General features: G+C 73.4%; 107 protein-coding genes and 2 pseudogenes (2 of these 109 running past the window's edge). 62 read left to right on the top strand and 47 right to left on the bottom strand.

Annotation, left to right across the window (positions count from 1 at the left end):
• The 10 genes from ACIA6T_RS23870 to ACIA6T_RS23825 form a co-directional block, all read left to right on the top strand.
• Positions 1-114, top strand: partial view of a HAMP domain-containing protein gene (locus ACIA6T_RS23870; RefSeq protein WP_399448484.1) — the final stretch only. 3,609 nt of this gene lie to the left of the window's left edge; 114 of the gene's 3,723 nt are visible here — the last part of the coding sequence; its start codon lies beyond the left edge, outside the window; its stop codon occupies positions 112-114.
• Between the two features lie 88 nt (positions 115-202).
• Positions 203-2,569 carry a SpoIIE family protein phosphatase gene (locus tag ACIA6T_RS23865; RefSeq protein ID WP_399448506.1) on the top strand — a complete coding sequence of 789 codons (2,367 nt, stop codon included), beginning with the start codon at positions 203-205 and terminating at the stop codon, positions 2,567-2,569.
• A 103-nt stretch (positions 2,570-2,672) separates the two neighbouring features.
• Positions 2,673-3,065 carry an STAS domain-containing protein gene (locus tag ACIA6T_RS23860; protein ID WP_399448483.1) on the top strand — a complete coding sequence of 131 codons (393 nt, stop codon included), beginning with the start codon at positions 2,673-2,675 and terminating at the stop codon, positions 3,063-3,065.
• Between the two features lie 127 nt (positions 3,066-3,192).
• A complete protein-coding gene (locus tag ACIA6T_RS23855; RefSeq protein WP_399448482.1) occupies positions 3,193-4,092 on the top strand; it encodes an STAS domain-containing protein in 900 nt (299 codons plus the stop codon).
• Positions 4,089-4,508 (top strand): STAS domain-containing protein, encoded by a 420-nt coding sequence (locus ACIA6T_RS23850; protein WP_399448481.1) that lies wholly within the window; start codon positions 4,089-4,091, stop codon positions 4,506-4,508. The genes ACIA6T_RS23855 and ACIA6T_RS23850 overlap by 4 nt, the downstream gene beginning before the upstream one ends.
• Complete coding sequence (locus ACIA6T_RS23845; RefSeq protein ID WP_399448480.1) at positions 4,508-4,948, top strand: anti-sigma regulatory factor; 441 nt, start codon at positions 4,508-4,510, stop codon at positions 4,946-4,948. The genes ACIA6T_RS23850 and ACIA6T_RS23845 overlap by 1 nt, the downstream gene beginning before the upstream one ends.
• Positions 4,948-6,000: a SpoIIE family protein phosphatase gene (locus ACIA6T_RS23840; protein ID WP_399448479.1), complete on the top strand. Its 1,053-nt coding sequence runs from the start codon at positions 4,948-4,950 to the stop codon at positions 5,998-6,000. Before ACIA6T_RS23845 ends, ACIA6T_RS23840 begins: the two co-directional genes overlap by 1 nt.
• Positions 5,997-7,712, top strand: coding sequence for a PP2C family protein-serine/threonine phosphatase (locus ACIA6T_RS23835; RefSeq protein WP_399448478.1), 1,716 nt, complete (start codon positions 5,997-5,999; stop codon positions 7,710-7,712). Before ACIA6T_RS23840 ends, ACIA6T_RS23835 begins: the two co-directional genes overlap by 4 nt.
• A 119-nt stretch (positions 7,713-7,831) precedes the next feature.
• Entirely contained in the window at positions 7,832-9,205 is a 1,374-nt protein-coding gene (locus tag ACIA6T_RS23830) for an NAD(P)/FAD-dependent oxidoreductase (protein ID WP_385194900.1), read from the top strand.
• A gap of 79 nt (positions 9,206-9,284) precedes the next feature.
• A complete protein-coding gene (locus tag ACIA6T_RS23825; protein WP_399448477.1) occupies positions 9,285-11,525 on the top strand; it encodes an FUSC family protein in 2,241 nt (746 codons plus the stop codon).
• Positions 11,526-11,730: 205 nt separating this feature from the next.
• Here ACIA6T_RS23825 and ACIA6T_RS23820 read toward each other — a convergent pair whose 3' ends face one another.
• The 4 genes from ACIA6T_RS23820 to ACIA6T_RS23805 form a co-directional block, all read right to left on the bottom strand.
• Positions 11,731-12,159: a hypothetical protein gene (locus ACIA6T_RS23820; protein ID WP_399448476.1), complete on the bottom strand. Its 429-nt coding sequence runs from the start codon at positions 12,157-12,159 to the stop codon at positions 11,731-11,733.
• Positions 12,160-12,187: 28 nt separating this feature from the next.
• A complete protein-coding gene (locus ACIA6T_RS23815; protein ID WP_399448475.1) occupies positions 12,188-12,418 on the bottom strand; it encodes a DUF5133 domain-containing protein in 231 nt (76 codons plus the stop codon).
• A 32-nt stretch (positions 12,419-12,450) separates the two neighbouring features.
• Positions 12,451-13,314 (bottom strand): SigB/SigF/SigG family RNA polymerase sigma factor, encoded by an 864-nt coding sequence (locus tag ACIA6T_RS23810; protein WP_399448474.1) that lies wholly within the window; start codon positions 13,312-13,314, stop codon positions 12,451-12,453.
• A 193-nt stretch (positions 13,315-13,507) separates the two neighbouring features.
• The gene (locus ACIA6T_RS23805) at positions 13,508-13,948 is read right to left on the bottom strand and encodes an ATP-binding protein (RefSeq protein ID WP_399448473.1); all 441 of its coding nucleotides are present in this window, start codon (positions 13,946-13,948) and stop codon (positions 13,508-13,510) included.
• Between the two features lie 144 nt (positions 13,949-14,092).
• Here ACIA6T_RS23805 and ACIA6T_RS23800 point away from each other — a divergent pair, with 144 nt between their 5' ends.
• The 3 genes from ACIA6T_RS23800 (at position 14,093) to ACIA6T_RS23790 (ending at position 16,620) form a co-directional block, all read left to right on the top strand.
• Complete coding sequence (locus ACIA6T_RS23800) at positions 14,093-14,323, top strand: hypothetical protein (protein ID WP_399448472.1); 231 nt, start codon at positions 14,093-14,095, stop codon at positions 14,321-14,323.
• Between the two features lie 76 nt (positions 14,324-14,399).
• Positions 14,400-15,887: an aminotransferase class I/II-fold pyridoxal phosphate-dependent enzyme gene (locus ACIA6T_RS23795; RefSeq protein ID WP_399448471.1), complete on the top strand. Its 1,488-nt coding sequence runs from the start codon at positions 14,400-14,402 to the stop codon at positions 15,885-15,887.
• A 274-nt stretch (positions 15,888-16,161) separates the two neighbouring features.
• A complete protein-coding gene (locus tag ACIA6T_RS23790; RefSeq protein WP_399448469.1) occupies positions 16,162-16,620 on the top strand; it encodes a cyclic nucleotide-binding domain-containing protein in 459 nt (152 codons plus the stop codon).
• Positions 16,621-16,886: 266 nt separating this feature from the next.
• On the opposite strand, the gene ACIA6T_RS23785 is transcribed toward ACIA6T_RS23790, so the two are convergent.
• Entirely contained in the window at positions 16,887-17,504 is a 618-nt protein-coding gene (locus ACIA6T_RS23785) for a LysE/ArgO family amino acid transporter (RefSeq protein ID WP_399448468.1), read from the bottom strand.
• Between the two features lie 67 nt (positions 17,505-17,571).
• Between ACIA6T_RS23785 and ACIA6T_RS23780 the strand changes: the two genes are divergently transcribed.
• On the top strand, positions 17,572-18,471 hold the full coding sequence (locus tag ACIA6T_RS23780; RefSeq protein WP_399448467.1) for a LysR family transcriptional regulator ArgP: 900 nt from the start codon (positions 17,572-17,574) through the stop codon (positions 18,469-18,471).
• On the opposite strand, the gene ACIA6T_RS23775 is transcribed toward ACIA6T_RS23780, so the two are convergent.
• Positions 18,468-19,163 (bottom strand): TetR/AcrR family transcriptional regulator, encoded by a 696-nt coding sequence (locus tag ACIA6T_RS23775; RefSeq protein WP_399448466.1) that lies wholly within the window; start codon positions 19,161-19,163, stop codon positions 18,468-18,470. The genes ACIA6T_RS23780 and ACIA6T_RS23775 overlap by 4 nt on opposite strands.
• A 131-nt stretch (positions 19,164-19,294) precedes the next feature.
• On the opposite strand from ACIA6T_RS23775, the gene ACIA6T_RS23770 reads away from it, so the two are divergent.
• The 3 genes from ACIA6T_RS23770 to ACIA6T_RS23760 all read left to right on the top strand — a co-directional run bounded on the left by ACIA6T_RS23770 (position 19,295) and on the right by ACIA6T_RS23760 (position 21,308).
• The gene (locus ACIA6T_RS23770) at positions 19,295-20,515 is read left to right on the top strand and encodes a saccharopine dehydrogenase family protein (protein ID WP_399448465.1); all 1,221 of its coding nucleotides are present in this window, start codon (positions 19,295-19,297) and stop codon (positions 20,513-20,515) included.
• Positions 20,516-20,628: 113 nt separating this feature from the next.
• Positions 20,629-20,880: a WhiB family transcriptional regulator gene (locus tag ACIA6T_RS23765; RefSeq protein ID WP_399448464.1), complete on the top strand. Its 252-nt coding sequence runs from the start codon at positions 20,629-20,631 to the stop codon at positions 20,878-20,880.
• 77 nt (positions 20,881-20,957) lie between these two features.
• Positions 20,958-21,308: a DUF488 domain-containing protein gene (locus ACIA6T_RS23760; protein WP_399448462.1), complete on the top strand. Its 351-nt coding sequence runs from the start codon at positions 20,958-20,960 to the stop codon at positions 21,306-21,308.
• Here the strand turns inward: ACIA6T_RS23760 and ACIA6T_RS23755 are convergent.
• A complete protein-coding gene (locus tag ACIA6T_RS23755; protein WP_399448461.1) occupies positions 21,305-22,978 on the bottom strand; it encodes an FAD-binding dehydrogenase in 1,674 nt (557 codons plus the stop codon). The genes ACIA6T_RS23760 and ACIA6T_RS23755 overlap by 4 nt on opposite strands.
• Positions 22,979-23,024: 46 nt before the next feature.
• On the bottom strand, positions 23,025-23,633 hold the full coding sequence (locus ACIA6T_RS23750) for a TetR/AcrR family transcriptional regulator (protein ID WP_399448460.1): 609 nt from the start codon (positions 23,631-23,633) through the stop codon (positions 23,025-23,027).
• Between the two features lie 186 nt (positions 23,634-23,819).
• On the opposite strand from ACIA6T_RS23750, the gene ACIA6T_RS23745 reads away from it, so the two are divergent.
• Positions 23,820-24,572 carry an MBL fold metallo-hydrolase gene (locus tag ACIA6T_RS23745; protein WP_399448459.1) on the top strand — a complete coding sequence of 251 codons (753 nt, stop codon included), beginning with the start codon at positions 23,820-23,822 and terminating at the stop codon, positions 24,570-24,572.
• A gap of 41 nt (positions 24,573-24,613) precedes the next feature.
• Complete coding sequence (locus ACIA6T_RS23740) at positions 24,614-25,846, top strand: DUF4032 domain-containing protein (RefSeq protein ID WP_399448457.1); 1,233 nt, start codon at positions 24,614-24,616, stop codon at positions 25,844-25,846.
• Positions 25,847-25,863: 17 nt separating this feature from the next.
• On the opposite strand, the gene ACIA6T_RS23735 is transcribed toward ACIA6T_RS23740, so the two are convergent.
• Positions 25,864-26,736: a universal stress protein gene (locus ACIA6T_RS23735; protein WP_399448456.1), complete on the bottom strand. Its 873-nt coding sequence runs from the start codon at positions 26,734-26,736 to the stop codon at positions 25,864-25,866.
• 111 nt (positions 26,737-26,847) lie between these two features.
• Between ACIA6T_RS23735 and ACIA6T_RS23730 the strand changes: the two are divergent.
• The 5 genes and pseudogenes from ACIA6T_RS23730 to ACIA6T_RS23710 all read left to right on the top strand — a co-directional run.
• Positions 26,848-27,215: pseudogene (locus tag ACIA6T_RS23730) on the top strand (fused response regulator/thioredoxin-disulfide reductase); the annotation flags it as partial.
• Between the two features lie 163 nt (positions 27,216-27,378).
• Positions 27,379-28,680, top strand: coding sequence for a CAP domain-containing protein (locus tag ACIA6T_RS23725; RefSeq protein ID WP_399448454.1), 1,302 nt, complete (start codon positions 27,379-27,381; stop codon positions 28,678-28,680).
• Between the two features lie 69 nt (positions 28,681-28,749).
• The gene (locus tag ACIA6T_RS23720) at positions 28,750-29,427 is read left to right on the top strand and encodes an AIM24 family protein (RefSeq protein ID WP_399448453.1); all 678 of its coding nucleotides are present in this window, start codon (positions 28,750-28,752) and stop codon (positions 29,425-29,427) included.
• A gap of 80 nt (positions 29,428-29,507) precedes the next feature.
• On the top strand, positions 29,508-30,467 hold the full coding sequence (locus ACIA6T_RS23715) for a threonine/serine dehydratase (RefSeq protein ID WP_399448452.1): 960 nt from the start codon (positions 29,508-29,510) through the stop codon (positions 30,465-30,467).
• A 78-nt stretch (positions 30,468-30,545) separates the two neighbouring features.
• Positions 30,546-32,108 (top strand): serine/threonine-protein kinase, encoded by a 1,563-nt coding sequence (locus ACIA6T_RS23710; protein WP_399448451.1) that lies wholly within the window; start codon positions 30,546-30,548, stop codon positions 32,106-32,108.
• On the opposite strand, the gene ACIA6T_RS23705 is transcribed toward ACIA6T_RS23710, so the two are convergent.
• The gene (locus tag ACIA6T_RS23705; RefSeq protein ID WP_399448450.1) at positions 32,079-33,551 is read right to left on the bottom strand and encodes a serine hydrolase domain-containing protein; all 1,473 of its coding nucleotides are present in this window, start codon (positions 33,549-33,551) and stop codon (positions 32,079-32,081) included. The genes ACIA6T_RS23710 and ACIA6T_RS23705 overlap by 30 nt on opposite strands.
• Before the next feature lie 74 nt (positions 33,552-33,625).
• On the opposite strand from ACIA6T_RS23705, the gene ACIA6T_RS23700 reads away from it, so the two are divergent.
• Together ACIA6T_RS23700 and ACIA6T_RS23695 are read left to right on the top strand one after the other, a co-directional pair.
• Positions 33,626-34,597, top strand: coding sequence for an LLM class F420-dependent oxidoreductase (locus ACIA6T_RS23700; protein WP_399448449.1), 972 nt, complete (start codon positions 33,626-33,628; stop codon positions 34,595-34,597).
• 108 nt (positions 34,598-34,705) lie between these two features.
• On the top strand, positions 34,706-35,131 hold the full coding sequence (locus tag ACIA6T_RS23695) for an SsgA family sporulation/cell division regulator (protein ID WP_399448448.1): 426 nt from the start codon (positions 34,706-34,708) through the stop codon (positions 35,129-35,131).
• On the opposite strand, the gene ACIA6T_RS23690 is transcribed toward ACIA6T_RS23695, so the two are convergent.
• Positions 35,118-35,636, bottom strand: a complete 519-nt coding sequence (locus ACIA6T_RS23690; RefSeq protein WP_399448447.1) for a DUF6328 family protein — start codon at positions 35,634-35,636, stop codon at positions 35,118-35,120. The genes ACIA6T_RS23695 and ACIA6T_RS23690 overlap by 14 nt on opposite strands.
• A 137-nt stretch (positions 35,637-35,773) precedes the next feature.
• Between ACIA6T_RS23690 and ACIA6T_RS23685 the strand changes: the two genes are divergently transcribed.
• On the top strand, positions 35,774-36,115 hold the full coding sequence (locus ACIA6T_RS23685) for a hypothetical protein (RefSeq protein ID WP_399448446.1): 342 nt from the start codon (positions 35,774-35,776) through the stop codon (positions 36,113-36,115).
• A gap of 12 nt (positions 36,116-36,127) precedes the next feature.
• On the opposite strand, the gene ACIA6T_RS23680 is transcribed toward ACIA6T_RS23685, so the two are convergent.
• From ACIA6T_RS23680 to ACIA6T_RS23670, 3 genes are all read right to left on the bottom strand, one after another.
• On the bottom strand, positions 36,128-37,111 hold the full coding sequence (locus ACIA6T_RS23680; RefSeq protein ID WP_399448445.1) for an aldo/keto reductase: 984 nt from the start codon (positions 37,109-37,111) through the stop codon (positions 36,128-36,130).
• A 64-nt stretch (positions 37,112-37,175) separates the two neighbouring features.
• The gene (locus ACIA6T_RS23675) at positions 37,176-37,886 is read right to left on the bottom strand and encodes a ribonuclease H (protein ID WP_399448444.1); all 711 of its coding nucleotides are present in this window, start codon (positions 37,884-37,886) and stop codon (positions 37,176-37,178) included.
• 141 nt (positions 37,887-38,027) lie between these two features.
• A complete protein-coding gene (locus ACIA6T_RS23670) occupies positions 38,028-38,510 on the bottom strand; it encodes a VOC family protein (RefSeq protein ID WP_399448443.1) in 483 nt (160 codons plus the stop codon).
• A 221-nt stretch (positions 38,511-38,731) separates the two neighbouring features.
• On the opposite strand from ACIA6T_RS23670, the gene ACIA6T_RS23665 reads away from it, so the two are divergent.
• Positions 38,732-39,388 carry an ATP-dependent Clp protease proteolytic subunit gene (locus tag ACIA6T_RS23665; protein WP_399448442.1) on the top strand — a complete coding sequence of 219 codons (657 nt, stop codon included), beginning with the start codon at positions 38,732-38,734 and terminating at the stop codon, positions 39,386-39,388.
• Positions 39,388-39,990 (top strand): ClpP family protease, encoded by a 603-nt coding sequence (locus tag ACIA6T_RS23660; protein WP_399448441.1) that lies wholly within the window; start codon positions 39,388-39,390, stop codon positions 39,988-39,990. Before ACIA6T_RS23665 ends, ACIA6T_RS23660 begins: the two co-directional genes overlap by 1 nt.
• A 79-nt stretch (positions 39,991-40,069) precedes the next feature.
• On the opposite strand, the gene ACIA6T_RS23655 is transcribed toward ACIA6T_RS23660, so the two are convergent.
• Positions 40,070-40,459, bottom strand: coding sequence for a helix-turn-helix domain-containing protein (locus tag ACIA6T_RS23655; protein ID WP_399448505.1), 390 nt, complete (start codon positions 40,457-40,459; stop codon positions 40,070-40,072).
• 259 nt (positions 40,460-40,718) lie between these two features.
• Between ACIA6T_RS23655 and ACIA6T_RS23650 the strand changes: the two genes are divergently transcribed.
• Positions 40,719-41,606 carry an RNA polymerase sigma factor SigF gene (locus ACIA6T_RS23650; protein WP_399448440.1) on the top strand — a complete coding sequence of 296 codons (888 nt, stop codon included), beginning with the start codon at positions 40,719-40,721 and terminating at the stop codon, positions 41,604-41,606.
• Positions 41,607-41,630: 24 nt separating this feature from the next.
• Here the strand turns inward: ACIA6T_RS23650 and ACIA6T_RS23645 are convergent, their stop codons facing one another.
• Positions 41,631-42,086: an ATP-binding protein gene (locus ACIA6T_RS23645; RefSeq protein ID WP_399448439.1), complete on the bottom strand. Its 456-nt coding sequence runs from the start codon at positions 42,084-42,086 to the stop codon at positions 41,631-41,633.
• A gap of 146 nt (positions 42,087-42,232) precedes the next feature.
• Between ACIA6T_RS23645 and ACIA6T_RS23640 the strand changes: the two genes are divergently transcribed.
• Genes ACIA6T_RS23640 through ACIA6T_RS23630 form a run of 3 tightly spaced genes read left to right on the top strand, consistent with a single transcriptional unit; the run spans position 42,233 to position 44,566 of the window.
• Entirely contained in the window at positions 42,233-42,817 is a 585-nt protein-coding gene (locus ACIA6T_RS23640; RefSeq protein WP_399448438.1) for a PRC-barrel domain containing protein, read from the top strand.
• A complete protein-coding gene (locus ACIA6T_RS23635; protein ID WP_399448437.1) occupies positions 42,814-43,245 on the top strand; it encodes a PRC-barrel domain containing protein in 432 nt (143 codons plus the stop codon). Before ACIA6T_RS23640 ends, ACIA6T_RS23635 begins: the two co-directional genes overlap by 4 nt.
• A 46-nt stretch (positions 43,246-43,291) precedes the next feature.
• Positions 43,292-44,566 carry a streptophobe family protein gene (locus ACIA6T_RS23630; protein WP_399448436.1) on the top strand — a complete coding sequence of 425 codons (1,275 nt, stop codon included), beginning with the start codon at positions 43,292-43,294 and terminating at the stop codon, positions 44,564-44,566.
• A gap of 350 nt (positions 44,567-44,916) precedes the next feature.
• Here ACIA6T_RS23630 and ACIA6T_RS23625 read toward each other — a convergent pair whose 3' ends face one another.
• Complete coding sequence (locus tag ACIA6T_RS23625) at positions 44,917-45,327, bottom strand: hypothetical protein (RefSeq protein ID WP_399448435.1); 411 nt, start codon at positions 45,325-45,327, stop codon at positions 44,917-44,919.
• Between the two features lie 339 nt (positions 45,328-45,666).
• Between ACIA6T_RS23625 and ACIA6T_RS23620 the strand changes: the two genes are divergently transcribed.
• Positions 45,667-46,050 carry a nuclear transport factor 2 family protein gene (locus ACIA6T_RS23620; RefSeq protein ID WP_399448434.1) on the top strand — a complete coding sequence of 128 codons (384 nt, stop codon included), beginning with the start codon at positions 45,667-45,669 and terminating at the stop codon, positions 46,048-46,050.
• A gap of 139 nt (positions 46,051-46,189) precedes the next feature.
• Here the strand turns inward: ACIA6T_RS23620 and mgrA are convergent, their stop codons facing one another.
• Positions 46,190-47,182, bottom strand: a complete 993-nt coding sequence (gene mgrA / locus ACIA6T_RS23615; protein WP_399448432.1) for an L-glyceraldehyde 3-phosphate reductase — start codon at positions 47,180-47,182, stop codon at positions 46,190-46,192.
• 127 nt (positions 47,183-47,309) lie between these two features.
• Between mgrA and ACIA6T_RS23610 the strand changes: the two genes are divergently transcribed.
• Positions 47,310-48,203, top strand: coding sequence for a LysR substrate-binding domain-containing protein (locus ACIA6T_RS23610; protein WP_399448431.1), 894 nt, complete (start codon positions 47,310-47,312; stop codon positions 48,201-48,203).
• Between the two features lie 27 nt (positions 48,204-48,230).
• On the top strand, positions 48,231-48,746 hold the full coding sequence (locus tag ACIA6T_RS23605) for a DUF664 domain-containing protein (RefSeq protein WP_399448504.1): 516 nt from the start codon (positions 48,231-48,233) through the stop codon (positions 48,744-48,746).
• Here the strand turns inward: ACIA6T_RS23605 and ACIA6T_RS23600 are convergent.
• The 4 genes from ACIA6T_RS23600 to ACIA6T_RS23585 all read right to left on the bottom strand — a co-directional run bounded on the left by ACIA6T_RS23600 (position 48,728) and on the right by ACIA6T_RS23585 (position 52,717).
• The gene (locus tag ACIA6T_RS23600) at positions 48,728-49,798 is read right to left on the bottom strand and encodes an adenosine deaminase (protein WP_399448430.1); all 1,071 of its coding nucleotides are present in this window, start codon (positions 49,796-49,798) and stop codon (positions 48,728-48,730) included. The genes ACIA6T_RS23605 and ACIA6T_RS23600 overlap by 19 nt on opposite strands.
• A 47-nt stretch (positions 49,799-49,845) precedes the next feature.
• On the bottom strand, positions 49,846-50,241 hold the full coding sequence (locus tag ACIA6T_RS23595; protein ID WP_399448429.1) for a VOC family protein: 396 nt from the start codon (positions 50,239-50,241) through the stop codon (positions 49,846-49,848).
• 105 nt (positions 50,242-50,346) lie between these two features.
• Positions 50,347-51,714, bottom strand: coding sequence for a phospholipase (locus ACIA6T_RS23590; protein WP_399448428.1), 1,368 nt, complete (start codon positions 51,712-51,714; stop codon positions 50,347-50,349).
• 112 nt (positions 51,715-51,826) lie between these two features.
• Positions 51,827-52,717 carry a glycoside hydrolase family 19 protein gene (locus ACIA6T_RS23585; protein ID WP_399448427.1) on the bottom strand — a complete coding sequence of 297 codons (891 nt, stop codon included), beginning with the start codon at positions 52,715-52,717 and terminating at the stop codon, positions 51,827-51,829.
• A 339-nt stretch (positions 52,718-53,056) separates the two neighbouring features.
• Between ACIA6T_RS23585 and ACIA6T_RS23580 the strand changes: the two genes are divergently transcribed.
• Together ACIA6T_RS23580 and ACIA6T_RS23575 are read left to right on the top strand one after the other, a co-directional pair.
• Positions 53,057-53,497: an SPW repeat protein gene (locus tag ACIA6T_RS23580; protein ID WP_399448426.1), complete on the top strand. Its 441-nt coding sequence runs from the start codon at positions 53,057-53,059 to the stop codon at positions 53,495-53,497.
• Positions 53,498-53,626: 129 nt separating this feature from the next.
• Entirely contained in the window at positions 53,627-53,890 is a 264-nt protein-coding gene (locus ACIA6T_RS23575; protein WP_385049903.1) for a GlsB/YeaQ/YmgE family stress response membrane protein, read from the top strand.
• Between the two features lie 179 nt (positions 53,891-54,069).
• Here the strand turns inward: ACIA6T_RS23575 and ACIA6T_RS23570 are convergent, their stop codons facing one another.
• The gene (locus ACIA6T_RS23570) at positions 54,070-54,849 is read right to left on the bottom strand and encodes a GNAT family N-acetyltransferase (protein ID WP_399448425.1); all 780 of its coding nucleotides are present in this window, start codon (positions 54,847-54,849) and stop codon (positions 54,070-54,072) included.
• An 82-nt stretch (positions 54,850-54,931) separates the two neighbouring features.
• On the opposite strand from ACIA6T_RS23570, the gene ACIA6T_RS23565 reads away from it, so the two are divergent.
• Positions 54,932-55,417 (top strand): nucleoside deaminase, encoded by a 486-nt coding sequence (locus ACIA6T_RS23565; RefSeq protein ID WP_399448424.1) that lies wholly within the window; start codon positions 54,932-54,934, stop codon positions 55,415-55,417.
• 31 nt (positions 55,418-55,448) lie between these two features.
• Here the strand turns inward: ACIA6T_RS23565 and ACIA6T_RS23560 are convergent, their stop codons facing one another.
• On the bottom strand, positions 55,449-56,090 hold the full coding sequence (locus ACIA6T_RS23560) for a chaplin (protein WP_399448423.1): 642 nt from the start codon (positions 56,088-56,090) through the stop codon (positions 55,449-55,451).
• Between the two features lie 272 nt (positions 56,091-56,362).
• Between ACIA6T_RS23560 and ACIA6T_RS23555 the strand changes: the two genes are divergently transcribed.
• From ACIA6T_RS23555 to ACIA6T_RS23545, 3 genes are all read left to right on the top strand, one after another.
• A complete protein-coding gene (locus ACIA6T_RS23555; RefSeq protein WP_399448422.1) occupies positions 56,363-57,964 on the top strand; it encodes an alpha/beta hydrolase in 1,602 nt (533 codons plus the stop codon).
• A 230-nt stretch (positions 57,965-58,194) separates the two neighbouring features.
• A complete protein-coding gene (locus tag ACIA6T_RS23550) occupies positions 58,195-59,289 on the top strand; it encodes a chemotaxis protein (protein WP_399448421.1) in 1,095 nt (364 codons plus the stop codon).
• 295 nt (positions 59,290-59,584) lie between these two features.
• Complete coding sequence (locus ACIA6T_RS23545; RefSeq protein ID WP_399448420.1) at positions 59,585-60,985, top strand: PP2C family protein-serine/threonine phosphatase; 1,401 nt, start codon at positions 59,585-59,587, stop codon at positions 60,983-60,985.
• Positions 60,986-61,007: 22 nt separating this feature from the next.
• Here the strand turns inward: ACIA6T_RS23545 and ACIA6T_RS23540 are convergent, their stop codons facing one another.
• Entirely contained in the window at positions 61,008-62,498 is a 1,491-nt protein-coding gene (locus tag ACIA6T_RS23540; RefSeq protein WP_399448419.1) for a hypothetical protein, read from the bottom strand.
• 234 nt (positions 62,499-62,732) lie between these two features.
• Here ACIA6T_RS23540 and ACIA6T_RS23535 point away from each other — a divergent pair, with 234 nt between their 5' ends.
• Both ACIA6T_RS23535 and ACIA6T_RS23530 read left to right on the top strand, forming a co-directional pair.
• A complete protein-coding gene (locus ACIA6T_RS23535) occupies positions 62,733-63,845 on the top strand; it encodes an aminoglycoside phosphotransferase family protein (protein WP_399448418.1) in 1,113 nt (370 codons plus the stop codon).
• 373 nt (positions 63,846-64,218) lie between these two features.
• Entirely contained in the window at positions 64,219-66,129 is a 1,911-nt protein-coding gene (locus tag ACIA6T_RS23530; protein ID WP_399448417.1) for an N-acetylmuramoyl-L-alanine amidase, read from the top strand.
• 55 nt (positions 66,130-66,184) lie between these two features.
• Here ACIA6T_RS23530 and ACIA6T_RS23525 read toward each other — a convergent pair whose 3' ends face one another.
• From ACIA6T_RS23525 to ACIA6T_RS23510, 4 genes are all read right to left on the bottom strand, one after another.
• Positions 66,185-66,682, bottom strand: a complete 498-nt coding sequence (locus ACIA6T_RS23525; protein ID WP_085575422.1) for a hypothetical protein — start codon at positions 66,680-66,682, stop codon at positions 66,185-66,187.
• 57 nt (positions 66,683-66,739) lie between these two features.
• Positions 66,740-67,342 (bottom strand): CGNR zinc finger domain-containing protein, encoded by a 603-nt coding sequence (locus tag ACIA6T_RS23520; RefSeq protein WP_399448416.1) that lies wholly within the window; start codon positions 67,340-67,342, stop codon positions 66,740-66,742.
• 229 nt (positions 67,343-67,571) lie between these two features.
• The gene (locus ACIA6T_RS23515; protein WP_399448415.1) at positions 67,572-68,486 is read right to left on the bottom strand and encodes a universal stress protein; all 915 of its coding nucleotides are present in this window, start codon (positions 68,484-68,486) and stop codon (positions 67,572-67,574) included.
• A gap of 131 nt (positions 68,487-68,617) precedes the next feature.
• Positions 68,618-68,860: a DUF397 domain-containing protein gene (locus tag ACIA6T_RS23510; protein WP_030862688.1), complete on the bottom strand. Its 243-nt coding sequence runs from the start codon at positions 68,858-68,860 to the stop codon at positions 68,618-68,620.
• Positions 68,861-69,268: 408 nt separating this feature from the next.
• Between ACIA6T_RS23510 and paaK the strand changes: the two genes are divergently transcribed.
• Positions 69,269-70,570 carry a phenylacetate--CoA ligase PaaK gene (paaK, locus tag ACIA6T_RS23505; protein WP_399448414.1) on the top strand — a complete coding sequence of 434 codons (1,302 nt, stop codon included), beginning with the start codon at positions 69,269-69,271 and terminating at the stop codon, positions 70,568-70,570.
• 13 nt (positions 70,571-70,583) lie between these two features.
• On the opposite strand, the gene ACIA6T_RS23500 is transcribed toward paaK, so the two are convergent.
• The 4 genes from ACIA6T_RS23500 to ACIA6T_RS23485 all read right to left on the bottom strand — a co-directional run bounded on the left by ACIA6T_RS23500 (position 70,584) and on the right by ACIA6T_RS23485 (position 75,665).
• Positions 70,584-71,162, bottom strand: coding sequence for a TetR/AcrR family transcriptional regulator (locus ACIA6T_RS23500; RefSeq protein ID WP_399448413.1), 579 nt, complete (start codon positions 71,160-71,162; stop codon positions 70,584-70,586).
• 78 nt (positions 71,163-71,240) lie between these two features.
• Positions 71,241-72,809 carry a phytoene desaturase family protein gene (locus ACIA6T_RS23495; RefSeq protein WP_399448412.1) on the bottom strand — a complete coding sequence of 523 codons (1,569 nt, stop codon included), beginning with the start codon at positions 72,807-72,809 and terminating at the stop codon, positions 71,241-71,243.
• A 91-nt stretch (positions 72,810-72,900) separates the two neighbouring features.
• Entirely contained in the window at positions 72,901-75,174 is a 2,274-nt protein-coding gene (locus ACIA6T_RS23490; protein WP_399448411.1) for a tetratricopeptide repeat protein, read from the bottom strand.
• A 119-nt stretch (positions 75,175-75,293) separates the two neighbouring features.
• Complete coding sequence (locus ACIA6T_RS23485; RefSeq protein ID WP_073937345.1) at positions 75,294-75,665, bottom strand: ferredoxin; 372 nt, start codon at positions 75,663-75,665, stop codon at positions 75,294-75,296.
• Between the two features lie 145 nt (positions 75,666-75,810).
• Between ACIA6T_RS23485 and ACIA6T_RS23480 the strand changes: the two genes are divergently transcribed.
• The 7 genes from ACIA6T_RS23480 to ACIA6T_RS23450 all read left to right on the top strand — a co-directional run bounded on the left by ACIA6T_RS23480 (position 75,811) and on the right by ACIA6T_RS23450 (position 81,842).
• Positions 75,811-76,188: a DUF6479 family protein gene (locus ACIA6T_RS23480; protein ID WP_399448503.1), complete on the top strand. Its 378-nt coding sequence runs from the start codon at positions 75,811-75,813 to the stop codon at positions 76,186-76,188.
• Positions 76,189-76,255: 67 nt separating this feature from the next.
• Positions 76,256-76,606, top strand: a complete 351-nt coding sequence (locus tag ACIA6T_RS23475) for a hypothetical protein (RefSeq protein ID WP_399448410.1) — start codon at positions 76,256-76,258, stop codon at positions 76,604-76,606.
• Between the two features lie 368 nt (positions 76,607-76,974).
• Positions 76,975-77,481, top strand: coding sequence for a SigE family RNA polymerase sigma factor (locus ACIA6T_RS23470; RefSeq protein WP_399448409.1), 507 nt, complete (start codon positions 76,975-76,977; stop codon positions 77,479-77,481).
• A gap of 11 nt (positions 77,482-77,492) precedes the next feature.
• A complete protein-coding gene (locus ACIA6T_RS23465; protein ID WP_399448408.1) occupies positions 77,493-78,029 on the top strand; it encodes a cellulase in 537 nt (178 codons plus the stop codon).
• 127 nt (positions 78,030-78,156) lie between these two features.
• Positions 78,157-79,455, top strand: a complete 1,299-nt coding sequence (locus ACIA6T_RS23460; protein ID WP_399448407.1) for a glycosyltransferase — start codon at positions 78,157-78,159, stop codon at positions 79,453-79,455.
• Positions 79,452-80,726: a hypothetical protein gene (locus tag ACIA6T_RS23455; protein ID WP_399448406.1), complete on the top strand. Its 1,275-nt coding sequence runs from the start codon at positions 79,452-79,454 to the stop codon at positions 80,724-80,726. Before ACIA6T_RS23460 ends, ACIA6T_RS23455 begins: the two co-directional genes overlap by 4 nt.
• Before the next feature lie 15 nt (positions 80,727-80,741).
• Entirely contained in the window at positions 80,742-81,842 is a 1,101-nt protein-coding gene (locus ACIA6T_RS23450) for a CapA family protein (protein ID WP_399448405.1), read from the top strand.
• A gap of 46 nt (positions 81,843-81,888) precedes the next feature.
• On the opposite strand, the gene ACIA6T_RS23445 is transcribed toward ACIA6T_RS23450, so the two are convergent.
• Entirely contained in the window at positions 81,889-83,718 is a 1,830-nt protein-coding gene (locus tag ACIA6T_RS23445) for a thiamine pyrophosphate-requiring protein (protein WP_399448404.1), read from the bottom strand.
• A 189-nt stretch (positions 83,719-83,907) separates the two neighbouring features.
• Between ACIA6T_RS23445 and ACIA6T_RS23440 the strand changes: the two genes are divergently transcribed.
• Positions 83,908-84,294 (top strand): hypothetical protein, encoded by a 387-nt coding sequence (locus tag ACIA6T_RS23440; RefSeq protein ID WP_399448403.1) that lies wholly within the window; start codon positions 83,908-83,910, stop codon positions 84,292-84,294.
• A gap of 30 nt (positions 84,295-84,324) precedes the next feature.
• Here ACIA6T_RS23440 and ACIA6T_RS23435 read toward each other — a convergent pair whose 3' ends face one another.
• Together ACIA6T_RS23435 and ACIA6T_RS23430 are read right to left on the bottom strand one after the other, a co-directional pair.
• The gene (locus ACIA6T_RS23435) at positions 84,325-85,344 is read right to left on the bottom strand and encodes a hemolysin family protein (protein ID WP_399448402.1); all 1,020 of its coding nucleotides are present in this window, start codon (positions 85,342-85,344) and stop codon (positions 84,325-84,327) included.
• A complete protein-coding gene (locus ACIA6T_RS23430) occupies positions 85,341-86,678 on the bottom strand; it encodes a hemolysin family protein (protein ID WP_399448401.1) in 1,338 nt (445 codons plus the stop codon). Before ACIA6T_RS23430 ends, ACIA6T_RS23435 begins: the two co-directional genes overlap by 4 nt.
• Before the next feature lie 339 nt (positions 86,679-87,017).
• Here ACIA6T_RS23430 and ACIA6T_RS23425 point away from each other — a divergent pair, with 339 nt between their 5' ends.
• Both ACIA6T_RS23425 and ACIA6T_RS23420 read left to right on the top strand, forming a co-directional pair.
• Positions 87,018-87,968 carry a sporulation protein gene (locus ACIA6T_RS23425; protein WP_399448400.1) on the top strand — a complete coding sequence of 317 codons (951 nt, stop codon included), beginning with the start codon at positions 87,018-87,020 and terminating at the stop codon, positions 87,966-87,968.
• Between the two features lie 75 nt (positions 87,969-88,043).
• A complete protein-coding gene (locus tag ACIA6T_RS23420; RefSeq protein WP_399448399.1) occupies positions 88,044-88,529 on the top strand; it encodes a tellurite resistance TerB family protein in 486 nt (161 codons plus the stop codon).
• A gap of 37 nt (positions 88,530-88,566) precedes the next feature.
• On the opposite strand, the gene ACIA6T_RS23415 is transcribed toward ACIA6T_RS23420, so the two are convergent.
• Together ACIA6T_RS23415 and ACIA6T_RS23410 are read right to left on the bottom strand one after the other, a co-directional pair.
• Entirely contained in the window at positions 88,567-89,499 is a 933-nt protein-coding gene (locus ACIA6T_RS23415) for a M56 family metallopeptidase (RefSeq protein ID WP_399448398.1), read from the bottom strand.
• 6 nt (positions 89,500-89,505) lie between these two features.
• A complete protein-coding gene (locus ACIA6T_RS23410; RefSeq protein WP_385048747.1) occupies positions 89,506-89,895 on the bottom strand; it encodes a BlaI/MecI/CopY family transcriptional regulator in 390 nt (129 codons plus the stop codon).
• Between the two features lie 145 nt (positions 89,896-90,040).
• On the opposite strand from ACIA6T_RS23410, the gene ACIA6T_RS23405 reads away from it, so the two are divergent.
• Positions 90,041-90,310, top strand: coding sequence for a twin-arginine translocase TatA/TatE family subunit (locus ACIA6T_RS23405; protein WP_399448397.1), 270 nt, complete (start codon positions 90,041-90,043; stop codon positions 90,308-90,310).
• A 149-nt stretch (positions 90,311-90,459) separates the two neighbouring features.
• Entirely contained in the window at positions 90,460-90,915 is a 456-nt protein-coding gene (locus ACIA6T_RS23400; protein WP_399448396.1) for a Crp/Fnr family transcriptional regulator, read from the top strand.
• A gap of 21 nt (positions 90,916-90,936) precedes the next feature.
• On the opposite strand, the gene narI is transcribed toward ACIA6T_RS23400, so the two are convergent.
• Genes narI through ACIA6T_RS23380 form a run of 4 tightly spaced genes read right to left on the bottom strand, consistent with a single transcriptional unit; the run spans position 90,937 to position 97,760 of the window.
• Positions 90,937-91,704, bottom strand: coding sequence for a respiratory nitrate reductase subunit gamma (gene narI / locus ACIA6T_RS23395; RefSeq protein WP_399448395.1), 768 nt, complete (start codon positions 91,702-91,704; stop codon positions 90,937-90,939).
• Positions 91,701-92,369: a nitrate reductase molybdenum cofactor assembly chaperone gene (narJ, locus tag ACIA6T_RS23390; protein WP_399448394.1), complete on the bottom strand. Its 669-nt coding sequence runs from the start codon at positions 92,367-92,369 to the stop codon at positions 91,701-91,703. The genes narI and narJ overlap by 4 nt, the downstream gene beginning before the upstream one ends.
• Positions 92,366-94,066, bottom strand: a complete 1,701-nt coding sequence (narH, locus tag ACIA6T_RS23385; RefSeq protein WP_399448393.1) for a nitrate reductase subunit beta — start codon at positions 94,064-94,066, stop codon at positions 92,366-92,368. The genes narJ and narH overlap by 4 nt, the downstream gene beginning before the upstream one ends.
• A gap of 1 nt (position 94,067) precedes the next feature.
• Complete coding sequence (locus ACIA6T_RS23380) at positions 94,068-97,760, bottom strand: nitrate reductase subunit alpha (RefSeq protein ID WP_399448502.1); 3,693 nt, start codon at positions 97,758-97,760, stop codon at positions 94,068-94,070.
• 222 nt (positions 97,761-97,982) lie between these two features.
• Here ACIA6T_RS23380 and ACIA6T_RS23375 point away from each other — a divergent pair, with 222 nt between their 5' ends.
• Positions 97,983-98,405: a pyridoxamine 5'-phosphate oxidase family protein gene (locus tag ACIA6T_RS23375; RefSeq protein ID WP_399448392.1), complete on the top strand. Its 423-nt coding sequence runs from the start codon at positions 97,983-97,985 to the stop codon at positions 98,403-98,405.
• A gap of 27 nt (positions 98,406-98,432) precedes the next feature.
• Here the strand turns inward: ACIA6T_RS23375 and ACIA6T_RS23370 are convergent, their stop codons facing one another.
• From ACIA6T_RS23370 to ACIA6T_RS23355, 4 genes are all read right to left on the bottom strand, one after another.
• The gene (locus tag ACIA6T_RS23370; RefSeq protein WP_399448391.1) at positions 98,433-99,128 is read right to left on the bottom strand and encodes a response regulator; all 696 of its coding nucleotides are present in this window, start codon (positions 99,126-99,128) and stop codon (positions 98,433-98,435) included.
• 330 nt (positions 99,129-99,458) lie between these two features.
• Positions 99,459-99,932, bottom strand: coding sequence for a pyridoxamine 5'-phosphate oxidase family protein (locus ACIA6T_RS23365; RefSeq protein ID WP_399448390.1), 474 nt, complete (start codon positions 99,930-99,932; stop codon positions 99,459-99,461).
• 185 nt (positions 99,933-100,117) lie between these two features.
• A complete protein-coding gene (locus ACIA6T_RS23360; protein WP_399448389.1) occupies positions 100,118-101,002 on the bottom strand; it encodes an SGNH/GDSL hydrolase family protein in 885 nt (294 codons plus the stop codon).
• Positions 101,003-101,316: 314 nt separating this feature from the next.
• Positions 101,317-101,814: a MarR family winged helix-turn-helix transcriptional regulator gene (locus ACIA6T_RS23355; RefSeq protein ID WP_399448387.1), complete on the bottom strand. Its 498-nt coding sequence runs from the start codon at positions 101,812-101,814 to the stop codon at positions 101,317-101,319.
• A 75-nt stretch (positions 101,815-101,889) separates the two neighbouring features.
• Here ACIA6T_RS23355 and ACIA6T_RS23350 point away from each other — a divergent pair, with 75 nt between their 5' ends.
• From ACIA6T_RS23350 to ACIA6T_RS23340, 3 genes are all read left to right on the top strand, one after another.
• Positions 101,890-104,016, top strand: a complete 2,127-nt coding sequence (locus ACIA6T_RS23350) for an MMPL family transporter (protein WP_399448386.1) — start codon at positions 101,890-101,892, stop codon at positions 104,014-104,016.
• A 161-nt stretch (positions 104,017-104,177) separates the two neighbouring features.
• Complete coding sequence (locus ACIA6T_RS23345) at positions 104,178-105,746, top strand: SDR family oxidoreductase (protein ID WP_399448501.1); 1,569 nt, start codon at positions 104,178-104,180, stop codon at positions 105,744-105,746.
• A gap of 148 nt (positions 105,747-105,894) precedes the next feature.
• Positions 105,895-107,268, top strand: a complete 1,374-nt coding sequence (locus ACIA6T_RS23340; protein WP_399448385.1) for a cryptochrome/photolyase family protein — start codon at positions 105,895-105,897, stop codon at positions 107,266-107,268.
• Between the two features lie 417 nt (positions 107,269-107,685).
• On the opposite strand, the gene ACIA6T_RS23335 is transcribed toward ACIA6T_RS23340, so the two are convergent.
• Positions 107,686-108,147: an AAA family ATPase gene (locus ACIA6T_RS23335; RefSeq protein ID WP_399448384.1), complete on the bottom strand. Its 462-nt coding sequence runs from the start codon at positions 108,145-108,147 to the stop codon at positions 107,686-107,688.
• Between the two features lie 259 nt (positions 108,148-108,406).
• Between ACIA6T_RS23335 and ACIA6T_RS23330 the strand changes: the two are divergent.
• Positions 108,407-109,921 (top strand): annotated as a pseudogene (locus ACIA6T_RS23330) (MMPL family transporter); its annotated part runs 162 nt beyond the window's last position; the annotation flags it as partial.

The raw sequence follows: 109,921 nt of genomic DNA, 5'->3' as shown, positions 1-109,921 counted from the left end.
GCGATGCCCGGGGACCGGGAGAAGAGCCTCGCCTCGGGGGCCAGCGACTACGTCACCAAACCGGTCGACACCCAGGACCTGATCGCCTGCGTCCGCCGCTGGCTGCCGGCATGAGCCCCGTCGCAGGGCCCCGCCTCCGAGGAGCGTGCGCACAGTGAGCATCAGTGAGCATCAGGGCGAGCCGCAGGCCGACGGGCCCGGACTGGAACGGCCGTCGGCCGGACCCGCCGGGGTGTCCGCGGACTCGCCGGTGGGCAGGCTGGCGGCCACCGTGGACCGGCTCAGCCGGGAGGTGCGGGCCGCGCAGGCCGAGGCCGAGGGCCGGGCGCTGATCGAACTCGCCAAGGGCATCCTCGTCGAACGGCTGGGGTGCGGTCCCTCGCAGGCCGCCCGCCAGCTCGCCGAGCTGACCGAGCAGGCCGGGACGACCCAGCTGGAGTTCGCGGTCGAGGTCATCAACCAGGCCGCCCGGGACCGGATGTCCGAGGTGACGGACGCCTTCCTGGCCGCCACCCGGGCCGCCGAGGAGGCCGGGCCGGACCCCGCGGCCGTGCGGCTGCGCGCGGCCGAGAGCGGGGTGCTGGCGGCGGGCGACACCCAGGCCGTGGCCGAGTCCCTGCTGGCGCAGGCGCTGCGTCCGCTGGGCGCGGTGGCGGTGGCGATCTGGGCGCTCGGCGCCGACGGATCGCTCACCCTGGCGGGCAGCGCCGGCTTCTCCCCCGCGGAGGCGGCGCGCTGGTACTACGTACCGCCGGACGTGGCGACGGTCGCCCGGTGCGGCCTCGCGGAGCGCGACGGCCTGTGGATCACCTCGCTGGCCGACCGGGGCCTGCCCAGCGTCGGCCGGCACCACCACCCGGACGGCGGCCGGGCGGCCCTGCCCGCCGGTACGGGGGGCCGCGTGTACGGCGTGCTGGAGATCGTCTGGCCGGCTCCGCTGCCCGAGCAGCCGCCGCAGATCGTGCGCCAGGTGGAGGCCCTGGCGGAGCTGTGCGCGCACACCCTGGAGATGTACAAGGCGCCGAGCGGCCCGGCCCAGCAGCCCCGGGTGCTGCCGGACGCCGCGGAGCTGATGGACCTGGCCGACGGGCTGTACGACCCGGCTCTCGTCCTGGTGCCGCACCTGGACACGGACGGGAACCTGCTGGACTTCCGCATCCAGCACGTCAACAGCCGTTTCCTGGACCCGGCGGGCCGGCCGCGCGCCATGGTCAGCGGTGCGCTGCTCCTGGAGGCGTACCCGATGGCCGCCGGGGACAGCGAGCTGTTCCAGCGGATCGAGCGGGTGTACGCCACGGGGGAGCCGTTCCGCACCCGGCGCATGAACCTGACCGCCCTCGTCGACCAGGTGCCGCTGTCCGCGCTCGCGGACATCAGTGTCAGCCGGCACGGCTCCGGCATCCTGTTCATCTGGCGGATCGAGGACGAGACGGCCCGCCTGGCGAGCCTGCTCCAGCACGCCCAGCGGCTCGGCCGGATCGGCGGGTTCGAGGAGAACCTGCTGACCGGGGAGATCACCTGGAACGGGCAGCTCTTCGACCTGTACGGGCGTCCGCAGTCCAGCCTGCCGGTGCCGCTGGCGGAGCTGCCGGCGCACGCCCACCCGGACGACGCCGTCACCATCGGCCGCTTCCTGCGCACCCTGCTGCACCACCGGCGCCCGGCGTCCGCCGCGTTCCGGCTGCAACGCCCCGACGGGGTGACCCGGCACATCCGGGTCGTCGCCGAGCCGGTCCTGGACGCCGACGGCCGGCTGCTCACCACCCGCGGCGCCTACCAGGACATCTCCTCCCAGCACTGGACCGAGGTGGCTCTGGCGGCCACCCGCGACCAGCTCGCGCACACCGAGCAGCACGCCAGCGAACGCGACCGGCTGGCGCTGCAGTTGCAGCGCGCCATCATGCCGCCCACCCAGGCGCCGCTGCAGGTGCCCGACCTCGACGTGGCCGTCCGCTACCGGCCCGCGGAGGCCGAGCAGCTGGTGGGCGGCGACTGGTACGACGCCGTGGTGCTGCCGTCCGGGCTGGTGCTGCTGTGCGTGGGCGACGTCGCCGGCCACGGCATAGAGGCGGCGACCAGCATGGTCGTCCTGCGCAACGCGCTGCGCGGTCTCGCGGTCACCGGGGCGGGCCCCGGACAGCTGCTGTCGTGGCTGAACATCGTGACGCACCACCTGACGGGCGGCGTCACCGCCACCGCCGTGTGCGGTCTGTACGACCCGGACTCGCGCACGCTGCGGTGGGCCCGTGCGGGTCATCTGCCGCCGGTGCTGGTGCGGGACTCCGAGGCCGCTCCGCTGCCGCTGGTGCGCGGGATGCTGCTCGGTGCCGTACCGGAGGCGGTGTACGAGGAGTCGGAGGTGCGGCTGGCCGCCGAGGACAACCTGCTGATGTACACGGACGGTCTGGTCGAGCGCCGGGACCGCAGCGTGGAGGAGTCGCTGACCCATCTGCTCACCACCGCCGCCACGGCCCCGGACACGCTCGACCAGCGGCTGGACCGGCTGCTCACGTACAGCAGGTCGGACACGGACGACGACACCTGCATCGTCGGTATCCGGGTCGGCTGAGGAGTGGGCCTCGGCCGGCCGGGCGGGCCGAGGCATGACCGGGCGATTCGGGGGTACGCGCGGCTGCGCGACGAAGAGCTTGATCACCTTGTTGGAGGTACTCGTGCCCATTGCCCAGGACCCGTTGTCCGTCGAGGTGACCCTGCCGCGTGAGGACGTGGCGCTGCTCACCGTGGAGGGGTACTTGGACGTCGACACGGCGACCGAGTTCCAGCACCACCTGGCGAACCAGCTGCACCACGGCCGCCGGCACTTCCTGCTCGACCTGTCGGCGGTCCCCTTCATGGACTCGTCCGGCATGAACATCATCCTCCGGGTCTATCAGGAGGCCCGTGAGCTGCCGGGGAGCGTGCACATCATCTCCCCCACCTCCGCGGTGCGCCGCATCCTGGACCTGACGGGGGTGAGCATCACCGTGCCCGTCTCGGAGAGCGTCGACGAGGCACTGGAGCGCGTGGACGGGCTGCCGGGGACCCCGGTCGAACCGGAGGCCTGAGCGCGGTCCGCACGCTCCGGCGCCCACGGCGCCCGGGCGTGGTCAGAGTGGCCATCCGGCCGAGGTCACATCGCCGCCCCGGCGTTCGGGCGCGGTGCGACGCAACGACGACGAGGAGAACAGACAGGTGCCGGAGCACGAAGCGGGCGGATCACTCGGAACACCGACGCACGAGGTCAGGGACTTCCTGCGGCGCCGGCGCGAGCAGATCGCCCAGCGGTGGGCGGACGAGCCCCTGTTCCGTACGGTGTTCACGGTCTCGCGCGACGAGGCGGTGGAGGCGGGGAAGGCGGTCGTCGACGCGCTGGCCCAGGTCGCCGACGCGCAGCGGGTCGAGGACCCGGACGCCGCGGGCTTCACGGCGGTGCGCGAGCAGCTGGCCCGGATGGGAGCGGCCCGCTCCCGTGCCGGGCTGTCCAACACCCAGGTGTCGAGCGAGCTGGCGGCGCTGTGGCCACCGGCCGAGAATCTCCTGGTCGCCGAATTGGACCAGGCGTCGCCGGAGGAACTGCGGGCGTGTTCGACCACGCTCAGCATGCTCCTGGGCACGCTGCGTCTGGTGGCCATGCAGACGGCGCTGAGCGAGACGCAGTCCCTCATCGACCGGCAGCGGCTACAGCTGCTGGAGGTGGCGACGCCGGTGATCAAGCTCTGGGACGGCATCGTGGCGGTCCCGCTGATCGGGACGCTGGACAGCGCCCGCAGCCAGGTGGTGATGGAGACCCTGCTGAACGCGGTCGTCGAGCAGCACGCCCGGTTCGCGATCCTCGACATCACCGGTGTGCCGACGGTCGACTCCCTGGTGGCGCAGCACCTGATGAAGACGGTCGCCGCGGCCCGGCTGATGGGCGCGGAGTGCGTGGTGTCCGGCATCCGTCCGGCGATCGCGCAGACCATCGTGCACCTCGGTCTGGACCTCGGCACGGTGAAGACGCGGGCGAGCCTCGCCGACGCGCTCGGGTACTGCCTGCACGAGCTGGGGACGAACATCGTGCACACGGCCCCCGACGGAGCGGGCCGGCGGTGAGCGAGGGGTTCGCCCGCCCGGTCGCGGGACATGTGCCGGTCCTCAGGCTCGGTGACGTTCTGCTGGTCACCCTCCAGGGCGACCTGTACGACAGCACGGCACACCGGCTTCAGCAGGACCTCTCCGAGACGATCGCCCGCAGCGGGGCCACGGGGGTGGTCATCGACATCTCCGGGGTGGAGATCGTCGACTCCTTCCTCGGACGGGTGCTGGCCGAGACCGCGGCGCAGACCGAGCTGCTGGCCGCGCGCACCGTGGTGGCCGGGATGCGGCCCGCGGTCGCCATCACCCTGGTGGAACTGGGTCTGACGCTGCCGGGGCTGCGGACCGCGCTCACCACCGAGGCGGCGATGGAGCTCCTCGCGCAGCCCGTCGTGGCTCCGCGTTCCGGCGGCCTGCGCGAGGAGAGTCCGTGATGCCCACCACCGCGGGCGTCGAGGCCCGCCTGCCCATCCGGTCGGACATGGACCTGGTGTGGGTACGTCAGCATGTGCGGCAGGCCGCCGCCCAGCTCGGCTTCGGTCTGGTGGACCAGACGAAACTGGTGACCGCCGCCAGCGAGCTGGCCCGCAACACCCTGGTGCACGGCGGGGGCGGCCTGATGGAGGCGTCGCACGTCACCACCGGCGGGGCCGACGGGCTGCGGCTGGCCTTCAGCGACTCGGGCCCCGGCATCCCCGACCTCGAGCGGGCGCTCAGCGACGGCTACACCTCCGGCGGCGGGCTGGGGATGGGGCTGGGCGGTGCCCGGCGCCTGGTGCACGACTTCGAGGTCGAGAGCGTCCCGGGGTCGGGGACCACGGTGCGGGTGACCTCGTGGGTGACCCGGCCGCCGCGCCGGCGTGAGGACGCCTGATGCCCCGTGTCCGTTATGTACTGGTGCAGGACTCGACCCGGGTGCGCGACGCCCGGGTCGCGGCGGAGGAGGCCGCGGCGGAGGCCGGTCTCGACGAGCGGCGCACCGCCGACGCGGCGCTGGTGGCGACCGAGCTCGCCACCAATCTCCTCAAGCACGCGCAGGCGGGAGAGATGATCGTCGACATCGTGGATCCGCCGGTACCGGGTGAGGGCCGGCCGGGACGGGCCGTGCAGATCACCGCGCTCGACCACGGGCCGGGCATCGCCGATGTGGACGGTGCGCTGCGGGACGGGTTCTCCACCACCCGCTCGCTCGGCGCGGGCCTCGGCACCTGCCGGCGTCTGGCCGACGACTTCGGTCTGCACAGCGCGCTCGGCCGGGGCACCGTGGCGGTGGCACGCCTCGGCCCCGCCGTCGGCGAGAGCTCCGCCGGGGCTCCCGGTGTGCGCGTCGGCGGCGTGAACGTCCCGTTCGCCGGGGCGGACTTCTCGGGGGACGCCTGGGCCTGGGTCAGGTCCGGCGACCGGCTGACCCTGATGCTGGCCGACGGCCTCGGCCACGGGAGCGAGGCGGCGCGTGCCTCGACGGCCGCCGTCGATGAGCTGCGCCACTGGGCCCGGCTCCCGCCCGCCGAGTGCCTGCCGAAGCTCCACACGGCGCTGGCCGGCACCCGGGGCGCGGCCGTCGCCGTGGCGCAGCTCGACACCTGGGCCGGCCGGCTGCGCTTCGCGGGGATCGGCAATGTGACGGCCCGGCTGCGGGAGGGCGGCCGCTGGCGGACCCTGCTGTCCCGGCCCGGCATCGTCGGGGTGCACCGGCCGGGCACCGTGCGCGAGGACGAGGTCGCCTGGACCCCGGAGAGTCTGCTGATCCTGCACACCGACGGTCTGCCCAGCCGCTGGACGCCGCCCCCGGACACGGGGCTTCCGTCCGCCGACCCGGCCGTGACGGCCGCCGTGGCCGTCCGCGACGCCGGCAGTTCCGCGCGTCCGGTGCGGGACGACACCGCCGTGGCCGTACTGGCCCCCGCACCGCCGGACCGCCCATGACGCACACCTGGCGGATCCGGACCGTCACGGACGCGGCTCGCGCCCGTATCGCCGTGGCCCGGCTGGCGGCGGCGCACGGGGTGCCCCCCGTCGAACGCGCGCGGCTGGCGGCGGCGCTCAGCGGCCAGCTGCGGCAGTGCCTCACCAAGGGCGGCGTCTGGGTGCTCACCCTGGACGTCCCCGGCCCCTCCACCGGGGTGGGAGCGCTGCACGCGGCGGTGACACCGGCACCGGGCGCGGGCGCCGCCGGCCGCGCCCCGTGGACGGTGACCGTCCCGTGCCCCGAGCCGGGCCGGGCGTCCGACGCCGGCCCGGTGACGAGGGACCCGGCCGTCCTGTCCGAGGCGCTGCTGGGCGCCGACGAGGACACGGCCGTGGTGCTGGACAAACTCGCCGAGCAGGAGGAACTGGTCGCCTTCCACCGGGAGGAGCTGCACCAGACCAATCAGGGCGTCCTGGCGCTGCACGCCGAGCTGGACGCGGCGGGACGCGCGCAGCGGGAGGCGTTCGCCGCCGAGCGCCGGGCGCGCGAGGAGGCGGAGAACGCGCGCCGCAGACTGACGTTCCTGGCGGACGCGAGCGCCGTGCTGAACGCCTCGCTCAACCACGACGAGATCGTGCGCCGGCTGCCGGAGCTGCTGGTGCCGCGGTACGCCCACCACGTCGGCATATGGCTGTTCGACCACGAGGACGACCGGTACCGGCCCACGTCCCACCCGCGCGCGGCGGTCCACGCGGCCCGCACCGGGCGTCCCCAGTACGCGGCCGGTCACCCCGGCGGCCTGCCCGGGGTGGACGACCAGCCCCCCTCCGCCCTGGACCCCGACCGGCCGCTGCTGTGCATCCCGCTGCTGACCCGCCGGGCGCCGCTGGGCGTGCTGACGCTGTCGTCGCCCGGGGAGCGCTGGGACCCGGACGACGCCGTGATGCTGCTCGAGCTCGCCCGGCGGGCCGGCACCGCCATCGACAACGCCCGCCGCTTCGAGCACAACCGTGACATCGCCGAGACGCTGCAGCGCGCCCTGCTCACCGACCTGCCGGCGACGCCGGGTCTGAGCCTGGCCGCGCGCTATCTCCCCGCCACGCACGGGCTGAACATCGGCGGCGACTGGTACGACGCCTTCCGGCAGCGCGACGGCGGTCTGATCACCGTCATCGGCGACGTGACCGGACACGGGCTGCACGCGGCGGTGATGATGAGCCAGCTGCGCACCGCGCTGCGCGCCTACGCCGTCGACGGCGACAGCCCCGGCCGGCTGCTGACCCGGCTGCACGGGTATCTGCGCCATCTCCAGCCCGACCTGTTCGCCACGGCGGTCATCGCCCGGTTCCATCCCGACGGGCAGACACTGACGTGGGCCGCCGCCGGTCATCCGCCGCCGGTGCTGCGGCTGCCCGACGGGCGGGTGCGCGTCCTGGACGCCAAGCCCGGCGCGATGCTCGGCATCCCGCTGAAACAGGACATCGGCGACCACACCGAGCGGCTGCCGCCCGGTTCGACGCTCGCGCTCTACACGGACGGGCTGGTGGAGCGGCGCGCCCGGGGCATCGACCCGGGCATCGAACGGCTCGCGACGGCCCTGGGCTCGTTCGGTCCGGCGGAACTGGACGCGGACCTGGAGGACTCGGCGGACCGGCTCCTGCGCCCCCTGCTGAGCGACTCCGAGCGCGACGACGACGTCTGCCTGCTCCTGTGCCACCTGCGCGGCTGAACCGGCCGCCGACTCCCTTCCCGGTGCGTTCCGGCGAAGGTGCGGGCATCGTGGTGCCGAACAGGGGCACGCGTCAGTTGTCGATGTTCGAGGCAGACCGCCTGGAGCCGCAGGAAGGGATGGACACCGTGACACGACCCAGGATCCTGGTGGTGGGTGCGGGCTTCGCCGGCGTGGAGTGCGTGCGCCGGCTGGAGCGCAGGCTCGCCCCGAACGAGGCCGACCTCACTCTGGTGACGCCGTTCTCCTACCAGCTCTATCTGCCGCTGCTCCCCCAGGTGGCGTCGGGCGTGCTGACCCCGCAGTCGGTCGCGCTCTCCCTGCGCCGCAGCGAGAAGTACCGCACCCGGATCATCCCGGGCGGGGCCATCGGCGTGGACCTGAAGTCCAAGGTCTGCGTCATCCGCATCGTCAACGGCGAGATCGTCAACGAGCCGTACGACTACATCGTGCTGGCCCCCGGCAGCGTCACCCGCACCTTCGACATCCCGGGGCTGACGGACCACGCCTTCGGGCTCAAGTCGCTCGCCGAGGCCGCCTACCTCCGCGACCACGTCATCTCCCAGCTCGACCTGGCCGACGCGAGCCACGATCCGGCCGAGCGGGCCTCGCGGCTGCAGTTCGTGGTCGTCGGCGGCGGCTACGCGGGCACCGAGACCGCGGCCTGCCTGCAGCGGCTGACGCACGCCGCCGTCAAGCGCTACCCGCGGCTCGACCCGGGCCTGATCAAGTGGCACCTCATCGACATCGCGCCGAAGCTGATGCCCGAACTGGGCGAGAAGCTCGGGCGCAGCGCGCAGGAGATCCTGACCCGGCGCGGCATCGAGATCTCGCTGGGCGTCTCCATCGCGAAGGCGGGCGCCGAGGAGGTCACCTTCACCGACGGCCGGGCGGTGCCCACCCGCACCCTGATCTGGACCGCCGGTGTCGTCGCCAGCCCGCTCATCGCCACGCTCGACGCGGAGACCGTCCGGGGGCGGCTCGCGGTCAACGCGGACATGTGCCTGCCGGGCCACGACGGGGTGTTCGCGCTCGGCGACTCGGCCGCGGTGCCCGACGTGGCCAAGGGCGACGACGCCGTGTGCCCGCCGACCGCGCAGCACGCCCTGAGGCAGGGCCGGCACGTCGCCGAGAACGTCATCGCGACGCTGCGGGGCCGGCCGACACGGCCGTACGTCCACCAGGACCTCGGACTCGTGGTGGACCTCGGCGGCACCGACGCGGTGTCCAAGCCGCTCGGCATCGAACTGCACGGCCTGCCCGCCCAGGCGGTGGCCCGCGGCTACCACTGGTCGGCGCTGCGCACCGGTGTCGCCAAGACGCGGGTGATGACCAACTGGCTGCTGAACGCGGTCGCCGGCGACGATTTCGTACGCACCGGATTCCAGGCGCACAAGCCGGGGAACCTGCGGGACTTCGAGTACCTGGACGCCTATCTGACGCCGGAGCAGGTGCGGGAGCACGTCGCGGAGGCGGGCCGGGCCGCGCGGTGATCCGGGGGGCGGGAGACGGCGCGCGCCCGGCGGTGCCGGGGTCCGGGCGTGCGTGTACGGCGGGAGAGAGTGCGGTGGAGTGAAGGCTGCGGGACGCTCGGTGCGGACACGGCTGCGGGACCACCTGGCGGCGTCCGACCCCGGTCTGCTGCGGCTGACGGCCGGGCTGCGGACGGTGGGCGCGATCGCGCTGACGCTGGCCGTGCTCGCCTCGGCGGGATTCGACGTCACCCACCTGGTGGCGGGGGCGATGGCGGCGATGGTCGCCACCTTCGCCATCCGGGAGAAGCAGCGCGGCGCCCAGGCGGTCACACTGGCCGTCGGCCTGCCCGTCGCGCTGGTGTCCGTGTCGCTGGGCGCGGTGCTCGGCGAGCGGGTCGTCGTCGGGGACGCCTTCTTCGTCGTCCTCATCTTCGCCGCGGTGTACGGCCGCCGGTTCGGGGACCGCGGGACCGCGCTCGGTCTGATCGGCTTCCAGGTCTACTTCGTGTCCCTGTTCGTCGGTGCCTCCCCCGCGCAGCTGCCGGGGCTGTGGGCGGTCCTGGCCGTCGCGTTCGCGTGCAGCGCCCTGGTGCGGTTCGCGGTCGTCCCCGTGACGCCCGCCGGCCTGCTGCTGCGGCTGCGGACGGCCTTCCGGGCCCGGCTGGGCCGGCTGGTCTCCGCGCAGCTGGCGCTGCTGGACGCCGGGCCCGACGAGGCGGACAAGGCCCTGGAGGACATGCGGGAGGGCACCGCACGGCTGCACGAGACGGCCCTGATGATCCAGAGCCGGCTGGAGGAGGGCACTCCGGACGAGTCGACGGCGCGGCTGGTGCAGCGCCGCATCGCGGACGCGGAGATCGCCGCCGAGCGGCTCGGTCTGCTGCTGCTGTCGGCGCGCAGCGCCCAGCGGGCGGACACCCTCACCCTGCATCTGCCCGGTGCGCCCGCCCCGGAGGTGGGCCGGCTGCCCGGTCCGGACGAGGCCACGGCCGTACTGCGGCGGGACCTGCTCGCGCTGCGGGCCCTGGTGGTGCGCACCGGGGCCGGCGGAACGGGCGTGGCCCAGCTGCGCAACCGGCTGCTCGGCTACCGGGACGAGGAGAACCTGCCGGTCGCCACCCCGGCCGTGCGGGACGTGTTCCGGGCCGTCGGCGAGACCGCGCGCGCCGTCATGGGGCTGCGTATCGCGCTGGAGGGCCCGCAGGACGAGTCGGACGACAGTCCGGCGACGGCCAGGTCCCGGGAGGAGCTGGACGCCGAGGACGCCGCCATCGACGCCGGCGAGGAGGCGGAGACGGAGGCGGCCGAGTCGCCGAAGGGGCTGCGACGGCCCACCACGCGCGCCGCCGTGCAGGTCTCCGTGGGCTCGGCACTGGCCATCGCCGGGGGCGAACTGCTGTCCGCGCACCGCTGGTACTGGGCGGTGCTCACCTGCTGGATCGTCTTCATCAACACGGCCTCGACCGGCGAGATCCTGGTCAAGGGCTACCGGCGGCTGCTGGGCACGGTGTTCGGCGTCGTCGCCGGCATCCTGCTGGCCGCCCTGGTGGGCGGGCACACCTGGACGGCGTTCTTCCTGGTGCTGGTGCTGATCTTCGCCATGTTCTACACGGCGCCGCTGTCCTACACACTGATGTCGTTCTTCGTGACGGCGATGCTCGGGCTGCTCTACACCCTGCTGCACACCTACAGCTGGGAGGTGCTGGTGCTGCGGGTGGAGGAGACGGCGCTGGGGGCGGCCTGCGGGGTGGTCGCGGCGGCGCTGGTGCTGCCGGTGCACACCGACCGGCGCACCAACGAGCTGCTGGTCACCGTGCTGGAGCGGCTCGCCGGGGTGACCGAGGCCGCCGTCGGCCAGCTCAGCGGCGGTCCCGCCGGCGATCTGCTGGACAAGGCGCGGGAGCTGGACCAGGCGCTGGGCGACCTGCGGTCCGCCACCCAGCCGCTGACGCATCCGGTGACCCCGCTGCGGGCCCGGCGCACCAACGCGCGCTACGTGGTGGCGCTCCTCGAGACCTGCGCGTACCACGCGCGTTCGCTGGCGGCCACGGCGGAGCTGCTGCCGACCCATCCGTCGATCGCGGCGGACCCCCGGCTGCGCGGGGCGGCGGGGCGCACGGTGCGCAACATCGTGACGATCGCGGACCGCGTCGCCGACGAGGACGTCACCGTGCCGGTGGAGACCGGCCCGAGCATCGCGTCCCTCCTGGGCGGCGACGGCACCGCCCGCTACGGCCGCATCACCGACCGCGTTCTGCGCCACCTGGAACGCCTGGACGAGGCCGTGGTGGGCCTCGCCCGCCCCCTGGCCGTCCCGGTGAAGACCCCCGACCGCTGAGCCGCGGTCCCCGGGTACGCCCACACCTCCCCCGGCGACCAGGCGGTTGCCCATGCCGGCCCTCACGTTCGCCCCCGTCCGGCACCCGGACGCCGCCGGCACCGTCACAGGCCGGCCGGCGGACCGCCGGGCCGGTCGGGCCCGCCCATGCGTACGGCCCCGGTCGGTACCGGGGCCGTACGCGCGGGCGGGACACGGGCGGGGTTCAGAAGTCGGTCGGGAGGCCGCTGGCCTCGGCGATGCCTCGTAGCTCCTCGTTCTGGCGGTGGCGGTCCCTGATGTAGTCGGCGATCTCGCCCAGACGGGAGGGGTCGGCGGCGGTCGCCGCGTCGGTGACCACCCGGACCGGTCCGGTCTCGTCGACCTCCAGCTCGACCACCTCGTTGTCCAGGCGGCCGGTGACGGCGGTGGCGATGACGAGGGCGGCCTCGTCGCGCACCTCCTGGGGGAGTTCCTCGTCCCCGCCGTCCAGCGCGAGGTCCATGCCGGACAGCCGGTGTTCCTCGATCGCCTGGAGGACCGGCTCCACCACGTGGAGCAGAAGCCGGTAGTCCTCGGTGTCCATCCGGACCCGCAGGAGGTCGAGGTAGACGTCCACGGGCCTGCCTTCCGGGGGAATCTCGGATTCGCTCATCCGCTACGGGTTCCCCGCACACCGCGGGTCATACGGCGGCCGGGGTGCCGGCCCCGGGCGCGTCCTGCCCGGCCGTCGCCAGCCAGCCGCGCGCGGTGGCGAGCGCGTGGCGCACGTCCCGGGTGCCGGTCGACACGCACAGGGTGTACGCCAGGTCGCCGATCCGCGGGTCCGGGCCGGCCGGTCCGCCTCCGGCCGCCGTCAGGGTCTCGTACTCCTCGACGAGCCGGCGCAGCACGGTGGGGTGGGGCTTCAGCATGTGTCTCGCTCTCTGGTGGGGGCGGGCGTCGCTCACGCCGTCGCCGAGTGTCCGCCGGTGCCGCGGCGGCCGGTGCGCTGTCCCATCACGTCGGCGCGCACCCGGGCGCAGCTGCGGCTGATGAGACGGGAGACGTGCATCTGGGAGATGCCCAGCCGGTCGGCGATCCGGCTCTGGGTCATGTCCTCGAAGAACCGCATGTAGAGGATGGCGCGCTCGCGCTCCGGCAGCCTGCGCAGGCCCTCCTTGGCGGACTCGCGGTCGACGACGATGTCGTAGGAGGAGTCCGCGGCGCCGAGGGTGTCGGCGAGGCTGTAGCCGTCGTCGTCGGACGACAGTTCCGCGTCCAGGGAGAGGGTGCTGAAGCTCTCCAGGGCCTCCATGCCGGCGCCGACCTCGTCCTCGGTCAGCCCTGTGTGGGCCGCGATCGCCGCCACGGACGGCTCGGGGCTGCCGGGGTTCTGGGTGAGTTCGCGCCGGGCCACCCGCACCTTGTTGCGCAGTTCCTGCACCCGGCGGGGCACGCGCAGGGCCCACATCCGGTCGCGGAAGTGCCGCTTGACCTCGCCGGTGATGGTGGGGACGGCGTAGCTCTCGAAGGCGCCGCGGCTCGGGTCGAAGCGGTCGATGGCCTTCACCAGGCCCAGGGCGGCCACCTGGCGCAGGTCCTCGACGGCCTCGCCGCGGTCGCGGAAGCGGCCGGCGATGCGGTGGGCCATGGGCAGCCACGCGGTGACGAGCTCGTCCCGGACGGCGTCCCGCTCGGGGCCGTCCTCCAGGGAGGCCAGCCGGGTGAAGAGGGCGGTGGTGTCGGGGGCGTCGTCGTGCCGCCGGCGGGGTGCGGCGGTCGTCGTGTCGGAGGGGCCGGAACGATGGGCGGTCGTGTCAATGAGCATGCGGTTCGCTCCCGAACGGTGGTTTCAGGGATCTACCGCGGGAGGGCCGTCGCCGGGACGCCCGGAGGGTCCACAGCAGGCGTACCGCTCCCGCTGGCGCGCCTCCGGTCCGAAGCACGAACCTCCGATTGCCCCCTTGCCGGTGGAACAAACTCCGCTTCCTCACACGATCTGCCGGGCCCGTTCCGGCCGGTCAGGACAGGGGCACCACGGCGGTGATGCACTTGCCTCCGGCGGGCAGGTCGGACACCCGGATGTCGCGGGACAGCCGGCACACGATGGGCCAGCCGTGGCCGCCCGGACGGCGGCGTCCCTGCCGGTCGGCCGACGGCACGACGACGGGCAGCTCGTCGCTGCGGTCGCTCACCGACAGGCGCACTCCGGGACCGCTCACGTCGACCTGGAAGTCGGTGATCCCGCCGCCGTGCAGCATGGCGTTGGTGGTGAGTTCGGAGGCGACGAGCAGGGCGTCCGCCAGGGCCTCGGCGTCGCAGGGGGTGCGGGTGGCCCGGCAGCGTTCGGAGACCGCCCGGGTGACGGCCTCGCGGACCTCGGCCGGACGGCAGGGGCGAGGGGGGCCGGCCCGGTGCGCGCCGGGCGGCTCGAGGGGTTCGGTCGTGTACTCCTCACACATCGTGCGGCTCCCTGATCGGTGACGAAGGAGGTGGAGAATGCCTCGGACCTCCCTTTTCGGCTCACCTGTCCCGGTAGCGGCAAACCTCCCGGCCGTTCGCTGAATGCCTGTCATCCGATCGGCGCACGGGGGTACGCGGACCGTATGACCGATGTGGTGGACTCGGACGAACTGATGCGGCGCATCCAGCGGGCACGGGCCTGCGCGGCCCAGGAGGAGCGGGCCTGGCGGGCCCGGGGCGACGAGCTGGGGCGGGCGGACGCCGGCGATCCCGGCGCGGCGCGCGACGCCGAGGTGCGCGGGGTGGCCTACGGCGTGGTGCTGCGGGTGCTGGACGAGATCCTGACGCCGGGCAAGCGCGCGGCGCAGGGCTGACGGGCGGGGCCGTGTGGGCTTCCGTACGGATTTCCGTACGGATTGAGGCGGGCCGCTGCCGGGCACCCGGAATCCCATGACGGTCGATCACAGCCGGGCGCCGGTTCTGGAAGCACTGGAGGAGTACCACCGCAAGGGGCGGCTGGGCTTCACCCCGCCCGGGCACAAGCAGGCCCGCGGGGCGGATCCCGCGGTGCGTGAGGTGCTCGGGGACGCGGTGTTCCTGGGCGACGTGCTCGCGTCGGGCGGCCTGGACGACCGGCTCGTCCGGGGCAGGGTGCTGCAGCGGGCCCAGGAGCTCATGGCCGACGCGGTCCACGCCGACCACACCTTCTTCAGCACGTGCGGCAGCTCCCTGTCGGTCAAGGCGGCGATGCTGTCGGTCGCGGGGCCGCACGAGAAGCTGCTGATCGGGCGGGACGCCCACAAGTCGGTGGTGTCCGGGCTGATCCTGTCCGGGATCGAGCCGGTGTGGGTGGAGCCGCGGTGGGACGCCGAACGGCACATCGCGCACCCGCCGTCGGCCGACGACTTCGACCGGGCCTTCGACGCCCACCCGGACGCGCGCGGCGCGCTGGTGACCAGCCCGACGCCGTACGGCGCCAGTGCGGCGCTGCGGGACATCGCCGAGGTGTGCCACCGGCGTTCGCGCCCGCTGATCGTGGACGAGGCCTGGGGCGCGCACCTGCCCTTCCACCCCGATCTGCCGTCCTGGGCGATGGACGCGGGCGCCGACATCTGCGTGACCAGCATCCACAAGATGGGCAGCGGTCTGGAGCAGGGCTCGGTGTTCCATCTGCGGGGTGATCTGGTGCCGCCGGCGCTGCTGGGCATGCGCGCCGATCTGCTGGGGACCACCAGCCCGTCGGTGCTGATCTTCGCCGGTCTCGACGGCTGGCGGCGGCAGATGGCGCTGCGCGGCAAGGAGCTGATGGGGTCGGCGCTGGCGCTCGCCGACGGGGTCCGGGCCGCGATCGAGGAGATCGACGGCATGCACGTCGCCGACCGGGACGACTTCTGCGGCCCGGGGCTGGCGGACGACTTCGATCCGCTGCCCGGTGTGATCGATCTCGACGGTCTCGGCATCACCGGATTCCAGGCGGCGGACTGGCTGCGCGAGCACCGCGCCGTCGACGCGCACCTGGTGGACCACCGCCGTATCGGGATGCAGATCACCCACGGCGACGACCGGGAGACGACCGGGGAACTGCTGTCGGCGCTGCGGGACCTGGGCCGGGCGGCGCGGAGCCTGCCACGGGCGCCGAGGGTGGACGTGCCGTCGCCGGGCGAACTGCGGATGGCGCAGGCGCTGCTGCCGCGGGACGCGTTCTTCGGCCCGGCCGAGGACGTGCCGGTGGACCGGGCCGCCGGACGGATCGCGGCCGAGATGGTCACGCCGTATCCGCCCGGGATCCCGGCCGTCCTGCCGGGCGAACGGCTCACCGAGCCCGTGCTCCGTTATCTGCGGACGGGGCTGGCCGCGGGCATGCACCTGCCGGACCCGTCGAACCCCGGTCTGGACACGGTCCGGGTGGTGGACGAGCGCGCCGCCCGGGACCAGTGAAACAGGTCACGTGACCCGATTACCCGGACACCGCCGAAATGGTTTATCGTTCATTCATACGTGGTGGCGGAGTCGACCCCCCGTCCTCCGCACACCACCGCTTACGGCCCTGGCTGGCTTCCCCCGTCCAGCCAGGGCTTTTTCATGCCCGGGCGGGGGCCGGCGGCAGGAACCGGACGTCCCGTGTCCGCCGAGGTGCCCCGAACGGCCGCAGCGGCTGAAATGAACGTAGGGAAAGCACCGGAACCGAATGCCCGGCGAGGAGCCCCGCGCCATGACCAAAGCGATCAAACTCCTGACCGCCCTTCCCCCGCCGCAGCGCGAGCGCCTGATGGCACTGGCGCGGGAGGTGTCCTTCCCCGAGGACACCCGCATCTTCGAGGCGGGAGGCACCGCCGACCGGTTCTGGGTGATCCGCTCCGGCGCGGTCTCGCTGGACCAACGGGTGAACGACCTGCACCGGGTGACCGTCGCCGGTCTCGGCGCGGGTGATCTGCTGGGCTGGTCCTGGCTGTTCCCGCCCTACCAGTGGGACTTCGGCGCCGTGGCCTTCAGCCAGGTGCGCGCCTACGAGTTCGACGCGGCGGCCGTGCTCCGGCTCTGCGAGGAGGACCCGCCGCTCGGGCTGACCCTGGTGCGCAGCGTCGCCGAGGTACTCGCCCACCGGCTGGAGACGACACGCGGCAAGCTGATGGAGCAGTACACGATGCACCGGCGCGGCGGGACGCTGTAGCGCCCGCGCCCCCGGTGACGACGCGGCGCGAGCACCGGGGCGGCCCCGCGGGGGCGGAAGCGGAGCCCGCGACGGCCGCGCGGGACCGGAGACGGAACCCGCGACGGCCGTACGGGACCGGAGACGGAACCCGCGACGGCCGTACAAGGGTGAAGGCGGAATCCGCGACGGCCGGGCACAGTTCGTCGCCATGGTGGTGAAGACGTCCCGCGTCCGCGGCGGGGGCCACTGCCGTGGCACCGGGAAGCGCGCGGGCCTCCCCGGTGTCAGGCTCCCGCGATGAGCGTCAGGCCGAGGACGATCATGGTGGCGGCGACCAGGCCGTCCAGGACCCGCCAGGCGGTGGGGCGGGCCAGGAAGCGGCTCAGCAGGCGGGCGCCGAAGCCGAGCGCCGCGAACCAGCAGACGCTGGCCAGTACGGCACCGAGGCCGAAGGTCCAGCGCAGCGGGCCGTGGTCGGCGGCGACCGAGCCCAGCAGGAACACCGTGTCGAGGTAGACGTGCGGGTTGAGCCAGGTCATGGCGAGACAGGTGAGCACGGCCCGGCGCCGCGAGCCCGCCGCCTCGCCCGCCGTCTCCAGTCCGGCGGCGGCCGGGCGCAGCACCCGGCGGGCGGCCAGGGCGCCGTAGCAGAGCAGGAACGCGCCGCCGATCCAGCCGACCGCCGTCAGCGCGCCGGGCCACGCCACGACCACCGCGCCGACCCCGCCGACACCGAGGGCGATGAGCGCCGCGTCGGACAGGGCGCAGATGCCGACGACGGCGAGTACGGCGTCGCGGCGGACGCCCTGGCGCAGGACGAAGGCGTTCTGGGCACCGATGGCGACGATGAGGGAGAGGCCGGTGCCGAATCCGGCGGCGGCGGTGGTCAGGGTGCTGGTCATGCCGAGGACGCTACGGGCGGGAAGACCCTGCAGTACAGCTAATGATTCTTACGTAGCATTAGCTCCCATGATGAAGGATCTTCCGCTGGACCAGGTGAGGACCCTGCTCGCCGTGGTGGACGAGGGGACGTTCGACGCGGCGGCCGCCGCGCTGCACGTCACGCCCTCGGCGGTGAGCCAGCGGGTGAAGGCGCTGGAACAGCGCACGGGGCGGGTGCTGCTGCTGCGCACCAAGCCGGTGCGGCCGACCGAGTCGGGCGAGGTGCTGGTCAGGCTCGCCCGCCAGACGGTCCGGCTGGAACGGGACGCGTACGCCGAGCTGGGGCTGAGCGGTGCCGGGGAGCCGACCCGGGTGCCGGTGGCGGTGAACGCGGACTCGCTGGCGACCTGGTTCCTCGGGGCCCTCACCCGCCTGCCGGCCGACTCGCGGCTCCGCTTCGAACTGCGACGGGAGGACGAGGCCCATACGGCGGCGCTGCTGCGGGAGGGGACGGTGATGGCCGCGGTGACCTCGTCGCCGGACGCGGTGCCGGGCTGTTCCGTACGGCATCTGGGGCGGATGCGCTATCTCCCGGTGGCGAACCCGGAGTTCGCCGTACGGCATCTCGCGGGACCACTGCGGGAGGTACTGCCCGTGGCGCCCGTGGTGGTGTTCGACCGGAAGGACGACTTCCAGGACGGCTTCGTGCGCCGGCTCACGCGCGGACGCACCGAGGCGAGCGCGCTGCGCCACCACGTGCCGACCTCGGAGGGCTTCGCCGAGGCGGTCGCCGCGGGCCTGGGCTGGGGCATGGTCCCCGAGGCCCAGGCCGGCCCCCTGCTCGGGTCCGGCCGCCTCGCGGTGTTCGCCCCGGACCGGGAGGTCGACATCTCCCTGTACTGGCAGCAGTGGAAGCTGGACTCCCCCGCGCTGGCGGCGGTGGCGGACGCGGTCACGGAGGCGGCGGCGGAGGCCCTGCGCCGCTAGGCCAGGCTGTTCCCGGCGCTCTCCAGGAGCATGTCCAGTGCCGTCGGGTAGGCGCTGGTGACCATGCGGGTGGCCAGCAGGGGCGCGGCCTCGGCGATGCGGGGGTGGGTGGCGGCGGGGAGGCGGGCGTAGGTGGAGCGCCACATCTCCTCGTCGGCGTGGAGTGCGGCGTCGGGCAGGGCCAGGGACGCGGCGTCGAGGGCGGCGAAGGCCAGCGTGGTGTCGATGAAGGCGTGGTAGACGCGGACCGTCTCCGGCAGCGGGAAGCCCGCGGTGCGCAGCACGTCGAGGACCGCCTCGTCGGCCGCCAGTTCGTTCGCCCGGCCGGAGACCCGGCTCGCCGTGAGGACGGCGGCCTGCGGGTGCGACACATAGGCGGCGTGGATGCGCAGCCCGACGGCCCGCAGGTCGGCCCGCCACTGTCCCGTGGGCCGCCAGCCGTGCAGCGCCTGGCCGATCAGCGCGTCCCCGATGGCGAGGGTCAGCTCGTCCATGCCGCGGAAGTAGCGGTAGAGGGTGCTCGGGTCGCAGTCCAGGGCGAGGCCGAGGCGGCGGGCGGTCAGACCCGTGCTGCCGTGCTCGCGCAGCAGGCGCAGCGCCGTCTCGACGATCAGCGTCTCGGACAGGACCCGGCCGCTCCTGGTCGGCCTGCGGCGCCGCCGGCGCTCCTCGGGAACCACGCGTTTCGGCACCGTCGTCTCCTCGCGCCCTTATGCCAACGCCATTGACCTTATGCCGTCGCGAGGCGTTGTATCTCCGGCCGGGGCCCCGCACACATCCCGGATCCACGAGGATCCACGAGGCAGAGAGGGAGTGCTCCGTCATGCGCGTACTGCTGGTGGGAGCCGGCGGCGTGGGTACCGCCGTCACCCGGATCGCGGCCCGGCGGCCGTTCTTCGACCGGATGGTGGTGGCCGACCACGACCGGGGCCGGGCCGGGGCGGCGGTCGCCGCGCTCGGCGTGGAGGGGGCCCGGTTCCGTGCCGAGCGCGTGGACGCCGGTGACGAGGACGGGGTGGTGGCGCTGCTCGAACGGCACGGCTGTGACGTCCTGCTCAACGCCACCGACCCCCGGTTCGTGATGCCGCTGTTCCGGGCCGCGCGCCGCGCCGGTGCCACCTATGTCGACATGGCGATGTCGCTGTCCCGGCCGCACGCCGAACGGCCGTACGAGGAGTGCGGGGTGAAGCTCGGCGACGAGCAGTTCGCACGGTCCGAGGAGTGGGAGAAGGCCGGTGCGCTCGCCCTGGTCGGGATGGGCGTCGAACCGGGGCTGTCGGACGTCTTCGCCCGGTACGCCGCCGACGAACTCTTCGATGGGATCGAGGAGATCGGCGTCCGCGACGGCGCGAACCTCACGGTGGACGGCTACGGCTTCGCGCCGTCCTTCAGCATCTGGACCACCATCGAGGAGTGCCTCAACCCGCCCGTGGTCTACGAGGAGGGCCGCGGCTGGTTCACCACCGAGCCGTTCAGCGAGCCGGAGGTGTTCGACTTCCCGGAGGGCATCGGCCCGGTGGAGTGCGTGAACGTCGAGCACGAGGAGGTGCTGCTCGTCCCGCGCTGGGTGGACGCCCGCCGGGTGACCTTCAAGTACGGTCTGGGCCGCGAGTTCATCGACACGCTGAGGACGCTGCGCCTGCTGGGCCTGGACCGCACCGAACCGGTGACCGTGCCCGGCCCGGAGGGTCCGGTGCGGGTCTCCCCCAGGGACGTGGTGGCCGCCTGTCTGCCCGACCCGGCGACGCTGGGCGAGCGGATGCACGGCAAGACCTGCGCCGGCACCTGGGTGCGGGGCGTGAAGGACGGGGCGCCGCGCGAGGTGTACCTGTACCACGTGGTCGACAACCAGTGGTCCATGGCCGAGTACGGCTGCCAGGCCGTGGTGTGGCAGACCGCCGTCAACCCCGTCGTCGCCCTCGAACTGCTCGCCGGCGGCGCCTGGTCGGGCACGGGCGTGCTCGGTCCGGAGGCGTTCCCCGCGGGGCCGTTCCTGGAACTGCTGACCGCGTACGGCTCGCCCTGGGGACTGCGCGAACAGTGACCGCGCGCGGCGTCCCGTTGTTTCACCTCCGGTGGACAGGTGACCCGAAAAGGAGTAAGGCGCCCAAAAGGGCGCCTGCCCGTTTTCACACCGATGATCGCAGGTGACTCTCGATGGACAACTGGCGCGAACGTGCGGCCTGCAGGACCGAGGACCCCGACCTCTTCTTCCCGATCGGCACCACCGGCCCCGCCCTGATGCAGACGGAACAGGCCAAGGCCGTGTGCCGACGCTGCCCCGTGCAGGAGCAGTGCCTCCAGTGGGCGCTGGACACGGGGCAGTCCATCGGGGTGTGGGGCGGTACGAGCGAGACGGAACGCCGTGCCCTGAAGCGCCGTATCGCCGCCCGGCGCTCCTCCGGCTAGCCGGGCCCGGCGGTCTCGCCGTGCCCGGCCCGGTGCGTCGCAATACGCTCGCGGGACACCGCCGGAAGGGGCCGACCATGAGCGTGCGCGTGCGCCGTGTCCACGAACCGCCCGAGCCGGACGACGGGGTCCGGGTCCTGGTCGACCGGCTGTGGCCGCGCGGTCTGGCGAAGGACGCGGCGCGGGTGGACGAGTGGCCCAAGGGGCTGACCCCGTCCACCGGGCTGCGCCGCTGGTACCACGCGGACGACCGGCCGTACGAGGAGTTCCGCGAGCGCTACGAGGGGGAACCGGCCGCCCCGGAGGCCGCCGAACTCCTGGATCACGTACGGGAACTGGCCGGGAAGGGCCCCGTGACCCTGCTGACCGCGTCCAGGAGCCCGGAGACCGGTCACGCGGAGGTGCTGGCCCGCCTGCTGGAGGACTAGGCGGTGTGCGCGGCCGCCGCGCGTCCCGCCGCCCGGCCCGAGAAGAGGCAGCCGCCGAGGAAGGTGCCCTCCAGGGCGTTGTAGCCGTGGACACCGCCGCCGCCGAAGCCCGCCACCTCGCCGGCCGCGTACAGGCCCTCGACGGGCCGGCCGTCGGCGCCGAGCGCGCGGGAGTCGAGGTCGGTCTGGATGCCGCCGAGGGTCTTGCGGGTGAGGATGTTCAGCTTGACGCCGATCAGCGGGCCGGCCGCGGGATCGAGGATGCGGTGCGGGGTGGCGACGCGGCCGAGGCGGTCGCCGATGTAGCGGCGGGCGTTGCGGATGCCCTGGACCTGGGCGTCCTTGCTGTAGGCGTTGGCCATCTGCAGGTCGCGGGCCTCGATCTGGCGGCGTACGAGGGCCGCGTCGAGCAGCGGTTCGTCGGTGAGGGCGTTCATCTTCTCGACGAGCTGCTCGACGGTGGGGGCGGTCACGAAGTCGGCGCCCTTGCGCAGGAACGCGTCCACCGGGCCGGGGGCGCCCTTGCCCAGCACGCGGGTGCGCAGGAAGCCGGCCCGGTCCTTGGCGGTGATGTCGGGGTTCTGCTCGGAGCCCGACAGCGCGAACTCCTTCTCGATGATCCTCTGGGTGAGGACGAACCAGGAGTGGTCGTGTCCGGCGATGTCCCCGGTGGTGCGCAGGTGCTTCAGCGTGCCGAGGGTGTCGTAGCCGGGCAGACAGGGGTCGGGCAGCCGGCGGCCGAGGGCGTCGAACCACATCGAGGACGGTCCGGGCAGGATGCGGATGCCGTGTCCGGGCCAGATCGGGTCCCAGTTGCGCAGTCCCTCGGTGTAGTGCCACATGCGGTCCCGGTTGACCAGGCGCACGCCCGCGCGGGCGCTGATGTCGAGCATCCGCCCGTCGACGTAGGCCGGGACCCCGGTGACCATCTCGCGGGGCGGGGTGCCCAGCCGCTCGGGCCAGTACCGGCGGACGATGTCGTGGTCGGCGCCAATGCCGCCGCTGGTGACGATCACGGCCTGGGCGGTGAGCTCGAACTCGCCGATCGCCTCGCGGCTGGAGGCGACACCGCGCGGTGCGTCGTCCTCCGCGAGCACCGTGCCGCGCACCCCCCGCGCGGTGCCGCCCTCGACGACGAGTTCGTCGACCCGGTGACGGTGGTGGAAGGTGAGCAGTCCGTCGCGGGCGGCCTGCCGGGCGTACCGGACGAAGGGCGCGACGACGCCGGTCCCGGTGCCCCAGGCGATGTGGAAGCGGGGCACGGTGTTGCCGTGTCCGTCCGCGCGGAGGTCGCCGCGCTCGGCCCAGCCGACGGTGGGCAGGAAGGTGATGCCGTGGCCGTCCAGCCAGGACCGCTTCTCCCCCGCCGCCCACTCCACGTACGCCCTCGCCCAGCGCACCGCCCAGGAGTCCTCGTCGTCGAGCCGGTCGAAGCCCGCGCTGCCCTGCCAGTCGTTCCAGGCGAGGTCGAAGGAGTCCTTGATGCCCAGGCGCCGCTGCTCCGGGGAGCCGACGAGGAACAGCCCGCCGAAGGACCAGAAGGCCTGCCCGCCGAGGTTGGCGGCGTTCTCCTGGTCGACCAGGGCGACCCTGCGGCCCCTGCCGGTCAGCTCGTGGGCCGCGACGAGGCCCGCGAGTCCCGCTCCGACGACGATGACGTCGGCATCCATGGCGACCGTCCCTTCCTGTTGTGCGGTGACTGTGGTGCGGTGACTGTCATGCGGTGAGCAGCGCGGTCAGCAGTTGTTTCAGCCAGGCCCGGGCGCCCGCGACGTCCCGGTCAAGGAGCAGTCGGGTGGTGACACCGTCGTAGGCGGCGACCACGGCGTGCGCGGCGCCCTCGACGTCACCGAGCACGGCGGGCAGTCCGGTGTGGCCGCGGGCCCGCGCGAGCCGGTCCCCGACGGCCCGCCGCAGCCGCGCCCGGTGCTCCAGCAGGGCGCGCGCCACCTCCGGGTCACGGGCGGCGTGCACCAGGAAGTCGGTCTTGACCAGCAGCCAGTCGCGGTCGAGGAGCAGGACCTCGGTGACGCGGTCCACGGCGGCGGGCACGTCGAGGTCGGGTCCGTCCTGGGCGAGGGCCCCGGCGACCTGTTCGGCGATCAGTTCGGCGCGCTCCGTGTAGAGGGCGAAGAACAGTTCGTCCAGGCCGGCGAAGTTGGAGTAGAAGGCGCCCCTGGTGTAGCCGGCGGCCTCGCAGACCTCCTCGATCGAGACGTGCCCGAAGCCCTTGGCGGCGAAGACGGAGAACGCCGCTTCGAGCAGGTTCGCGCGCGTGCGCAGCCGGCGCCTGGTGACGCGCCCCTCCGTACCGCCCACCGTCATGGTCGCCCCTTCGTTCGATACGGGAACGTATCCGATACACCGGTGTATCGAAAGGCCCGGGAGCGGCGGGATCACACCGGAGTCCCGCCGGGCCGGCGCCGCACGGCCGCGCCCGCCACCCGCGCCCGCGCCGCGATCTGCTTTCCTTCTCCCGTCCGGCAGGAACGACTGGAACTCGGGACGAACATGCGAGCAACCGTGCGGCACGTCGCGGACGGCACCTTCCTGGTGCACGGCACGAACACCAACTGGGTGATCCTGACCGAGGGGGACGCCGTCACGCTGATCGACACCGGCTACCCCGGCGACCGCGAGGGGCTGCTCGCCTCCCTCGCGGAGGTGGGGAGTTCGCCGGAGGCGGTGACGGCCGTACTGATCACGCACGCCCACAGCGACCACCTGGGCTCCGCCGAGTACCTGAGCGCCGCGTACGGCACCCCCGTGTACACCCACAAGGCCGAAGTCCCGCACGCCCGGCGGGACTTCCTGCACCAGGTGACCGTCGGGCAGGTGCTGCGCAACGGATGGCGGCCGGGTGTGCTGCCCTGGGCGGCGCACGCCCTGCGCTCCGGCGGGACGGCGGACGTGGCGGTCACCGCGCCCGAGCCGTTCCCGGGGGCCGGTCCCGGTCCGCTCGATCTGCCCGGCCGGCCCGTGCCCGTGCACACGCCCGGCCACACCGCCGGGCACTGCGCGTTCCACTTCCCGGGCACCGGGGTGGTGGTGTCGGGCGACGCCCTGGTGAGCGGCCATCCCACCTCGCGGACCGAGGGACCGCAGATGCTGACGGACATGTTCCACCACGAGCGCGCCACCGCCGTCGCCTCGCTGGACGTCCTGGCGGAGCTGGACGGCGACCTGCTGCTGCCCGGACACGGCCCGCTGCACGAGGGGCCCGTACGGGACGCCGCCCGGCTGGCCCGGGAGCGCGCGCAATAGGGTGGGACGACGATCGCCCACGAGACGAGGACACCCCCGCCATGGCACTGCAGATCAACGCCACCAACCCGGAGCATCCCGCGCTCCTGTTGGAACTGCCGTGGCACCTGCCGCTGGAGGAGTGGCCGGAGGAGTACCTGGTGCCGCTGCCGCGCGGCATCTCCCGGCACGTGGTGCGCTACTCGCGCGCCGGCGACGAGGTGATCGCGGTGAAGGAGCTCGCCCGGCGGCCCGCGCTGCGCGAGTACGAGCTGCTGCGCGACCTGGACCGGATCGGCATCCCCGCGGTGGACCCGCTGGCCGTGGTCACCGGCCGCACCGACACCGCCGGTGAGCCGCTGGAGAGCGTGCTGATCACCCGTCACCTCGGCGGCTCGATGCCGTACCGGTCGATGTTCGAGACGACGCTGCGCCCGGCGACCATGCACCGGCTGATGGACGCGCTCGCCGTGCTGCTGGTGCGGCTGCACCTGGCCGGGTTCGCGTGGGGCGACTGCTCGCTGTCCAACACGCTGTTCCGGCGCGACGCGGGCGCCTACGCCGCGTATCTCGTGGACGCCGAGACCGGTGACCTGCACCCGGAACTGAGCGTCGGCCAGCGGGAGTACGACCTCGATCTCGCGCGGGTCAACATCAGCGGCGAGCTGCTCGACCTGGAGGCCTCCGGGGCGCTGCACCCCTCCGTCGACCCGATCGAGTTCGGCACCGAGATCTGCGCCCGCTACACGGGGCTGTGGCAGGAGCTGACCCGTACCTCCGTCTACCCGGCGGGCAAGTACCACTACATCGAGCGCCGCATCCGCCGGCTGAACGACCTCGGTTTCGACGTGGCCGAGATGCAGATCGAGCACGCCTCCAACGGCGACACCGTCACCTTCGTGCCCAAGGTCGTCGACGCCGGCCACCACCAGCGGCAACTGCTGCGCCTGACCGGGCTCGACGCCGAGGAGAACCAGGCCAGGCGGCTGCTGAACGACCTGGAGAGCTGGATGGCCACCCAGGACGACTACGCGCCCGGCGATCCCCTCGGCGCCCGCCCCGAGGTCCTCGCCCACCGCTGGGTGCGCGAGGCCTTCCGGCCCACCGTGCGGTCCGTGCCGCCGGAGCTGCGCGGCCCGATGGACGCCGCGGAGATCTACCACGAACTGCTGGAGCACCGCTGGTACCTGTCCGAGCGGGCGCAGCACGACATCGGGCTCGACACGGCCGTCGAGGACTACATCAGGAACATCCTCCCGAAGGCGCGCGAGACGCTCCGGCCGACGGACGACTAGCCGGCCGGAGCGCGGGGTCAGGCCGGCGGAACCACGGCCACCGGGCAGTCCGCGTGGTGCAGGACGCCGTAGGCCACCGAGCCGATCCTGGCGCCTACGGCCGTGCGGTGGGCGCGGCGGCCGACCACCGTCAGCTGGGCGGTGCCCGCCACCGACAGCAGCACCTGTCCGGCGCTGCCCATCTCCACGTGCTCGATCACGTGCACGTCCGGGTAGCGCTCCCGCCACGGCGCGAGGGCCGCCGCCAGCGCCTTCTGCTCGTACGGTTCCAGGCCGCCGGCCTCGTCGAGGAGCTGGAGCGAGGCGGGGCTGTAGGCGAACACCGGGGGCAGGGTCCAGGCCCGTACGGCGCGCACCGTGGCCCCGCGCCGGGCCGCGGTCTCGAAGGCGAGGCCGAGCGCGGCGGCGCTGTCCTCGGGGTCGCCCTGCTGGCCGACGACGATCTCGTGTCCGGCGACCTCGTTCGACGGCTGGTCCCCGGCCCTTACGAACACCACCGGCCGCTCGGCGTCGACGACCACCTGCTGGCCGACCGAGCCGACCAGGAAGCCCATGATCCGCCCGTGTCCGCGCGAGCCGAGCACCAGCAGCTCCGCGTCCGCGGCGGCGCCGGTCAGCGTCCGCACGGCGTCGCCCTCCAAAACATCCGTCGTCACGGCCAGGTCGGGGTGGCGTTCACCGACGGCGCGGACCGCCTCCTCCACCGACGCGCGCACCCACTGCTCCTGCGTCGTCCTGTCCCCCGTGTCCACCGCGTCGTGCGCCTCGAACCGCCAGGCGTGCACCACCCTGAGCGGCAGTCCCCGGCGGACCGCCTCCCGCGCGGCCCAGGCCAGCGCGGCGAGGCTCTCCCCGGTTCCGTCGATCCCTGCCGTGATCGGGCGCGTCATGCGGTTCCTCCAGGTGTCGTGTCCACTTCGCGTGAGCCAGTCTTCCCTACGCTCCGCGGCCCGCGCACACCTGAGCGCGGGAGCGCCGTCGAACATACGAGGGGCAGGGCCGGTGCGGTGGCCGCGGGCGAGGACGGGATGCGGCTGCCGGTGGTGATCACCCCGGACGGGACGCCCCTGGTGGAGCCGGAGTCCGTGGACCTCGCCGCACGGGTGGGCCTGGCGACGGCCCCGGAGGCCGGCTTCTACGACCTGGTGGTGATCGGCGGGCGGCGGGGCTCGGCGCGGCGGTCTACGGGGCCTCCGAAGGGCTGCGGACCGTGCTGGCGGAGCGGTCGGCGACCGGCGGGCAGGCGGGGCAGTCCTCCCGGATCGGGAACCACCTGGGCTTCCCCGACGGCGTGTCGGGGGCGCGGCTCACCGAGCGGGCGCGGCGGCAGGCCACGAAGTTCGGCGCCGAGATCCTCACCGCCCGTGAGCCACCCGGCGGACCAGCCGTCACCGGGCCCGGCGGGACGGGCGCCGTCGGACTGGGCCCGGGCGCTGCGCCGCTGAGGAACCGCGGCCGGGAACCCGCGGCCGCCGCTCGTCGTTGTCCGGACACCCCCACCGGTCCGTGTACGACGACAGCAGGACGGCGTGATGCAGGAGTTGGTCCCCGGCGGCAATCTGGCCCTCCCGGGCGGTGCCGTGACCGTCCGCGTGCCCGGCCCCTTCGACGTGTCCGCGCTGATCACGGACGACGGCGGAAAGGTGCGGGGCGACGGCGACTTCGTGTTCTACAACCAGCCGTCCGCACCGGGCGCCCGGCTCGCCGGGGACACCCTCACCGTCGACCCGTCGGCGCTGCGTCCCGGTGCCGCGCGCGTCATGGTGGCCGCCGGCCCCGCCGAGCCCGGCACCCCGCTGAGCGGCCTGCCCGTCCCCGTGCTCCAGGTCGCCGGCGCCGGCGGACGTCCGCTCGCCAGGTTCTCCCCGCCCCGGGTGCGCCAGGAGGCCGTGCTGCTCCTCGCGGAGATCTACCGGCGCGGCGGGGAGTGGAAACTGCGCGCGCTGGGGCAGGGGTACGCCGATGGACTGGCCGGTCTCGCACGGGACTTCGGGGTCGACGTGGCGGACGACGACGGGGCGGTCGCCACACGCGCGGCACCCGCCGCCCCGGCCCGCCCGGCCGCCGGGGACGGCTTCCTCGAACTGGTGAACTCGGCCCGGACCGCCGCCGGTTCGCCTCCGGTCGCCCATGACGCGCGGCTGGCCGGCGCGGCGCGGGAGCACGCCGGCATGATGGCGCGGGGCGGACGCCTCGGCGTCGAGGGCGTGGACGGCGTCTCCGTCCACCAGCGGGTCGTCGCCGCCGGATACCCGTACCTCACCGTCGGCGAACACCTGGTCTCCGGGCCGCTCACGGTCGACCGGTTCGTCGACCACTGCCTGCGCCACGAGGCGGCCCGCCGCACCGTGTGCGACCCCTCCTTCACCCACGCCGCCATGGGGTCCTGCGAGGGGTCCGGCGGCCTCTACTGGACGGCGCTGTGGGCCAGTCCGCTCACCCCGGACGGGCTGAACCGTACGACCGGCGAGGTCGTCGACCTCACCAACCGGGAGCGCGCCCGTGCCGGACTGCCGCCCCTGTCCCACGACCCCCTGCTGACCGCGGCCGCGCAGGCGCACAGCGCCGACATGGTGGCCCGCGACTTCTACTCCCACACCGCGCCCGACGGCGGCAGGCCCTGGGACCGGGCCGCCGCCGCGGGTTCGGCGCGGCGGACGGTCGGCGAGAACATAGCGTGCGGCCGGCGCTCGGCCGCCGAGGTCGTCCGGGGCTGGATGAACAGCCCCGGTCACCGCGCCAACATCCTCGAGGCCGGTTTCACCCACATCGGCGTCGGATTCGCGGGCGGCGGCCGGGCGGGCACGTACTGGACCCAGCTCTTCGGCGGCTGACGGCGCCGGGCCCGGGGCCGTCCGTACATGATCCTGGCGGAGGGAGGGAGTCCGGGCGAGGATGCCCTCATGAAGGGTGACCTGTTTTCCAGTCAGCACATGGTGCAGCCGGCCACGGCTCCGGGCATGTCCGTCGAGAACGCCAAGTGCGTCCGCTACACGGTCAACGGCGAGATGCTCGCCCGGCAGGGCGCGATGGTCGCCTACCGCGGCGACCTCCGGTTCGAGCGCAGGGGGCAGGGCGTCGGCGGCATGCTCAAACGGGCGGTGACCGGTGAGGGACTGCCGCTGATGACGGTGCGCGGTCAGGGCGAGGCCTGGTTCGCGCACGAGGCGCAGAACTGCTTCATCGTCGACGTCGACCCGGGCGACGAGTTCACCGTCAACGGCCGCAACGTCCTGTGCTTCGACTCCTCGCTGTCGTACCGCATCGCGACCGTGAAGGGCGCCGGCATCGCCGGCGGCGGACTGTTCAACAGCGTGTTCACCGGGCAGGGCCGGCTGGGGCTGGTGTGCGAGGGGAATCCGCTGGTGATCCCGGTGTCGCCGCAGTACCCGGTGTACGTGGACACGGACGCGATCGTCGGCTGGACCGCGGGCCTGGCCACCTCGCTGCACCGTTCCCAGTCGCTGGGCTCGATGCTGCGCGGCGGGTCGGGCGAGGCCGTGCAGCTGATGCTGCAGGGCGAGGGGTACGTCGTCGTCCGGCCCAGTGAGGCGACACCGCAGAAGGCCCAGCAGCACTGAGCGATGTTGACCTTGGCCGCCGGGCGGGTCAGGGTGGTGTACGGCACGGATCACACCCCCGCGCCGGAGAGGTGACAGTCGTGATCGGGATCGCCGACATCGAGACCGCGGCCGAGCGGATCGCCGGGCACGTGGTGCGGACCCCGACCGTGCCGAGCCCCGGCCTGTCCGCCCTGCTCGGGGCCCCGGTCACCACGAAGCTGGAACTGCTGCAGCGCACCGGTTCGTTCAAGGTGCGGGGTGCGGCGGCGAAGCTGCTGTCGCTGAGCGGGGCCGAGCGGGCCGCCGGGGTCGTGGCGGTGAGCGGCGGCAACCACGGGATCGCCCTCGCGGTGATGGCCGCCTCCCTCGATGTGAAGGCCACGGTGGTGATGCCGCGTTCGGCGCCCCTGCGGGCCGTGGAGATCGCGGAGTCCGCGGGCGCGTCGGTGCGGCTGACCGACGACATGGACGGCGCGTTCGCGCTCATGACGCGGCTCCAGCAGGAGGGGCTGACCCCGGTCCACCCCTTCGACGACCCGGTGGTGATCGCCGGCCAGGGCACGGTGGGGCTGGAGTTCGCCGCGGACGCCGGTGACCTCACGGACGTCCTGGTGAGCATCGGGGGCGGCGGGCTGATCGCCGGGGTGGCGGCGGCGCTGCGCGCGCTGCGGCCCGGGGTGCGGGTCTGGGGCGTGGAGACCGAGGGCGCGCAGGCGATGTCCGAGGCGCTGGCGGCGGGCGGCCCGGTGCCGGTGGAGCTGACGTCGATCGTCTCCACGCTCAGCGCCCCGGCCGTCTCCCCGCTGACGTACGAGCATGTGTCGGAGCTGGTCACCGAGGTGCTGGTGGTACCGGACCGGGAGGCGGTGCGGGGCTCGCTGGAGCTCGCGGACCACGCCAAGGTGTGGGCCGAGCCGGCCGCCGGCTGTCTGCTGCCCGCCGCGCGGCGGGTGCTGGAGCGGGTCGGCGAGGGGGCCCGGCTCGGTCTCGTGGTGTGCGGCGGCAACGCCACCACCGGCGACATGATCGCCTGGACGGAACACTTCGAACTTCGCTGAGCCTCCCGTTGAACGGACCCCGCCCGCTCCCCGTACCACTGGGGACAGCGGGAGCCGGCGGTTCGACGGGGGATGGCCATGGGCAGGGCGCGCGTCTCCACGGAACGGCCGGTCGCCGGACGCTACCGGCTGGTCGAGATCACCCATCGCGAGACCAACCGCGTCCGCTGGTACGCCGACGATCTGCGGACCGGCCGCCCCTGCCTGGTCACCCAGGTCGGGCTCCCGCGGGACGCGGCCGGTGCGCGGCGCGCGCCCTCCCGCGTGCCGCGGGCGACGGAGAGCGTGGCGCGCCTGTGCCCCGGCCGGATCGCCGGCGTCGTCGACACCGTCGAGGAGGGCGGTTTCCTGTGGACCGTCACCGCGTGGATCGACGGCACACCGCTCGACGAGGTCCTCGCCGAGGAGGGCACGTTCCCCCCGGTGCGGGCCGCCCGCGTCGCGCTGGAGCTGCTCGACGTACTGGAGGCCGCGCACGCCGGGGGCGTCACGCACGGCGAGCTCAGCCCCGGCCAGGTGTTCCTGTGCGAGGGCGGGCCGGCCGTCGTCACCGGGTACGGCCTGGCCGGCACGGTGCCGGCGTCCCGGCTCACGGCACCGTCGTACGCCTCCCCGGAGCAGGCCCGTGACGAGCGGACCGGGCCCGCCGCGGACCTGTGGGCGCTGGGCGCGATCCTCCACACGATGCTGGAGGGGCGTCCGCCGTTCCGGGACCGCGGGCGGCCCGAGGCCACGCTGAAGGGCGTGGACCGGCTGCCGCCGCGCGCACCGGTGCGGGCGGGCCCGCTCACCCAGGTCGTCCAGGGGCTGCTGCGCGAGGACCCGCGGGAGCGGCTGACCCGCCAGGTGGTCCGCGGGGCGCTCATCCGTGTGCTGCGGGAGGCCCCGGAGGCGGCGCCGGTCCCCCGGCCGCACGGCTCGCACACCGGCACCGTGCGGTACGCGGGCCGGGAACGGGGCAGACGGACGACGCTCCTCGGCACCACGCTCGCCGTCGTCACGGTGGCGGTCGCCGTGCTCGCCGCGGCGCGGGGGCTGCCGGGCGCCGGCGGCGGTTCCGCCGCCGACGCGCCGCCGCCCTCGGCGTCCGCGCCGGCCGGCCCACCGGACGGATCCGGGGACCCGTCCACGCCCACCCCGTCCCCCTCCCCGTCGGACGGCACGGGCGGCCTCCCGCCCGGCTACCGCGCCTACCACGCCCCGGAGGGCTTCTCCGTCGCGCTGCCGAAGGGCTGGGAGCGGCTGGACACCTCCCGCGGCGCCGACCGGGGCTACCGCGTCACCTTCGGCGCCGACGGGGACCCGCGCACGCTCGCCGTCACCTACAGCGAGCGGGTGGGGCCGGACGCGGTGGCCGTGTGGCGGGACGACGTGGAGCCGCGCCTGGAACGGTCCGGCGCCGGCTACGAGCGGATCGGCGGGATCCGGACGACGACGTACCAGGGGCGCGAGGCCGCCGACCTGGAGTGGTACGCCGAGGCCGGCGGCGCCCGGGTGCGCACCCTCGGCCGCGGGTTCCTGCTGGGCGGCGGGCGCGGCTTCTCGCTGCGCTGGACGACCCCGGCCGCCGGCTGGGAGGAACCCGCGAGCCGGGAGGCCCTGCGGACCTTCCTACGGACGTTCCGGCCCGCCGCGGACTGAGCCGCGCGGGGCGCGCAGCTTGCGCAGGGGCCACTCGTGCAGCGGGCGGGTGAGCCAGCGGGCGGTGAAGGTCCGGTCGGTGAGGGAGCAGGTGACCCGGAGGCGGTGCGGCGTCTCCAGGAACACCAGGTCCACGGCGAGGGTGTCGCCGTCGGCCCAGCCTCCGCTCGCGGCGGCCGGGGCGGGCTTCTCGGCGGTCGTCCACCCCTGCCCGGCGGAGAACGGTGCGCCGAACCGTTCTCCGTCCTCGGTGAGGGTCAGCGTCCAGCCGCCGCCGGCGTCCGCCGTGACCTCGGCTGCGGTCAGCTTCGGCTGGTCGGCGCAGCCCCCGCCCTCCGGGGTGAACGCGGCGCCGGACCAGTCCCCGGCCCGCTCCGGCGGTACGGGGCCTCCCCCGGCCGGGGGCAGGGCGAGCCGTTCGAGGCGTTCGCGCAGGGCGGTGTCCCTGGCCTGGCGGCCGGTCAGCGGCTCCGGGTGGAAGGCGGGCAGGAGGTGCCGCCAGACCAGGTCGAGGTACTCCTGCGTCCGCTCGGTCGCCGTCGTCACGGCGACCACCGCGTCGTGCTCGGGCAGGACGAGGCAGAACTGCCCGTAGGCCCCGTCGCCCCGGAATCCGTGCCGGGAGACCCAGAACTGGTACCCGTAGCCGCGGTTCGAGTCCTGCCGGTCCCCCACCAGCGCGGTTCCGGCGGTCGGTGTGTGCGGGTGGGAGGCGCGGGCGGCCCATCCCTCGGGCAGCAGCCGTTCGCCCCGCCACACCCCGTCGTTCAGGTACAGCTGGCCGAGCCGGGCCACGGCGTCGGTGGCGGCGTGCAGTCCGCTGAAGCCGATCTCGCGGCCGGTGCGGTCCCGCTGCCACAGCGTCTCGCCGATGCCCAGCGGGTCGAACAGCCGGGGCCGCAGATAGCCGGTGAGCGGCTGTCCCGTGACCCGCTGCACGATCGCGCCGAGGGTGTACGTGCAGGGCTGGTTGTAGGCGAAGACGGTGCCCGGGTCGCGCTGCGGCGGCTGGAGCAGGAAGCCGCGCACGGGTTCGGCGGGGTCGGCGGCGAACGCCGCGTCGACGGTCTCGCTCTCGTGGCCGCTGGCCATGGACGCCACGTGCCGGACCAGCATCGCCCGGCTGCGCGGGTCGGTGATGCCGGCCTCGAACTCCGGGAAGTACGACAGCACCGGGGCGTCGAAGTCGAGCAGTCCCTCGGCCTCGGCGAGGGCGGCGGCGGTCGCCGTGAAGCTCTTGCTGAGCGAGTACAGCAGATGCGGGCGCCGCGCGGCGTACGGTGCCCACCAGCCGGCGGCCACCAGGTGGCCGTGGCGCAGGATCATCAGGCTGTGCGGCTCGATGTCCGGGGCGGCTTCGAGGGCGTCGAGGAAGGCGTGGACGCCGGACGCGTCGACGCCCTGGGCGGCGGGCTCCGCGGCGGGGAGCGGGTGGGCGGTCATGAGGGGCATCCTGCCCGGGGCGCCGCCGGGTGATCCATCGTTTTCCCCGCCCCCGGCCGGGGGACCCGGGGCACATGGTGCGAATCGGATACACGATGATGACCGAGCAGGCTGGGCCCCGTGAGCTGGTCGACCATGTGGTGCGGGCCGAGGAGGCCGGCTTCGACTTCTCGGTGACCTCGGACCACTACTTCCCCTGGCTGGCGTCGCAGGGTCACGCGCCGTACGCCTGGAGCGTGCTGGGTGCCGCCGCGCAGGCCACCTCGCGCATCCCGCTGATGACGTACGTGACGTGTCCGACGCTGCGCTACCACCCGGCGGTGGTGGCGCAGAAGGCGGCGACGACGCAGCTGCTGTCCGAGGGCCGGTTCCGGCTGGGGCTCGGCTCCGGCGAGAACCTCAACGAGCACGTGGTGGGCGGCGGCTGGCCGTCCGTGGACGTGCGGCACGAGATGCTCGAGGAGGCGGTGGAGATCATCCGCGCGCTGTTCGAGGGCGGCCACGTGAACCACCGGGGCACCCACTTCGACGTCGAGTCGGCCAAGTTGTGGGACCTGCCGGACGAGCCGCCGCCGATCGGTGTCGCGGTGTCCGGGAAGCGGTCCTGCGCCCTCGCGGGCCGGCTCGCCGACCTGGTGATCGCCACCGAGCCGAAGGCGGAACTCCTCGACGACTTCGACCGGCACGGCGGGCAGGGCAAGCCGCGGGTGGGGCAGCTTCCGGTGTGCTACGACCCCGACCGGGACGCGGCCGTCGAACGCGCCCACGACCAGTTCCGCTGGTTCGGCAACGGCTGGAAGGTCAACTCGGAGCTGCCGCACCCGGACTCCTTCGCGTCGGCGACGCAGTTCGTCCGGCCCGACGACGTCGCCGGGTCGATTCCGTGCGGCAGCGACCCGTCGGACTTCGTCGAGGCCGTCCGCCCCTACGCCGAGGCGGGTTTCACCGAGATCGCCCTGGTGCAGATCGGCGGCGAGTCGCAGCCGGCGTACCTGGACTGGTCGGAGAAGACGCTGCTGCCGGCGCTGCGGGACGCCCTCGGCTGACGCCCCCGACGGTCCCGCACGGCCGGTGATTCACCCATAGGGCTGAGCATCTTGCGTGGATGCGGGGTACTAGAGGGCTCTACGTCGGTACTTCCCGGAGGCCCTTTCGTGAACTCGTTCGTGCACAAGACCCTGGTGGTGGAGCTCCAGGCGGGCGACACGGACCGCTTTCCCGTGCTCGCCCACCTGAGCTACGACCCGTCCGACCCGTTCGCCGTCACCATCGTCTTCAGCCACGACGGCCGGGTCCTCGCCCGCTGGCAGCTCGACCGGGAGATGGTCACCGAGGGTCTCACCCGCCCGGTCGGCATCGGGGACGTACGGCTGCGGCCGGAGTCCCGGGGTGTGGGGCGGGAGCTGCGGATGGAGTTCCTCGGCGAGGCCCACGCCGACGGCGGCCGGCACCACGCGGTGGTGTTCGCGTGGGCCGAGACCGTCGGCGGGTTCCTGCACGAGACCCGGCTGCTGGTGCCGCCGGGGTGCGAGGAGGTCCGGGTGGACGACTTCCTCGCGGACGTCCTCACCGGGAACTGAACTCCCCCTGGCGCGCGGTGTGGCGGTACCGGGCCCACATCGGCAGGCCGAACCAGCACAGCAGGTACCAGGCCACCACTCCGGCCACCAGGTAGGGCACGAAGCCGTCGTGGGTGGCCACGCGCAGGATGAGCAGCAGGGAGCAACTGGTGGTGGCCAGCAGCAGCAGGAGGCCGAGCAGGGTGAGCCGGGAGGCCCACCGCACGGCCTGCGCCTTGATGCGCCGTCCGGAGACGAGCCGGTGCAGGGACACCGGGCCGATGAGGGCGCCGGTGGCGCAGGCGCCCAGCACCACCGTGATGAGGTAGATCGTCTGATCGGTGTCGGAGAGTCTGGCGTAGGTCGGGGTGAACACGACGGTCAGCAGGAAACCGAAGAGGATCTGCACCCCCATCTGGGCGACGCGGACCTCCTGGATGAGCTCCGTCCACATCCGGTCCGCTCTCTCGTCCTCCGTCTCGTTCCGTCCCCGGCGCCTGCCCTCGCCCCGCTCCGTGTCCGACACAGTGCCTCCCTTTCCGTTGGTCTCCCTCCTCCGGATGCCCCGAAAGCCGCCGTCCTCCCAGGCCGGTCGCCGGTTTGGGGGTGCGGGGCACGGTTACACGGACGGCGATGACACCGAGGCCAGGAGGTCGTGGACGTATGTCGGACACCCAGCTCACCGTGACGTTCAGCGGCGGGGACGCCGACGACGCCCGGGCGGTCGTCCGGGTCCTGGAGGGCACGTTCGGGGACGCGGAGCAGCGTCCCTCCGCGGCGCACGCGACGGTCCGCGTGGCGACGTTCACCGGGGAGAAGCGGGAGGCGGCGGCCGGGGCCGCGGACGCGGGGCCGCTGTCGGCGCCGGTGACCGTCACCGTGCAGGGCACTCCGGAGGCGGTGCGGCGGGCGAGCGACACCCTCACGCGGTCCTTCACGGCGCGCGACGAGGGCGCCGCCTCCGGCGACCAGGAGCAGGAGCGGCAGCTGCTCCTGGAGCCGTGACGTCCGTCGCCGCTACCAGCGGCCCTCCACCTGGTCCTTGATCCGCCGGTCGTAGAGGTCCCGGATCGCCGTGAGCGTCGCCCCGGGCAGCTCCGGGAGCCGGGCGGCGGCCGCGTTGGCGCGGGCCTGCTCGGGCGTGCGGGCGCCGGGGATGACGGTGGTGACGCCGGGCTGCTCGATGATCCAGCGCAGGGCGAGCTGGGCCGGGGTGTATCCCTCGGGGGCGAGCGCGGCGAACTCGGCGGCGGCCTCGACACCGGTCGCGTAGTCGACGCCGGAGAAGGTCTCGCCCTGGTCGAAGGCCTCGCCGTGCCGGTTGAAGCTGCGGTGGTCGTTCTGGGCGAAGACGGTGTCCCGGGTGTACTTGCCGGACAGCAGTCCGGAGGCGAGCGGGACGCGGGCGATGATGCCGACGCCCGCCTCGCGGGCCGCCGGGAGGACCTCGCGCAACGGCTTCATGCGGAACGGGTTGAGGATGATCTGCACGCTCGCCACGTTCGGCCGGGCGATCGCGGTGAGCGCCTCCGCGCAGGTCTCCACGCTGACGCCGTAGGCGGCGATCCGCTCCTCCTCCACCAGGGTGTCGAGGGCGTCGAAGACCTCGTCGGTGGAGTAGACGGGGGTCGGCGGGCAGTGCAGCTGCACCAGGTCGATCCGGTCGACGCCGAGGTTGCGCCGCGAGCGGTCGTTCCAGGCGCGGAAGTTGTCCAGGACGTAGTTCCCGGGGATCTGGTCGACCCGGCGGCCCATCTTGGTGGCGACCAGTACGTGCAGATCGGGCCGTCCGCCGATGAACGACGCGATGGTCTGCTCGCTGCGTCCGTCGCCGTACACGTCGGCGGTGTCGAAGAAGGTGACGCCCGACTCGGCGGCGGTCTCCAGCACCGCGAGGGCTTCCTTGTCATCGACGTCGCCCCAGTCCGCCCCGAGTTGCCATGTGCCGAGACCGATCACGGAGGCGTGCTGCTGCGACCTGTCGAATGTGCGCTCGTCCATGGGGGTCAGTCTGTCATCCGTGCCGCCCGGCCGGCGGGCGGCTCCCCCGTCGTCGTGCGCCCGCTCAGACGCTCCGGGCCGCCGTCCGGCACTCGGGGTGGCCCCAGCCCTTGTCGTTCCTGGCGATGGGTTCGCCGGCCGCGTAGGACCGTCCGCACGGGCAGCGGCCCGGGAACTTCGCCTTGATCGTGCGGGACGACGAGCCGCCGCGCTGCCGGGGTGTCCTCGCCGGGCCGGAACCGCGCTTGGCCGTGCCGCCCGCCGGGCGGTCCGGGGCGGCCGGCGGCTCGGGCGAGCCCAGCTCGCTGCCGGCGTCCTCCTGGGCGGTGGCCGCCCGGCTGGCCGCGCGGTCGGCGAAGTCGTTGAGCCGGTCGCCGTCGACCTGGTGGGCGGGGACGTAGCGGAACTCGACCGAGCGGTCCTGGAGGAGTTCGTCGATGCGGACGACGAGTTCCTGGTTGGCGACCGGTTTGCCGGCCGCGGTGCGCCAGCCGTTGCGCTTCCAGCCGGGGAGCCAGGTGGTGACGGCCTTCATGGCGTACTGCGAGTCCATCCGGACCTCGAGCGGTACGGCGGGGTCGGTCGCCGCCAGCAGCCGCTCCAGCGCCGTGAGTTCGGCGATGTTGTTGGTGGCCCTGCCGAGCGCTCCCGCCTCCCAGCGGACCGGCCTCTCGGCGTCGTCGGCGACCACCCAGGCCCAGCCGGCGGGTCCCGGGTTTCCCTTCGAAGCCCCGTCGCACGCGGCCACAACTCGTTCACGCATGCGCCCGATCATGCCATGTCCGCCCCGGGCGGGCCGGGCCCGCCCGGGGCGGTGACGCCCCGCGGGCCGCCGGCTGTCGCGTCGGCCCGGCGCGGGGTGCCTCCGGGCGGTACGGCCGTGGCTTCGGCCCCTTCCGGACGGGGCCGGGCCGTCTCACTCGCCCGCGTACGCCTTCTCCAGGGCGGCGATGTCGAGCTTGCCCATCGTCATCATGGACTTCATGGCGCGGTCCGCCTTCCGTCGGTCCGGGTCGCTGATCATCTCGGTCAGCCGCACCGCGTTGACCTGCCAGGAGACACCGAACCGGTCCTTGAGCCAGCCGCAGGGGCCGTGCTCGCCGCCGCCCTCGACGAGCTTCTCCCAGTAGTGGTCGATCTCCGCCTGGTCCGCGCAGTCGAGCTGGAAGGAGATCGCCTCGTTGAACGTGAACTCGGGCCCGCCGTTGAGCGCGACGAACTTCTGGCCGTTGGCCGTGAACTCCACGGTGAGCACGGAGCCCTCGGCGCCGGGCGTGGCGCCGGTGTTGCGGACGACGTCGCCGAGGCTCGAGTCCTTGAAGACCGAGACGTAGAAGTTCGCGGCCTCCTCGGCCCGGCCGTCGTACCAGAGGCATGTGGTGAATCCGTCGGTGGTCATGAGTACCTCCCGGGCGTGGAACACGGTCATGAGTGTTGACCCGGCCCCGCCCCGGAACTCATCGGTGCGGCCCCGGACCGGTCCGGACGGCGGTACGGACGATCGCTCTGCCCACGGCGGATCTGCCACGGGCAGAGGTTTCCCCGCCGACCCGGCGGGCCGGTCGAGAGTGGGGGCACGCGGTCGTCCCGGCCGCGTTCCAGCGACCCCCAGGAGCGCCGATGTCTCCGTTCACCGCCGGCCCGTGGCCGGTCCCGCTGCCCCGGGCCGAGGAGGGCGACACCCCGCCGACCCGGTTCGACGACCATCTCGCCGCCCAGCTCCTCGCGCAGCGCATCGTGCTGCTCGGCACGCAGGTCGACGAGGTGTCCGCCAACCGTGTGTGCGCGCAGTTGCTGATCCTGTCCGCCGAGGACCCGCGCACCGACATCAGCCTGTACATCAACAGCCCCGGCGGCTCGGTCCACGCGGGCCTGGCCATCTACGACACGATGCGGCTGATCCCCAACGACGTCTCGACCCTGGCCATGGGCTTCGCGGCCAGCATGGGCCAGTTCCTGCTCTGTGTCGGCACGCCCGGCAAGCGCTGCGCCCTGCCGAACGCGCGCGTCATGATGCACCAGCCGTCGGGGGGCATCGGGGGCACCACCGCCGACATCGAGATCCAGGCGGAGAGCCTGGAGTTCACCAAGCGGACCATCGAGCGGATCACCGCCGAGCACACCGGCCAGACCCCGGAGACCATCTCCCGGGACGGCGACCGGGACCGCTGGTTCACCGCCGAGCAGGCGAGGGGGTACGGGATGGTCGACCGGGTGGTGGAGTCGCTGGACGACGTCCGTCCGGCCGCCGCCCGGCCCAGGATGGGGCTGCGGTGATGGGGTCGTACACGATTCCGAACGTCGTCGAGCGCACCCCGCAGGGCGAGCGGTCCTACGACGTGTTCAGCCGGCTGCTGGCCGAGCGGATCATCTTCCTGGGGACGGAGATCGACGACGGGGTCGCCAACGTCGTCATCGCGCAGCTCCTCCATCTGGAGTCGTCGGCCCCGGAGAGCGAGATCGCGGTCTACATCAACTCCCCCGGCGGCTCGTTCACCTCGCTGATGGCGATCTACGACACGATGACGTTCGTCCAGGCGCCGATCTCGACGTTCTGTGTCGGGCAGGCGGCCTCCACGGCGGCCGTGCTGCTGGCCGGCGGGGACCCGGGGCGGCGGTTCGTGCTGGAGCACGCGCGGGTGCTGCTCGGGCAGCCCGCCTCCGGCGGGACGCGCGGCACGGCGTCCGACCTGTCGCTGCGGGCCAAGGAGATGGTGCGGATCCGCTCCCAGGTGGAGGAGGTGCTGTCCCGGCACACGCACCACGACGTGGCGACCCTGCGGGCCGACATGGACCGCGACAAGGTGTTCACCGCCGAGGAGGCCGTGGCGTACGGCCTGGCCGACGAGGTGCTGGCCCGGCGCCTGGGGCCTGTCTGACGATTCCCGTCGTCCGCCCGGAGGGCGGGTGGGAATCGTCAGACAGGCCCCTGAGAGGGTGTGAGGCGCCGGGCGCGGGTCAGGCGGCCAGGCAGAGTCCGTTGTGCGCGGAGCCGGACACTCCCCGGGCCGTGGGGACGGCCCGCCGGCCGGTGACGCGGACCAGTTCTCCGTGGGCCCGGGTCAGCAGGTCGCCGAGGCCGAGGCCGAGCGCCCGGGCGGCGGCCGCGAGGACCTCCGAGGAGGCCTCCTTGCGGCCCCGCTCCACCTCCGAGAGATAGGGCATGGAGATCCGGGCCGCGTCGGCGACGTCCTTCAGCGTCCGTTCCTGGGCGAGCCGCTCGCTGCGGAGCACGTCCCCGACGAGGTCGCGCAGCAACGGCTCCCTGGGCGCGGGAGCCACCGGGTCCGGCGGCGGGCCGGGGCGCAGGGGGATGACACGGGCACGGTCCGGCGCTGGGCCGGTCATCTCTTGACTGGTCACCTCCTCAGCCTAGGAACTCCGGCCCCGAGTGGAAGGGACCGGCGTTCCGCCCTGAGTGAAGGCGTTCCGGGGCGCGGCCCGGAACGCCTTGCGGGCCGCGCCCCCGTACCATCGGACGTACGAGTGACGACCGGTGCGCACCGCGGTTCCGATTCTCCCGGAACTCGGTGGGCATGGGTCGGTGCGACCTGGGTACTCGCAGGTCTCAGGCACATGTCAGCCATGACGTCCGTGGGGAGAGGGAATGAGGACCGCCGTGATCCGGTCGCAGGCGCAGGTAGTCGAGCAGCACACCGGGGCCGGTACGGGTGACGGGGACCTGCGGGACATGGTGGATCCGCGTGCCGTCGCCCCGCGTGACGCCAGGGAGCTGTCCCGCCAGTTCTTCCGTCGCCTGGCGGAGCTGGAGGAGGGCACGCACGAGTACCAGTACGCGCGCAACACCCTCATCGAGATGAACATGTCCCTCGTCCGGTTCGCGGCCGGGCGGTTCCGCGGCCGCGGCGACGACATGGACGACATCGTGCAGACCGGCATGATCGGTCTGATCAAGGCCATCGACCGGTTCGAGCTGTCCCGCGAGGTCGAGTTCACCTCCTTCGCGCTGCCGTACATCGTCGGTGAGATCAAGCGGTTCTTCCGGGACACCACGTGGGCCGTGCACGTGCCGCGCCGGCTCCAGGAGCTGCGGGTCGAGCTGGCGAAGGCCCGCGAGGAGCTCGCCAGCCGGCTGGACCGGGAGCCCACGGTCGGCGAGCTGGCCACCCTGATGAACATCACCGAGCAGCAGGTCGTCGAGGGGCAGATCGCCGCGAACGGGTACAACTCGTCGTCACTGGACGCCGCCCTCACCGGTGACGGCCCCGAGCACGGCGAGGCCGTACTGGCCGACTTCATCGGCGTCGAGGAGGAGGGGCTGCGCCTCGTCGAGGACTTCCACTCGCTCGCTCCGCTGATGGCCGAGCTCAGCGAACGCGACCGGGAGATCATCCACATGCGGTTCGTGGAGGAGGCCACCCAGGCGGAGATCGGTGAGCGCCTCGGCTGCTCGCAGATGCATGTGTCCCGCCTGATCAAGCGGATCATCACCCGGCTGCGCGAGGGCATGCTGGGCGAGCTCGGCTGCGCCTGACCGGGCGGGCGACGGCGTCGCCGGTCAGGCGTCGCCGAGGTTCAGCACGGCGCGTACGCGCTTGCCGACCGGCACGCGTTCGACGGTGACGTCCCTCGCCAGCGCGCGGACGATCTCCAGACCGTGCCGGCCGACGCGCTCGGGGTTGCGCGGGAAGACCCGGGGCAGGCTGGCGCTGCTGTCGTACACCGCCACCGTGAGCGCGTTGGCGGTGCCCTCCAGCTCCAGGATGTACGGGCCGTCGCTGTGCCGGTCCGCGTTGGTGACCAGTTCGCTCACCACCAGCAGCACCGCGCCGTCGGCCCGTTCGTCGATCGTGGCGCACCATTCGGTGCGCAGCTGCTGAAGGAAGTGCGCGGCGAACGTCCGCGCCTCGGCGATGCACCCCGGCTCGCCGGTGAAGTGCGCCGACCGCCGCAGCGGTTCCACGGGCACGTCGAAACCAGTCGGTATCACTGCCCTGTCCAGGTAGTAGGTCATGCTGTTCTCTCCGCGAAGCCGGGCCGGCCGGACGAATCTGCACCAGTCCTGGTACCCCGACACTCGCGGCACAGTCCACCTGATCGGTGTTCGCTCCCGCGGGGCGGGGAACCCGGGTTCCGCCGGGGTGCGGCGGAAGGGGCGTCATGAACGGACTGACAGCGGTACGGAGCCTGACGACGCTGCCCGTGGTGACGCTGGGCGGTGATGCCGTGGCGCATGTCAAGGACACGGTCTTCGACCCGGAGGGCGAGCGGATCGCGAGCTTCACCCTCACCGGCCGGACCCTGATGTCGGGCCCGCTGCCGCGGGATCTGCCCTGGCAGGCGGTGCACTGCCTGGGCCGTCACGCGGTGATGGTCCGCGACGAGGGGGCACTGTTCGATCTGCCCCTGTCGGTGGCGCGCCGTGACGCCCTGCGCGGGCGGCTGCTCGGGGCGGACGTGCTGACCGACGACGGCGACCTGGTGGGCACGGTGCTCGACGTGCTGGTGGAGGGCGGCACCAGCGGCCGGCTCGTCGCGTTCCGGCTCGCCGCGCACCGGGAACTGGTGCACGGCTCCCGGCACCGCCGGCACCAGGTGTACGTGCCACGGGGCGAGGCCCTGAGCGTCTCCGGCCGGACGCTGGTGATCCCGGCGCACGCGACGACGTACGTCACCGACGACCTGCCGGCCTTCGCCGCCCGGGCCGTGGCCCACCGCGGCCGCGGGAGGGGCGCGGCCCGATGATGCTGTTCTCACGGGTGCGCGGGCTGCCCGTCCTGACGCCGGGCGACGCGGACCGGGTCGGGGTGGTCCGCGCGCTGACGGTCGACGCGGCGTCCGGGGAGGTCACGCATGTCCGGATACGGCGCGGGCGGCTGCGCAGGGAGGCCGTGGTGGCCTGGAGCGCCCTGGGCGCGGCCGGCCCGGACATGCTGATCGCGCGCCCGGCCGGCGACCCGGCCGAGGTTCCGCCCCACCGTGATCTGGTGGGGAGCAGGGTGCTCACCGAGTGCGGCGAGGAGCGCGGCACCGTGCTCGACGCGGCGTTCGATCCGGCCACCGCCCGCATCGAGGCGGTCCTGACGACCCTCGGTGAGCTGCCGGCCGGCCGCCTGCTGGGCCTCGGCGACCACGCCCTGGTGATCCGGACGGGCCACGGGCATCCCGGTTAGGGTCTCCCGGCGGGCGGGGCGGGCCGGGGCTGCTTAGCGTGCAGAGGTGAGCTCACGCACCCCTTCCGGCCGTCAGGTCGCCCGCCACGGCTGGGCGCAGGCCCTCGCCACGGTCCTCGGCGCGCTGATCGCCATGGGCGCGGTGGCCGCGCCGGGACTGTGGGCGGCCGGTGCCACGGACCTCCCTGGCGGTTCCTTCCCCCAGGTGGTCGCGGCGACCGTGGTCACGGCCGTCGGCGGGACGGTGGAGCTCTCCGGGGACGCCGGCGAGCTGGCCGGCGCGGAGGGCGGTCTGACGGTCGTCCCGCTGTCCGTCACCCTCGTCGGGGCGCTGGTCATCGGCCGGGGCTTCCTGCGCCCGCTGCGGCACCGGGCGGTCGCCGGGGCGCCCGAGCTGGCCTGGTGGGCGGCGCGGATCGCCGCGTTGTGGCTGCTCGCGGTCCTCGGTCTCGCGCTCGCCGCGCGGCACACGTACGAGCTGTCCCTCGGGGACGGTCCACTCGGTGATCTGGGTGAGCTGTTCGGGCTCAGGCCGGTGGTGGGGTTCTCCACCGATGTGCCGCCGACCGTCCTCATCGGCCTGCTCTGGCTGGCGGGCGTGCTGCTGGTGGCGCTGATGGTGTCCCGTGGCGCCCCGTTGCCGGCCGGGCTGCTGCGCTTCCAGAAGTCGGTGCGTCCCGCGGCGCACGCGATGGTGCTGCTGTTGCTGGCCGCGGTCGCCATCGGTCTCGTCATCGCGCTGGTCGTCGCCGCCACCCGGGGGCATCCGGCCGAGACGTTCGCCGTGATCCTGCTGGGGCTGCCCAACGTGGTCTGGCCGGCGCTGACGATCGGGCTCGGTGCCACCTGGGACGGCAGGGTGGAGGGGCCCTTCGGGCTGCCCATGCCGCACGTGCTCGACGAGGTGCTGCGCACACCGGACGTCTCCACCCTGAACCTGGGCACGCTCACCGAGCACGACGGCGGGAAGTGGTGGTGGCTGCTGGTGGTGACAGCGGTGCTGCTGCTGGCCACCGCGTTCCTGATGGCGGCCCGCTCCCCCACCCGGGTGCGGGCCTGGCAGCACGCCGTGCGCATGGCGGTGGCGCTGGCGCTGACCGTGCTGATGATCTGCCTCATGGCCCGGGTCTCCGCACGGTTCGGCCTGTCCGTGCTCGGCATCGGCGATCTGGGCGAGGGCCTCTCCGGCCAGGTACTGCTGAGACCACGACTGTGGAGCGCCTTGGGCCTGGCCCTGCTGTGGGGCCTGGCCACCGGGTTCACGGGCGCGCTGGCGGCCCGGACGCTCCACCGCCACCACGCCCCCGGGACGCACCACTGACACCGGCCCCCGGACACCGACCGTGCGCCCCCACCGCCGACGACCGTCAGGCCCGGAACGGTCCCCTCGTACCCCCCGCCGGACCGCATGCCGGGCAGATGAGCCGCGCGGTGACGCCGGCCACCCGAGCGTCGGCCGTGTCCCCGCCGGCGGCGACCGTCAGGCCCGGAACGGTCCCCTCGCCCCCTCGCCGCACCGCATGCCGGGCAGATGAGCCGCGCGGTGACGCCGGCCACCCGAGCGTCGGCCGTGTCCCCGCCGGCGGCGGCCGTCAGGTCCGGGGCGGAGCTCTCGTGCGTCCGGCCGGGTCGTGCGCCAGGTGGGCGGGACGGCCGGTGGGGAGGGTGCGGTCAGGCGACCGGGACTCCGAGGGCGCGGGCGGCGCGCTGCATGCGCAGGGCGTCCACGGACTCGGCCAGCAGTTCGTACTCGGTGGTGTCGTCGCCGGTGGCGAGGCGTACCATCCGCCCGGCGGCGAGCGTCTCGGCCACCTCCTCCTGCCGGGCGACGTCGCCGCACCAGGTGCGCAGTACGGCGGGGACGTCGGGCACCCCGTCGGCGACGGGGACGAGTGCCCCCGGCGGTAAGTGCTCGGCGTCGGGCCGCGGGTCGAGGCGCTCGGCGATCCAGAGGGCACGGTCGCGCAGCCACCACAGGGCGAGGGCGAGGGTGGGCGCCCGGTAGGTGCCGAGCGGTACGCCGATACGCCGGCCGTCGCAGACCCCGTACGCGGTGACATGGCACAGGAATTCGTCGTGCACGTTCCCTCCCCCGCTGCGTTGCTCGCCCGCCGGGCCGGGCCGGCTGCCCGCCTCGTGGCTCGCATGCTGTGCGTGAGGGCGCCGTCGCGCGGTGTGAAGCGCTCTCGCTAGTCGAGTATGTTCACCACTGAAACACTGTCACCATGTGTTTCCGGCCAGTCTCCTGGCATATTCACCGCCGCCGTTGGCCGAAATGGTGCGGGTGCGGCCGACGGGCCGCATATGACCTCGGAGGTAATCGACCGCGGGCCCAGGGCGCGGGCAAGGTGGGGGCACCGGGTCGCCACGACCGGGATCCACCGTCCGACCGGCAGAGACGACCTCCCTGGGGGATTCGCCATGACCACAGCCGCCCGCCGCTACGACGCCGTCGTCGCCCGCTACTTCGAGGCCTGGAACGCCGACGGCGCCGAGGCGCGCGCCAAGGCGGTGGCCGATGTGTGGACCGCGGACGGCCGTTACACCGACCCGCTGTCCGACGCCGTCGGCCACGAGGCGATCACCGCGGTGATCGCGGCGGTGCACGAGCGGTTCCCCGGCTTCGTCTTCCGGCTCGTGGGGAACACCGACGGCCACCACGACACCGCGCGCTTCTCCTGGGAGCTGGTGAACCGGGCGGACGGCTCGGCCCCCGTCGCCGGCTCGGACGTGATCACGCTCGACGCCGAGGACCGCGTCCGCGCCGTGTACGGCTTCCTGGACCGGGTGCCCGAAGGGGCATGACCCCGCCGACGACGGCCGGCCGGCACCACCCCGCCCGCCCCGAACCGGTGCCCGTGCCTTCCGCGGGCCACCGAAGGCCGAACGGGCGTACGCGTCACGCGCGTACGCCCGGCGGACGGACTGGCACGGTCCGGTAAAACTACTGCTTCACGACCGCGTCGATACGGGCCAGCTCCTCCTCGCCGAAGTCGAGGTTCCGGGTGGCCGCGACGCTGTCCTCGAGCTGCTGCGGGCTGCTCGCGCCGACCAGGGCGGAGGTGAGCCGGCCGCCGCGCAGCACCCAGGACAGTGCCATCTGCGCCAGGGTCTGGCCGCGCGAGGCGGCGATCTCGTCGAGCGCGCGCAGCCGGCCCACCAGTTCCCCGGTGACGGCTTCGGTGTTCAGGAAGGGGCTGTCGCTCGCGGCCCGGGAGTCCTCGGGGATGCCGTCGAGGTAGCGGGCGGTCAGCAGGCCCTGCTCGAGCGGGGAGTAGGCGATGGAGCCGACCTGGAGTTCGTCCAGGGCGTCCATCAGCCCCTCGTCCTCCGGGCGGCGGTCGAGCATCGAGTAACGGGGCTGGTTGATCAGCAGCGGCGTGCCCAGCTCACCGAGGATGCGGGCGGCCTCGCGGGTCTGCTCCGCGGAGTAGTTGGACACACCGACGTACAGCGCCTTGCCCTGCTGGACCGCCGAGTGCAGCGCGCCCATCGTCTCCTCCAGCGGAGTCCGAGGGTCGAAGCGGTGCGAGTAGAAGATGTCGACGTGATCCAGGCCCATCCGGCTCAGACTCTGGTCCAGCGAGGACAGCAGGTACTTGCGCGAGCCCCATTCGCCGTACGGGCCGGGCCACATCAGGTAGCCGGCCTTGGTGGAGATCACCAGTTCGTCGCGGTACCGCCCGAAGTCCGACTTCAGCGCCTCGCCGAGGGCGGACTCGGCCGCACCCGGCGGGGGCCCGTAGTTGTTGGCGAGGTCGAAGTGGGTGACGCCCAGGTCGAAGGCGCGGCGCAGGATGGCGCGCTGGGTCTCGGCCGCACGGTCGGGACCGAAGTTGTGCCACAGGCCGAGCGAGAGCGCGGGGAGCTTCAGGCCGCTGCGTCCGGCGCGCCGGTAGGGCATGTCCGCGTAACGGTCGGGGTGTGCGGTGTACAACACGACTCCAGAGGGGTTGGCACACGTCTCGGCGGTTCCGTCGAACCGCCCGTCCACTCTGTCGTGACCTGCGGGCAGTGGTCCAACAGAAGAATCCGATGGGATTCAGCGGATACGCTTCTCAATCATGGAACTGCGTCACCTCCAGCACTTCGTCGCCGTGGCCGAGGACCAGCACTTCACCCGCGCGGCGGAGCGGCTGATGGTCTCCCAGTCGGGCCTGTCCGCGTCCATCCGCGCCCTGGAGCGCGAGCTGCAGACCCCGCTCTTCGTGCGGACGACCCGCAGGGTGACGCTCACCGAGGCGGGGCGGGCGCTGCTGGCGGAGGCCGAGCGGATCCTGGCACAGGTACGGGCGGCGCACGAGGCGGTGGCCGCGGTGCAGGGCGTGCTGCGCGGCACCCTCGCGCTGGGCGCCGAGCAGTGCATCGCCGGGGTGAACGTGGCGGAGCTGCTCGCCACGTTCCGGCGGCTCCACCCGGACGTGGAGATCCGGCTGCGCCAGTGGGGCTCGGCCGCGCTGGCGGAGGAGGTCGCGGCGGGGCGGCTGGACCTGGCCTTCGCCTACCGGACGGAGGCGGACCCGGAGCAGCTGCGGTCGGTGCCGCTGACCAGTGAGCCGATGACCGTGCTGTGCCACCCGGACCACCGGCTCGCACGGACGGGGGCACCGCTGACCCCGCACGACCTGGCCGACGAGGTCTTCGTCGACTTCCACCCGGACTGGGGTCCGCGCCGCGCCACCGACGCCGCCTTCACCGCCGCGGGCGTACGGCGCACGGTGGCGCTGGAGGTGAACGACGTGCACAGTCTGCTCGACCTGGTCGACGAGAACCTGGGCGTCGCCGTCGTGCCGCGGCACTTCCGGCACAAGCGGGAGGCCCTCACCGCGCTCCCGCTGAAGGACACCGGGGAGGCGGTGTACGAGACGGTCGCCCTGGTGCCGTCACCGCGGGCGACGAGCCCGGCGGCGCGGGCGCTGATGGCCCTGCTGGACAGGTCGGACAACGGGGGCGCGTGAGGCGCGCGGATGCGCGAGGGTGGAGGCATGCACGCCAAGGACATCCTCATCGACGGCTTCGGCCGCATCCGGGAAGAAGTCCACGCCGCCGTCGAGGGCCTCGGCCCCGACGCGCTCAACGCCCGGCCCGGCCCCGACGCGAACTCCGTCGCCTGGCTGGTCTGGCACCTCACCCGGGTCCAGGACGACCACGTCGCCGACGCCTTCGGACTCGACCAGGTGTGGCTCTCCCAGGGCTGGGAGAAACGCCTGGACCTCGGCCTGCCCCGCCATGACACGGGGTACGGCCACACCTCGGCGAAGGTCGCCGAGGTACGGGTCGACGACGGCGGCCTGCTGACCGGCTACCACGACGCGGTGCACGAGCAGACCCTCGGCGCGCTGCGCGCGCTGGCCGCCAAGGACCTGGAACGGGTGATCGACGAGGGCTGGGATCCCCCGGTGACCCTGGGCGTACGGCTGGTCAGCGTCCTGTCCGACGATCTGCAGCACGTCGGACAGGCCGCGTATGTACGGGGGCTGGTTCAGAGCGCCGCGTCGTAGCCGGGCAGGACGACGTCCCGGATGAGCGCGTTCCGCTCGTCGAACGGGAGGAACGCGCTCTTCACGGCGTTCACCGTGACCGTGCGCAGGTCCTCGACCGTCCAGCCGGCCTGCTCGGCCAGCAGGGACATCTCCCGCGTCATGGTGGTGCCCGAGACCAGACGGTTGTCGGTGTTGAGGGTGACGCGGAAGCCGAGGTCCTTCAGCGCGGTGATCGGGTGCTCGGCGATCGAGGTCGCGGCGCCGGTCTGGAGGTTGGAGGTGGGGCACATCTCCAGCGCGATCCGGCGGTCGCGGACCCAGCCGGCGAGACGGCCGAGCTTGCCCTCCACGATGTCCTCGGTGATGCGCACCCCGTGCCCGATGCGCTGGGCGCCGCACACCTGGAGCGCCTGGTGGATGCTGGGCAGGCCGTGGGCCTCACCGGCGTGGATGGTGAAGGGCACGTTCTCGCGGCGCAGGTGCGCGAAGGCGTCGAGGTGGTCGGCGGGCGGGAAGCCGTCCTCGGCGCCGGCGATGTCGAAGCCGACGACCCCGGCGTCCCGGAAGGCGACGGCCAGGTCGGCGGCCTCGCGGACCCGGTCGAACATCCGCATGCCGCAGAGCAGGGTGCCGACCCGGACGGGCGTCCCGGCGGCGGCCGCCTTGGCCATGCCGGCGGCGAGTCCCTCCTGGACGGTCTCCACGACCTCGCCCATCGTCAGTCCGCCCCTGGTGTTCAGTTCGGGGGCGTAGCGCACCTCGCCGTAGACGACACCGTCGGCGGCCAGGTCGAGCACGTACTCCTCGGCGGTGCGCAGCAGGCCCTCGCGGGTCTGCATGACGGCGAGGGTGTGCTCGAAGGTGGCGATGTAGCGGACCAGGTCACCGGAGTTCGCGGCCTCGACGTACCAGGCGGCGAGTTCGCCGGGGTCGGTGGTGGGCAGGGTGTGGCCGACGGCCTCCGCCAGCTCCACGACGGTCGCGGGACGCAGACCGCCGTCGAGGTGGTCGTGCAGCACCGCCTTGGGGAGGCGGCGGAGGGTCTCGGTGTCCATGCGCGTGGATGACATGTGCGGTCGTTCCTCAGTGGGTCGTTCGGCGGAAAAGTCGGAGCGGATCAGGGGGCGGCGGGCTGGAGCAGGTCCCAGCGGTTGCCGTACAGGTCCTGGAACACGGCGACCGGGCCGTACGGCTCGTGGCGCGGCTCCTCCAGGAAGGTCACCCCGGCGGCGGTCATACGGGCGTGGTCGCGGGCGAAGTCGTCGGTGTGCAGGAAGAAGCCCACCCGCCCGCCGGTCTGGTCACCGACCCTGGCCCGCTGGCCCTCCCCCTTGGCACGGGCGAGCAGCAGCCCCGCGCCGCTGTGCCCGGCGTCCGGTTCGACGACGACCCAGCGGCCGCCGTCCGGCCGGGGCGCGTCCTCGGCGAGCCGGAAACCGAGCGCCTCGGTGTAGAAGCGGATCGCCTCGTCGTAGTCGTCGACGACGAGGGTGACCAGGGGGATGCGTCTCATCGTGACCTCTCGAAGGGGGATTGACCGGAGAGGTTATACGTAAAACTGCCGAACACGCCAGTCCCGCTCCGGGACCGGCGGCCCGGAGCGGGACCGGCGGGGCGGCTACGGATACGCGTAGGTGTTGAGGGCGGCGACGGCGGCCGCCGGATCGCCGAGGTCGTAGCGGTCCACGGCGAGGTAGTTGGGCTTCTTGCGGGCGGCCGGCAGGCAGAACCGGCGGGCACGGTCGGCGAGCTTGGAGTTGTCGGTGCCGGCGGTGGAGGTGATCGCGGTGTCCCGGAAGTGGTTCATGACGAACAGGGGGCGGAAGCCGGGTTCGGTGCGGGTCAGCGGGATGTTGGTGCCCGCGTCGTACCAGCGGCTGGAGCAGGACCAGTCGGAGGCGCCGACGCCCGGGCCCATGGACCAGTGGTTCTCGACGGTCCACTCCCGCTGGTACATCACACCGAAGGTGTCCCGGGTCGTTCCGGCGGCCCGGTCCGCGGCGCGGCTGTGGTCGGTGAAGATCAGCAGCCGGTGTCCGGCGGCGGTCAGCTGTCCCATGGCCGGCCAGCCGTCCTCCCGGACACCGGTGCGGTCGGGCCGGTAGAGCACGTCCGACAGCCCCTGGACGCGGGCGAGTTCGGCGCGCAGGACGTCCGGGCCGACATAGTCCTCCAGGAAGACGGTGACGAACTGGTCGGGGTGGGCGCGCAGGAAGTCGACGATCCGCTGGAGGTCCACCCACAGGGCGACGGGCCTGCTGACCAGGGTGCAGCTGTTGTGGCAGAGGATCGCGCCGTCCGGGGTCCGGTGGATGTCCAGCATGAATCCGCGGACGCCGTCGGCGAGTTGGCGTTCGATGCCTCGGTTCTGGTTGGGGAAGAGGTCGATGAAGGGCGGGGCGAAGCCGCCGTCGACGCCGTTGGCGTAGGCGTTGTGGGCGGTGAGGAAGGTGACCTGGTCCAGGGTGCGTTGGTCCCGCGGCGGCAGGGGACGGGTCACCGGGTCGACCGGGGTCAGGTACCAGGTGGCGAGGTCGCCCGTACCGCTGCCGACGGCGAGCGGGGCGGGAAAATCGGCACCGGAGGGTTTCGGGGCGACGGTGAGGCGGCGGTCGGTGCCGGGGACGGTGAGCGTGAACCGGTCCGCGCCCGCGGGGGCGATCTCCCAGCGTGCCTCCGGGCTCGCGCAGGCGACGGTCCGGGCCTGGTCGCCGGTGCGGCCGAGGCAGGTGCCGGGGCTGTCGGTGTTCTCCAGGGTGCCGTCGGCGCTCAGGTTCCACTGCTGACGGTCCTCGTCGCCGCGCGGTCTGTGCTGTTCGACCGCCCCGGCGGTGTCGGCGGCGTTCAGTCCGGTCGTCGCGCTCTGGACGTAGTGGGCGCCGGGCGGCGGAGCCGCCTCCGCGGCGGCGGGCAGGGGTGCCACGACCGTCGCGGCCAGCGCGGCGGCCGTGACGGTCGTGGCGAGCAGGGCGTGGGGGGTGCGCATGGTGGCTGCCCTTCGTCCGGGGACGGCCCGCGCACGTGCGGTGCGCGGGCCGCGATCCGAGGGTCTTAGGTCAGGTGCATGACACCACGCCGAGCGGTCGGACGTCAGGGCGTCAGCAGTACAGATTGCCGCCGGGTGACGTTCCGAGGATCTGGGTGAACTGCTGGTACCTGCTCACCCTGCTCTGCACCTGCGCCGGGTTGCGGCCGTCGCACTCCAGGGAGCCGTTGATGCTGCGGATCGTCTGGCCGAAACCGGCCTGGTTGACCATGGCGTTGTGCGGGGTCATGGTGCCCGGCCCCGACTGGGTGTTCCAGTACCACAGGGCCGTTTTCCAGGCCACGGCCGCGTCGTTCTGCACCAGCCAGGGGTTGCCCAGGAGGTCGATGCCGAGCGCGTCGCCCGCCGCCTTGTAGTTGAAGTTCCAGCTCAGCTGGATCGGTCCGCGCCCGTAGTACGCGGCCTGCCCGGCCGGACAGCCGTACGGCTGCCCCCAGTCGCAGTAGTGCGGGTAGTTGGCGGTGTTCTGCTCCACCACGTGCACCAGGCCGCCGGTCTCGTGGCTGACGTTGGCCAGGAAGGCGGCGGCCTCCTGCTTCTTCACCGTGTCGCTGCCGGTGTTGGCGAAACCGGGGTAGGCGCCCAGCGCGGCCTTGAGCCCGCTGTAGGTGTAGAAGGGGTTCCGGCTCGGGAACATCTGGTTGAACTGCGCCTCGGTCACGACGAAGGTGCCGACGGGCGTTCCGGGGCCGTTGTCGCAGGCGTACGGCTCCCAGTACCAGGTGCTGATGATCGGGTCGTACCCCGGATTGGCGTGCTCGGCGATGTACGCCCGGCCGTCGGTGTAGCGCACGATGTCACCGGCGTTGTACGACCTTCCGGCCACCCAGTTCGGATAGCTGGAGCACGAGGCGGCGGAGGCGGCGGCTGCGGGGAGCAGTACCGGCGCGCTGCCGGCGAGGACGAGGGCGGCGGTCACGGCGGCGATGCGTCTTCTCGACAAGGGAACGACTCCTTCGCGGAACGCGGCCGCTCCCGGGCGAGGACACGCCTGAGCGGAGCCTCGCCCGCACATGCCGGCGGGGCCGGTCACGGCGGTGGGGGCGGCCGTGGTGGGGGGTGTGGGAGCACACTCAACCGCTTTGGTCTGTACCAGTCAAGGGTTTAGACCAGTCATCGTGACGCGGACATGTCGGTCAACCGGCGGCGGCCGACGCCGGCCGGGATCGAGCCCTCGCGACCTCTACACGTAAAGGGGAAATAAGAGCAGAATGAACTTATGCGGCCTTTACCGCATACCGCGCCAGACGCGGTCCGGCCTGCTAGCCAAAGGAGACGACTCATGGCCAACGTCTCGCACCCGCGCGGTGACATCGCGAGCCACCCCGATGCCCCGGAGATGCGGGCACGGTACGACCGCATGCTCGGGGGTCGTGATGTGGCCCTCGTGGACGGGCCGGTGTTCCTGCTCGGTCTCTACTGCGCGGTGTCCCCGTGGATACTCCACTACACGACGAGCCAGCCCGCGCTCGTGACCCACAACCTGATCGTGGGCATCGCGATCGGCCTGCTCGCCCTGGGGTTCACCGCGGCCCCGGCACGCATGTACGGCCTCAGCGGGGCCATGTGCGCCCTGGGCCTGTGGATGATCATCTCCCCGTGGATCGTCGGCACCGACCCCGACGCCGGCGTCATCTGGAACAACGTCGTCATCGGCGCCCTCACCCTGATCCTGGGCACGGCCTGCGCCGCCACGGCCGTCAGGAGCGGCCGCCGGTCGTAGGAGGACCGTGGAAGGAGCCGAGCGCCGGCCCGCGTCGACCGCGGGCCGGCGTTCTCGTGCCCGGGCGGGACTGTCCCGGCGGCCGGGGGGCATACGCGGTACGGCGGAGGTCAGGAAAAGAGGGGCGAGATGGAGATCGACGGCATCATCAGTGCCATCGTCATCGGTATTGTCATCGGTGTCCTGGGCCGGCTCGTGGTCCCGGGCCGCCAGCGCATCGGGGTCCTCTGGACGATTCTCGTCGGCATCGCCGCCGCACTGATCGGCTCGGCGGTCGCCGCGGCCTTCGGGGTGGCCGACACCGAGGGCGTCGACTGGGTGGAGTGGCTGATCCAGATCGGTCTCGCCGCACTGGGAGTGGCCGCGCTGGACCGCGCGAAGGCCGGCCGCTGACGGAATCCGGCGGTCCGCGTCAGCGGCGGGACAGCCGACGGCACGACTGCCCGCGGCTGCGGGGTGCGGCTGTCCCCGCGGCTGCGGGGACAGCCGGCCGGGCCACCACTGCCCGCGACTGCGTGGACCGGGGCCCGATTGCCCGCAGCCGTGCCGGTAAGCGGCGCGGCCTCCCGCGGCTAGCGGCTCGGGTGGACGTACGGTGTGGTCGTCGTCAGAGGGGTGAAGCCGAGGCGTTCCAGGATGGGGCGGCTCTGGCCGGAGGCGTCGACCTGGAGGTAGCGGTAGCCGAGGTCCGCCGCGGCCCGGGCCCGGTGGGCGACCAGCGCCCGGTAGACGCCCCGCCCGCGCCAGTGCCGTACCGTGCCACCACCCCACAGCCCGGCGAACGAAGTACCCGGCACCAGCTCCATACGCGCCGCGCTCACCGGCTCGTCACCCGCCAGCGCCACGACGGCGACGACGCTGTCGGGGGCGGCGGTGAGCCGGTCGAGCAGGTACCGGTGGAACCGGGAGGCGTCGGTGCCGAACGCCTTCGCCTGCGCGTCGGCCATCAGGTCGACACCCGCCCGGTCGGTGACCCGCACGATGCGGACGCCCTCGGGCGGCTCGGTGCCGAGAGCGAGACCGGCGACCTCGCCCACCATGAGCGTCTCGACCGGCTCGGGGGTGAATCCGGCCGCCACCAGCCGCTGTCCGAGGTCCACCGGCAGGTCGTGCCCGTACAGCTTCCACTCGAACTCACGGCCGATCCCGGTGAAGTGCGCGATCTGCTCCGCGATCGCCGCGTCCGCGCCCGCCGCCTCCAGCGCGGACCAGACGACTCCGTTCCAGCCGTGCGCGGGGCCCACATGGCGCACCACGGCGCCGACGCGCTCGACCTCCGAACCGGGGCCGTCGGGCGGCGCCCCCTCACGCATCTCACGGTCGAACAGGGCGAGTACGGCGGCTTCATCCATGCGGCAGACCCCACCATGGGGCGGTGCCCGGGGCAACGGGATTACCGTTGCTGTCGTTCAAGCGTCGTGAGGAGACCGGACCATGACCGTACGGGACGAGGAACTGCCGTACCTGCGGCGCTGCGTGGAACTGGCGGCCGAGGCACTGGAGTCCGGTGACGAGCCGTTCGGTTCGGTGCTGGTGGCCGGGGACGGCACCGTGCTCGCCGAGGACCACAACCGCGTGGCCTCCGGCGACCGCACCAGGCACCCCGAGTTCGAGCTGGCGCGCTGGTCGGCGGCGCACCTGAGCCCCGCCGAACGGGCCGCGGCCACGGTGTACACCTCCGGTGAGCACTGCCCGATGTGCGCCGCCGCCCACGCCTGGGTGGGCCTCGGACGCATCGTGTACGTCGCCTCCTCCGAGCAGCTGGCGTCCTGGCTCGCCGAGCTGGGGGTGCCCGCACCGCCGGTGCGGACGCTGCCCGTCGCCGAGATCGCCCCGGGCGTGACCGTGGCCGGACCCGTCCCCGGACTGGCGGACGAGGTCGAGGAGTTGCACCGGCGGTTCCACCGCGGACACGGCTGACCCGCGGTGGCCGACCGTTTCTCCGGACGGTTCAGCCGTACGTCCGCAGGCGGGCGCGGCGGTACAGGGCGACTCCGCCCAGGAAGAGCGCGGCGCCGGTGCCGAGGACCGGGAGCGTCCGGTCGGCGCCCGTGTCGGCGAGGGCCGCGGTGTGCGGCGGGGCCGCGTGCGGCACCGGGGCGGGGAGGGTGCGCGGCGGCGCGGCAGGTTCGGGTTCGGGTTCGGCCGGGCGGCCGGGCCGCTCGCCGGTGGTGTTCGTGGAGGTGTCGCCGGCCGACGCGTTGCCGGCGCCGGCCACGTTCACGCTGTTCCCGCTGACGTTGACCGGAAGATCCACCGGCAACCGCGCCCCGTTGCCGGACAGCACGCCCGGCGAGTCCCGCGTCCCGGTCACGGCGGAGGACCCCGTCGCCGTCCCGCCCCGCTCGCCCGTGTCCTCGTTGACGCAGGTGTTGCCCTCGGCGGGGTTGAGCAGACCCACCACGTTCACCGTGTTCCCGCACACGTTCACCGGGACGTGCACCGGGAGCTGGAGGGTGTTCCCGGAGCCCACGCCGGGCGAACCGGCCGCGACGCCCTCCGCCCCGGCGTCGGCGTACGCCGGTACCGCCACGGCCATCGCGCCCGACGCCGCGGCGAAGGCGATCACGCCGTTTCGGGTGACCCGTCTCATCGGTTCCCTGCCTTCCAGAGATGGTCGCGGGCGTTCGCCCGCACCGGATGGAACGCGGCTGTGGCATCCGGGTTATGGCTCATCCGTATGCCGCAGCCGGTTCACCCCATCGGGCGTCCCGCCGCTCGAACCCCGGGCAAAGGCCGTCGAACTCGTGGCGGCCGGACACCGGACCGGGGCGCCCGGCGGGCCGCCGCGGGGCCGACGGGCGGGAGCCCCGGGGCCCGCTTATGGTGGGCGGGGCACCGGTCGGGGCGTCCCTGGAGGCATCGATGCTGGCCAAGCTGTCCAAGCGACCCTCGGTCCGGCACCGCGCGGTGCGACCCTCGGTCCGGCGCTGCGCGGCCGCCGGAGCGGTCGGGCTGGCCGTGCTGGGTACGGGGCTGACGGCCACCGGCCGGGCGGATCCCGACCTCGACCGGTTCTACGACCAGAAGATCACATGGGCGGCCTGTGAGAGCGCGGACCTGCCGAAGGACCTGCAGTGCGGGACGGTCACCGTGCCGCTCGACTACACGAAGCCCGACGAGGGCACCCTCGAACTGGCCCTCGCCCGCTACCGCGCCTCCGGCGACCCGCGGGGCTCGGTGCTGCTGAACTTCGGCGGCCCGGGCGGTTCGGGGGTGATGGGACTCGCCCAGGGCCGCAAGGACTTCCTGGGCCTGACCGAGGACTACGACGTGGTCTCCTTCGACCCGCGGGGCGTCGGCCGTTCCGCACCGGTCAGCTGCGGCGCCGACGCCACCGGTCAGGCGCTGGAGGCCACCGACGGCGAGGAGACGGCGGATCCGCGCGACACGCTGCGCAAGCTGCGCGAGGTGGCCGCCGAGTGTGCCGAGCACTCGGGCCCGGTCCTCGATCACATCGGCACCGTGGACGTCGCACACGACCTGGACGTGATGCGTCAGGCACTCGGTGACAGGAAGCTCAACTACCTGGGATTCTCGTACGGGACCCGGCTCGGCGCGGTGTACGCCGCCGAGTTCCCCGACAAGGTCGGCCGCATGGCGCTGGACGGCGTGGACACGCTGACCGAGCCGCTGGCCGAGCAGGGGCTGGCCAGTGCCAGGGGGCAGCAGACCGCGCTGGACAACTTCCTCACGTGGTGCACCGAGGAGCTCGCCTGTCCGTTCGGGCAGGACGCGCGCACGGCCCGCACGCAGGTCGTGGAACTGGTCGACTCGCTCGACGAGAACCCGGTGCCGACCGACTTCGGTGACGAGTTCACCGGTCAGGACCTGGCCGGCGCCATCGGGCAGGGCCTCTACACCAAGGAGATGTGGCCGCTGCTGCAGCGGGCGCTCGCCCAGCTCGTGGAGGACGGGGACACCCGCGGGATGGAGTCCCTCGCGACCGGAGGGATGGCGCCGCCGGTGCCGCGGCGGGCCGACCACCCCCTCGTCGACGAGGAGGACGTGCCCCTGGACAACCTGCCGGCGGCGCTGATGGCGGTGAACTGCGCGGACGACCCCGACCGTCCGGACGCCGAACGGCTGACCCGGGACCTGGCCCGGCTGCGCGGCGCCTACGAGGAGGCCTCACCGGTCTTCGGGCGGTACCGGCTCGCCCAGGTGGTGCTGTGCTACGGCCGGCCCAAGGGGACCGACTACATCCGTGAGCGGGTCAAGGACCTCGACACGCCGAAGATGCTGCTGGTCGGCACCCGGGGCGACCCGGCCACACCGTACCGCTGGACGGTGGAGACGGCCGAGCGGATCGGTCCCTCCGCCGTGGTGCTGGACAACCGGGCCGAGGGGCACACCGGCTACGGGTCGTCCGAGTGCGTCCACCGCAGGATCGACGACTTCCTGCTCTACGGCTCCCTGCCGCGCAGCGGCAGTTCCTGCGGCCCCGAGGACGACGGCCGCCTCTGAGCGGCGTCCCGGCCCCGGAGACGCGCGGGCCGCTTTGCTCCGAATGCCCCATTGGTGAATTCGCCCTATGGTGCTGTCGTGACTCCGCTCCCCCATCCGAGGGGGGCTTCCAACCCGAGGGTTGCGGTCCGGCCCGAACCGACCCCTTACGGGACGAAAGGAAATCACCACAGACCAGGGAAGCAATTCCCCCACCGGCTGAAGCCGGTGGGCCCCGCGCTAGGAGACTGATGGAGCACGATCTGAGTCCCGCGACCCTTGCCGAGCTTCGTCGCCCGCGCCCCTACCCCGCGGTGTCCGTGCTGACGCCGACGCACCGGCGCGAGCCCCTCAACACCCAGGACGCCGTCCGGCTGCGCAACGCGGTGGCCGAGGCCAAGAAGAAGCTGGAGGCCGATCCCGCGGTCACCCGGGACCGGCGCGCCGATGTGGCCCTGCAGCTCGACCGGGCCCTGGCCGAGGTCGATCTGTCGCACTCGGAGGACGGCCTGGCCATCTTCGCCGCCCCGGGCGAGCACCAGGTGTGGTCGCTCGCCCGCTCCGTGCCCGAGCGCATCGTCCTCTCGGACACCTTCCTGACCCGCAACCTCGTCTCCGCCCACACCGCGCAGCGGCCGTTCTGGGTGCTGTCCGTCTCCGCCGACCGGTGCACCCTGTGGAGCGGCGGCGTGGACCGGGTCGTCGAGGAACGCGCCGGCGGCTTCCCCCTGGTCCGGGAAGAGCGGAACTTCGACCCCGAGCGGCAGGAGCAGGTCGGCGACCAGCCGAGCAACTTCCGGGACGAGGACACCCGCCGGTTCCTGCGCGACACGGACACCGCGATGGGGCGGCTGCTGCGCGACCACCCGCGACCGCTGTACGTCACCGGTGAGCCCGCCGCCCTGTCCCTGCTGTGCGAGGCCGGCAGCGTGGCCAGGGACGCCGTGCACGTCCCGCACGGCGGGCTGGCGCACGGCACGCCCGAGGCGGTGTGGCAGGCCGTGCGGCCGGTGCTGGAGACCGAGGCCCGCAAGAGCACCGAGGACGTGGCCCGGTCGCTGGAGTCGGCCCGGGGGCGCAAGGAGTTCGCGGCCGGCGTCGACGAGCTGTGGCAGAGCGCCCGGGAGGGCCGGGTCCGGCTGCTGGCCGTGGAGGAGAACTACCGGATCACGGTGCGCGACGCCGGTGAGCATCTGATCGTCGCCGAGGACGGTGACCTGGACGCACGCGCGGACATCGTGGACGAGATCGTGGAGCAGTGCCTGGAGACCGGCGCCGAGGTCCGCTTCGTCCCGGACGGGGCGCTCGGGGACGCGGACGGGATGGCGGCGGTGCTGCGCTACTGAGGACGGGGCTACCCACCGGTCACCCGTACACGAACACTTGTCCGTCGAACGCGCGAATGAGTGGTGGCGGGTGACCGACGGGGCGTCATATCACTTGCGTACCATGGGAGTTGAGACACCGACAGCACCTCTGACGTATTCCCGCGGGTAACCCGGCGAAGACGGTGGCATATGCCGTAGGCACCGCCTTATCGTGTGTTGCCGAATCCCTTACAGGCCGTCGCGGGCTGTGCCACAGTCGTAACGGCCCCTCCCTCCGCCTGAAGGCCGTACCGTTCCCGCATCGGAGTGCGTCATGCCGTCCCACCTCTCCGCGGACCGTCCAGCCGCCCCGCCGCCAGGACGCGGTGCGGTCGACGCGCTCATCTCGCAGACCCGGCGGCTCAAGGGCGAGGTGGACGCCGTACGCCGTGACACCCCGGCCGACACGGCGGATCCGCGGGAGCGCTGGCGGCGCGCTCTGTACGACCTGGCGCTGCACCAGCTGGACGACCTGGACGGGCATCTGGCGCAACTGCGGGACGAGCCGCCCCCCTTGCCGGGTCCGGCGCCGGCACCGCACGACGCCCTGCTCAGCCGGGTCGGCAGCGCGGAGTGGGATCTGCTCACGGACGAGGTGCGCTGGTCCGGGGAGCTGTACCGGATCCTGGGCCGCGACCCGGCCGCCGCGCCGCTCACCCTCGACGAACTGCCCTCGCTGGTGTTCGAGGAGGACCGGCCCGGACTGACCGCGATGGTCACGGACTGTCTCGTCGACGCCCGGCCCATCGACGGGGAGTTCCGCGTCGTACGCCCGGACGACGGTGTACGGACCGTGCACATGATGGGCGAACCGGTACTCGGTGCCGACGGCAGCACCGCCTCGATGTGGGCGGTGCTGCGCGACGTCAGCGAACTGCGCCGCTGCCGAAGGGCGGTGAGCGAGACCCGTGACTCGCTGCACCGCCGGCGGCACGCCGCCGCGCGGACCGAGCACCGGCTCGCGGTCGAGCTGCAGGAGGCCGTGCTGCCGACGTGGCACGGCCCCCTGCGGCTCCCGCAGGCCGGCCCGGGGACCCTCGACCTCGCCGCGGCCCGTCTGCCGCCGTCGGCGCACGCGCGGATCGGCGGGGACTGGTACGACGCACTGGAACTGCCCGACGGCACGACGCTGCTCGGCGTCGGCGAGCTGACCGGACACGGCGTCGGCGCCGCCTCGGGCAGGGCGATGCTGCTCGGCGCCGTGCGCGGCATGGCGATGACCGGCACCGCGCCGGGACCGCTGCTGGCCTGCCTCAACCGGTTACTGGACACCACGGCGCAGCCGGCGCTGGGCAGCGCCGTCTGTCTGCGCTACCGGCCCGAGACCCGCTCCCTGCTGTGGGCGCAGGCCGGACACCCCGCCCCGCTGCTGTTCCGCGGCGGGACGGGGCGGGCGCTGGACGCGCCGGACGGCGTACTGCTCGGTGCCGTCCCGGGCGCCTCCTACGGACAGGCCGAGGAGACCCTCGGAGCCGGTGACGTGCTGCTGCTGCACACCGACGGACTGGTGCCCGGGCACGCCGGAGCCACGGCCGTGCACCGTCTGCTCGAACTGGCCCCGCGCTTCGCCGCCGCCCGCACCGCGCAGGAGTGCGTCCGGGCGGTCGTGGAGGAGTTCGGCGAGCGGGAGCGCGACGACGCCGCCTGTGTGCTCGTCGCCCGGGTCGCCCCGTAGCGATCCGCGCCGGGCCGCCCTCTCACGCCCGGGCGGTGCCGCCCTTGCCCCTGGGCCTGGGCAGCACCAGTTCGATCTCCTCCCTGAGCTCACGGATCCTCGGGTAGGAGGAGTACTCGGCGGTGAGCCGGTACATCTGGCGCAGCCGGTCCCAGGTGCGGCGCGAGGAGTTCTGCCCCATCGACACCAGGGCGAGGCGCGCGAACCGGTCCGCCTGCTCGGGGTCGTCGGCGATGAAGCACGCGGAGGCCATGGACAGGAAGTCGAAGATCTTCGACCGCTGCTGTGCGTCGACCCGCAGTGCCAGCGCCTTGTCCGCGTAGTGCTGGGCGTGCGTGGCGGCGTCCGGCTCGAACTCCGCGAGCGTCCGGTACGCCAGGGCCTGCATGCCGTACAGGTCCGCCTCGTTGAACAGCTGCATCCAGTTCGGCGGGGGCACGTCCCCCCTGTCGGAGACGAAGAGGTCCTCCGCCTGTCCCAGGGTGCGGCGCATCGCCTGGCCCTTGCCCATGGACGCCTGCGCCCACGCCTCGACGGTGTGGAACATGGCGCGGGTGCGCGGCAGGACCTCCTCGCCCGAGCCGGACTGGGCGAGCTTCATCAGGTCCATCGCCTCGTCGGGCCGGTCCAGGTGCACCATCTGCCGGGCCGCCCGGGACAGGGCCTCACCGGCACGCGGCCGGTCGCCGCCCTCCCTGGCCGCGTGGGCGGCGATCACGAAGTACTTCTGGGCGGTGGGTTCCATGCCGACGTCGTGCGACATCCAGCCGGCGAGGACGGCGAGGTTGGCGGCGACGCCCCACAGGCGCCGCTGGAGATGGGGTGGGTGGTGGTAGGCGAGGATGCCGCCCACCTCGTTGAGCTGGCCGACCACCGCCTTGCGCTGGAGACCGCCGCCGCGGGCGGCGTCCCAGGCCCGGAACACCTCCACGGAGCGCTCCAGCTCCTCGATCTCCTGCGAGCCGATCGGGGCGGCCTCGTACCGGTCGAACCCGGCGGGGTCGGCGCGCAGGGGGTCGTCGAGTCGGGGAGCGTCGGCGGTCAGGGCCGGATCGGTGTGCAGCCAGTCGTGCATGGCGCTGCTGAGTGCGGAGCCCGCGGTGAGCGCGGCACCCGCGCCCACCAAGCCGCGTCGGTTGAGCATGAGGTCCATTCCCGTGAATTCGGTGAGGACCTCGGCTGTCCGCTCGGGCGCCCACGGCACTCCGTCGGGATGTTCCGCACTCCCGGGACGTGGCCGTTTCCCCGTACGCCCGTGCCGGACCAGACCGAGATCCTCGATGGTCACGACACGGCCGAGACGCTCGGTGAACAGGGCCGCCAGCACCCGCGGCACGGGATCGCGCGGGATCTCTCCCATGTCGATCCACCGCCGCACCCGGGAGGTGTCGGTCGCCAGCTGGGGGTGGCCCATGGCCGCCGCCTGCCGGTTGACCAGCCTCGCGAGTTCGCCCTTGGACCAGCCGGCCAGGCCGAACAGGTCCGAGAGCCGGGTGTTGGGTTGTCCGCTCACGTCAAGCCCCCAGGTTCTCGGCTGAGTTGACAGTAGCCCGGTGCGGGTTGCCGGGCGACTATTCGCCAGGGTTCGCCAGGGTGCGCCAGATGGTGTGCCAGGGGACATCGGGTGTCGAGTAGGAACGCGCCACCACGACCCCGTCGCACAGGGGCATTCCCCCAGGGTGCGCCCGGGCGGCCGGGCCGGGTGGTGCACTGACGTCGCAGGCACACGAAGGGATCTGTATCACCCATGTACGCAGCATCGTCCTCCGTGTCCGCCCCGCCCCGGCCGCTGCGCCCCCGTCCGTCGGACAGCGGCCCCTACCTCGCCCCCGTGCGCCCGGCGACCCCCGCCCTCGGCGCCGGCAACGTACGGCGCACCGCGGGACCGGGCACCCAGCCGCTCAGCGGGAGGCTCGACCTGTCCGGCCCGCAGGGCGCCCAGCTCCGTACGGCGATCGCGTCGGTGCACCGCATCTGCCCGGAGTTCGCGCCGGTCCAGGTGCTGCGCCGCACCGGCCGGTCCGTCCTGCTGGTCGGCACCACCGGCCGGAGCACCGCGGTCGCCAAGTGCTTAGTGGACCACTCCCCCGCGTGGAGCGATCGGATCCGCCACGAAATAGCGGCATACCGCTCGTTCGTCCGGCACCGTCCGCCTGTGCGGGCGCCCCGGCTGATCGCGGCGGATCCGGACAACGGCACGCTGGTGATCGAGCGGCTGCCCGGCAGGGTGGCGGCGCTCCAGCGGCATCCGGCCGAGGCACCGCCGCGGGCGGACATCAGGGCGGCACTCGGTGCGATCTGCCGGCTGAACTCCTGGCGGCCGCCGGCCGGGACGTTCGACGCGCCGCTGGACTACGCGGCCCGTATCTCCCGGTACCACGAGCTGGGTCTGCTCACCGACCGGGACCTGGGCGACCTGCAGAAGCTGCTGCACGGCATCGCGCTGGCCACCGGACGGCAGGGCATGGGCCAGTTCTGCCACGGCGACGCCCTGCTCTCCAACATCCTGATCTCACCGGCCGGTCCGGTGCTGGTGGACTGGGAGCACGCGGGCTGGTACCTGCCGGGGTACGACCTGGCGACGCTGTGGTCGGTCCTCGGGGACGCTCCGGCGGCGCGGCGTCAGATCAGTCAGATCGCCCAGTCGGCGGGTCCGGCCTCGCGGGACGCCTTCCTGGTCAACCTGATGCTCGTACTGACCCGGGAGATCCGCACGTACGAGACGGCCGTCCAGCGCTCGATGCAGGACACGTCCCCCACGGCCCCGTCCGGTGAGGAACACCGCCTCCTCCTCCGCCGCCTCCACGACGACTGCCAAATGGCCCGCCGAGCAGTACGAGCGGCAGTGGGCACCCGCTGACGCCCCACCGCCCCAGCCGTCCACCGCGGGCAGTCGTGCCTCCCCCAGTGCCTAAAGGGCCTGGGAGGTGCCCCCAGCGGCACGGGTGGGCGCGACGGCACCCCGCCGGCGCCGGGCCGCGCGGCCCACCCCCCGGCCAACCCTCGCACCGGACACCTGTCAGCGCGGGTCGTCCCTCCTGCCGATCGCAACCACTGGCGTACACCACTGACGCTCCGCAGGCCCGGCCCCCACCACCACGAAACCGACGCGCACCCCGATTGACAAGGCAATACGCGCCTCCCTGGGCATGATTGACGGATTATCAGCCGACCGGTACCACTGACGCACCGCTCGGCTCACGTCCCACGCCCCACCGTCCCAGGAGGCCGCATTGAGACAACCCGTCCGCATCCTCGCCGCAGCCGCCCTCACCCTCCCCCTACTGGGCGCCGCCCCCTCCGCGACCCCACCGAGCACCGCCCGCCTCCAACAGGCGTTCGCCACCGCAGCCGCCGAGTACGGCGTACCGCAGAGCGTGCTGCTCGGCGTCTCCTACCTCCAGTCCCGCTGGGACGCCCACGCCGGCGCCCCCAGTGTGACCGGCGGCTACGGCCCGATGCACCTCACGGACGCCCGCACCGCGCTCGCCGCCTCCGACCACCACTCCTCGGGCGCGGAGGACCCGCGCGGCGACGAGGCCCGCCCGTCGAAGCGTCCCGAGGCACGAGCGGCACACACCGAAGAGCCGCCCGCCCGGCTCACCACCCTGCCGAGAGCCGCCCGCCTCACCGGCCTCAGCCCCGAACGCCTGCGCGAGGACCCGGCCGCGAACGTGGCGGGCGGCGCCGCCCTGCTGGCCGATGCCCAACGCCGGCTGGGCGAGCCCGGGAGCGACGACCCCGCCGACTGGTACGCGGCGGTCGCCCTCTTCTCCGGCGCCGACGACACCGCGTCGGCAGTGGCGTACGCGAACGACGTGTACGAGGTGATCCGCGCCGGCGAGGAACGGGTCACCGACGCCGGACAGCAGGTCGCCCTGGCCGCCCGCCCCGGCCTCGCGCCCGACACCGCGGCACTGGAGCACGCCGGACTGCGCACCGCCTCCGCCGCCGGCACGGAGTGCCCGAAGACGGTGTCCTGCGAGTGGATCCCGGCCCCGTACGAGGAGTTCGGCGACGGCGACTACGGCAACCACGACCTGGGCGACCGGCCCGCCTCGCAGCGCATCCGGTACATCGTCGTCCATGACACGGAGGGCGCCTGGGAGGGCGTCCTCGACATGGTGCAGGACCCCACCTATGTGTCCTGGCAATACAGCCTGCGCTCCACGGACGGTCACATCGCCCAGCATGTGAAGGCGAAGGACGTGGCCTGGCACGCGGGCAACTGGTACGTCAACGCGGGGTCGATCGGGCTGGAGCACGAGGGTTTCCTGGCGGATCCCGACGCCTGGTACACCGAGGCGATGTACCGGTCCTCGGCCCGGCTGGTGAAGTACCTCGCCGAGAAGTACGACATCCCGCTGGACCGGCAGCACATCCTCGGCCACGACACGGTGCCGGGGACGACCACCGCCACCATCCCCGGCATGCACACCGACCCCGGACCGTACTGGGACTGGCGGCACTACTTCGAACTGCTGGGCAGGCCTCTGAAGGCCACGGCCGGCAGGCACGCGGGCATCGTCACGATCCGGCCCGACTACGCCGCCAACCGGCCGGTCTTCACGGGCTGCGGGACCGCGGGCGAGCCGTGCGCCGGCCACGGGTCGAGCGCGGTGCGGCTGTACTCCGACCATGACGAGGACTCCCCGCTGATCAGGGACATCGGCCTCGGCTCCGCCCCGACCACCGGGGTGAACGACCTGTCCTCGCGGGTCTCCACGGGCCAGCAGTACGCGGTCGCCGACCGCTGGGGCGACTGGACCGCCATCTGGTACCTCGGCCGGAAGGCCTGGTTCGAGAACCCGGGGAAGCACCCCACCGCGGTGCCCGCGAAGGGCAAGGTCGTCACCCCGAGGGAGGGCCTCGACTCGGTGCCGGTGTACGGAAGGGCGTACCCGGAGAAGGCCGCCTACCCGGAGGGCGTGCCGGCCCAGGCGGTGTCGCCGCTGCCGTACACGGTGCTCAAGGGCCAGAAGTACGTGACCGGGGGCAAGGTACCCGGCGAGTACTACTACGCGGTGACCTTCGACGAGGCGTCCCACCGGGTGGTGCGGGGCGAGGACCTGTACTACGAGATCCAGTTCGGCCACCGGGTCGGCTTCGTCCGGGCGGCGGACGTGACGGTGACGTCGTCGTAGCGGCGCGGAGGACGTGGCGGGAGGGCCGGGTTCCCGCGGGACCCGGCCCCTTGTGTCAGCCCTGCTGGAACAGCTCCGCGGGAAGCGGCTTGAGGAGGGCGTACAGGTCGTCGGTGATGGGGCGGTCCCAGGCGGCGATGGTCACCAGGACGTTGTCACTGCGGTCGAACTGCACGCAGGAGATCCGGCCCTCGGAGAGCTTGACCCGGCGCACGATCAGCAGGTTGTCGCCCTGCATCACCGGTACGTCCTCGGTGCCGACGACGGTGATCTCCTCGTCGTTCTCCAGCGCCAGCAGCAGCTGCCCGACCTCGAAGGGGACCTCGCCCTCCGGGACGTCCCTGGCCGGGGAGCCCTCGGGCAGATTGCCGATGATCATCGCGGGGCCGCGGCCGCCGAACAGGTCGTAACGCAGGAAGACGCCCTGGCAGCTTCCGTCGGGGGCGGGCAGCAGCCCGGCGCCCAGATTGCCGGGCCAGTCGCCCGGGTCCATGGCCAGAACGTCGAATTCGGGCCCGGCGGGCGTGGCACTGCGGCGGCGGAGGAACGACATGCCGCCATGGTACGTGCCCGGACCCGCGTACGGACGGTCGGGCGACGCCCGTCTCCGCTACCCGGACCGCCGGTGCCGCTCGTGGTGGCGGGCCACCCGGGCGCGGTTGCCGCAGGAGGGCTTGCACCACTCCTGACGCGGGTGCTCCTTCAGGAAGTAGCGCACACAGCGGGGGGCGTGGCAGGCACGGAGGCGTTCGCGGTCGGGGCCGGCGAGGAAGGCGATCGCGGCCCGGGCGAGTACGGCGGTCAGGTCGGGCCCGCCGTCCGGGACGGGCCGCCGGCGGACGACGGGGTCGCGCCCGTCGGGCCACTCCAGGACGGGGACGGTGGGGGTACGGGCAGCGGCGTCGTTCAGGCGGCGCAGGGCTTCGGGGACGGGCAGGAGGCGGGTCGCGTCCGCGGGGCTCGGTTCGGCCGGGCGGACGGCGTGCGCGAACAGGGCGCGGACGGCGGCGCGCAGGTCGCGGACATCGGCGAGGCCGCCGGCGTCGGCGGCATAGCCTTCCGCGCCGGCCAGCGCCTCCGGACGCGCCCGCACCCAGCCCGTGAGCCCGCCGGGCTCGGCCAGGTCGTCGACGACTCCGCCGTTGCCGTCATGACGGATGGTGAGGGCGAGGTCCAGGACGAGGTGGGCGTCCGTGACGATCGAGTCCCGCATGCCGCTAATGATAGGTCCACCTGCACCCATTAGCCGCCCTGGCTGCGGGCAGTCGTGCCTCCCCCAGTGCCTCAAGGGCCTGGGAGGTACCCCCAGGGCGGTGGGGGCACCTCCCGCTCATGGGGGGTACCTCCCGCTCGAGCGGAGCCGAGAGTGGGGGCGGGCGGTGGGGAGGCACCTCGCAAGCGCCGGGCGGCGCGACCTCCCCCGCCCCGGCTCAGCACCCGGACTACTCCTCCGCCGCCGCCGGAGGAATCACCACGACCGGACTCACCGCATGAAGCAGCACCGCCTGAGTCACCGACCCCATCATGCGGGCCGGCGCCAGCAGCCGACGGCGATGACGGCCCACGACCACCAGCTCGGCGTCCCGCGACGCGTCGACCAGATGACCGGCCGCGTCTCCGGGCAGCACGTCGACCCCGACAACGACCTCGGGATGCCGCTCCCGGTGCGGAGCGAGAAAGCCGTCGGCGAGAAGACGGGTCTCGTGCTCGACGGCGTCCCGGTCGACCTGCGGCGGAGGCATCTCCCCCGGCGGCATCCAGGTCTGCAACGGCCACGGATAGGCGGCGAGAACCCGCAGCCGGACACCGCGCAGCGCCGCTTCGGCGAAGGCGAAGGCGAGCGTGTTCTCGTCGGGGCTGTCGGCGTTCAGGCCGACCACCACGGGCCGGCCGGCCCCGGCCGACGCCCCCTCCTCACCCCCGCCCCCGCTCCCTCGCCCGGGCCGGGGCACGACGACGACCGGGCACTCGGCGTCACGGGCCGCGGCCAGGGAGTTGGACCCGAGCAGCAGACTGGCGAAGCCCCCGCGCCCCCGGGAGCCGAGTACCAGCAGCCGGGCCGCGGACCCCGCTTCGGGCAGCAGCACGCCCGGCGCCCCCTCCAGCGCCACGTACTCGGCGGCGGGCGGACCGCTCCGCTGTGCCAGGTGACCGCGGACCTGGTCGAGGACCGGGTCCGCGTCGGGGTCGGGCGGCCCGGCCGCCAGGACCTCGGGCTGTGCCCAGGAGGCGTACTGGCGCACGTGCACGATCCGCAGCGGGGCATCGCGCCGGCGTGCGGCGTCGAGGGCCCACTCCAGGGCGCGCAGACTGTCGTCCGAACCGTCGACCGCCGCGACGACCGGCTGGATGTTCATGGTTCCTCGCCTCCGGGATACGACCTTCGGTCTTCGCCCCCGGCCAGCCTGTACTCAGGCGCGGGCCGGGTACGGCACTTCGGATCGCGTGTCCGGAAAAAGGCGCGGAACACCCCCCACGGCGGCGCCGCTCACGTCAGGTCGAACTCCCCTTCCCGCGCTCCCGACACGAACGCGCCCCACTCGGCGGGGGTGAAGATCAGGGAAGGGCTCTCCGGGCTGCCGCTGTTGCGCATGGCGATGAAGCCCTCCACGAAGGCGATCTGGACATCGCCCAGGCCACGACTGCTGGACTGCCACTGCGCGTTGCTGAGGTCCAGCTCCGGCTTGTCCCAGCCCGTGAGCGGGCGCTGCTGGGTGGTGCTCTCGGCCACGTCCGTGCTCCTCCCGATTACCGTCGTCCGCGGGCCAGCCTAGCGATCGGTTCCTGCCCCCGACAGGCCGCGAGAAGCACCTTTCCGCGAGGACGCCGGGCGGGCGGGGCGGACCGGGGCGGTGATCCCGCCTCGTCCGGGGAGAGCTCCGGAAGCACACCGCCGGTGGCCGCGTACGGCGCGCCGTGCTGGGGTACGGACGAGTTCCGCGACCGCTTCATGACGGCGTACGGACCGCGGGGCAAAGGCTCCGCCGCGCCGGCCCCGTGAGGAGGGCCGGCGCGGGAGAAGCGCAGGCGGGGCTCTTGCCCTGGGCGGCGCGGCCTGACTTACTGATTCCGGTGGCTCGACCGAATGATCGGTCGTCCGGATCGGCATGATCGCTCGACTGGCGAGGAGAACGTCCTGATGGCGGAGGCGGCGGACCTGCTGGACCCGGCGGAACGGCTCGGCATCGAGGGCCTGCGGGCGCTCCAGCTGGAGCGGCTGCGCGGCTCGCTGCGGCACGCGTACGAGCGTGTGCCGTTCTACCGGGAGTCCTTCGACGAGGCGGGCGTCCACCCGGACGACTGCCGTTCGCTGTCCGACCTGTCCCGTTTCCCGTTCACCACCAAGGCGGACCTGCGGGAGAACTACCCGTACGGCATGTTCGCGGTGGGCCGCGACCGTATCCGCCGTCTGCACGCCTCCAGCGGCACCACCGGACGCCCCACGGTCGTCGGCTACACGGAAGGTGACCTTTCCATGTGGGCCGACATGGTGGCCCGGTCCATCCGCGCGGCGGGCGGCCGGCCCGGGGACACGGCACATGTGGCCTACGGCTACGGCCTGTTCACCGGTGGCCTGGGCGCCCACTACGGCGCCGAACGGCTCGGCTGCACGGTGATCCCCGCGTCCGGCGGGATGACGTCCCGTCAGGTGACCCTGATCCAGGACCTGAAGCCCGGCATCATCATGGTGACCCCGTCCTACATGCTCACCCTGCTCGACGAGTTCGAGCGGCAGGGTGTCGACCCGCGCTCCACCTCGCTGCGGGTGGGGATCTTCGGCGCGGAGCCGTGGACGGAGCGGATGCGGCAGGAGATCGAGGAGCGGTTCGCGATCGACGCGGTCGACATATACGGGCTGTCGGAGGTGATCGGACCTGGTGTCGCGCAGGAGTGCGTGGAGACCAAGGACGGTCTCCACATCTGGGAAGATCATTTCTATCCGGAGGTCGTCGACCCGATCACCGGCGAGGTCCTTCCGGAGGGCGAGCGGGGTGAGCTGGTCTTCACCTCGCTCACCAAGGAGGCGATGCCGGTCGTGCGGTACCGGACGCGGGACCTGACCCGTCTGCTGCCGGGGACCGCCCGGGTGTTCCGGCGGATGGAGAAGGTGACCGGCCGCAGCGACGACATGGTGATCCTGCGCGGGGTGAACCTCTTCCCCACACAGATCGAGGAGATCGTGCTGCGCACCCCGGGCGTGGCACCCCACTTCCAGCTCCGTCTCACCACGGAGGGCCGTATGGACTCCCTCACCGTCCGCGCGGAGGCCCGTCCCGGCGCGGACGCCACGACGCGGGACGCGGCCGCCCGGTCGATCGTGGCGGCGGTGAAGGACGGCATCGGCGTTTCGGTGGACGTGGAGATCGTCGAACCGGAGGCGCTGGAGCGCTCGGTGGGCAAGATCCGGCGGATCGTGGACCTGCGCGAGAAGCGGGACTGACCGCCCGTTCCGGCTACTCGGCGGCCACGATCCGCTCGACCGCGGCCGTCACCAGCCGCTCGCGCTCGTCCGGGGCGAAGACGTCCGGCAGGGTGAGCTGTTCGACGATCAGCCAGTTCAGCGCCAGGTACAGCAGCTTGACGGCCATGGCGTCGCCGGGCAGGCCCGACCCCTCGTGGTAGCGGACGTTGGCCTCGACGTCGGCGCGGACCCGCTCGGTGAGCACCTCGCGGAGTGCCGGGCGGCGGGTGGCCTCCAGCCGGAGTTCGAGCAGGGCGAGGTATCCGGTGCGGAAGGCGGCGATACGGCCGACCAGTTCCCGCATCAGCCCCGCGTAGGTCTCCCGGTCACGGCCGGCGGACCGCTGCCGGGCGATGAGCTCCTCGTCGGGCTGGAGCCGCTCGTAGACCCGGGCGCCGGCCTGGGTGAGCAGGTCGTCGCGCGAGCCGAAGTAGTTCGACGCGGTGCCGACGGGTACGGCGGCCTCGGTGTCCACCGCCCGGAACGTCAGCCCCCGGGCGCCCTCACGGGCCAGCACCTCGATCGCGGCGTCCACCAGCGCGGCCCGGCGCCGCTCGTTCCGTCTGACCACTGCCCTCACTCCGCCCGCAGCACCTGCCGTCACACCACTTCAGGCAGAGTACTACGCCCGGAGTCGTCCGTCGGCGCGTCATGCCTCCCCGGCCTCCAGCACCGCCATGGCCGCGTTGTGTCCCGGTACCCCGCTCACCCCGCCGCCGCGCACCGCGCCCGCGCCGCACAGGAGGACGCCTGCGTGCCGGGTCTCCACACCCCAGCGGCCGGTGCCCTCCTGGGCGTGGGGCCAGGACAGGTCGCGGTGGAAGATGTTGCCGCCGGGCAGTCCGAGGTCGCGTTCCAGGTCCAGCGGGGACCGGGCCTCCAGGCACGGGCGGCCGTCGGCGTCGGTGGCCAGGCAGTCCGCGAGGGGTTCGGCGAGGTGGGCGTCGAGCTGGGCGAGCGTCGACTTCAGGAGTTCCTCGCGTACGGCGTCGTTGTCCCGTTCGAACAGCCGGGCGGGGGTGTGCAGTCCGAACAGGGTGAGGGTCTGGTGGCCCCGGGCGGCCAGGTCCGGGCCGAGGATCGTGGGGTCGGTGAGCGAGTGGCAGTAGATCTCCGAGGGCGGGACGGCGGGCAGCTCACCGGCGGTGGCCTGGGCGTGGGCGGCGGCCAGTTGCCCGTATCCCTCGGCGATGTGGAAGGTGCCGGCGAACGCCTCGCGCGGGTCGACGGAGGTGTCGCGCAGCCTCGGCAGCCGCTTGAGGAGCATGTTCACCTTGAGCTGGGCGCCCTCGGCGCGCGGCGGGGGTGTGTCGCCGGTGAGCCTGGCGAGTTCCCGCGGGGAGGCGTTCACCAGGACGTGCCGCGCGGCGGCGACGCCCTCGCCGTCGGCGGTGCGGTGGGTGACCTCGGCCGTGCGGCCGTCGGTGTCGACGCGCACCGCCTCATGGCCGGTGGCGATGACCGCGCCGGCGGCGCGGGCGGCGTCGGCCAGGGCGTCGGTGAGGGCGCCCATGCCGCCGACCGGTACGTCCCAGGCGCCGGTGCCGCCGCCGACGACGTGGTAGAGGAAGCAGCGGTTCTGCTTCAGCGAGGGGTCGTGGGCGTCGGCGAAGGTGCCGATGAGGGCGTCGGTGAGGACGACGCCGCGCACCAGGTCGTCGGCGAAGCGCTCCTCGACGGCGACGCCGAGGGGTTCCTCGAAGAGGGTCCGCCAGGCCTCCTCGTCGTCAATGGTGCGGCGCAGTTCGCCGCGGGTGGGCAGCGGCTCGGTGAGGGTCGGGAAGACACCGCGGGCGACGCGGCCGGTCATGTCGTAGAAGCGCTGCCAGGCCCGGTACTCGCTCCCGGAGCCGGTGAGCCGGGCGAACGCCTCGCGGGTGCGCTGCCCGCCGCCGCCGACGAGCAGCCCGGTGGGCCGTCCGTCGCGCTCGACGGGGGTGTACGAGGAGATGGTGCGGGTGATCCGCCGGAAGTCGAGCCCCAGGTCCCGGACGATCTTCCGGGGCAACAGGCTGACCAGGTACGAGTACCGGGACAGCCGTGCGTCGACGCCGGTGAACGGGCGGGTGGACACCGCCGCCCCGCCGGTGTGGTCCAGCCGCTCCAGCACCAGTACGGAGCGCCCGGCCCGGGCGAGGTAGGCGGCGGCGACGAGGCCGTTGTGGCCTCCGCCGACGATGACGGCGTCGTAGGTCCGGGTCCCCTCGGGTGCGGTCATGGTCCTTCGTAACACGCGCCGGTCCGCACCGGCCGGACACGCGCCGGCCGGACACGCGCCGGTCCGCACCGGCCGGACACGCGCCGGAGTCTCACGCCCCGCCGGCCGCCCCCTGCTGCCGCAGTGCCGCCACCCGGCGGTACAGCTCGGCCGCCTCCGCGCCGCGGCCCAGCCGCTCCAGGCAGTGGGCCTCGTCGTTGCGGGCGGCGAGGGTGTCGGCGTGGTCCGCGCCGAGGACGTGTTCGCGGGCCTCGGCGACCCGCCGGTACTCGGCCAGCGCCTCCGCCCAGTGGCCGAGCCAGCCCAGCCCCACGGCCACCTCGCGGCGGCTGACCAGGGTGTCCGGGTGGTCGGCGCCGAGGACCCGCTCGCGCAGCGCGCAGACCTCGCGGGACTCGGCGAGGGCGTCCACCCAGCGGCCGAGCCGGCCGAGGTTGACGCCGATGCCGTGCCGGGCGCGCAGGGTCTCGGGGTGGGTGGGTCCCTGGACGCGGGCGCGGTCCCCGACCAGGGCGCGGTAGAGGTCGAGGGCCTCGGCGGTGCGGCCGAGCCGGCCCAGGCTGATGCCGGTCTCGTAGCGGGCGGCGAGGGTGTCGGCGTGGTCCGGGCCGAGGGCCCTGGCGCGGGCCTCGGCGACCTCGCGGTAGGTCTCCAGGGCCTCCGTCCAGCGGCCCAGCTGACCGAGGGTGTAGGCGACGTCGTAGCGGGTGACGAGGGTGTCGGGGTGCTCGGGTCCGAGCACGCGGGCGCGGTCGGCGGCCACCTCGCACGCCATGCCGTACGAGTCCTCCGGGCGGCCGAGCCGGCTGAGGTTGAAGGCGAGGTTGTGGCGGCAGCGCAGGGTGTCGGGGTGGCCGGGTCCCATGGTCCGCTCGCGGGCGGCGAGCACCGACAGATAGACCTGGTGGGCGTCGAAGGGGCGGCCCAGCTGGGCGAGGACGTACGCCATCTCCTGGCGGGCGGCGAGGGTGTCGGGGTGGTCGGGGCCGAACGCGCGGATGCGGGCCTCGGCGACCTGCTTGTAGGCGCGCAGCGCGTCGGCGGCGCGACCGGTGCGGCTGAGGGTGAACGCGACCTCGTAGCGGCTGGCGAGGGTGTCGGGGTGGTCGGGGCCGAGGAGGTGCTCGCGCTCGGCGGCGACCGCGCGGTGCACCTCCCCCGCCTCCGTCCAGCGGCCGAGGCGCCCCAGGCTCAGGCCCGCGTTGTGCCGTCCGGCGAGGGCGGTCAGCGCCTCCGGTGAGGGGGAGGGCGGCCCGTCCGCCGCGGGCCGCGCGCGGGAGCCGGCGGCGGGGCGGGCGATCCACTCGCCGGACAGGCCGGCCGCCGGGTCGGGGGGTGTGGTGCGCAGCCCGGCGCCGGCCGCCTTGTGTCCGGTGGTCATGCCGCGGGTCCAGGACGGCAGCCGGGCCGCGCGCCCCACCGGCTCGGGCTCCTCGAAGAGGTACGGACGGGCCGCGCCCGCGAGTGCGTCGGGCGGGCCCGCCGGGCCCGGGACCGCCGCCGGCGCGGCCGGCGCGGCCCGCAGCGCGCCGACCCGGCGGGCCAGTTCACGGGCGCTGTCCGGCCGCCCGCCGGGCTCCTTGGCCAGCAGGTCCAGGATGATGCGCTCCAGCCGCTCGGGCAGTTCGGCGCGGTGGCCGCGCGGCGGACGGGGCGGGGTGTCGCGGTGTCCGACGAGGACCGCCCAGGCGTCGTCGAGGTCGAACGGCGGTACGCCGGTGGCGATCTCGTACAGCACGCAGCCGAAGGAGTACAGGTCGCTGCGCCGGTCCACCTCCGAGCCGCTGATCTGCTCCGGCGACATGTAGTGCGGGGTGCCCATGGCGACGCCGGTGCCGGTCAGCCGGGACGTGAAGCCGATGTCGTGGCCGAGGCGGGCTATGCCGAAGTCGCAGATCTTCACCGTGCCGTCGTCCAGCCGCACGATGTTGGCGGGCTTGAGGTCCCGGTGCACGACGCCCTGGTCGTGGGTGTAGGCGAGGGCCGCGGCGACCTGCTCGGCGACCTCCACCACCTCGTCGACCGGCAGCGGATGCTGTTTGTTGTCCTCCAGGAGCCGGCTGAGGTCGCGGCCCTGGAGCAGTTCCATCACCAGATAGAGCACGCCCTCGGACTCCCCGAAGTCGTGTACGACGGTGATCCCCCGGTGCTGCAGCGCCGCGGCCACCCGGGCCTCCCGGCGGAACCGCTCGCGCAGCACCCGGCCGAACGACTGGTCCTGCTGCGGGCCGACGGGTTTGAGGCACTTCACGGCGACCTGCCGCCCCAGTGACTCGTCCCGTGCCCGCCACACCTCCCCCATGCCGCCGCGTCCGATCCGGTCGATCAGCCGGTACCGGCCGTGGATCAGCCTGCTGTCCCCCATCTCCTTCGCCCGCCCCCGTCGCAGTCCGTCCCGCCCTCCCCTGGCTCGTCCAGTATGGCGACAACTCGCCCGAGTTTGTACGGTGCCACGACGCCCGGCCCGCTTCGCCCACCGGCGGGTCAGTTCAGAGTGGCGAGGAACTCCGTGCAGGCCCGTGCGCAGGCGCGGCACGCCTGTGCCGTCTGTTCCGCCCCGGAGCAACCGTCGAACACCTGCGCGCTCTCCAGGCACACCTGGCGGCACCACTCCACCTGGACGCGGATGGTCGCCTCGTCCACCTGGTTCTGCTCGGACAGCACCCGGCAGGTCGCGTCGCAGACCTCCGCGCACATGATGCCCTTGCGTCGCACGAGTTCCTGGTTCTCGGTGCCGTCCGGGTCCACGAGGCTCGCCCGCGTCGCGCAGGACCGCGCGCATTCGGTGCATGCCTGGGCGCACGCGAAACGGTCCTCCAGGAACCGGAACAGCTCTTCCTGGGATGTCGTCGTCACATCGCGCGGGTAGCCGCCGCCCCGGCGGTCAAACCCGGTGTCCCAAGGGTTCCGCGCGGTGTGCGGCGGTTTTGCGCCGGGCACCCGCGCGGCGCCGCGAGGTGAGCAGGTTGGTGGACGGGACCGGGGGTACTCGCGGGCCATGATGAACACCGCGTGGATGGAAACGGCCGACCTCGCCGCGGGCCGCGGCGCCCTCGGTGCGGGGCTCGTGGTGGCGGGTGTGGTGGTCGTGGCGCTGCTGATCGGCATGTTCGTCTTCGGCAGCCGCCGGGTCAGGAACAGCACGGTGCGTCGGCCCGGCCCGGAGGAGCAGCCCCGGATGCCCGAGGGGGGCCCGGTCCGGGAGACACGGGAGCGACGGGAGCCGGACGAGGTGCCCGGAAGCGACGAGCGGCTGCTGCCGCACGAGCTGAAGGGCCACGGCAACGCCGGCAGCCGTACGAGCGCGTCGCAGGAGCGGCCCCGTTGGGACGAGGGCAGCAGCGGGGCGTTCGGCAGCGGCGGGTCGGGGGGCCGCTGACCGTCCCGCTCCCCGTCGGCCCCCCGCCGACGGCTCCGCGACGTCGTACACCAGGGAAGTGAGAACCATGGCAGATCCCGCCCGCAACGCCTTGCCGCTGCCCGATTACGACCACCTGCCCATCGGCGGCCTGGAGAGCCGGATCCGCTCGCTGTCCGCGGGCGAGGTCGAGGAGCTGCTGGCGTACGAGCGTTCGCACGCCGACCGGGTTCCGGCGACCGGGCTGCTGAAGGCCCGGCTGGAGCAGCTGAACGCGGGTGCCGAGCCGACGGGCGGCGATCCCGGCGCGCTCCGTCCCGAGCAGGGCGCCGGCCGGTCCGGGTCCCCGGTCTCGCCCGCCACCTCGCCGCAGCCGTCCAGCCCGCCGCCGCACGGCACCCCGGACCAGCGGGGCAAGCCGAAGGGCGACCGTACGTAGGCAGGGCCGGCCACCGCCCCCGGGGCGGGCCGTACGTCCATCGACCGCTGTGACGCGGTCACGGGCGTACGGCCCGCCCTTTCGCGTGTCCGGGGCGAGCGCATCCGAGGCGAGCGCGTCCGAGGCGAGCGCATCCGAGGCGAGCGCATCCGAGGCGAGCGCATCCGAGGCGAGCGCATCCGAGGCGAGCGCATCCGAGGCGAGCGCATCCGAGGCGAGCGCGTCCGAGGCGAGCGTGTTCGAGGCGAGCGTGTTCGAGGCGAGCGTGTTCGAGGTGAGGTGGATCACAGCACTTGGGTGCATCGTTTCGCCGGGTCATGAGTCTTTGTCTCAGGTGCAAGGGGTTGTTCGGACACGGGGCGGTGGGGATGGAGCGGTTTCGGGTGGACGGCTTCGACGAGTTCGTGGCTGCCCGCTGGTCGGCGCTGCTCCATGTCGCGCGGCTGCTCACCGGCGGTGACCGGCAGCGCGCCGAGGACCTCGTCCAGGAGGCCCTGGTGAAGCTGTGGTTCGTCTGGCCGAGGATCGCCGAGCAGGCCCCGGAGGCGTATGTGCGCCAGGTGCTGGTGCGGATGGCGGCCCGTTCGGCCCGGCGCCGCTGGTGGGGGGAGCGCCCGGTGGGCGAGCTGCCCGACCGGGCCGGGCCCGGCGACGTGTCGTCGGCCGTCGCGGAGCGCTCGCGGCTGGAGGCCGCGCTGGCGCTGCTGCCGCCCAGGCAGCGGGCCGCGGTGGTGCTGCGCTACTGCGAGGACCTGCCCGAGGGCCAGGTGGCGCAGGTCCTCGGCTGCCCGGTGGGCACCGCGCGCTCCCACGCGTCGCGCGGTGTGGCGCGGCTGCGGCGGATCCTGTCCGACACCGTCAGGCCCGTGGGGTGAGGGGAGAAGCGATGGACGACTTCGAGCGTGAGCTGACGCGCATGATGCGTGACACCCGGCAGCCGGCTCCCTTCCGGTCCGAGCACCAGGAGCGCCTGTACCAGGGCATCCGGGTCCGCCGCCGGGCCCGGCTGCTGTGGCGGGCCGGCGGCTCGGCCCTCGCGGTGGCCGGGCTGAGCGTCGGGCTGGCCCTGCTGCCCGGCGCCGACTCCCGGTCCCTGCCGGCCGACCGCGGGCCGCTGCCGGCGACCGGTCCGACGCCGCCGCCGGTGTCCCCGGTGCCGACGACGTCCGCCCCGGACACGGAGCCGAGCGTGTCACGGCCGCCGACGAACACGCCGGGTACGACGGACGCCGGCACCACGTCACCCGGGTACGGCGGCACGCCGACCTTCTTCCCTTCGTCCACCGCGCCGGGTACGACGGGGCGGGCCACGACGGCACCGTCACCGCCGGTCTCCACCGCACCGCCGACCGCCCCGCCGTCCACCCCACCGGCGCGGGGGCCCTCCGCCTCGGCCGGTGGGGAGTCGGCCGGCAGCGGCTAGCCCCTTCCGTCCCCGCCCGTGGGCGACCCCGCTCCCCGGGCCGTTCCCCCGACCACCACTCGGGCGCGGCACGCCCGTACCAGGGCCCCCGTCATGCCGTACGCCGGAAAGAGACCGTGAACCCGTCATGAGAACCGCGAGGCGGTCGGCACCGACCGACCGCCGCTCATCCGCCGCGTCCGCGGCGCAGGTGGCGCTGCCGCGCCGGGCGCCGCTGCCGGCGCACCATACGGAACCCGTCCTGGACGTGGTCGTGCCCGTGCACAACGAGGAGAACGACCTGGAGCCCTGTGTCCGGCGGCTCCACGCGCACCTCGCGGAGACCTTCCCCTACGCCTTCCGGATCACCGTCGCCGACAACGCCAGCACGGACCGCACCCCGGCGATCGCCGCGCGGCTGGCCCGGGAGCTGCCGGGGACGGAGTGGATACGGCTGGCCGGGAAGGGCCGCGGCCGGGCCCTGCACACCGCCTGGTCCCGGTCGTCCGCGCCGGTGCTCGCCTATCTGGACGTGGACCTGTCCACCGATCTCGCGGCCCTGCTGCCGCTGGTGGCCCCGCTGATCTCCGGGCACTCGGACATCGCGATCGGCACCCGTCTGGCCCGTGGCTCCCGGGTGGTGCGCGGGCCGAAGCGGGAGATCATCTCCCGCTGCTACAACGGGCTGCTGCGCGGCACCCTCGCCGTGAGGTTCAGCGACGCGCAGTGCGGTTTCAAGGCGTTACGGCGGGACGTCGCCGAGCGGCTGCTGCCGCTGGTCGAGGACCGGGAGTGGTTCTTCGACACCGAGCTGCTGGTGATAGCCGAGCGTGCCGGGCTGCGCATCCACGAGGTGCCGGTGGACTGGGTGGACGACCCCGACAGCCGGGTCGACATCCTGTCCACGGCACTGGCGGACCTGCGCGGCATGGCCCGGCTGGGGCGCGCGCTGGCCGGCGGCCGGCTGCCGCTGGCCGCGCTGCGCCGCCCCGGGGAACTCGACGAGGCCGCCGGGCTGCCGCCCGCGCTGGTCCCGCAGCTGGTCCGCTTCGCCGCGGTCGGGGTGGCCAGCACCTTGTTCTACATGCTGCTCTACAGCCTGCTCCGGCCCGCCGCGGGCGCCCAGGCGGCCAACGCGCTCGCCCTGCTGGCCAGCGCCGTCGCCAACACCGCCGCGAACCGGCGGCTCACCTTCGGGGTGCGCGGCCGGACCGGGGTGCTGCGCCACCAGCTCAAGGGGCTGGCGGCGTTCCTGGTCGGCCTCGCCCTCACCAGCGGTTCGCTGGCCGTGCTGCACCGCGCGGCGCCCGGGGCCGGACCCCGGGTGGAACTGCTGACGCTGGTCGCCGCCAACCTCGCCGCGACCCTGCTGCGCTTCCTCCTCCTGCGGGCCTGGGTGTTCCCCGGCCGGCGCTCCCGCCGTACGACAGGATCCCCGACCTCATGACCACCGCCCCGACGAGCCAGGCCGGTCCGGCCCCCTCCCCCGTGCCCCGGCCCGGCACCGCCCCGCCGGCCTCCCCGGGCCCGCGCGAGCGGCTGCGCCGCGCCGCCGTGCGCCACGGACCCGTCCTCGCGACGTACGGCGTGCTGAAGCTGGTGGGCTTCGCCGTCTTCATGTTCCTGCTGGACTCGGCCGGCGACTTCCGCGAGAAGCACCCGCGGTTCGGCGGCGGCGCCCACACCTGGGACGTGCTGGGAAGCTGGGACGGCTGGTGGTACCAGCAGATCGCCCTGCACGGCTACGACCCGGCGCTGGAGCCGATACCCGGCGCCACCGGGCTGATCACCCTGGAGGGCAACTCGGCGGCGTTCTTCCCGCTGTACCCGGCGCTGATGCGGATGGTCTCGGAGGTCACCGGGCTCGGCCCGTACGGCGCCGGGATGACCGTGTCGGTCGTGTTCTCCTTCGTCGCGGCGCTCGGCATCCACGCCGTCACCGCCCGGCTGGGCGGGCACCGGGCCGGTCTGGTCGCCGTGGGGCTGTGGGCGGTGTGGCCCGGTTCCGGCGCGGAGTGGGCGGTGTACTCCGAGTCCGTGTACACGGCGCTGGCCGCCTGGGCCTGCTACGCCGTGATGACCCGGCACTGGCTCACCGCCGGGGCGCTGACCTTCACCGCCGGCCTCGCCCGGCCCACCGCCGTCACCCTGGTCGCCGCCCTCGCCGTCGCCGCCCTCCTCGCGGTGCGGCGCCGCGAGGAGGGCGTCCGCCGCCCGCTGGCCGCGGTGGCGATCGCCCCGCTGGGCGTGGCCGGCTATCTGGGCTGGGTGGGCTACCGGATGGGCGACTGGGGCGGCTACAACAAGCTCCAGGACGGCGCCTGGGCGCACAAGTTCGACTGGGGCCGGCACACCCTCGACGTGCTGACCTCCGTGCCGGTGGGCCACTCCGACTATCTCTTCGCGATGCCGTTCGAGGACATCATCGGGGTCGGGGTGGTGCTGCTGGTGCCGGTGCTGACGGTACTGCTGATGCGGCTGCGTCCGCCCGCCGTGCTCGTCGTGTACACGGTGCTGTCGTACCTGATGGTGATGGCCACCCAGCAGTACTTCGGCAACGTCTCCCGCTATCTGCTCCCGCTGTTCCCGCTGTTCGTCCCGCTCGCCCTGGCCATGCGCCGGCTGAAGTGGCCCTCGCTGGCCGCGGTGCTGGGCACGGCTGCCCTGGCCTCCGGCTCGTACGCGGGATACGTCCTGTTCGAACTGGGCGTGCCGTAGACCTACCGTGGAGACATGGACGCCGGGACGGTGACGCTGTTCCTGTGCGGGGACGTGATGCTCGGGCGCGGGGTCGACCAGATCCTCCCGCACCCGGGCGACCCCGCGCTGCGGGAGGACTTCGTCCGGGACGCGCGCGGCTACGTGGAACTGGCGGAGGCGGTGAGCGGCCCGGTTCCCCGGCCGGTCCCGTTCTCGTGGCCGTGGGGCCGGGCGCTGGAGGTGCTCGGTGGGGCCGCCCCGGACGTGCGGATCGTCAATCTGGAGACCTCCGTCACGCGGAGCGACGCGTTCGCGCCCGGGAAGGCCGTCCACTACCGGATGAACCCGGCCAACGTGCCCGCCGTGGAGGTGGCGCGGCCCGACGTGTGCGTCCTGTCCAACAACCATGTGCTCGACTTCGGCCGCCCCGGGCTCCGGGAGACGCTGGACGTGCTCCACGGCGCGGGCCTGAGGACGGCGGGCGCGGGACGGGACGCCGACGAGGCGTACGCGCCGGCGGTGGTCCCCGTCGAGGGCGGCCGGGTGCTGGTGTTCGCCCTGGGGATGATGTCCAGCGGCATCCCGCCGAGCTGGGCGGCGACGGCGGAGCAGTCCGGGGTGGCGTTCCTCGCGGAGCCGTCGGCCGCCGCGGCGGAGACGGTCGTCCGGCGGGTGCGGCAGGCGAAGCGTCCGGGGGACGTCGCGGTGGTGTCCGTGCACTGGGGTTCGAACTGGGGCCACCATGTCCCGCGGAGCCATGTCGGCTTCGCCCACACGCTGGTCGACGGGGGTGTAGACGTCGTACACGGCCACTCCTCGCACCATCCCCGCCCGGTCGAGAGGTATCGCGGCCGGGTGATCCTCCACGGCTGCGGCGACTTCGTCGACGACTACGAGGGCATCACCGGCCACGAGGAGTACCGCGACGACCTGCGGCTCGCCTGTCTGCTGTCGGTGCCCCCGGACGGCGGGCGCCCGTCCGGGCTGCGCATGGTGCCGCTGAGAGCGCGGCGGATGCGGCTGGAGCCCGCCGCGGCGGACGAGCGGGCCTGGCTGCGGGAGACCCTCGACCGGGTCAGCGGCGTGGACATCGCCCTCGACCCGGACGGCGCGCTCACCCTCGCCCCCCGGTGACCGTTTCGGCCGCGCCCGGCGGGGGCACCCCCGCCGGGCGGGCGGCTCACTCGCCGGTGCTGTCACCGGCTCCGGCGCCGGGGCGGTCGCCACGGTGCCGGGTGCCCGGCAGCATCTCCTGCATCTTGGCCTTGAAGCCCTGCTTCACCATGGAGGCGCGGTCGCTGTCGCCCTTGAGCACGGCAGAGGCCGCGGCCTCGATCTGGTCCAGCTCCGCGTGCGGCGGGACCGGCGGCACGGCGGGGTCGGTGCGGAAGTCGATGACGAAGGGCCGGTCGGCCGTCAGCGCCCGGTCCCAGGCCGCCTCGACCTGCTCCGGCTTCTCCACGCGGACGCCCTCCAGTCCGATCCGCTGCGCGATCTCGGCGTAGGGCAGGTCGGGGATGGTCTGCGACTCCTCGAACTGCGGTGCCCCGGACATCGCCCGCATCTCCCAGGTGACCTGGTTCAGGTCGCGGTTGTTGAGGACGGCCACGATCAGCCGCGGATCGGACCAGTTCCGCCAGTACTTGGCGGCCGTGACCATCTCCATCATGCCGTTCATCTGCATGGCGCCGTCGCCGACGAGGGCGATGGCGGGGCGTTCCGGGTGCGCGAACTTCGCTCCGATGGCGTACGGGACACCGGGTCCCATGGTCGCGAGGGTGCCCGAGAGGGAGCCGCGCATCCGTCCGCGCATCCGCAGGTGGCGGGCGTACCAGTTGGCGGCGGAACCGGAGTCTGCCGTGACGATCGCGTCGTCGGGGAGCCTGCCGTCGAGGGCGTGCACCACGTACTCCGGGTTGATCGGGTCGGCATCCACGGCGGCGCGCCGCTGCATGACCTCCCACCAGCGGGCGACGTCCTTCTCGATCTTCTCGCGCCAGGACCGCTTCTTCTTCCGCTTCAGCCGCGGCAGGAGGCGGCGCAGCGTCTCGGCCGCGTCGCCGACGAGGTTCACCTCGAAGGGGTACCGCATGCCGATCATGTGCGGGTCGATGTCGATCTGCACGCCCCTCGCCTGGTCCAGCTCCGGCATGAACTGCGTGTACGGGAAGCTGGAGCCGATCATCAGCAGGGTGTCGCAGTCCCGCATCAGCTCGTAGGAGGGCCGGGTGCCGAGCAGGCCGATGGCTCCGGTGACGTAGGGCAGGTCGTCGGGGAGCACGTCCTTGCCGAGCAGGGCCTTGGCGACGCCCGCGCCGAGGACGTCCGCCAGCTCCTCCACTTCGGCGCGGGCGCCGCGGGCGCCCTGGCCGATGAGGACGGCGACCTTCTCACCGGCGTTGAGGACCTCGGCGGCCCGTTCGATGTCGGCGTCGGCGGGCACGGGCGCGTACTGGCTGAGGCCCATGCTGGACGGCACCATCTTGAAGGCGTGCGTCGGCGGGCTGTAGTCCAGTTCCTGCACGTCGGCGGGGATGATGACCGCGGTGACCGTGCGCCGCGCGTAGGCGGTGCGGAAGGCGCGGTCGATGAGGTTCGGGAACTGCTCGGGCACCGTCGCCGTCTCGCAGAAGTCGGAGGCGACGTCCTTGTACAGGTTCCGCAGGTCGATCTCCTGCTGGTACGAGCCGCCCATGGCGCTGCGGTTGGTCTGCCCGACCAGCGCGACGACGGGGACGTGGTCGAGCTTCGCGTCGTAGAGGCCGTTGAGCAGGTGGATGGCGCCGGGCCCCGAAGTCGCCGCGCAGACACCGGCCCTGCCGGAGAACTTCGCGTAGCCGACGGCCTGGAACGCGGACATCTCCTCGTGCCGGGACTGGACGAACTTCGGATGGTCGTCGGCTCGTCCCCACGCCGCCAGGAGACCGTTGATGCCGTCGCCCGCGTAGGCGAAGACGTGGTCCACCTCCCACTCGCGCAAGCGCTGAAGGACGTAATCGGAAACCTTCATGCCGGCCATCGACCTTCCGTTCCGCTGGTGCGCGTCCGCTCGACGGGGCCACGCAGCGCGCTGTCAGGGAGGGTGACGGGTTCCGTGCGGTGCCCGGCGCAAACGTCGTGCCGCCCACCGGGCCGGGTACCGGTGTCCCGCAGTACGCTGGCCGCGTCCGGCCACCGAGAGCTTTGATCGGGAGCTTTGATGTGGAGACGCGGGAAGCACGCACGGCGTTCCGGGACCCCTCCGCTGGAGCTGTGCGACCTCTGCGGGAGGACCTTCCCGGCCGGTGAGGAGGTGGGCGGGCACGTTCCGGACTCCTCCTCCGCCCACCCCACCGAGACCTGGTCCGACGGTCTGCGCCGGGTGACCGCCTGCTGCGAGGCGCATCTCGACGTGCTCCGCGAGGCGTACCGGAGCCGCCCCTTCGTGGAGGAGGAGCTGTGGGCGGCGAAGATCACCCGGGTGCTGACGTCCGGTCCGCCGGTGCTCACCATGGTGGAACTGGCCCGCCGGACCGGACTGCACGAGCCGGACATCCGGCGGGCCATCGCCTGGCACAACGAGCGACGCCGCCGGACGGAGGGGTGACCCGGACCCGGGACCGGACCGTGGCGGGCCTTATGCCGTCTGTGGCTGCAGGAAGCGGGCCAGCAGGTCGTCCAGGCTCACCATGCCGGTGAGCAGCCCGGAGCCGTCGCGGACCACGGCCAGCGAGGCCCGGCTGCGGCGCAGCAGGTCGATCGCGTCGGCGACCGTGGCATCTCCGGTCAGCTCGGGCACCGGACGGGCCAGAACACGGGCGCTGATGGCCCGTCCCTGGGCACGGGCCACCACGGCGTCCCGGGCGTGCACCGCGCCGAGCACCGTGTCATGCTCGCGGACCACAAGCCGGGTACGGCCGCGGGCCGCAGCCAACCTCAGGATCTCGTCGACATCGGCATCGCCGTCGACCGAGGTGATCTCGGAGGCCGGCACCTGCAGCTCCCGCACCAAGGTCTCGGGCTCGATCAGCGAACGCGTCAGCAGCTCCGAGTCCGTCTCGCTGATCAGGCCGAGCCGCTCGGACTCCGCCACCAGATGGGTGAGCTGCTCCCGGTTGTGGACAGAGGCCAACTCGTCACGCGGAGAGACACGGCACAGCCGTACCAGCCCGTTACTGACCGCGTTGAGCAGCCGAATCAGCGGCCGGACGGCCTTCACCACGCCTCTGAAGGGCGGTGACAGCAGCATCGCGGACCGCTCGGGGTGGGCGATGGCCCACGACTTGGGGGCCATCTCGCCGACCACCATGTGCAGGAACACGACCACGATCATCGCCACGGCGAAGGCGACGCCGTAGCTGAGCGCGCTCGGCAGGCCCAGCCGGTGCAGCAGCGGGTCGAGCTCGTGGGAGATCGCGGGCTTGGACACCGAGCCCAGGCCCAGGGTGCAGACCGTGATACCGAGCTGGGCGCCGGCCAGCATCAGCGACAGCTCACGCATGCCCGCCAAAGCCGCTCCGGCGCCGCGCCGGCCCTCGGCCGCGGCCTTCTCCATGCGGTGCCGCTTGGCGGCGACCAGCGCGAACTCGGCCGCCACGAAGAACCCGCTGCCGATCAGCAGCAGCACGGTGACGAAGAGCGCCATCGGGAAACTCATGCCTGCTCCTCCGTCCCACGGGCCGGTCGCTCGATCCGCACGCGTTCGGGCACATGCCGGTCGAGGGTGCGTACGTCGATCACGGCGGCGGTGCCGTCGGGCAGCCCGACCGTGAGCCGGTCCCCGATGGCGGGGAAGCGGCCGAGCCGGTCGACGATCAGGCCGGCCACGGTGTCGTAGTCCTCCTCCTCGGGCAGTGCGACGCCGGTGACCTCGGCCACCTCGTCCAGCCGGCGGCCCGCGTCCACCAGCCAGCCGTCACCGTCCGCGACGGCGACCCGGGTGACGGTGTCGGTCTCGTCCGCGATGTCGCCGACGAGTTCCTCGGCGATGTCCTCGTAGGTGACGATGCCGGCCACGCCGCCGTGCTCGTCCAGGACGACCGCGAACTCGTCGCCCCACTCCCTCATCCGGGTCACGGCGTCGGGCAGCGGGAGGGTGTCCGGCAGCAGCAGCGGGCGCCGGGCGAGGGCGCCGGCCGTGGTGTCCGTCAGCCGGTCCGCGGGCAGGCGCATCAGCTCGGCCACGCCGAGGACGCCGCCGACGTCGTCGGGGTGGTCGCCGAGCACGGGGTAGTTGGAGTGGCCGTACTTGGCGATGAGGCCGACCGCCTCGGCGGCGGTGGCGTCCTCCCGCACGAAGACGGCGTCCACGCGGGGCACCATCACCTCGTCCAGCGTCCGGTCGGAGAACTCCAGGGCGTGGTCGAGCAGCGCGGCGGTGTCCTCGGGCAGCGCGCCCTGCTCGTGGGACTCACCGATCAGGTGGCCCAGCTCCTCCAGGGTGGCGCCGTGGTGCAGCTCCTCCACCGGTTCGATGCCGACCCGGTGCAGCAGCCTGTTCGCCGCGCCGTCGAAGACGCGCACGAGGGGGCCGACGACCTTCAGGTAGGCCAGCGTGGAGCCGGCCAGTGCCTTCGCCAGCCGCTCGGGCACGGCGATGGCCAGGTTCTTCGGGGCCAGCTCGCCCAGCACCATCTGTACGACCGTGGCCAGCACGAAGGCCAGCACGACCGCGATGCCGCTCACGGCCGCGTCGGGAAGGCCCAGGCCCGACAGGGCGGGCCGGAGCAGGGCGGACACCGAGGGCTCGGCGATGAAGCCGACGACCAGCCCGGTCACGGTGATGCCGAGCTGTGCGCCCGACAGCATGAAGGACAGCCGCTCCAGCACCGTCAGGGCGCGGGCGGCCTTGCGGTCCCCGGACTCGGCCTCGCGCGCCAGGGCGAGGCGGTCGGCGGAGACGTAGGCGAACTCCTGGGCGACGAAGTATCCGGTGCCGGCGGTCAGGACGAAGACGGCCAGCAGGCCCAGGAGAGCGTTCGCGGCACTCATCGAACACCATCCCGCCGTGTGCCGTGCTCAGGGAATGCCTGGCGGGATGGTCGGGGACTGTGCCCCGGAGGGTCCGTCGGTCTGGCGGACAAGTACGTGCTCCTTCTGTGGGTGTGCGAGTACACAACGATTCCGGCCGTGACGGTGTTCCCGGACGCGCGGGACGACACGGGTGGAAGCAGGGTGTCCTGCCCCCGCGCCAACTGCAAAGGAAGCGCAAAGTCCCCTCGGATCGATCCCCTATGCTTCTACTTGCTTGTAGAAGTTATATCGCGGGCCGCCCCTTGGGCGGCACTCCCCTTCACGGAACACACGCACGTTTAAGGAGCGGACGCCACCATGGTGTTCAAACGACTGCTCGGCTCGCTCGGCGTGGGCGGCCCCACCGTCGACACGGTGCTCGACCCCGGTCCGGTCCGGCCCGGCGGCGCGCTCACCGGCCAGGTCCGCCTCAAGGGCGGACAGGCCGGTTTCGACATCGAGGCCATCACGCTGGAGCTGGTGGCGCGGGTCGAGGCCGAGCACGAGGAGGGCGAGAGCGAGGGCGCCGTCGCCTTCGACCGGTTCACGGTCGGCGGCGGCTTCCGGCTCGCCGAGGGCGAGGAGCGCGACGTACCGTTCAGCGTCACGCTGCCGTGGGAGACCCCGGTCACCGAGCTGTACGGACAGCCGCTGGGCATCGTGCTCGGCGTGCGCACCGAACTGTCGGTGGCGGGGGCGAAGGACAAGGGGGACCTGGACCCGCTGACCGTCGGTCCGCTGCCGGCCCAGGAGGCCGTCCTGGAAGCGCTCGGGCAGCTCGGCTTCGGCTTCAAGTCCGCCGACCTGGAGTACGGGCGCATCGGCGGCACGGGGCAGCAGCTGCCCTTCCACCAGGAGATCGAGATCACTCCGTCGCCGCAGTACGCGCACCGGGTGAACGAGATCGAGGTGACCTTCCTGGCCAACCCGGGCGGCATGGAGGTCGTCCTGGAGGCCGACAGGCGCGGCGGCCTCTTCTCCGGCGGCCACGACGCGCCGGCCAGGTTCACCGTCGGCCTCCACGACTCCCGCGACTGGACCGCCGAGGTCGACGGCTGGATGCGTGAGCTGGTCGAGCGGCGGGCGTCCCACGGCTCCCACGACCCGCACGGCTCCCACGACGACCACCACCGCTCCGGTCCGGGTATGGGCACCGCCGTCGCCGCGGGCGCCGCCGGTCTGGCGGTCGGCGTGGTCGGGGGCATGGTCGCGGCGGAGGTCGTGGACGAGATCGGGGACTTCTTCGAGGGCGAGGAAGAGGAGGAGTAACTTCTACATTACTGTAGAAGTTACGGCGCCCGGTGCACTTCGGTCCGGGCGCCTTCCGACCCGTACGGAGTGCTCATGGCCCTGTGGGACCGTCTCAAGGAGTCCGCGTCGACGATGCAGACCCAGTTGACGGCCAGGAAGAACGATCTGAGGAGCGGCGCCTTCCGCGACGCGAGCATGGCGATGTGCGCCCTGGTGGCGGCGGCTGGGGGCACCTCCCACGCGTCAAGCAGTGGGGGAGGCAGCGTCGATCCGTCCGAGCGGCAGCGCGTGGCCCAGCTCATCGCCGCCAACGAGGTGCTGCGGAACTTCCCCGCCGACGACCTGCGCCGCCGTTTCGAGGACAACATCGGCAAGCTGACCGCCGACTTCGCCTTCGGCAAGGTGAGCGTCCTGCAGGAGATCGCCAAGGCGAAGAAGAAGCCCGCCGAGGCGCGGGCGGTCGTCCAGATCGGCATCGTCTTCGGCGGCGCCGACGGCGACTTCGACAAGGACGAGCGGGCCGTGGTCCGCGAGGCGTGCTACGCCCTCGACCTGCCGCCCCACGAGTTCGACCTCTGAGCGGCCCCGGCCCCGCGGCGGCCGGCCCGCCACGGGGTCACAGGGGCGTGGCCGCGTACAGGATGAGGACCATCGTCACGGCGGAGTTCGCGGACGACATCGCGGAGACGGCGGTCCCCGCGGCGGCGCCCCACACCGCCAGGCCGACCAGGGTGAACAGCGACGGCAGGCGGCGCACCGCCGGAGCGGGCCCGAGCAGGGCCGCCACCCGGCGCGGTACCGGGCCCGCCGCCGCGAGGCCCGCCAGCGTGGCGACCGGGGTGCCGCGCGACACCAGGGCCGCCTTGCCGATCGCCCGGGCCACGGTCCGGCGGCTGCCGACCGTCCGCGCCGCGTCCTCGTCCGCCCACCGCTCCGCGGTGTACGCCACCGCCGTGCGCAGTGGCCGGAGGAAGGGGTTGGCGCGCGCGGCCAGCTGGACGGCGAGCAGGAAGCGGTGGTGGCGGGCGGCGAGGTGGGCCCGTTCGTGGGCGAACAGCGCCCGGCGCTCGGCCGGCTCCAGGCGCTCCAGCAGCGCCGTGGTCACCACGACACGGTCCCGCCGGCCGCCCGGCAGCGCGTAGGCGTAGGGCACGTCGTCCGGCAGGACCGCGGCCTCCGTCCCCCGCAGTCCGGCCAGCGCCCGGTGGGCGCGGCGGCGCACCCGGCCGTGCCGCCACAGCGTCCGCCCGCACGCCGCCAGCACCGCGCACAGGGCGGGGATCGCCGCCTTGCCGGCCACCTCGTCGTACGGCACCGCCGCGCGCACCTCGGGGTCCGACCAGCCGTCGGGGAGCGGGTTCCCAGGAAGCTGGGCGGTGCCCACCACCATCAGCAGTCCCAGGCACACCGTGCTGCACACCGCCATCACCGCGGCCACGCCGGTCAGCAGCCGGGTCGCCGTGCGCGGGTGCAGATGCTGCTCGGCGAGGCGCGCGATGGGCCACGCCGTCAGGGGCAGCACCAGCGGCAGTAGGACGAACACCCCCATGGCGGCTCAGTCTTCCCCTTCGTCCCCCGGCTGGCCCAGCAGTTCCCGCAGGAGGCGTTCGTCGTCCGGTCCGAGGCCGGTGACGAAGCTGGCCAGCACCGCCTCCCGGTCGCTCTCGGCGTCCAGCACCCGGCGCATCCGGTGGGCGGCCAGGCCCGCCTGGTCGGAGGCGGGCGTCCAGGCGAAGGACCGGCCCGTACGCTCCCGGGTGACCACGCCCTTGGCCAGCAGCCTGGTCAGGATGGTGATGACGGTCGTATAGGCGAGGCCGCCGCCCAGGCGCTCCTGCACCCAGCCGGCCGTCGCCGGGCCGTCCGCCTCCCGCAGCGCCGCCAGGACCAGCGCCTCCAGCTCGCCCTGTCCCCGACGCCGGGAACCCTCCCGCTGTTCCGCCACGCCCCGCCTCCCTTCCGCCGCCGCCTGTTCGCCGGGCAGACATCGTATAGACGCCCCCGGAGTCCGTACGCCACCCCCACTCTTCTCTACAGTGATGTAGATTCTGCCCGGGCCGCCCGTGCCCCGGAGAAGGAGCAGTGCACCCATGTTCGGACTGAGCGAGCTGGCCGTCGTCCTCATCGTCGTCATAGCCGTCCTCGCCGCCAGGAAACTCCCGGAACTCGCCCGCTCGGCGGGCAAGTCGGCCCGCATCCTCAAGGCCGAGGCGCGCGCGATGAAGGAGCAGGACAAGGCGGAGGAGGCACCCGCGGCCCCGCGGGTCATCCAGGGCGAGACGCTGCCGCCGTCCGCCCCCGGTTCCGAGCGGACCGGGCGGACCGACGGCACGCCGCCGGAGGCCCGTCCGGCCGGGTGACGGGCCCGCCCCGCCCGCCGGTTGGGCCGAAGGTCCCTCGGACGGGGCCGGGCGGCCCGTGGCGTCTCCCGCCGGCCGGGCCCACGCTGACTTCAGGGACACCGCCGCCGCCGTTCGGCTGTGGCGGCGGGCACGGAAGGAGACGGGCGATGACTTCCACCACCACTCTGAGCGCGGGTCTCCCGGCCGCGTACCGCGAAGGACTGATGCGGCACGCCCGCGAGGTCTCCTTCCCGGCCGGGGCGCGCCTGTTCGAGGAAGGACGGCGCGCCGACCGGTTCTGGATCGTCCGGACCGGAACCGTCGCCCTCGACCTCCAGGTGCCCGGTCACCGCGCGGCCGTGATCGAGTCGCTGGGCCACGGCGAGCTGATCGGCTGGTCCTGGCACTACCAGCCGCGCATGTGGCACCTGGGCGCCGGGGCCACGAGCCCGGTGCGGGCCTGGGAGTTCGACGCGGAGGCCGTACGGGCGCTGTGCGACGAGGACCCCGAGTTCGGCCGCATGATCGCCGTGTGGGTCGGCCGGGTGGTCGCCCAGCGGCTGCACGCCACCCGGGTCCGGCTGCTCGACCTGTACGCCCCGTACGGCAGCGGAAGCGGCTGACGTCCGTGGACGGTGGCCCGGTCAGCCCGTGCGTTCCCAGCCCCGGTGGGGTGCGCGGGCGCCCAGCCGGACGTCGCGGCTGCGGTAGACGATGTAGGGGCGGGTGAGGTAGCCCAGCGGGGCCGTGAGCATGTGGACGAGCCGGGTGAAGGGCCAGGCGGCGAAGAGCAGCAGGGCGCTGATGGCGTGCAGCTGGAAGAGGACCGGGGTGCCGGTCATCAGGTCCGGGTCGGGCTGGAAGTAGAAGATCGAGCGGAACCAGGGCGAGATGGTCTCGCGGTAGTTGTAGCCGCCGCCGACGATGTTCGCCGCCACGGTCGCGGCCAGTCCGAGACCGATGGTCACCGTCAGGGAGAGGTACATCGCCTTGTCGTTGACGGTGGTGGCCGAGAAGACCGGGCCGACGGTGCGCCGCCGGTAGACCAGGATGGCCAGCCCGCCCAGCGTGCAGACGCCGGCGATGGTGCCGAGGACCACCGCGACGACGTGGTAGGTGTGCTCGCTGATGCCGGCCGCGTGGGTCCAGCTCTCCGGGATGAGCAGACCGCCGATGTGGCCCAGCGCCACGACGAGGACGCCGAAGTGGAACAGCGGGCTGCCGATGCGCAGCAGGCGCCGTTCGTAGAGCTGGGAGGAGCGGGTGGTCCAGCCGAACTTGTCGTAGCGGTAGCGCCAGAGGTGGCCGAGGACGAAGACCGCGAGGCTGATGTACGGCAGCACGATCCACAGCAGGATGCCGCCGGTACCGGACTCCACCGCCAGGGTGACGGCTTGCGCTGATGCGGTCATCGGGGGCCTCCGGCGGACGGGGCGGGCGTGTACTGGGGCGGCGCGTAGGGGTCGAGACCGACCTGTTCCTCGGGCGGGCCCTCGGCGGCGAGCCGGGCGACCGCCTCGCGTTCGTCACCGGCGAGCGCGGGCAGGGTCGCGGAGACGGAGTCCAGCAGGCCGGCCCACGGGGAGTTCTCCTCGTGCAGGGCGAGGCGGAGCAGTTCCAGGCCGGCCCGGTGTGCGGTGAGCAGCTTGAGTCCGGCCGCCGGGTCGGTGGCGGCGAACTCCAGGACGACGGCGAGGTGGTCGGGCAGTTCGTCGTCGGTCAGCCGCAGGCCGCCCTTGGCGTAGGTCTGCTTCAGCCGGACCAGGGCGAGGCCCCGTTTGCGGGTGTCGCCGTGGGCGTAGTAGGTGAGGTACGGGCAGCAGCGTTTGCGGTGGTCGAAGGTGGCGACGTAGGCGGTGGCCAGCGCCTCCGCGCCGGTGTTCTCGGCGTGCTCGGTGAAGCGGAGCAGGGGGTCGCGCACCGGGGCGGGCAGTCCGGGGGCGGCCCGCCGGGCCAGGGTGAGGTGGCCGGCCTGCTGCTCGTCGGGGTAGCCGAGGAGCAGGGACTGGAGCTGCCAGGCGCAGGTGTGCCAGGGCTGGACGCGCTGTGCGGGCCTGAGCTTGAGTTTGTTCCTCATGGCTTCGGTTCGGCCTCCCCGCCGCTGTCCGGGCTGTCGCCCCGCTCGGTCCGGTTCGGCGGGAAGAGCCCGGGTGGGCTGCTCTTGCCGTCCCAGTTCAGGAGGTTGACGCGGCCGGCCTTGTCCGTGGGGGCGGCGTGGGTGTCGGAGAGCTGCCGGTCGCGCAGGGCGCGGTAGTTCTCGACCGCGATGGGCGCCGCGCCGCCGGACGCCTCGCCGAAGGGGCCGGAGCCTCCCATGCCGGGGCCGCCCTCGTAGTCGAGGCTGCACTCGGTGGCCAGCTCCTCCAGGCTGTGGGCCTGTTCGGCGTGGGCGGGCGGGATGACGTACCGCTCGTCGTACTTGGCCAGGGCCAGCAGCCGGTACATGTCGTACATCTGCTCCTCGCCCATGCCGACGGACTCGGGGATGGCGGCGTCCGGCTCGCGGCCGAGGTTGATGTCGCGCATGTAGGCGCGCATGGCGGCCAGGCGGCGCAGCACCGCGTCCACGGGGGCCGGGTCACCGGCGGTGAAGAGCTGGGCGAGGTAGTCGACGGGGATGCGCAGGGCGTCGACGGCGGCGAACAGGTTGCGGTGGTCCTCGGCGTCCCGGCCGGTGTCCCGTACGGCGTCGACGACCGGGGAGAGCGGCGGGATGTACCAGACCATGGGCATGGTGCGGTACTCCGGGTGCAGCGGCAGCGCCACCTTGTACTTGTTGATCAGGGCGTGGACCGGCGAGCGCCGGGCGGCCTCGATCCAGTCACGGGGGATGTCCGCGCGCTCCGCCGCGGCGATCACCTCGGGGTCGTCCGGGTCGAGGAAGACCTGCCGCTGGGCCTCGTAGAGGCCGGTGTCGTCGGGGGTGGAGGCGGCTTCCAGCACCTTGTCGGCGTCGTAGAGGACGAGCCCGATGTAGCGCAGCCGGCCGACGCAGGTCTCGGAGCAGACGGTGGGCAGGCCGACCTCGACGCGCGGGAAGCAGAAGGTGCACTTCTCGGCCTTGCCGGTGCGGTGGTTGAAGTACACCTTCTTGTACGGGCACCCGGTCACGCACATCCGCCAGCCGCGGCACTTGTCCTGGTCGACCAGGACGATGCCGTCCTCCTCGCGCTTGTAGATCGCGCCGGAGGGGCAGGAGGCCGCGCAGGAGGGGTTGAGGCAGTGCTCGCAGATGCGCGGCAGGTAGAACATGAAGGTCTGTTCGAACTCGAACTTGATCTTCTCCGAGACCTCGTTGAGGAGGACGTCCTTCTCACGGGTCGCCGCCGATCCGCCGAGGTCGTCGTCCCAGTTGGCCGACCAGGAGATCTTCATGTCCTTGCCGGTGATCAGGGACTTGGGGCGGGCGACCGGGGTGTGCTCCTGCAGCGGGGCGTTGGTCAGGGTCTCGTAGTCGTACGTCCAGGGCTCGTAGTAGTCGTCCAGGGAGGGCAGGACGGGGTTGGCGAAGATGGTGATCAGCTTCTTGAACCGGCCGCCGGCCTTGAGCGCGAGCCGGCCCTTCCTGTTCAGCTCCCAGCCGCCGCGCCACCGCTCCTGGTCCTCGTAGCGGCGGGGGTAGCCCTGGCCGGGGCGGGTCTCCACGTTGTTGAACCACACGTACTCGACGCCGGTGCGGTTGGTCCACGCCTGCTTGCAGGTGACCGAACAGGTGTGGCAGCCGATGCACTTGTCGAGGTTCATCACCATCGCCATCTGGGCCATGACGCGCATGTCAGTACTCCACCTCCTGGTTCGTACGGCGCCGGATGACGGTCACCTCGTCGCGCTGGTTGCCGGTCGGGCCGAGGTAGTTGAAGGCGTAGCTCAACTGCGCGTAGCCACCGATGAGGTGGCTGGGTTTGATCAGCAGCCGGGTCAGGGAGTTGTGGATGCCGCCGCGCCGGCCCGTGGTCTCGGTGCGGGGGACGTCGATGAGCCGGTCCTGGGCGTGGTACATGTACACGGTGCCCTCGGGCATGCGGTGCGAGACGATCGCGCGGGCGGCGACGACGCCGTTGCGGTTGACGGCCTCGATCCAGTCGTTGTCCCGTACGCCGATCCTCGCCGCGTCCTGGGTGCTCATCCAGACGGACGGGCCGCCCCGGGACAGGGACAGCATGAAGAGGTTGTCCTGGTACTCGGAGTGGATGGACCACTTGTTGTGCGGGGTCAGGTAGCGCACGGTCACGCCGAGTTCGCCGGTCTCGCCGAGGCGGGGCTCACCGAAGAGCGCGTGCATGTTCAACGGCGGCCGGTACACGGGGAGTTGTTCGCCGAGGGCGGTCATCCAGTCGTGGTCGAGGTAGAAGTGCTGGCGGCCGGTGAGGGTGTGCCAGGGCTTGAGCCGCTCGACGTTGACGGTGAACGGGGAGTAGCGCCGCCCGCCGGTCTCCGAGCCGGACCACTCGGGCGAGGTGATGACGGGGACCGGGGCGGCCTGGGTGTCGGCGAAGGTGATCCGCTTGCCCTCGTGCTCGGCCGCCAGGTCGGCGAGCCGTGTGCCCGTGCGGGCCTCCAGGGTGTGGAAGCCCTGGGTGGCGAGGTGGCCGTTGGTGGTGCCGGACAGGGCGAGGATCGCCTCACAGGCCTGGGAGTCACGGGCGATCGAGGGGCGGCCGTCGGCCGCTCCCCCGCGTACGGTGCCGTTCTTGTGCCGCAGGTAGTCGAGTTCGCTGTCGACCTTGAAGGTGATGCCCTTGGTGGTGGCGCCCAGGGAGTCCAGCAGGGGGCCGAGGGCGCCCATCTTGTCGGCGACGGCCGCGTAGTCGCGTTCGACGGTGATCAGCTTCGGCATGGTGCGGCCCGGAACGGGCTCGCACTCCCCTTCCTTCCAGTCCCGCACCCTGCCGTGCGGGGTGGCCAGCGCGTCGGGGGTGTCGTGCAGCAGCGGCGCGGCGACCAGGTCCTTGCGCACGCCGAGGTGGCCGGCGGCCTGGCGGCTGAACTCCTCGGCGAGGGTGTGGAAGATGTCGAAGTCGGTACGGGTCTGCCAGGGCGGGGCGATCGCCGGGTTGAAGGAGTGCACGAAGGGGTGCATGTCCGTGCTGGACAGGTCGTACTTCTCGTACCAGGTGGCGGCGGGCAGCACGATGTCGGAGTAGACGGTGGTGCTGGTCATCCGGAAGTCGAGGGTGAGCAGCAGGTCGAGCTTGCCCTCGGGCGCCTCCTCCCGCCACACCACGTCCCGGGGGCGGGCGTCGGGCGGCGCCTCGGCCGCCCGCACCGCGTGGTCGGTGCCGAGCAGGTGCTTGAGGAAGTACTCGTTGCCCTTGGCGGAGGAACCGAGCAGGTTGGCCCGCCACACGGTGAGCACCCGGGGGAAGTTCTCGGGCGCGTCCGGGTCCTCGCCGGCGAACCTCAGCCGTCCGGCCTTGAGTTCCTCCACCACGTGGTCGCCGGCCGGGCGTCCCGCGGCGTCGGCCTCGTCGGCCAGGTCCAGCGGGTTGCGGTCGAAGGTCGGGTACGAGGGCATCCAGCCGAGCCGCGCCGACTGCGCGATCACGTCCGCCGTGGTCTTCCCCGCGAAGGGGCCTCCGCCGCCCGCCGCGGCCAGGGTGTCGGCGGAGAAGGGGTCGTAGCGGAACTGGTCGCCGTGCAGGTACCAGTAGGCGGTCTGGATCATCTGACGGGCGGGACGGTTCCAGTCGGAGGCCGTCGCGATCGTCGAGTAGCCGGTGATCGGGCGGACCTTCTCCTGGCCGACGTAGTGCGCCCAGCCGCCGCCGTTGACGCCCTGGCAGCCGGTGAGGGTGGTCAGGGTCAGGAACGCCCGGTAGATGGTGTCGGAGTGGAACCAGTGGTTGGTGCCCGCCCCCATGACGATCATCGAACGGCCGCGGGACTCCTCCGCGTTGGCGGCGAACTCACGGGCGATCCGCGCCGCCCGGCCCGCGTCCACGCCGGTGATCGCGGCCTGCCAGGCCGGGGTGTACGGCTCGCTCGCGTCGTCGTAGCCGGTGGGCCAGCTCCCGGGCAGCCCCTCGCGGGCCACGCCGTACTGGGCCAGCAGCAGGTCGTACACCGTGGTGACCAGCCGCCCGGCGACCCGGCGCACGGGGACCCCGCGCCTCAGGCGTGCGGCGCCGCCGTCGGGGGCGTCGAAGCGGGGCAGTTCGACGGCGACCGGCGCCTCGCCGTCGCCCTCGGCGGACAGCAGGGGCCGGGTGTCACCGAGGTCGAGGTTCCACTTCCCGGCGCCGGACTCGCCGAAGCGGTCGCCGAGGGTTCCGTTCGGCACCACCGGCGCACCCGTGGCCTCGTCCAGCAGGACCGTCCGGAACTCCGCGTGCTCGGCCCGGGCGTGCGCGCCGCCGAGGTCCGCGGCGGTCAGGAACTTGCCCGGCGTGTACGTGCCCGGCTCCGCCCCGTCCCCGGTCGCCTCGTCCAGGGTCACCAGGAACGGCAGGTCCGTGTACCGCTTGACGTAGTCGGTGAAGTACGGCGTCTCCCGGTCGGCGAAGAACTCCTTGAGGACGACGTGCCCCATGGCCATCGCCAGCGCGCCGTCCGTGCCGGGCTGCGCGGGCAGCCACTCGTCGGCGAACTTCACGTTGTCCGCGTAGTCCGGCGACACGGCGACGACCTTCTGGCCCCGGTAGCGGGCCTCGGCCATCCAGTGGGCGTCCGGGGTGCGGGTCACCGGCAGGTTGGAGCCCCACATGATCAGGTACCCGGCGTCCCACCAGTCCCCGGACTCCGGTACGTCGGTCTGGTCGCCGAACACCTGCGGGGAGGCGACGGGCAGGTCCGCGTACCAGTCGTAGAAGGAGAGCATCACCCCGCCGAGCAGGGAGTAGAAGCGGGCCCCGGCGGCGTGGGAGACCATCGACATGGCGGGGATCGGGGAGAAGCCGGCCAGCCGGTCCGGGCCGTACTCCTTGATGGTGTGGACGTGCGCGGCGGCGGCCATCTCCGCCGCCTCGGCCCAGGTCGCCCGCACCAGACCGCCCTTGCCGCGGGCCCGCTTGTAACGGCGGGAGCGCTCGGGGTCGCCGACGATGTCCGCCCAGGCCGCCACCGGATCGCCGAGCCGGGCCTTGGCCTCGCGGTACATCCCCAGCAGCACACCGCGCACATAGGGGTAGCGCACCCGGGTGGGCGAGTACGTGTACCAGGAGAAGGCCGCTCCCCGGGGGCAGCCGCGCGGCTCGTACTCGGGGCGGTCCGGGCCGACGGACGGGTAGTCCGTCTGCTGGGCCTCCCAGGTGATGATGCCGTCCTTGACGTACACCTTCCACGAGCAGGAACCGGTGCAGTTCACGCCGTGGGTGGAGCGCACCACCTTGTCGTGCGACCAGCGGTCCCGGTAGAACTCGTCCGCCTGGCGGCCGCCCTTGCGGTGCAGCGAGCGCAGATCCTCGGAGACCTCGGCTCTGGTGAAGTAGCGGCGGCTGCGCACCAGCGCCTCCGCCAGCTCGCCGTCCATGCCCGCTCGGGCCCGTGCCGTGCCGGTCTCCGTGCTCACCGTGCCACTCCGCTCCGGGCATGCCTGCCCGTTCGATTCGTGATCGGTCACACCGCACACGACTGTACGACTCGCGTCCCCGGGAAGGTCAACAACCACACCAAGAACACGGAAAGGAAGCCGGTCGGGTGGTAGGGCCGGTCGGCCCTACCGGCTCACCGGGCTCGCGGTCACGATGGAGGGATGTCCCAGAACGATGCCTTCCGCGCGCTCGACCGGCAGGAGTGCCTCCGTCTGCTGGCCGGGGTGCCGGTCGGCCGTGTGATCTACACCCGGCAGGCCCTGCCCGCGGTCCTGCCCGTCAACTTCTCCCTGGACACGGACGCCTCCGTGCTCCTGGCCACCTCCTCGGGCTCGGACCTCGTACGCGCCGTCGACGGCGCCGTGGTCGCCTTCGAGGCGGACGAGTTCCACGCGGAGAACCGCTCCGGCTGGAGCGTGATCGTCACCGGACGGGCCGCCGTGGTGACCGGTCCGGCCGAGCACGAACGGCTCGTACGGACCGGTCCGGCCTCGTGGATGCCGTTGCGGGAGACGGTGTTCGTGCGCATCGAGGCCGAGGTGGTCACCGGACGCGGGATCGGGGGAGCGACGGCCGGGCGGTGAGCCGCGGCGGACGGCCGGCGCGTGCCGTCAGCGGCCCTCCTGCCGGAGCCGGTCCTGGACCTGGGTGGCGATGACGGCCGCCTGGATGCGGCGCTCCACGCCGAGCTTGGCCAGCAGCCGGGAGATGTGGTTCTTGACCGTCTTCTCGGCCAGGTACAGCCGCTGGCCGATCTGGCGGTTGGTCAGTCCCTCACCGATCAGGGCCAGGATCTCGCGCTCCCGCTCGGTCAGCCCGGGCAGCGGGTCCGGCTGCTCCTCCTCCTTCTGCTGTCCGCCGCGCAGCCGCGCCATCAGCCGGGTGGTGGCGCTCGGGTCGAGCAGCGACTGGCCGCGGGCCACCGTGCGTACGGCGGTCACCAGGTCGGAGCCGCGGATCTGCTTCAGTACGTATCCGGAGGCGCCGGCCATGATCGAGTCGAGCAGGGCCTCCTCGTCGTCGAACGAGGTCAGCATCAGACAGGCCAGGTCCGGCATGGCCGAGCGCAGCTCGCGGCACACGCTCACCCCGTCCCCGTCCGGCAGCCGTACGTCCAGGACCGCGACCTGGGGGCGCAGGGCGGGAACGCGGACCAGGGCCTGCTCCGCGGTGGCGGCCTCGCCGACCACGGTGATGTCCGGTTCGTCGTTCAGCAGGTCGTGCACCCCTCGCCGGACCACCTCGTGGTCGTCCAGCAGGAAGACCCGGATCGGGCTGTCGGGTCCGGGCTGCTCGCCGTCCGCCATCGATTGCTCCTGTTCCGCGCTGTGTGATCGTCCACGCCGTCCGAAATCCCCCGGCCCTCACATCTTGCGCAATCCCGGACCGGGAGGCCAGGGCCGATCGGCCCCACTGGCCGGCCGGCGGCCGTCATCCGTCCGCGACCGCCGGGGTCACCGGCCGGATCAGCGATCCGTGGTGATTCCGTGGCCGGTTGTCACGCGCGCCCGGCGCCCGGCGACGTCGGGCACCCTCCTCGGTGAGGTCGTGGGAGCTCACCGGCCGGCGTCCGGAGGGACGCGCCACGAGGGCCGGCGGCTCCCGCTGTTCGGCACCGGGGCACGGGGGCGATCGGCTCACGTCCCCGAGCCGCACAGGGGATCACCACGCCAGTCGGAGACGCTCACCCCGTACAGGGAGCGTCCGCCGACGAGTTCGCGTCCGGTGACCAGCTCGGCCTCGACGCGGACGAAGACCTCCCGTGCCGAGGGCGCCCAGGAGACCGGTCCGGTGCGGGCCAGGCGCCGGTGTTCGGCGGGGTCGGTCACCACCGTGGCCGGGCCCGTGACGACGACGCTCCAGCCGGACCGCCGGGCGGCGTCCACGTCGTCGGCCTCGAAGGCGACCACCGCGCCGTCGACCGCGCGGACCAGTTCCGAACCGGCGGCGGTACGCAGCAGGACCGCGCCGTCGTCGTCCAGGCGGAAGTTGACGGGCAGCACGGCGGGCAGGGCCCGGCGCGTGAAGACGACACGGCCGACGGGCACTCCGGCCATCAGCTCCAGGCACTCCTGCCGCCCGAGTTCACGGAAACCGTCATTGGGGTACATCGCCGGCCCTCCTTCGCCCTTCGTCCGGTGCGGCGGTCCTTCCTCCTTCCACCTTGAACCGGGCGGGGCCGGAAGATGAGGGCCGAGGGTCCCGCTTCCCCCGGAGAACGGCCCGGCCGTCACGGGCACCGCGCTCCGGCCCGTGCCGCGTGCTCCGGACACCTCCGCCGCTCACGCCGCGGGGACTACGAGGCTTTCGGGAGCGCGGTGTCCGTCCCGCGGACGGCCGTGGCCAGGGCGTCTCCGACGGCCCGGGCCCCCGCGGCGTTGGGGTGCAGGGGTGCGGCCGGGCGGGTGGGGACCAGGCCCTCGATGTAGCGGTCGGCGGGGGCGGCGCAGATGTCGTGTCCGATCCCCGGGGTGTAGGTGTCGACGAAGGCGGCGCCGTGCTCCTCGGCCGTGCGTCTCAGGACGGCGCCGAGGTGGTCGACCACGCCCTGGATGTAGTTGGCGTCCTGCTTCCAGAAGGGCTGGGCGGGGTGGCAGCCGTCGGTGCGGAGGTAGTTGCCGTAACCGACGACGAAGACCTCGGCGTTCGGCGCGCGCCGGGCGATCTCGTCCAGGACGGTGCCGAAGACCGGCGCCCAGGCGTCGATGCGGGCCCTGATCCTGTCGGTACCGCCCGCGGTGTTCTCCTCCGCGCAGCTGATGCCGTGGGGCGGGGGCAGGAAGTTGACGCAGTCCAGCGCTTCGCCGAAGACGTCGGCGTCGTTGCCGCCGATGGTGATGCTGACGATGTCGGCGGCGGGCGTGAGCGCGTCGTACTGGGGGGCGGTGCCCGGGTACTGGGACGTGCTCAGGTGGCCGGTGGTGGCGGCGGAGCAGGTGACGTCGGTGAGGTGCGCGCCGAGGGCCTCGGCCGCGATGCGCGGATAGCCGGCCAGGGAACGCAGGCACATCGGGTCGGCCGGGTCGGGCGGCGGCACCAGCGGCGCGGCCGCGTAGGAATCGCCGAGCGCGACGTACCGCGGGGGTTCGGCCTCGGCCGACGCGGCCGTGACCGGTGCCGCGGCCGACAGGGCACCGGTGGACAGCGCGATGGCCAGGGCTCTGCGCAGGGTCGTCTTCAAGGACGCCTCCGTCCGGCGGGTCGGAATGTATGGGTATGCCTCGCGATGAGCATGCCCGAGCGGGCATGCCGCCGCACGGCGGACCGCCGCTCGGTACTCCCGCCGGATGACGGCGTGCGGCACGGCCCCTGGTGCTCGCCGCAGCCGGTACGACTACTGGCGCCGTCCGGCGTGGCGGGCCGGGACTTTCCCGTCGGCCGGCGCAGTGCGCACACAGGGGGCGCGCATCGCCGCGTCGGGCGCCGGACCCGGCCCGTAGGGAGCGACGCGGGTGAAGCCGCCCAGGACGAACGGCGCGCCCGTCGCGATGCCGCTCAGTCGCGGCGCAGCAGGACGAGTTCGCGGTTCATCTCACCGAGGAACCGGACGATGACCGTGAGCTCGTCGGGCGTGAAACGGCCCCGCGCGGTGTCGGTGCTCCGCGCGAGCGGCCGGAAGTACTCCCTGGCCAGCCCTCTGGCCGCCGCCGCGAAGTGCAGGTGGACCACGCGACGGTCGTCGGCGGCCCTGACCCGGTGGATGTGCCCCGCCCGCTCCAGCCGGTCCACGCACGCGGTGACCGCGCCGGACGTGAGGTTGAGCTGCCTGCGCAGCCGGCCGGGCGTCATGGGCTCGCCCGTACCGTCCGGATCGGCGTCCAGGATCGCGATCAGGGCCTGCACATCGGTGGGGTGCAGGCCGTGCGCGTGGGCGAACTCCTGAGCGACGCGGTTGAACTCGTTGTTCATCCGACGCAACAACACGGCGAACGACTGCAACCCCGTCGGGTCGTCCACTGGAAGAGGTGTCGAAGGGGTGTCCGGGCCACTCATGACCCCAGTATAGGATCACTCAATCATTGAGATACTCATTCATCGACACACTTCTTCCCCCTGTTGAGGATGTTCATGAGAACCACACCGCGCTGGGCCCGGTGGACCGTGCCCCTCGTTCTCCTGCTGGTCTGGCTGGGCGTGGGCGGAACGCTCGGGCCGTACGCGGGCAAACTGGGCGAGGTGGCCACCAACGAACAGGCCTCCTTCCTGCCGCAGAGCGCCGAGTCCACCAAGGTCCTCGAGGAGCGTGAGGCGTTCGACCAGTCCGAGACCCTGCCGGCCATCGTGGTCTGGACGGCGGACGGGGACCGGATCACCGAGGCGCAGCGGGCAGCCGCCACCGACTCCGTCGGCGCGCTCACCGGAAGCACCGGGATCGTCGGCCGGCCGTCACCGGCCCTGCCCTCCGAGGACGGTCAGGCCCTCCAGGCCGTCGTCCAGCTCGAGCCCGAGCTGGGCGAGGAGTTGCCCACGGTCCTCGACGAGGTGCGCGCGGCGGCGGGGAAGGTGCCGGGCACCGAGGCGCAGATCGCCGGCCCGGCCGCGAGCCAGGCCGACCTGTCGGACGCGTTCGCGGGCATCGACGGACTGCTGCTGGGCGTGGCGCTCGCCGCCGTGCTGGTGATCCTCCTGCTCGTCTACCGCAGCGTCCTGCTGCCGTTCCTGATCATCCTCGGCTCCGTCTTCGCCCTGGGACTGGCCTGTGCCGTCGTCTACGCGCTGGCGGAGCGGGACGTGGTCCGCGTCGATGGACAGGTGCAGGGCATCCTGTCCATCCTGGTGATCGGTGCCGCCACCGACTACGCCCTGCTGCTGGCCGCGCGCTTCCGCGAGGAACTCGCCGTGCGCGGGGACCGGGCCGAGGCCGCCCTGGCGGCGGTGCGGCGCTCGTTCGGCGCGATCACCGCGAGCGCCGCCACCGTGGCGCTCGGGCTGCTGGCCCTGCTCGCCAGTGACCTCACGAACAACCGCGCCCTCGGGCCGGTCGGTGCCATCGGCATCGTGTGCGCCGTGCTCACCACCCTCACCTTCCTGCCGGCCGTACTGGCCCTGCTCGGCCGTACCGCCTACTGGCCGTCCCGCCCGAAGGCGTCGGACGCGTCCGCGGAGGGCCACGCGGTGTGGCGCCGGGTCGCCGCGCGGGTGGACGCGCGGCCACGCCTCACCTGGGTCGTGACCGGGCTCGTCCTCGCCGCCCTGGCGGCCTTCTCGCCCACGCTGTCCGCGAAGGGCGTACCGCTCGACGAGATCTTCGTGAACGACGCCCCCTCCGTCGCCGCCCAGGAGACGCTCGGCGAGCACTTCCCCGGCGGCTCGGGCAACCCGGCCGTGATCATCGCCGACGCCGGCCGTGCCGACGCGGTGACGGCCGCCGCGAAGGACACCGCGGGCGTGGCGTCGGCGGGCGCGGTCTCCGCCTCCGGGCGGCCCGGTGCCGGTGAGCCGCAGGTCGTGGACGGGCGGGTCCGCATCGACGCCACGCTGGACGCGGCGGCGGACAGCGACGCGGCCAAGGAGACCATCGAGCGGCTGCGCGACGACGTGCACGCCGTCCCCGGGGCCGACGCCCTGGTCGGCGGGTACACGGCACAGCAGTACGACACCCAGCGGACCGCCGCGCACGACCGCACGGTGATCGTCCCCGTCGTGCTCGGCATCATCCTGCTGATCCTCGTGCTGCTGCTGCGCTCGCTGCTCGTACCGGTGCTGCTGGTGGCGACCGTCGCGCTCAACTTCCTGGCGACGCTGGGGGTCTCCTCCCTCGTCTTCGAGCACCTCCTCGGGTTCAGCGGGACGGACGCGTCCGTTCCGCTCTACGGGTTCGTGTTCCTGGTGGCCCTCGGCGTCGACTACAACATCTTCCTGATGTCCCGGGTGCGCGAGGAGGCGCTCGCGCACGGCTCGCGGCAGGGTGTGCTGCGCGGACTGACCTCGACCGGCGGCGTGATCACCTCGGCGGGTGTGGTGCTGGCCGCCACGTTCGCGGCCCTGACGGTCATCCCGCTGGCGTTCCTCGTACAGATCGCCTTCATCGTGGCCTTCGGCGTACTGCTCGACACGCTCGTGGTCCGCTCGCTGCTGGTGCCCGCGCTTGTTATCGACATCGGCCCCCGCGCGTGGTGGCCCAGCGCCCTGGCACGCGAGGACACCGCGCCCACCGGGGAGCCGAAGCCGTCGGCGTACGGACCGCGGCGGTGACCTGAGCGGTGCGCGGCCCGGCAGCGGCGCCGACGCGGGCCGGGGCCCGCTGCCGGGCGCGTTCGGCGGAAGACGCCCATGCGCACCGTGACCGCCGCACTCATGATCGGACACAAGAGGGAAGTCGTACCGCACACCTGAGAGGAGCACTCGTGGCGGACATGGACGGACAGCAGAACGGCGAGCGGCTGCGCTGCCTGGTCACCGGGGCCTCCGGATACGTCGGCGGACGTCTGGTGCCCGAACTGCTGCGGGCCGGTCACCGGGTGCGGTGCCTGGCCCGCTCCCCCGGCAAGCTCCGCGACCATCCCTGGGCCCAGGACACCGAGACCGTCCGCGGTGACGTCACGGACGCCGCCTCCGTCGCCGAGGCCATGCGCGGGGTCGACGTCGCCTACTACCTGGTGCACGCCCTCGGAACCGGCCCCGGCTTCGAGGACACCGACCGCCGCGCCGCCCGGATCTTCGCCGAGCAGGCGCACGCCGCCGGGGTACGGCGGATCGTCTACCTCGGCGGACTCACCCCGGCGGGCGTACCCGAGCGTTCCCTCTCCCCGCACCTGCGCTCCAGGGCCGAGGTGGGGCGCGTCTTCCTGGACGCTCCGGTGCCCGCCACGGTGCTCCGGGCCGCGGTCGTCATCGGCTCGGGGTCGGTCTCGTTCGAGATGCTGCGCTACCTGACCGAGCGCCTGCCCGTGATGGTGACCCCGAGCTGGGTGCACACCCGCATCCAGCCGATCGGGATCCGCGACGTGCTGCGCTACCTCGTCGGCTCGGCCACCATGCCGCCCGACGTCAACCGGGCCTTCGACATCGGCGGGCCGGACGTGCTGACCTACCTGGAGATGATGCGCCGTTACGCCGCGGTCGCCGGGCTGCGGCGGCGGATCGTCGTGCCGGTGCCGGTCCTCACCCCCGGGCTCTCGAGCCACTGGGTGGGCCTGGTCACCCCGGTGCCCGCCGCCATCGCCCGGCCGCTGACCGAGTCGCTGCGCCACGAGGTCGTCTGCCGGGAACACGACATCGCCCGGTACGTGCCCGACCCTCCGGGCCGGCCGCTGCCCTTCGACGAGGCGCTGGCCCTGGCGCTGCGCAAGGTCCGGGACGCCCAGGTGGCCACCCGCTGGTCGTCCGCGGCCGTGCCCGGCGCCCCCAGCGACCCGCTGCCCACCGACCCCGACTGGGCCGGCGGCAGCCTCTACCAGGACGAACGGCAGCTGCCCGTCGACGCGTCCCGCGCATCGCTGTGGAAGGTCATCGAGGGCATCGGCGGCGACAACGGCTGGTACTCCTTCCCGCTCGCCTGGGCGGTCCGGGGCTGGCTGGACCGGTTCGTCGGCGGGGTCGGCCTGCGCCGCGGACGACGGGACGCCGAGCGCCTGCGGGTCGGTGACTCGCTGGACTTCTGGCGCGTCGAGGAGATCGAGCCGGGCCGTCTGCTGCGGCTGCGTGCCGAGATGCGGCTGCCCGGACTCGCCTGGCTGGAGATGTACGTCGAGACGGACGCCGACGGCCGCACACGGTACCGCCAGCGTGCCCTGTTCCACCCACGCGGACTGCTGGGCCACGCCTACTGGTGGAGCGTCTCGCCGTTCCACGCCGTCGTCTTCGGCGGCATGGCCCGCAACATCGCGCGGGCCGCCGCCAAGGACATGCGCGCGTACGGCGGACAGGCAGCGCGGACCGGCCCCGCCGGGCACGCCGGCTCCGCCGGAGGCTTCCGCAAGTAGGTGGTGCCGTACGGAGGCCGCACAGGCGGCGCGTCCGCGTCTCGTCGCGAACGCGCCGCCGGCGGGCCGCCGGCGGCTCCCCGCGTCCTGATCCGGCCCACCGGCCCTGGTTCCCGCAGTGCCGTCTCGTCCCACCGGGAGTACCTGCATGACCTGCGCGGTCGTCCTGTTCACCTCGGATCTGCGTCTGCACGACCATCCGCCGCTGCGCGCCGCGCTCGCGGCGGCCGACGAGGTGGTGCCGCTGTTCGTCCGTGATCCCGGCGTGCACGCGGCGGGCTTCGACGCCCCCAACCGCAACGCCTTCCTCGCCGACTGCCTGGCGGATCTGGACGCCTCGCTGCGCCGGCGCGGCGGCCGGCTGATCGTGCGCAGCGGACCGGTCGCCCGGGAGGTCGGCGCGGTCGCGGCCGGGTGCGGTGCCACGGAGGTCCACATGGCCGCGGCGGTGACCGGCTACGGCCACCGCAGGGAGGAGCGGCTGCGCGGCCGGCTCGACGCCCATGGTGTGGCCCTCCATGTGCACGACGCCGTGATCACCGCCGTCGAGCCCGGGCGGGTGACGCCGTCCGGCTCCGACCACTACGCGGTGTTCACCCCCTACTTCCGCCGCTGGTCCGCCGAACCCCTGCGGGAGGTCTGCCCTCCGCCGCGCACCGTGCGCGTGCCGGACGGGGTGCGGGGCGAGCCGCTGCCGTCCCGCGACACGCTCCCCGGTCTCTCCCCGGGCCTTCCCGCGGGAGGGGAGAAGGCCGGCCGGGAGCGGTTCTCCCGGTGGGTGCGGTCGGGGATGTCCGCGTACGAGGAACGGCACGACGACCTGGCCGGCGACGCGACGTCACGGCTGTCGCCGTTTCTGCACTTCGGTGCGCTGTCCGCGGCGGAGCTCGTGCGGCGGGCCCGCGCGCACGGTGGCCTCGGCGCGGAGGCGTTCGTACGGCAGCTGTGCTGGCGGGACTTCCACCACCAGGTGCTGGCGGCACGCCCCGAGGCGTCCACCCACGACTACCGCACCCGGCACGACCGGTGGCGGGGCGAGACGGAGGCCGCCGAGGACATCGCCGCCTGGCGGGAGGGCCGTACCGGCTATCCGGTCGTCGACGCGGCGATGCGCCAGCTGCGCCACGAGGGCTGGATGCACAACCGGGCGCGTCTGCTGACGGCGAGCTTCCTGACCAAGACGCTGTACGTGGACTGGCGGATCGGCGCCCGGCACTTCCTCGGCCTCCTCGTCGACGGCGACGTCGTCAACAACCAGCTCAACTGGCAGTGGGCCGCGGGCACCGGCACGGACACCCGCCCGCACCGCGTCCTCAACCCGGTCGTCCAGGGCAGACGCTTCGATCCGCGAGGGGCCTACGTACGCCGCTGGGTGCCCGAACTGCACGACGTGGACGACCGTTTCGTGCACGAGCCCTGGCGGCTCCCGGAGGACCGTCGCGCCCGCCTCGACTACCCCGAACCGCTGATCGACCTCTCCGACGGGCTGGCACGCTTCACACACGCCCGCGGTCGCGACTGAGGGGGAACGCGCCGTTCACCGGCTCCTCCGCGACCGGCCCGTCCGGTGTTCCGCCATGCGCCATCGGGCGACCGGCCGAGGCAGGGCCCGGGCGGCCCCGGTGCCCGAGGCGCCCCGTCCCGTGGTGGCCCCGTGGTGGCTCCGAACGCCCGACGGGCCGCCGGGTACGCGAAGCGGGTCGCACGCACCGGATCGTTCGACGTCACCCGGGGAAACGGGGAACGCGCACGGCGGACAGCGGCACTCCGGTTCCGGGGAAGCTCAGCGGTTCCGAGCGCGAGGCCCGTTTTCCGCCTCCGTCCGGTGCGGGCGCAGGTGGTGCGGTCGGCGTCGCGGATGCCACCTCTCTCCGGGCCGCGGCCTCGCGTCTCTCCGGGCCGCGGCCTCGCGTCTCTCCGGGCCGCGGCCTCGCGCTGTTCACCTGTGCACCTCGAAGCCGCCGCGGCCGTCGAACCGGACCTCACGCACCTCGTCGAACCCGTCCTCCGGTGACGGTCTGCGCAGGCGTTTCATCGTGGCCAGGACTCCGACGTCCGGAACGCGCTCGCGGCCCGCGCGGGCGGAATTGCGGCGCAGCGAGCCGGCCACGTCGGGAGGGAACCAGTAGGCCGTGGCCGTGGCACCGAACGAGTGAGCCGCTTCCACCAGCGGGTGCCACTCCTGGGGTGACGGATTGGTGTTGTCCACCACCACCGGCCTTCCGGCCGCGAGGTGCTCCGCCAGCAGTCGCATCTGCCGCTGCTGCTTGTGCCGGGCTCCCCGCGGAAAGAGGTCCTTGCTCACCAGCGCGTACCGGCCGGTCAGGCACCGTGCGCAGAACGTGGACTTTCCGGAAGCCTGCAGTCCGACCAACACGGCCACATCCACTTCGGTCGCCATGACCACCACCATGACACGCGGCCGGCCGACCGGGAAACGACCGTTCCGGGCGTCGGGCTTCCCGGCGGCTGTTCTGCGCACATGTCGCGAGGCCATATGGACGGCTGAGACGTGAGTGACGCGTCGATCCGCGGCTGCGTCTCCGCCGTGTCCCCCACGTGTGCGAGGCGGGACTCCCGCCTTCACCGGCTCGCTCGGGATTCCGGCTCGCGTGACCTTCGCGGCCGCAAGGCCGATACTGCCTCCGTAGGACTCCAGGGCGCAGATCGCCGGCCCGGCCGCGAGCCAGGCCGACCTGTCGGACGCGTTCGCGGGCATCGACGGACTGCTGCTGGGCGTGGCGCTCGCCGCCGTGCTGGTGATCCTCCTGCTCGTCTACCGCAGCGTCCTGCTGCCGTTCCTGATCATCCTCGGCTCCGTCTTCGCCCTGGGACTGGCCTGTGCCGTCGTCTACGCGCTGGCGGAGCGGGACGTGGTCCGCGTCGATGGACAGGTGCAGGGCATCCTGTCCATCCTGGTGATCGGTGCCGCCACCGACTACGCCCTGCTGCTGGCCGCGCGCTTCCGCGAGGAACTCGCCGTGCGCGGGGACCGGGCCGAGGCCGCCCTGGCGGCGGTGCGGCGCTCGTTCGGCGCGATCACCGCGAGCGCCGCCACCGTGGCGCTCGGGCTGCTGGCCCTGCTCGCCAGTGACCTCACGAACAACCGCGCCCTCGGGCCGGTCGGTGCCATCGGCATCGTGTGCGCCGTGCTCACCACCCTCACCTTCCTGCCGGCCGTACTGGCCCTGCTCGGCCGTACCGCCTACTGGCCGTCCCGCCCGAAGGCGTCGGACGCGTCCGCCGAGGCCCACGCGGTGTGGCGCCGGGTCGCCGCGCGGGTGGACGCGCGGCCACGCCTCACCTGGGTCGTGACCGGGCTCGTCCTCGCCGCCCTGGCGGCCTTCTCGCCCACGCTGTCCGCGAAGGGCGTACCGCTCGACGAGATCTTCGTGAACGACGCCCCCTCCGTCGCCGCCCAGGAGACGCTCGGCGAGCACTTCCCCGGCGGCTCGGGCAACCCGGCCGTGATCATCGCCGACGCCGGCCGTGCCGACGCGGTGACGGCCGCCGCGAAGGACACCGCGGGCGTGGCGTCGGCGGGCGCGGTCTCCGCCTCCGGGCGGCCCGGTGCCGGTGAGCCGCAGGTCGTGGACGGGCGGGTCCGCATCGACGCCACGCTGGACGCGGCGGCGGACAGCGACGCGGCCAAGGAGACCATCGAGCGGCTGCGCGACGACGTGCACGCCGTCCCCGGGGCCGACGCCCTGGTCGGCGGGTACACGGCACAGCAGTACGACACCCAGCGGACCGCCGCGCACGACCGCACGGTGATCGTCCCCGTCGTGCTCGGCATCATCCTGCTGATCCTCGTGCTGCTGCTGCGCTCGCTGCTCGTACCGGTGCTGCTGGTGGCGACCGTCGCGCTCAACTTCCTGGCGACGCTGGGGGTCTCCTCCCTCGTCTTCGAGCACCTCCTCGGGTTCAGCGGGACGGACGCGTCCGTTCCGCTCTACGGGTTCGTGTTCCTGGTGGCCCTCGGCGTCGACTACAACATCTTCCTGATGTCCCGGGTGCGCGAGGAGGCGCTCGCGCACGGCTCGCGGCAGGGTGTGCTGCGCGGACTGACCTCGACCGGCGGCGTGATCACCTCGGCGGGTGTGGTGCTGGCCGCCACGTTCGCGGCCCTGACGGTCATCCCGCTGGCGTTCCTCGTACAGATCGCCTTCATCGTG

This window comes from Streptomyces sp. NPDC051740 (assembly GCF_044453165.1).
GTDB lineage: Bacteria > Actinomycetota > Actinomycetes > Streptomycetales > Streptomycetaceae > Streptomyces > Streptomyces atrovirens.
This window is presented reverse-complemented; position numbering and strand designations above follow the sequence as displayed.

Excerpts from the sequence above, each read along its gene's own strand:
- ACIA6T_RS23740 (WP_399448457.1), top strand. The coding sequence starts at position 24,614 with ATGGCACTGCAGATCAACGCCACCAACCCGGAGCATCCCGCGCTCCTG.
- ACIA6T_RS23660 (WP_399448441.1), top strand. The coding sequence starts at position 39,388 with ATGGGGTCGTACACGATTCCGAACGTCGTCGAGCGCACCCCGCAGGGC.
- ACIA6T_RS23345 (WP_399448501.1), top strand. The coding sequence starts at position 104,178 with ATGGACGGACAGCAGAACGGCGAGCGGCTGCGCTGCCTGGTCACCGGG.
- ACIA6T_RS23490 (WP_399448411.1), bottom strand. The coding sequence starts at position 75,174 with ATGGGGGACAGCAGGCTGATCCACGGCCGGTACCGGCTGATCGACCGG.
- ACIA6T_RS23645 (WP_399448439.1), bottom strand. The coding sequence starts at position 42,086 with ATGACCTACTACCTGGACAGGGCAGTGATACCGACTGGTTTCGACGTG.
- ACIA6T_RS23785 (WP_399448468.1), bottom strand. The coding sequence starts at position 17,504 with ATGACCAGCACCCTGACCACCGCCGCCGCCGGATTCGGCACCGGCCTC.
- ACIA6T_RS23710 (WP_399448451.1), top strand. The coding sequence starts at position 30,546 with ATGGGCAGGGCGCGCGTCTCCACGGAACGGCCGGTCGCCGGACGCTAC.
- ACIA6T_RS23680 (WP_399448445.1), bottom strand. The coding sequence starts at position 37,111 with ATGGACGAGCGCACATTCGACAGGTCGCAGCAGCACGCCTCCGTGATC.
- ACIA6T_RS23400 (WP_399448396.1), top strand. The coding sequence starts at position 90,460 with ATGACTTCCACCACCACTCTGAGCGCGGGTCTCCCGGCCGCGTACCGC.
- ACIA6T_RS23555 (WP_399448422.1), top strand. The coding sequence starts at position 56,363 with ATGCTGGCCAAGCTGTCCAAGCGACCCTCGGTCCGGCACCGCGCGGTG.
- ACIA6T_RS23665 (WP_399448442.1), top strand. The coding sequence starts at position 38,732 with ATGTCTCCGTTCACCGCCGGCCCGTGGCCGGTCCCGCTGCCCCGGGCC.
- ACIA6T_RS23620 (WP_399448434.1), top strand. The coding sequence starts at position 45,667 with ATGACCACAGCCGCCCGCCGCTACGACGCCGTCGTCGCCCGCTACTTC.
- ACIA6T_RS23475 (WP_399448410.1), top strand. The coding sequence starts at position 76,256 with ATGGCAGATCCCGCCCGCAACGCCTTGCCGCTGCCCGATTACGACCAC.
- ACIA6T_RS23595 (WP_399448429.1), bottom strand. The coding sequence starts at position 50,241 with ATGAGACGCATCCCCCTGGTCACCCTCGTCGTCGACGACTACGACGAG.
- ACIA6T_RS23685 (WP_399448446.1), top strand. The coding sequence starts at position 35,774 with ATGTCGGACACCCAGCTCACCGTGACGTTCAGCGGCGGGGACGCCGAC.
- ACIA6T_RS23515 (WP_399448415.1), bottom strand. The coding sequence starts at position 68,486 with ATGAACATCCAGCCGGTCGTCGCGGCGGTCGACGGTTCGGACGACAGT.
- ACIA6T_RS23720 (WP_399448453.1), top strand. The coding sequence starts at position 28,750 with ATGAAGGGTGACCTGTTTTCCAGTCAGCACATGGTGCAGCCGGCCACG.
- ACIA6T_RS23480 (WP_399448503.1), top strand. The coding sequence starts at position 75,811 with ATGAACACCGCGTGGATGGAAACGGCCGACCTCGCCGCGGGCCGCGGC.
- ACIA6T_RS23640 (WP_399448438.1), top strand. The coding sequence starts at position 42,233 with ATGAACGGACTGACAGCGGTACGGAGCCTGACGACGCTGCCCGTGGTG.
- ACIA6T_RS23600 (WP_399448430.1), bottom strand. The coding sequence starts at position 49,798 with ATGTCATCCACGCGCATGGACACCGAGACCCTCCGCCGCCTCCCCAAG.
- ACIA6T_RS23795 (WP_399448471.1), top strand. The coding sequence starts at position 14,400 with ATGACGGTCGATCACAGCCGGGCGCCGGTTCTGGAAGCACTGGAGGAG.
- ACIA6T_RS23425 (WP_399448400.1), top strand. The coding sequence starts at position 87,018 with ATGGTGTTCAAACGACTGCTCGGCTCGCTCGGCGTGGGCGGCCCCACC.
- ACIA6T_RS23675 (WP_399448444.1), bottom strand. The coding sequence starts at position 37,886 with ATGATCGGGCGCATGCGTGAACGAGTTGTGGCCGCGTGCGACGGGGCT.
- ACIA6T_RS23725 (WP_399448454.1), top strand. The coding sequence starts at position 27,379 with ATGCAGGAGTTGGTCCCCGGCGGCAATCTGGCCCTCCCGGGCGGTGCC.
- ACIA6T_RS23365 (WP_399448390.1), bottom strand. The coding sequence starts at position 99,932 with ATGTACCCCAATGACGGTTTCCGTGAACTCGGGCGGCAGGAGTGCCTG.
- ACIA6T_RS23605 (WP_399448504.1), top strand. The coding sequence starts at position 48,231 with ATGCACGCCAAGGACATCCTCATCGACGGCTTCGGCCGCATCCGGGAA.
- ACIA6T_RS23810 (WP_399448474.1), bottom strand. The coding sequence starts at position 13,314 with ATGCTCATTGACACGACCGCCCATCGTTCCGGCCCCTCCGACACGACG.
- ACIA6T_RS23570 (WP_399448425.1), bottom strand. The coding sequence starts at position 54,849 with ATGGATGAAGCCGCCGTACTCGCCCTGTTCGACCGTGAGATGCGTGAG.
- ACIA6T_RS23455 (WP_399448406.1), top strand. The coding sequence starts at position 79,452 with ATGACCACCGCCCCGACGAGCCAGGCCGGTCCGGCCCCCTCCCCCGTG.
- ACIA6T_RS23470 (WP_399448409.1), top strand. The coding sequence starts at position 76,975 with ATGGAGCGGTTTCGGGTGGACGGCTTCGACGAGTTCGTGGCTGCCCGC.
- ACIA6T_RS23545 (WP_399448420.1), top strand. The coding sequence starts at position 59,585 with ATGCCGTCCCACCTCTCCGCGGACCGTCCAGCCGCCCCGCCGCCAGGA.
- ACIA6T_RS23635 (WP_399448437.1), top strand. The coding sequence starts at position 42,814 with ATGATGCTGTTCTCACGGGTGCGCGGGCTGCCCGTCCTGACGCCGGGC.
- ACIA6T_RS23580 (WP_399448426.1), top strand. The coding sequence starts at position 53,057 with ATGGCCAACGTCTCGCACCCGCGCGGTGACATCGCGAGCCACCCCGAT.
- ACIA6T_RS23770 (WP_399448465.1), top strand. The coding sequence starts at position 19,295 with ATGCGCGTACTGCTGGTGGGAGCCGGCGGCGTGGGTACCGCCGTCACC.
- ACIA6T_RS23745 (WP_399448459.1), top strand. The coding sequence starts at position 23,820 with ATGCGAGCAACCGTGCGGCACGTCGCGGACGGCACCTTCCTGGTGCAC.
- ACIA6T_RS23495 (WP_399448412.1), bottom strand. The coding sequence starts at position 72,809 with ATGACCGCACCCGAGGGGACCCGGACCTACGACGCCGTCATCGTCGGC.
- ACIA6T_RS23550 (WP_399448421.1), top strand. The coding sequence starts at position 58,195 with ATGGAGCACGATCTGAGTCCCGCGACCCTTGCCGAGCTTCGTCGCCCG.
- ACIA6T_RS23460 (WP_399448407.1), top strand. The coding sequence starts at position 78,157 with ATGAGAACCGCGAGGCGGTCGGCACCGACCGACCGCCGCTCATCCGCC.
- ACIA6T_RS23355 (WP_399448387.1), bottom strand. The coding sequence starts at position 101,814 with ATGAGTGGCCCGGACACCCCTTCGACACCTCTTCCAGTGGACGACCCG.
- narJ (WP_399448394.1), bottom strand. The coding sequence starts at position 92,369 with ATGAGGAACAAACTCAAGCTCAGGCCCGCACAGCGCGTCCAGCCCTGG.
- ACIA6T_RS23565 (WP_399448424.1), top strand. The coding sequence starts at position 54,932 with ATGACCGTACGGGACGAGGAACTGCCGTACCTGCGGCGCTGCGTGGAA.
- ACIA6T_RS23755 (WP_399448461.1), bottom strand. The coding sequence starts at position 22,978 with ATGGATGCCGACGTCATCGTCGTCGGAGCGGGACTCGCGGGCCTCGTC.
- ACIA6T_RS23380 (WP_399448502.1), bottom strand. The coding sequence starts at position 97,760 with ATGGACGGCGAGCTGGCGGAGGCGCTGGTGCGCAGCCGCCGCTACTTC.
- ACIA6T_RS23815 (WP_399448475.1), bottom strand. The coding sequence starts at position 12,418 with ATGCTGAAGCCCCACCCCACCGTGCTGCGCCGGCTCGTCGAGGAGTAC.
- narI (WP_399448395.1), bottom strand. The coding sequence starts at position 91,704 with ATGACCGCATCAGCGCAAGCCGTCACCCTGGCGGTGGAGTCCGGTACC.
- ACIA6T_RS23590 (WP_399448428.1), bottom strand. The coding sequence starts at position 51,714 with ATGCGCACCCCCCACGCCCTGCTCGCCACGACCGTCACGGCCGCCGCG.
- ACIA6T_RS23805 (WP_399448473.1), bottom strand. The coding sequence starts at position 13,948 with ATGTGTGAGGAGTACACGACCGAACCCCTCGAGCCGCCCGGCGCGCAC.
- ACIA6T_RS23835 (WP_399448478.1), top strand. The coding sequence starts at position 5,997 with ATGACGCACACCTGGCGGATCCGGACCGTCACGGACGCGGCTCGCGCC.
- ACIA6T_RS23780 (WP_399448467.1), top strand. The coding sequence starts at position 17,572 with ATGATGAAGGATCTTCCGCTGGACCAGGTGAGGACCCTGCTCGCCGTG.
- ACIA6T_RS23435 (WP_399448402.1), bottom strand. The coding sequence starts at position 85,344 with ATGAGTTTCCCGATGGCGCTCTTCGTCACCGTGCTGCTGCTGATCGGC.
- ACIA6T_RS23440 (WP_399448403.1), top strand. The coding sequence starts at position 83,908 with ATGTGGAGACGCGGGAAGCACGCACGGCGTTCCGGGACCCCTCCGCTG.
- ACIA6T_RS23560 (WP_399448423.1), bottom strand. The coding sequence starts at position 56,090 with ATGAGACGGGTCACCCGAAACGGCGTGATCGCCTTCGCCGCGGCGTCG.
- ACIA6T_RS23765 (WP_399448464.1), top strand. The coding sequence starts at position 20,629 with ATGGACAACTGGCGCGAACGTGCGGCCTGCAGGACCGAGGACCCCGAC.
- ACIA6T_RS23735 (WP_399448456.1), bottom strand. The coding sequence starts at position 26,736 with ATGACGCGCCCGATCACGGCAGGGATCGACGGAACCGGGGAGAGCCTC.
- ACIA6T_RS23535 (WP_399448418.1), top strand. The coding sequence starts at position 62,733 with ATGTACGCAGCATCGTCCTCCGTGTCCGCCCCGCCCCGGCCGCTGCGC.
- ACIA6T_RS23655 (WP_399448505.1), bottom strand. The coding sequence starts at position 40,459 with ATGACCGGCCCAGCGCCGGACCGTGCCCGTGTCATCCCCCTGCGCCCC.
- ACIA6T_RS23830 (WP_385194900.1), top strand. The coding sequence starts at position 7,832 with ATGGACACCGTGACACGACCCAGGATCCTGGTGGTGGGTGCGGGCTTC.
- ACIA6T_RS23335 (WP_399448384.1), bottom strand. The coding sequence starts at position 108,147 with ATGGCGACCGAAGTGGATGTGGCCGTGTTGGTCGGACTGCAGGCTTCC.
- ACIA6T_RS23670 (WP_399448443.1), bottom strand. The coding sequence starts at position 38,510 with ATGACCACCGACGGATTCACCACATGCCTCTGGTACGACGGCCGGGCC.
- ACIA6T_RS23700 (WP_399448449.1), top strand. The coding sequence starts at position 33,626 with ATGGTGCGAATCGGATACACGATGATGACCGAGCAGGCTGGGCCCCGT.
- ACIA6T_RS23840 (WP_399448479.1), top strand. The coding sequence starts at position 4,948 with ATGCCCCGTGTCCGTTATGTACTGGTGCAGGACTCGACCCGGGTGCGC.
- ACIA6T_RS23760 (WP_399448462.1), top strand. The coding sequence starts at position 20,958 with ATGAGCGTGCGCGTGCGCCGTGTCCACGAACCGCCCGAGCCGGACGAC.
- ACIA6T_RS23525 (WP_085575422.1), bottom strand. The coding sequence starts at position 66,682 with ATGTCGTTCCTCCGCCGCCGCAGTGCCACGCCCGCCGGGCCCGAATTC.
- ACIA6T_RS23445 (WP_399448404.1), bottom strand. The coding sequence starts at position 83,718 with ATGAAGGTTTCCGATTACGTCCTTCAGCGCTTGCGCGAGTGGGAGGTG.
- ACIA6T_RS23845 (WP_399448480.1), top strand. The coding sequence starts at position 4,508 with ATGCCCACCACCGCGGGCGTCGAGGCCCGCCTGCCCATCCGGTCGGAC.
- ACIA6T_RS23790 (WP_399448469.1), top strand. The coding sequence starts at position 16,162 with ATGACCAAAGCGATCAAACTCCTGACCGCCCTTCCCCCGCCGCAGCGC.
- narH (WP_399448393.1), bottom strand. The coding sequence starts at position 94,066 with ATGCGCGTCATGGCCCAGATGGCGATGGTGATGAACCTCGACAAGTGC.
- ACIA6T_RS23820 (WP_399448476.1), bottom strand. The coding sequence starts at position 12,159 with ATGAGCGAATCCGAGATTCCCCCGGAAGGCAGGCCCGTGGACGTCTAC.
- ACIA6T_RS23450 (WP_399448405.1), top strand. The coding sequence starts at position 80,742 with ATGGACGCCGGGACGGTGACGCTGTTCCTGTGCGGGGACGTGATGCTC.
- ACIA6T_RS23375 (WP_399448392.1), top strand. The coding sequence starts at position 97,983 with ATGTCCCAGAACGATGCCTTCCGCGCGCTCGACCGGCAGGAGTGCCTC.
- ACIA6T_RS23415 (WP_399448398.1), bottom strand. The coding sequence starts at position 89,499 with ATGGGGGTGTTCGTCCTACTGCCGCTGGTGCTGCCCCTGACGGCGTGG.
- ACIA6T_RS23340 (WP_399448385.1), top strand. The coding sequence starts at position 105,895 with ATGACCTGCGCGGTCGTCCTGTTCACCTCGGATCTGCGTCTGCACGAC.
- ACIA6T_RS23350 (WP_399448386.1), top strand. The coding sequence starts at position 101,890 with ATGAGAACCACACCGCGCTGGGCCCGGTGGACCGTGCCCCTCGTTCTC.
- ACIA6T_RS23800 (WP_399448472.1), top strand. The coding sequence starts at position 14,093 with ATGACCGATGTGGTGGACTCGGACGAACTGATGCGGCGCATCCAGCGG.
- ACIA6T_RS23420 (WP_399448399.1), top strand. The coding sequence starts at position 88,044 with ATGGCCCTGTGGGACCGTCTCAAGGAGTCCGCGTCGACGATGCAGACC.
- ACIA6T_RS23650 (WP_399448440.1), top strand. The coding sequence starts at position 40,719 with ATGAGGACCGCCGTGATCCGGTCGCAGGCGCAGGTAGTCGAGCAGCAC.
- paaK (WP_399448414.1), top strand. The coding sequence starts at position 69,269 with ATGGCGGAGGCGGCGGACCTGCTGGACCCGGCGGAACGGCTCGGCATC.
- ACIA6T_RS23465 (WP_399448408.1), top strand. The coding sequence starts at position 77,493 with ATGGACGACTTCGAGCGTGAGCTGACGCGCATGATGCGTGACACCCGG.
- ACIA6T_RS23520 (WP_399448416.1), bottom strand. The coding sequence starts at position 67,342 with ATGCGGGACTCGATCGTCACGGACGCCCACCTCGTCCTGGACCTCGCC.
- ACIA6T_RS23610 (WP_399448431.1), top strand. The coding sequence starts at position 47,310 with ATGGAACTGCGTCACCTCCAGCACTTCGTCGCCGTGGCCGAGGACCAG.
- ACIA6T_RS23430 (WP_399448401.1), bottom strand. The coding sequence starts at position 86,678 with ATGAGTGCCGCGAACGCTCTCCTGGGCCTGCTGGCCGTCTTCGTCCTG.
- ACIA6T_RS23370 (WP_399448391.1), bottom strand. The coding sequence starts at position 99,128 with ATGGCGGACGGCGAGCAGCCCGGACCCGACAGCCCGATCCGGGTCTTC.
- ACIA6T_RS23750 (WP_399448460.1), bottom strand. The coding sequence starts at position 23,633 with ATGACGGTGGGCGGTACGGAGGGGCGCGTCACCAGGCGCCGGCTGCGC.
- ACIA6T_RS23705 (WP_399448450.1), bottom strand. The coding sequence starts at position 33,551 with ATGACCGCCCACCCGCTCCCCGCCGCGGAGCCCGCCGCCCAGGGCGTC.
- ACIA6T_RS23405 (WP_399448397.1), top strand. The coding sequence starts at position 90,041 with ATGTTCGGACTGAGCGAGCTGGCCGTCGTCCTCATCGTCGTCATAGCC.
- ACIA6T_RS23575 (WP_385049903.1), top strand. The coding sequence starts at position 53,627 with ATGGAGATCGACGGCATCATCAGTGCCATCGTCATCGGTATTGTCATC.